The 115343-nt window shown below is 66.7% G+C and carries 101 protein-coding genes and 2 tRNA genes (2 of these 103 running past the window's edge); 68 read left to right on the top strand and 35 right to left on the bottom strand.

Features of this window, described 5'->3' with window-relative positions; genetic code table 11:
• Window positions 1–8, bottom strand: the 5' portion of a protein-coding gene (gene sdhC, locus ACFO0G_RS06365) for a succinate dehydrogenase, cytochrome b556 subunit (RefSeq protein WP_081620212.1). 373 nt of this gene lie to the left of the window's left edge; the window shows 8 of its 381 coding nt (coding positions 1–8); its start codon is at window positions 6–8; the stop codon falls past the left edge of the window.
• Between the two features lie 287 nt (window positions 9–295).
• Between sdhC and ACFO0G_RS06370 the strand changes: the two genes are divergently transcribed.
• From ACFO0G_RS06370 to ACFO0G_RS06505, 28 genes are all read left to right on the top strand, one after another.
• Window positions 296–1429 (top strand): mannose-1-phosphate guanylyltransferase, encoded by a 1134-nt coding sequence (locus ACFO0G_RS06370; RefSeq protein WP_376976837.1) that lies wholly within the window; start codon window positions 296–298, stop codon window positions 1427–1429.
• A 100-nt stretch (window positions 1430–1529) separates the two neighbouring features.
• On the top strand, window positions 1530–2747 hold the full coding sequence (locus ACFO0G_RS06375; RefSeq protein WP_286402763.1) for an amidohydrolase: 1218 nt from the start codon (window positions 1530–1532) through the stop codon (window positions 2745–2747).
• A gap of 130 nt (window positions 2748–2877) precedes the next feature.
• Window positions 2878–3312, top strand: a complete 435-nt coding sequence (locus tag ACFO0G_RS06380) for a MarR family winged helix-turn-helix transcriptional regulator (protein WP_286402765.1) — start codon at window positions 2878–2880, stop codon at window positions 3310–3312.
• A gap of 59 nt (window positions 3313–3371) precedes the next feature.
• Entirely contained in the window at window positions 3372–3803 is a 432-nt protein-coding gene (locus ACFO0G_RS06385; protein WP_286402767.1) for an organic hydroperoxide resistance protein, read from the top strand.
• Window positions 3800–4816, top strand: a complete 1017-nt coding sequence (locus ACFO0G_RS06390) for an NADP-dependent oxidoreductase (protein WP_376976838.1) — start codon at window positions 3800–3802, stop codon at window positions 4814–4816. Before ACFO0G_RS06385 ends, ACFO0G_RS06390 begins: the two co-directional genes overlap by 4 nt.
• Window positions 4817–5072: 256 nt before the next feature.
• On the top strand, window positions 5073–6182 hold the full coding sequence (locus ACFO0G_RS06395; protein ID WP_417281458.1) for a BMP family lipoprotein: 1110 nt from the start codon (window positions 5073–5075) through the stop codon (window positions 6180–6182).
• Window positions 6183–6362: 180 nt separating this feature from the next.
• Entirely contained in the window at window positions 6363–7949 is a 1587-nt protein-coding gene (locus ACFO0G_RS06400) for an ABC transporter ATP-binding protein (protein ID WP_286402769.1), read from the top strand.
• Window positions 7942–9375 (top strand): ABC transporter permease, encoded by a 1434-nt coding sequence (locus tag ACFO0G_RS06405; protein ID WP_376976839.1) that lies wholly within the window; start codon window positions 7942–7944, stop codon window positions 9373–9375. The genes ACFO0G_RS06400 and ACFO0G_RS06405 overlap by 8 nt, the downstream gene beginning before the upstream one ends.
• Window positions 9372–10697, top strand: a complete 1326-nt coding sequence (locus tag ACFO0G_RS06410; RefSeq protein WP_376976840.1) for an ABC transporter permease — start codon at window positions 9372–9374, stop codon at window positions 10695–10697. Before ACFO0G_RS06405 ends, ACFO0G_RS06410 begins: the two co-directional genes overlap by 4 nt.
• A 5-nt stretch (window positions 10698–10702) precedes the next feature.
• On the top strand, window positions 10703–11125 hold the full coding sequence (locus tag ACFO0G_RS06415) for a cytidine deaminase (RefSeq protein WP_376976841.1): 423 nt from the start codon (window positions 10703–10705) through the stop codon (window positions 11123–11125).
• The gene (locus ACFO0G_RS06420) at window positions 11122–12453 is read left to right on the top strand and encodes a thymidine phosphorylase (protein WP_376976842.1); all 1332 of its coding nucleotides are present in this window, start codon (window positions 11122–11124) and stop codon (window positions 12451–12453) included. The genes ACFO0G_RS06415 and ACFO0G_RS06420 overlap by 4 nt, the downstream gene beginning before the upstream one ends.
• Window positions 12454–12459: 6 nt before the next feature.
• Window positions 12460–13089, top strand: a complete 630-nt coding sequence (locus ACFO0G_RS06425; RefSeq protein ID WP_286402777.1) for a DedA family protein — start codon at window positions 12460–12462, stop codon at window positions 13087–13089.
• Window positions 13090–13223: 134 nt separating this feature from the next.
• The gene (locus ACFO0G_RS06430; RefSeq protein ID WP_286402778.1) at window positions 13224–13949 is read left to right on the top strand and encodes a DedA family protein; all 726 of its coding nucleotides are present in this window, start codon (window positions 13224–13226) and stop codon (window positions 13947–13949) included.
• A gap of 67 nt (window positions 13950–14016) precedes the next feature.
• The gene (locus ACFO0G_RS06435; RefSeq protein ID WP_142130696.1) at window positions 14017–15153 is read left to right on the top strand and encodes an adenosine deaminase; all 1137 of its coding nucleotides are present in this window, start codon (window positions 14017–14019) and stop codon (window positions 15151–15153) included.
• A gap of 79 nt (window positions 15154–15232) precedes the next feature.
• Window positions 15233–15832 carry a MazG nucleotide pyrophosphohydrolase domain-containing protein gene (locus tag ACFO0G_RS06440; RefSeq protein ID WP_286404319.1) on the top strand — a complete coding sequence of 200 codons (600 nt, stop codon included), beginning with the start codon at window positions 15233–15235 and terminating at the stop codon, window positions 15830–15832.
• A 118-nt stretch (window positions 15833–15950) separates the two neighbouring features.
• Window positions 15951–17231 carry a phosphopyruvate hydratase gene (gene eno, locus ACFO0G_RS06445; RefSeq protein WP_236801544.1) on the top strand — a complete coding sequence of 427 codons (1281 nt, stop codon included), beginning with the start codon at window positions 15951–15953 and terminating at the stop codon, window positions 17229–17231.
• A 135-nt stretch (window positions 17232–17366) separates the two neighbouring features.
• A complete protein-coding gene (locus tag ACFO0G_RS06450; RefSeq protein ID WP_376976843.1) occupies window positions 17367–18050 on the top strand; it encodes an FtsB family cell division protein in 684 nt (227 codons plus the stop codon).
• A gap of 28 nt (window positions 18051–18078) precedes the next feature.
• Entirely contained in the window at window positions 18079–18750 is a 672-nt protein-coding gene (locus tag ACFO0G_RS06455) for a DUF501 domain-containing protein (protein WP_286402784.1), read from the top strand.
• On the top strand, window positions 18747–19694 hold the full coding sequence (locus ACFO0G_RS06460; RefSeq protein WP_376976844.1) for a Ppx/GppA phosphatase family protein: 948 nt from the start codon (window positions 18747–18749) through the stop codon (window positions 19692–19694). Before ACFO0G_RS06455 ends, ACFO0G_RS06460 begins: the two co-directional genes overlap by 4 nt.
• 3 nt (window positions 19695–19697) lie before the next feature.
• On the top strand, window positions 19698–21107 hold the full coding sequence (locus tag ACFO0G_RS06465) for a S8 family serine peptidase (RefSeq protein ID WP_376976845.1): 1410 nt from the start codon (window positions 19698–19700) through the stop codon (window positions 21105–21107).
• Window positions 21108–21141: 34 nt separating this feature from the next.
• Entirely contained in the window at window positions 21142–22608 is a 1467-nt protein-coding gene (locus ACFO0G_RS06470; protein ID WP_286402790.1) for an NAD(P)/FAD-dependent oxidoreductase, read from the top strand.
• Between the two features lie 113 nt (window positions 22609–22721).
• Window positions 22722–22795 (top strand) — tRNA-Leu (locus ACFO0G_RS06475).
• A gap of 246 nt (window positions 22796–23041) precedes the next feature.
• On the top strand, window positions 23042–24274 hold the full coding sequence (locus ACFO0G_RS06480) for a branched-chain amino acid ABC transporter substrate-binding protein (RefSeq protein ID WP_286402792.1): 1233 nt from the start codon (window positions 23042–23044) through the stop codon (window positions 24272–24274).
• 152 nt (window positions 24275–24426) lie between these two features.
• A complete protein-coding gene (locus ACFO0G_RS06485) occupies window positions 24427–25434 on the top strand; it encodes a branched-chain amino acid ABC transporter permease (protein ID WP_286402794.1) in 1008 nt (335 codons plus the stop codon).
• Window positions 25431–26678 (top strand): branched-chain amino acid ABC transporter permease, encoded by a 1248-nt coding sequence (locus ACFO0G_RS06490; protein ID WP_286402796.1) that lies wholly within the window; start codon window positions 25431–25433, stop codon window positions 26676–26678. The genes ACFO0G_RS06485 and ACFO0G_RS06490 overlap by 4 nt, the downstream gene beginning before the upstream one ends.
• Window positions 26675–27646 carry an ABC transporter ATP-binding protein gene (locus ACFO0G_RS06495; RefSeq protein WP_376976846.1) on the top strand — a complete coding sequence of 324 codons (972 nt, stop codon included), beginning with the start codon at window positions 26675–26677 and terminating at the stop codon, window positions 27644–27646. The genes ACFO0G_RS06490 and ACFO0G_RS06495 overlap by 4 nt, the downstream gene beginning before the upstream one ends.
• Window positions 27633–28346, top strand: coding sequence for an ABC transporter ATP-binding protein (locus ACFO0G_RS06500; RefSeq protein WP_142130685.1), 714 nt, complete (start codon window positions 27633–27635; stop codon window positions 28344–28346). Before ACFO0G_RS06495 ends, ACFO0G_RS06500 begins: the two co-directional genes overlap by 14 nt.
• 148 nt (window positions 28347–28494) lie before the next feature.
• Window positions 28495–29424, top strand: coding sequence for a Bax inhibitor-1/YccA family protein (locus ACFO0G_RS06505; RefSeq protein ID WP_286402800.1), 930 nt, complete (start codon window positions 28495–28497; stop codon window positions 29422–29424).
• A 94-nt stretch (window positions 29425–29518) separates the two neighbouring features.
• Here ACFO0G_RS06505 and galK read toward each other — a convergent pair whose 3' ends face one another.
• A complete protein-coding gene (gene galK / locus ACFO0G_RS06510) occupies window positions 29519–30700 on the bottom strand; it encodes a galactokinase (protein WP_376976988.1) in 1182 nt (393 codons plus the stop codon).
• Window positions 30701–30702: 2 nt separating this feature from the next.
• Window positions 30703–31860 (bottom strand): galactose-1-phosphate uridylyltransferase, encoded by a 1158-nt coding sequence (galT, locus tag ACFO0G_RS06515; protein ID WP_286402802.1) that lies wholly within the window; start codon window positions 31858–31860, stop codon window positions 30703–30705.
• Window positions 31861–31964: 104 nt separating this feature from the next.
• Between galT and ACFO0G_RS06520 the strand changes: the two genes are divergently transcribed.
• Genes ACFO0G_RS06520 through ACFO0G_RS06535 form a run of 4 tightly spaced genes read left to right on the top strand, consistent with a single transcriptional unit; the run spans window position 31965 to window position 36205 of the window.
• Window positions 31965–32927, top strand: coding sequence for an aldose 1-epimerase family protein (locus ACFO0G_RS06520; RefSeq protein WP_286402803.1), 963 nt, complete (start codon window positions 31965–31967; stop codon window positions 32925–32927).
• Window positions 32928–32978: 51 nt separating this feature from the next.
• Window positions 32979–34325, top strand: coding sequence for an AI-2E family transporter (locus tag ACFO0G_RS06525; protein WP_376976847.1), 1347 nt, complete (start codon window positions 32979–32981; stop codon window positions 34323–34325).
• Window positions 34326–34328: 3 nt separating this feature from the next.
• Window positions 34329–35567 (top strand): threonine ammonia-lyase, encoded by a 1239-nt coding sequence (gene ilvA, locus ACFO0G_RS06530; RefSeq protein ID WP_286402807.1) that lies wholly within the window; start codon window positions 34329–34331, stop codon window positions 35565–35567.
• Window positions 35568–35575: 8 nt separating this feature from the next.
• Window positions 35576–36205, top strand: coding sequence for a rhomboid family intramembrane serine protease (locus tag ACFO0G_RS06535; RefSeq protein ID WP_286402809.1), 630 nt, complete (start codon window positions 35576–35578; stop codon window positions 36203–36205).
• Between the two features lie 134 nt (window positions 36206–36339).
• Here ACFO0G_RS06535 and greA read toward each other — a convergent pair whose 3' ends face one another.
• Window positions 36340–36834 carry a transcription elongation factor GreA gene (gene greA, locus ACFO0G_RS06540; RefSeq protein WP_286402811.1) on the bottom strand — a complete coding sequence of 165 codons (495 nt, stop codon included), beginning with the start codon at window positions 36832–36834 and terminating at the stop codon, window positions 36340–36342.
• Between the two features lie 151 nt (window positions 36835–36985).
• A complete protein-coding gene (locus tag ACFO0G_RS06545) occupies window positions 36986–37444 on the bottom strand; it encodes a DUF4307 domain-containing protein (RefSeq protein ID WP_376976848.1) in 459 nt (152 codons plus the stop codon).
• Window positions 37445–37572: 128 nt separating this feature from the next.
• Here ACFO0G_RS06545 and mca point away from each other — a divergent pair, with 128 nt between their 5' ends.
• Window positions 37573–38478: a mycothiol conjugate amidase Mca gene (gene mca, locus ACFO0G_RS06550; protein WP_286402814.1), complete on the top strand. Its 906-nt coding sequence runs from the start codon at window positions 37573–37575 to the stop codon at window positions 38476–38478.
• A gap of 96 nt (window positions 38479–38574) precedes the next feature.
• Window positions 38575–38925, top strand: coding sequence for a hypothetical protein (locus tag ACFO0G_RS06555; protein ID WP_376976849.1), 351 nt, complete (start codon window positions 38575–38577; stop codon window positions 38923–38925).
• Window positions 38926–38950: 25 nt separating this feature from the next.
• On the opposite strand, the gene trhA is transcribed toward ACFO0G_RS06555, so the two are convergent.
• Window positions 38951–39694, bottom strand: a complete 744-nt coding sequence (gene trhA / locus ACFO0G_RS06560) for a PAQR family membrane homeostasis protein TrhA (protein WP_376976850.1) — start codon at window positions 39692–39694, stop codon at window positions 38951–38953.
• A 148-nt stretch (window positions 39695–39842) separates the two neighbouring features.
• Between trhA and ACFO0G_RS06565 the strand changes: the two genes are divergently transcribed.
• Window positions 39843–40604, top strand: a complete 762-nt coding sequence (locus tag ACFO0G_RS06565; RefSeq protein ID WP_272910836.1) for an isoprenyl transferase — start codon at window positions 39843–39845, stop codon at window positions 40602–40604.
• A gap of 239 nt (window positions 40605–40843) precedes the next feature.
• A complete protein-coding gene (locus ACFO0G_RS06570) occupies window positions 40844–42262 on the top strand; it encodes a PhoH family protein (RefSeq protein ID WP_376976851.1) in 1419 nt (472 codons plus the stop codon).
• A 256-nt stretch (window positions 42263–42518) separates the two neighbouring features.
• Here ACFO0G_RS06570 and ACFO0G_RS06575 read toward each other — a convergent pair whose 3' ends face one another.
• Both ACFO0G_RS06575 and ACFO0G_RS06580 read right to left on the bottom strand, forming a co-directional pair.
• Window positions 42519–43166: a GNAT family N-acetyltransferase gene (locus tag ACFO0G_RS06575; protein WP_286402818.1), complete on the bottom strand. Its 648-nt coding sequence runs from the start codon at window positions 43164–43166 to the stop codon at window positions 42519–42521.
• Window positions 43167–43209: 43 nt separating this feature from the next.
• Complete coding sequence (locus ACFO0G_RS06580; RefSeq protein WP_376976852.1) at window positions 43210–44004, bottom strand: hypothetical protein; 795 nt, start codon at window positions 44002–44004, stop codon at window positions 43210–43212.
• Window positions 44005–44064: 60 nt separating this feature from the next.
• Between ACFO0G_RS06580 and ACFO0G_RS06585 the strand changes: the two genes are divergently transcribed.
• The gene (locus ACFO0G_RS06585; RefSeq protein ID WP_286402822.1) at window positions 44065–44604 is read left to right on the top strand and encodes a prepilin peptidase; all 540 of its coding nucleotides are present in this window, start codon (window positions 44065–44067) and stop codon (window positions 44602–44604) included.
• 43 nt (window positions 44605–44647) lie between these two features.
• Window positions 44648–45118: an NUDIX hydrolase gene (locus tag ACFO0G_RS06590; protein ID WP_286402824.1), complete on the top strand. Its 471-nt coding sequence runs from the start codon at window positions 44648–44650 to the stop codon at window positions 45116–45118.
• A gap of 151 nt (window positions 45119–45269) precedes the next feature.
• Here the strand turns inward: ACFO0G_RS06590 and ACFO0G_RS06595 are convergent, their stop codons facing one another.
• From ACFO0G_RS06595 to ACFO0G_RS06615, 5 genes are all read right to left on the bottom strand, one after another.
• Window positions 45270–46955, bottom strand: coding sequence for an MDR family MFS transporter (locus ACFO0G_RS06595; RefSeq protein WP_376976853.1), 1686 nt, complete (start codon window positions 46953–46955; stop codon window positions 45270–45272).
• Window positions 46952–47620, bottom strand: a complete 669-nt coding sequence (locus ACFO0G_RS06600) for a TetR/AcrR family transcriptional regulator (protein ID WP_286402826.1) — start codon at window positions 47618–47620, stop codon at window positions 46952–46954. The genes ACFO0G_RS06595 and ACFO0G_RS06600 overlap by 4 nt, the downstream gene beginning before the upstream one ends.
• A 130-nt stretch (window positions 47621–47750) precedes the next feature.
• A complete protein-coding gene (locus ACFO0G_RS06605) occupies window positions 47751–49178 on the bottom strand; it encodes a class II fumarate hydratase (protein WP_286402828.1) in 1428 nt (475 codons plus the stop codon).
• A gap of 87 nt (window positions 49179–49265) precedes the next feature.
• Window positions 49266–49880, bottom strand: a complete 615-nt coding sequence (locus ACFO0G_RS06610; RefSeq protein ID WP_286402830.1) for a carbonic anhydrase — start codon at window positions 49878–49880, stop codon at window positions 49266–49268.
• A 10-nt stretch (window positions 49881–49890) separates the two neighbouring features.
• Window positions 49891–50571, bottom strand: coding sequence for a DUF4245 domain-containing protein (locus ACFO0G_RS06615; protein WP_286402832.1), 681 nt, complete (start codon window positions 50569–50571; stop codon window positions 49891–49893).
• 226 nt (window positions 50572–50797) lie between these two features.
• Between ACFO0G_RS06615 and glpX the strand changes: the two genes are divergently transcribed.
• Together glpX and ACFO0G_RS06625 are read left to right on the top strand one after the other, a co-directional pair.
• The gene (gene glpX, locus ACFO0G_RS06620; RefSeq protein ID WP_200830737.1) at window positions 50798–51820 is read left to right on the top strand and encodes a class II fructose-bisphosphatase; all 1023 of its coding nucleotides are present in this window, start codon (window positions 50798–50800) and stop codon (window positions 51818–51820) included.
• 86 nt (window positions 51821–51906) lie between these two features.
• Entirely contained in the window at window positions 51907–52962 is a 1056-nt protein-coding gene (locus tag ACFO0G_RS06625) for a lipid II:glycine glycyltransferase FemX (RefSeq protein ID WP_286402834.1), read from the top strand.
• Window positions 52963–53037: 75 nt separating this feature from the next.
• On the opposite strand, the gene manA is transcribed toward ACFO0G_RS06625, so the two are convergent.
• The 4 genes from manA to ACFO0G_RS06645 are packed head-to-tail and all read right to left on the bottom strand — an operon-like array spanning window position 53038 to window position 57771.
• Window positions 53038–54282, bottom strand: coding sequence for a mannose-6-phosphate isomerase, class I (manA, locus tag ACFO0G_RS06630; protein WP_286402836.1), 1245 nt, complete (start codon window positions 54280–54282; stop codon window positions 53038–53040).
• Window positions 54283–54336: 54 nt separating this feature from the next.
• Window positions 54337–55986: an LCP family protein gene (locus ACFO0G_RS06635; RefSeq protein WP_286402838.1), complete on the bottom strand. Its 1650-nt coding sequence runs from the start codon at window positions 55984–55986 to the stop codon at window positions 54337–54339.
• A gap of 10 nt (window positions 55987–55996) precedes the next feature.
• On the bottom strand, window positions 55997–56578 hold the full coding sequence (purE, locus tag ACFO0G_RS06640) for a 5-(carboxyamino)imidazole ribonucleotide mutase (protein ID WP_142130661.1): 582 nt from the start codon (window positions 56576–56578) through the stop codon (window positions 55997–55999).
• A complete protein-coding gene (locus tag ACFO0G_RS06645) occupies window positions 56575–57771 on the bottom strand; it encodes a 5-(carboxyamino)imidazole ribonucleotide synthase (RefSeq protein ID WP_286402841.1) in 1197 nt (398 codons plus the stop codon). Before ACFO0G_RS06645 ends, purE begins: the two co-directional genes overlap by 4 nt.
• Window positions 57772–57945: 174 nt before the next feature.
• Here ACFO0G_RS06645 and ACFO0G_RS06650 point away from each other — a divergent pair, with 174 nt between their 5' ends.
• On the top strand, window positions 57946–58506 hold the full coding sequence (locus tag ACFO0G_RS06650) for a GtrA family protein (protein ID WP_286402843.1): 561 nt from the start codon (window positions 57946–57948) through the stop codon (window positions 58504–58506).
• A gap of 12 nt (window positions 58507–58518) precedes the next feature.
• On the opposite strand, the gene ACFO0G_RS06655 is transcribed toward ACFO0G_RS06650, so the two are convergent.
• The gene (locus ACFO0G_RS06655) at window positions 58519–59220 is read right to left on the bottom strand and encodes a TIGR03089 family protein (protein ID WP_286402845.1); all 702 of its coding nucleotides are present in this window, start codon (window positions 59218–59220) and stop codon (window positions 58519–58521) included.
• A 392-nt stretch (window positions 59221–59612) separates the two neighbouring features.
• On the opposite strand from ACFO0G_RS06655, the gene ACFO0G_RS06660 reads away from it, so the two are divergent.
• Genes ACFO0G_RS06660 through ACFO0G_RS06670 form a run of 3 tightly spaced genes read left to right on the top strand, consistent with a single transcriptional unit; the run spans window position 59613 to window position 65258 of the window.
• Window positions 59613–60146, top strand: a complete 534-nt coding sequence (locus ACFO0G_RS06660; protein WP_142130657.1) for a WhiB family transcriptional regulator — start codon at window positions 59613–59615, stop codon at window positions 60144–60146.
• 29 nt (window positions 60147–60175) lie between these two features.
• Window positions 60176–63559 carry a glycosyltransferase family 2 protein gene (locus ACFO0G_RS06665; protein WP_376976989.1) on the top strand — a complete coding sequence of 1128 codons (3384 nt, stop codon included), beginning with the start codon at window positions 60176–60178 and terminating at the stop codon, window positions 63557–63559.
• Window positions 63552–65258 (top strand): DUF5719 family protein, encoded by a 1707-nt coding sequence (locus ACFO0G_RS06670; RefSeq protein ID WP_286402851.1) that lies wholly within the window; start codon window positions 63552–63554, stop codon window positions 65256–65258. Before ACFO0G_RS06665 ends, ACFO0G_RS06670 begins: the two co-directional genes overlap by 8 nt.
• A 10-nt stretch (window positions 65259–65268) precedes the next feature.
• Here ACFO0G_RS06670 and ACFO0G_RS06675 read toward each other — a convergent pair whose 3' ends face one another.
• Window positions 65269–65781 (bottom strand): metallopeptidase family protein, encoded by a 513-nt coding sequence (locus ACFO0G_RS06675; RefSeq protein ID WP_286402853.1) that lies wholly within the window; start codon window positions 65779–65781, stop codon window positions 65269–65271.
• A gap of 120 nt (window positions 65782–65901) precedes the next feature.
• Between ACFO0G_RS06675 and ACFO0G_RS06680 the strand changes: the two genes are divergently transcribed.
• From ACFO0G_RS06680 to ACFO0G_RS06695, 4 genes are all read left to right on the top strand, one after another.
• Window positions 65902–66288: a DUF3499 domain-containing protein gene (locus ACFO0G_RS06680; protein ID WP_286402855.1), complete on the top strand. Its 387-nt coding sequence runs from the start codon at window positions 65902–65904 to the stop codon at window positions 66286–66288.
• Between the two features lie 79 nt (window positions 66289–66367).
• Window positions 66368–66595, top strand: coding sequence for a Trm112 family protein (locus ACFO0G_RS06685; RefSeq protein ID WP_286402857.1), 228 nt, complete (start codon window positions 66368–66370; stop codon window positions 66593–66595).
• Between the two features lie 90 nt (window positions 66596–66685).
• Complete coding sequence (gene ahcY, locus ACFO0G_RS06690) at window positions 66686–68152, top strand: adenosylhomocysteinase (protein ID WP_286402859.1); 1467 nt, start codon at window positions 66686–66688, stop codon at window positions 68150–68152.
• Window positions 68153–68217: 65 nt separating this feature from the next.
• Entirely contained in the window at window positions 68218–69456 is a 1239-nt protein-coding gene (locus ACFO0G_RS06695) for a L,D-transpeptidase (RefSeq protein WP_286402860.1), read from the top strand.
• Between the two features lie 2 nt (window positions 69457–69458).
• On the opposite strand, the gene ACFO0G_RS06700 is transcribed toward ACFO0G_RS06695, so the two are convergent.
• Window positions 69459–70259 carry an RDD family protein gene (locus tag ACFO0G_RS06700; protein ID WP_376976990.1) on the bottom strand — a complete coding sequence of 267 codons (801 nt, stop codon included), beginning with the start codon at window positions 70257–70259 and terminating at the stop codon, window positions 69459–69461.
• An 83-nt stretch (window positions 70260–70342) separates the two neighbouring features.
• Here ACFO0G_RS06700 and ACFO0G_RS06705 point away from each other — a divergent pair, with 83 nt between their 5' ends.
• On the top strand, window positions 70343–71335 hold the full coding sequence (locus ACFO0G_RS06705; RefSeq protein WP_376976854.1) for a stage II sporulation protein M: 993 nt from the start codon (window positions 70343–70345) through the stop codon (window positions 71333–71335).
• Window positions 71336–71459: 124 nt separating this feature from the next.
• Window positions 71460–72806: a TIGR01906 family membrane protein gene (locus ACFO0G_RS06710; RefSeq protein WP_376976855.1), complete on the top strand. Its 1347-nt coding sequence runs from the start codon at window positions 71460–71462 to the stop codon at window positions 72804–72806.
• Here ACFO0G_RS06710 and ACFO0G_RS06715 read toward each other — a convergent pair.
• Together ACFO0G_RS06715 and ACFO0G_RS06720 are read right to left on the bottom strand one after the other, a co-directional pair.
• Window positions 72797–74626: an AMP-dependent synthetase/ligase gene (locus ACFO0G_RS06715; RefSeq protein ID WP_376976856.1), complete on the bottom strand. Its 1830-nt coding sequence runs from the start codon at window positions 74624–74626 to the stop codon at window positions 72797–72799. The two genes, ACFO0G_RS06710 and ACFO0G_RS06715, sit on opposite strands and share 10 nt — an antisense overlap.
• Window positions 74627–74693: 67 nt before the next feature.
• Window positions 74694–76421 carry a dolichyl-phosphate-mannose--protein mannosyltransferase gene (locus tag ACFO0G_RS06720; protein WP_376976857.1) on the bottom strand — a complete coding sequence of 576 codons (1728 nt, stop codon included), beginning with the start codon at window positions 76419–76421 and terminating at the stop codon, window positions 74694–74696.
• A gap of 45 nt (window positions 76422–76466) precedes the next feature.
• Between ACFO0G_RS06720 and rsmI the strand changes: the two genes are divergently transcribed.
• Window positions 76467–77342 (top strand): 16S rRNA (cytidine(1402)-2'-O)-methyltransferase, encoded by an 876-nt coding sequence (gene rsmI / locus ACFO0G_RS06725; protein WP_286402867.1) that lies wholly within the window; start codon window positions 76467–76469, stop codon window positions 77340–77342.
• Window positions 77343–77523: 181 nt separating this feature from the next.
• Window positions 77524–79023, top strand: coding sequence for an NAD-dependent succinate-semialdehyde dehydrogenase (locus ACFO0G_RS06730; protein WP_376976858.1), 1500 nt, complete (start codon window positions 77524–77526; stop codon window positions 79021–79023).
• 73 nt (window positions 79024–79096) lie between these two features.
• Here the strand turns inward: ACFO0G_RS06730 and ACFO0G_RS06735 are convergent, their stop codons facing one another.
• Genes ACFO0G_RS06735 through ACFO0G_RS06745 form a run of 3 tightly spaced genes read right to left on the bottom strand, consistent with a single transcriptional unit; the run spans window position 79097 to window position 84225 of the window.
• Window positions 79097–81652, bottom strand: coding sequence for a transglutaminase TgpA family protein (locus ACFO0G_RS06735; RefSeq protein ID WP_376976859.1), 2556 nt, complete (start codon window positions 81650–81652; stop codon window positions 79097–79099).
• On the bottom strand, window positions 81649–83118 hold the full coding sequence (locus ACFO0G_RS06740) for a DUF58 domain-containing protein (RefSeq protein WP_376976860.1): 1470 nt from the start codon (window positions 83116–83118) through the stop codon (window positions 81649–81651). Before ACFO0G_RS06740 ends, ACFO0G_RS06735 begins: the two co-directional genes overlap by 4 nt.
• Before the next feature lie 9 nt (window positions 83119–83127).
• A complete protein-coding gene (locus ACFO0G_RS06745; RefSeq protein WP_376976861.1) occupies window positions 83128–84225 on the bottom strand; it encodes an AAA family ATPase in 1098 nt (365 codons plus the stop codon).
• Between the two features lie 163 nt (window positions 84226–84388).
• Here ACFO0G_RS06745 and ACFO0G_RS06750 point away from each other — a divergent pair, with 163 nt between their 5' ends.
• The 5 genes from ACFO0G_RS06750 to ACFO0G_RS06770 all read left to right on the top strand — a co-directional run bounded on the left by ACFO0G_RS06750 (window position 84389) and on the right by ACFO0G_RS06770 (window position 90568).
• On the top strand, window positions 84389–85294 hold the full coding sequence (locus ACFO0G_RS06750; protein WP_286402874.1) for a TatD family hydrolase: 906 nt from the start codon (window positions 84389–84391) through the stop codon (window positions 85292–85294).
• 257 nt (window positions 85295–85551) lie between these two features.
• Window positions 85552–86745 (top strand): transglycosylase family protein, encoded by a 1194-nt coding sequence (locus ACFO0G_RS06755; RefSeq protein ID WP_376976862.1) that lies wholly within the window; start codon window positions 85552–85554, stop codon window positions 86743–86745.
• Window positions 86746–86855: 110 nt separating this feature from the next.
• Window positions 86856–87728 (top strand): 16S rRNA (adenine(1518)-N(6)/adenine(1519)-N(6))-dimethyltransferase RsmA, encoded by an 873-nt coding sequence (gene rsmA, locus ACFO0G_RS06760; RefSeq protein ID WP_376976863.1) that lies wholly within the window; start codon window positions 86856–86858, stop codon window positions 87726–87728.
• Complete coding sequence (locus tag ACFO0G_RS06765) at window positions 87725–88702, top strand: 4-(cytidine 5'-diphospho)-2-C-methyl-D-erythritol kinase (RefSeq protein WP_376976864.1); 978 nt, start codon at window positions 87725–87727, stop codon at window positions 88700–88702. Before rsmA ends, ACFO0G_RS06765 begins: the two co-directional genes overlap by 4 nt.
• Window positions 88703–88735: 33 nt before the next feature.
• Window positions 88736–90568, top strand: a complete 1833-nt coding sequence (locus ACFO0G_RS06770; RefSeq protein ID WP_286402882.1) for an ABC-F family ATP-binding cassette domain-containing protein — start codon at window positions 88736–88738, stop codon at window positions 90566–90568.
• A 111-nt stretch (window positions 90569–90679) separates the two neighbouring features.
• Here the strand turns inward: ACFO0G_RS06770 and ACFO0G_RS06775 are convergent, their stop codons facing one another.
• Window positions 90680–91306, bottom strand: a complete 627-nt coding sequence (locus tag ACFO0G_RS06775) for a TetR/AcrR family transcriptional regulator (RefSeq protein WP_376976865.1) — start codon at window positions 91304–91306, stop codon at window positions 90680–90682.
• Window positions 91307–91439: 133 nt separating this feature from the next.
• Between ACFO0G_RS06775 and ACFO0G_RS06780 the strand changes: the two genes are divergently transcribed.
• The 9 genes from ACFO0G_RS06780 (at window position 91440) to sufU (ending at window position 103610) form a co-directional block, all read left to right on the top strand.
• Window positions 91440–91511: transfer RNA gene (locus tag ACFO0G_RS06780), tRNA-Gln, on the top strand.
• Window positions 91512–91614: 103 nt separating this feature from the next.
• Complete coding sequence (glmU, locus tag ACFO0G_RS06785; protein ID WP_286402885.1) at window positions 91615–93093, top strand: bifunctional UDP-N-acetylglucosamine diphosphorylase/glucosamine-1-phosphate N-acetyltransferase GlmU; 1479 nt, start codon at window positions 91615–91617, stop codon at window positions 93091–93093.
• A gap of 2 nt (window positions 93094–93095) precedes the next feature.
• Window positions 93096–94076, top strand: coding sequence for a ribose-phosphate diphosphokinase (locus tag ACFO0G_RS06790; RefSeq protein ID WP_159632494.1), 981 nt, complete (start codon window positions 93096–93098; stop codon window positions 94074–94076).
• Between the two features lie 302 nt (window positions 94077–94378).
• The gene (locus ACFO0G_RS06795) at window positions 94379–94999 is read left to right on the top strand and encodes a 50S ribosomal protein L25/general stress protein Ctc (RefSeq protein WP_286402887.1); all 621 of its coding nucleotides are present in this window, start codon (window positions 94379–94381) and stop codon (window positions 94997–94999) included.
• Window positions 95000–95135: 136 nt separating this feature from the next.
• Window positions 95136–95741: an aminoacyl-tRNA hydrolase gene (gene pth, locus ACFO0G_RS06800; RefSeq protein WP_286402888.1), complete on the top strand. Its 606-nt coding sequence runs from the start codon at window positions 95136–95138 to the stop codon at window positions 95739–95741.
• A 109-nt stretch (window positions 95742–95850) separates the two neighbouring features.
• Complete coding sequence (locus tag ACFO0G_RS06805) at window positions 95851–98586, top strand: helix-turn-helix transcriptional regulator (RefSeq protein ID WP_376976866.1); 2736 nt, start codon at window positions 95851–95853, stop codon at window positions 98584–98586.
• A gap of 106 nt (window positions 98587–98692) precedes the next feature.
• Window positions 98693–101233 (top strand): LuxR C-terminal-related transcriptional regulator, encoded by a 2541-nt coding sequence (locus ACFO0G_RS06810; protein WP_376976991.1) that lies wholly within the window; start codon window positions 98693–98695, stop codon window positions 101231–101233.
• A gap of 578 nt (window positions 101234–101811) precedes the next feature.
• On the top strand, window positions 101812–103137 hold the full coding sequence (locus tag ACFO0G_RS06815) for an aminotransferase class V-fold PLP-dependent enzyme (protein WP_286402894.1): 1326 nt from the start codon (window positions 101812–101814) through the stop codon (window positions 103135–103137).
• Window positions 103138–103160: 23 nt separating this feature from the next.
• Complete coding sequence (gene sufU / locus ACFO0G_RS06820) at window positions 103161–103610, top strand: Fe-S cluster assembly sulfur transfer protein SufU (RefSeq protein ID WP_142130628.1); 450 nt, start codon at window positions 103161–103163, stop codon at window positions 103608–103610.
• A 100-nt stretch (window positions 103611–103710) separates the two neighbouring features.
• On the opposite strand, the gene ACFO0G_RS06825 is transcribed toward sufU, so the two are convergent.
• Genes ACFO0G_RS06825 through ACFO0G_RS06835 form a run of 3 tightly spaced genes read right to left on the bottom strand, consistent with a single transcriptional unit; the run spans window position 103711 to window position 105983 of the window.
• The gene (locus ACFO0G_RS06825; protein ID WP_142130627.1) at window positions 103711–103932 is read right to left on the bottom strand and encodes an SCO4848 family membrane protein; all 222 of its coding nucleotides are present in this window, start codon (window positions 103930–103932) and stop codon (window positions 103711–103713) included.
• Between the two features lie 3 nt (window positions 103933–103935).
• Window positions 103936–104433, bottom strand: a complete 498-nt coding sequence (locus ACFO0G_RS06830; RefSeq protein ID WP_286402897.1) for a DUF2505 domain-containing protein — start codon at window positions 104431–104433, stop codon at window positions 103936–103938.
• 44 nt (window positions 104434–104477) lie between these two features.
• Window positions 104478–105983 (bottom strand): SDR family oxidoreductase, encoded by a 1506-nt coding sequence (locus ACFO0G_RS06835; protein ID WP_376976867.1) that lies wholly within the window; start codon window positions 105981–105983, stop codon window positions 104478–104480.
• A gap of 237 nt (window positions 105984–106220) precedes the next feature.
• Between ACFO0G_RS06835 and mfd the strand changes: the two genes are divergently transcribed.
• Together mfd and ACFO0G_RS06845 are read left to right on the top strand one after the other, a co-directional pair.
• A complete protein-coding gene (gene mfd / locus ACFO0G_RS06840) occupies window positions 106221–109901 on the top strand; it encodes a transcription-repair coupling factor (protein ID WP_376976868.1) in 3681 nt (1226 codons plus the stop codon).
• Window positions 109902–109907: 6 nt separating this feature from the next.
• Entirely contained in the window at window positions 109908–110720 is an 813-nt protein-coding gene (locus ACFO0G_RS06845; protein ID WP_376976869.1) for a metal-dependent hydrolase, read from the top strand.
• 80 nt (window positions 110721–110800) lie between these two features.
• On the opposite strand, the gene ACFO0G_RS06850 is transcribed toward ACFO0G_RS06845, so the two are convergent.
• From ACFO0G_RS06850 to nirB, 6 genes are all read right to left on the bottom strand, one after another.
• Complete coding sequence (locus ACFO0G_RS06850; protein ID WP_286402907.1) at window positions 110801–111064, bottom strand: hypothetical protein; 264 nt, start codon at window positions 111062–111064, stop codon at window positions 110801–110803.
• Window positions 111065–111117: 53 nt separating this feature from the next.
• The gene (deoC, locus tag ACFO0G_RS06855) at window positions 111118–111837 is read right to left on the bottom strand and encodes a deoxyribose-phosphate aldolase (RefSeq protein WP_376976870.1); all 720 of its coding nucleotides are present in this window, start codon (window positions 111835–111837) and stop codon (window positions 111118–111120) included.
• Window positions 111838–111943: 106 nt separating this feature from the next.
• Complete coding sequence (locus ACFO0G_RS06860) at window positions 111944–112813, bottom strand: FAD-dependent oxidoreductase (RefSeq protein WP_376976871.1); 870 nt, start codon at window positions 112811–112813, stop codon at window positions 111944–111946.
• A 216-nt stretch (window positions 112814–113029) separates the two neighbouring features.
• On the bottom strand, window positions 113030–114178 hold the full coding sequence (locus ACFO0G_RS06865) for a uroporphyrinogen-III synthase (RefSeq protein ID WP_376976872.1): 1149 nt from the start codon (window positions 114176–114178) through the stop codon (window positions 113030–113032).
• 14 nt (window positions 114179–114192) lie between these two features.
• Window positions 114193–115224, bottom strand: a complete 1032-nt coding sequence (cobA, locus tag ACFO0G_RS06870) for a uroporphyrinogen-III C-methyltransferase (RefSeq protein ID WP_286402913.1) — start codon at window positions 115222–115224, stop codon at window positions 114193–114195.
• A gap of 2 nt (window positions 115225–115226) precedes the next feature.
• Window positions 115227–115343, bottom strand: the final stretch of a protein-coding gene (gene nirB / locus ACFO0G_RS06875; protein WP_376976873.1) for a nitrite reductase large subunit NirB. It continues 2526 nt past the right edge of the window; the window shows 117 of its 2643 coding nt (coding positions 2527–2643); its start codon lies off the right edge, out of view; its stop codon occupies window positions 115227–115229.

Below are 115343 nucleotides of genomic sequence, written 5' to 3' on the forward strand. Positions count from 1 at the left end.
GTCGGCACTGATAAACCTCCCTGCAACACAGCGGCGCTGGCATGAGATCCATGCGGGGGGAACGCCTGCTGCGAGAGCACTCGTAGCTCAGGCCTAAATCTAGGCTCCGCTAACAGCTTATTCAATTTAGGCGTTTATTGGTGCCCAGTGCTGGTGCGGATTTTCGGGTGAAATGAGACCAACGCCACATGGTTGCGGGCTTTTCGGGAAGCGGCGGGCGGGGGAGTGCCGCAAAATGCGGGACCATTGCGCAGCCGCAGGAGCCGGATGCGGCCCTTCGGCTAAAGTAGCCGTGATGAGTACAGACAAAGTGACAAGCCCGGCTTCACCCCTTGACCGCTTCATTGCGGTGATTCCGGCAGGCGGAGTGGGGACCCGCCTCTGGCCCCTGTCACGAGCAGCAGCTCCCAAGTTCCTTCACGATCTCACCGGATCGGGCAGCACCTTGCTGCGCGCCACCTATGACCGGCTGCAGCCACTGGCGGGCAACCGGATGCTGGTGGTCACCGGCCAGGCCCACCGTGAAGCCGTATGCCGGCAGCTTCCGGAAGTCCACGACGCCGACCTCGTCCTTGAGTCTGAACCCAAGGACTCGGGCGCGGCGATCGGCCTCGCGGCGGCAATCCTGCATGAACGCGATCCCGACACCATCATGGGTTCCTTCGCCGCCGACCAAGTGATCAGCCCGGACCACCTGTTCCAGCAGGCCGTCCGCGAGGCGATCCACACGGCCGCCGCCGGCAAGATCGTGACCATCGGCATCAAGCCCACCCACCCGTCCACGGGCTTCGGCTACATCCGCTCCGGCAAGGCGCTGAACATCGAAGGTGCTCCCAGCGCCCATGACGTGGTGGAGTTCGTCGAGAAGCCGGACGAAGTGGTGGCCCAGCAGTACGTCGACAGCGGCGACTACGTATGGAACGCCGGCATGTTCGTGGCGCCCGTGTCCCTGATGCTCAAGCACCTCGAAGCCAACCAGCCGGAGCTGTTCCAGGGCCTGCAGGAAATCGCCCGTGCCTGGGACACCCCGCAGCGGGACGAGGTCACCGCGCGCATCTGGCCCACCCTGCTGAAAATTGCCATCGACTACGCAGTGGCCGAGCCCGCCGCCGAAGCCGGGGACGTCGCCGTCGTGCCCGGTACCTTCCGCTGGGACGACGTTGGCGACTTCGCCTCCGTGGGCCGGCTGAACAGCGCCAAGGAAGTGGACGACGTGACCGTCCTTGGCGAAGGTGCCCGCGTGTTCACCGAGAACTCAAGCGGCGTGGTGGTCACCGATACCAAGCGCGTCATCGCCCTGATCGGCATCCAGGACGTTGTCATCGTGGATACGCCCGACGCCCTGCTGGTGACCACCATGGCCAACTCGCAGCGTGTAAAGGCCGCCGTGGACGCCCTCAAGGCAAGCGGGGACACGGACGTCCTGTAGCCGGTACACCTGCCGGCGCCCCGGGGTGCCGGCAGGTTCCGGACGTAATGCGGCGTCAGTGAATGGGTGCCAAACCCCGCACCCTCGCTAGAGTGAAGCAGTGCGCAATTACACTACCGAAGCCGAGCCCACCGCCCTGGTGGCTCCGTGGCTCGAACCGCTCCTGCCGGAACTGATCGAATTCCGCCGGGACCTCCATGCGCACCCGGAACTGTCCTTCAAGGAGTTCCGCACCACCGACAAGCTGGCCGAGCGGCTCGAAGCCGCCGGCCTGAGCCCGCGCCGCCTGGAGGGCACGGGGCTCACCGTGGACGTGGGTGAAGGCCCCATCGCCACCGCGCTGCGCGGTGACATCGACGCCCTGCCCATCATCGAAGAGACCGGCCTGCCGTTCGCGTCCAAGAACCACGGCGTCACGCACGCCTGCGGCCATGACGTGCACACCACCACCATGCTGGGCATTGCCCTGGTCCTGAACCGGATGCACCAGGAAACACCCCTCGGCGCCACCGTCCGGATCATTTTCCAGCCTGCCGAAGAGACCATGCCCGGCGGCGCGCACTCGTGCATCGAGCAGGGCGTCCTGGAGGGCGTTCCGCGGATTCTGGCGCTGCACTGCGATCCCCGGATCGAAGTGGGCAAGGTGGGAACCCGGATCGGCGCCATCACGTCTGCCTCTGACACCATCCGGATTGAGCTCTCCGGCCGCGGCGGCCACACGTCACGACCGCACCTCACCGAGGACCTGGTGTTCGCCCTGGCCCAGATTGCGGTCAATGTCCCCGCTGTGCTGTCGCGCCGCGTGGACGTCCGCAGCGGCGTGTCCGTGGTGTGGGGGCAGATCACCGCGGGCTCGGCACCCAACGCCATTCCGGGCACCGGCTACATGGCGGGCACCATGCGCTGCCTGGACCGGGAAGCCTGGCATGCCGCGGGCGAACTCCTGGACGAGGTGGTGCACCAGGTGGCCGCGCCCTACGGGGTGGACGTGCACCTGGAGCACACCAGGGGAGTGCCGCCGGTGGTGAACTCCGAGCATGAGACAGCCCTGATCGAGGCTGCTGCACGCGCCGAAATCGGCGAAAGCGCAGTGGTGCTCACCCCGCAGTCCATGGGCGGTGAGGACTTTGCGTGGTTCCTGGCCGAGCTTCCCGGGGCGATGATGCGCCTTGGCACCAAGACCCCCGGCGGCGAGGACTACGACCTGCACCGCGGCGACTACATCCTGGACGAGCGCTCCCTGGGCCTGGGCATCCGGGTGCTGACCGCGGCCGCCCTGCGGACCATCCGGGACCTGGAGCAGCCCTCCATCCCGTAGCCCCGCCACTTCTGGGCGGGCCCGCCACCAAGGGGCGGCCCGCCGTCGGGACGGCACGACGAAGGTTCAAGCCCTGGTGCCGTGCGCTCGATAAGTTGTGCACAATTTAGTTGTACGCTACCGTTGAGGTATGACCGAAGCGCCCCGCCTGGACCGGCAAGTATGTTTTGCGCTCTACTCAGCCTCCCGGGCCGCAACGGCGGTCTACCGGCCCATCCTCGACGAACTGGGGCTCACCTACCCGCAGTACCTGGTGATGCTGGTGCTGTGGGAAAGCGAGCCGCGCGGCGTGAAGGAACTCGGCGGGGAACTCGGACTGGACTCAGGCACCCTGTCCCCGCTCCTCAAGCGCCTGGAAGCACTCGGGCTCGTGGAGCGCCGGCGGTCCGGCCAAGATGAGCGCCGCGTCGCGATCCACCTGACTCCGGCCGGGCGAAGCCTCAGCGGGCCGGCCAGTGCCATCCCGCAGCGGCTGGCAGACGCCGCCGGGTTGTCCCTGGACGAACTCGAACAACTGCGGGCCACCCTGGGCAAGCTCACAGCCGCGCTGCATCAATCGCTTTAGTCGCTGTAACCCCCGGCGCTGAATCCCGCACCATCCCACCAACAGGACGGACATCTTTCGTGAAGACTCTCTACACCGCCGAGGCGCTTGCCTCCGGCGAAGGGCGCGATGGTACCGCGCGCAGCAACGACGGCAGGCTGGCAGTTGACCTCGCCAGTCCGGTCGAACTGGGCGGCAACGGCCAGGGCACCAACCCGGAGCAGCTCTTCGCCGCCGGCTACGCCGCCTGCTTCCATTCCGCGCTGCGGCTGGTTGGCCGCAAGGCAGGCGCAGACCTGACCGACTCGGCGGTGGCAGCGAAGGTCCACCTGGGGCAGCTGGACGGTGGGGCAGGCTTCGGGCTGGCCGCCGAGCTTGAAATTGCCCTCCCTGCTTTGGATCTCGCCACCGCAGAGGACCTGGTGGCCAAGGCCCACCAGGTCTGCCCCTATTCGAACGCCACCCGCGGCAACATTACCGTTGACCTCAAGATTCTGGAGTACGCAGCATGAGCACAGCCCTGGCAACCACCACCCGTGAGATCCGGCTCGCTTCCCGCCCCGTGGGCCGTCCCACCAATGGCAACTTCGAACTGGCAGAGTCACCGCTGCCCGCCCTCGAAGACGGCCAGATCCTGGTGCATAACCTCTTCATGTCCGTGGACCCCTACATGCGCGGCCGGATGAATGACGTCAAGTCCTACTCCGCACCGTTCGCCGTCGGCAAGGCGCTCGACGGCGGCGCTGTGGGTGAGGTGGTCGCGTCCCGTTCGTCGGCACACAAGGAGGGCGACGTCGTCGTCCATTCCCTTGGCTGGCGCGAGTACGCCGTGGTGGATGGCAGCGCTGCCACCCCGGCCCGCACCGACCTGGCGCCGGCGTCCGCTTTCCTCGGCGCCTTGGGCATGACCGGGCTCACTGCATACACCGGCCTGCTCAAAGTTGCGGAGTTTAAGCCCGGGGACGCCGTCTTCGTCTCGGGTGCCGCCGGCGCGGTGGGCTCCCTGGTGGGCCAGATCGCCAAAGCCATGGGCGCCTCGCGGGTCATCGGCTCCGCAGGCTCACCTGCCAAGGTGGCGCGCCTCCTGGAACTCGGATTCGATGCCGCGTTCGACTACCACGACGGTCCCGTAGTGGAGCAGTTGGAGAAGGCAGCGGGCCCGGCCGGAATCGATGTCTACTTCGACAACGTTGGCGGCGAACACCTGGAGGCTGCCCTGGCGGTCCTCAACGTGGGCGGCCGCGTGGCCATGTGCGGCGCCATCGCACAGTACAACTCCACGGAGCCCACACCGGCACCGAACAACCTGATGCAGGCGATCGGCAAGCAGCTCACCCTGCGCGGCTTCCTGGTGGGCGGCCAGCGGCAGCACGCGGCAGAGTTCGCGGAGAAGATGGCCGGCTGGCTGGCCGACGGTACCGTGCGCTATGACGAGACAATCGTTGAGGGACTCGAGAACGCGCCGCAGGCGTTCATGGATCTCCTGGATGGCGCAAACACCGGGAAGATGCTGGTCCGGCTGTAACCGCCGTACCCACCCGCCATCAGTAGGGGCACCGCGCTTTTGCGGTGCCCCTACTGCTTGGTAACAACTTGTAAACAATCCTCCGGATGGGCTCCCGGCGTGCTATGGGGACGTGGCGCAGGCCACTAAAGTTAGTGCCATCAGTGCGCTCCGGCGCAGTGCTGCGTGCCTTCAGTGAAAACAGAATTTCAGCGCCGAAACGGACACTCATTGAATTCCAGCCCGTAGCGCCACTCGCATCATCCCTGGAGGAAAATTGAAGAAATCACTCCGTGCCGTCTTCAAGCGCGGTTCAATGGCAGGTGTGGCCACCCTCGGTGCGTCCGCACTCGTGCTCACCGCCTGCGGTGCCGCCCCCGAAGCCGGAAGCTCCCCGTCAGCAGGGGCCAGCGACTACGCCGGCTGCATTGTGTCGGACTCCGGTGGATTCGACGACCAGTCCTTCAACCAGTCCTCCTACGAGGGCCTGAAGAAGACGGAGAAAGACCTTGGCATCAAGGTCAACCAGATCGAGTCCAAGACCAACAACGACTTCGAACCCAACCTCCGGGCCATGGTCACGGCCGGCTGCAACCTGACCATCACCGTGGGCTTCCTGCTCGGCGACGCCACCAAGGCCCAGGCCACCGCCAACCCGGACAAGCACTTCGCCATCATCGACTTCGGTTACGACCAGCCCATCAGCAACGTCAAGCCCATCATCTACGACACCGCCCAGGCCGCCTTCCTGGCCGGCTACCTCGCCGCAGGAACCACCAAGACCGGCACCGTGGCCACCTTCGGCGGCATCAAGATCCCCACCGTGACCATCTTCATGGACGGCTACGCGGACGGCGTGAAGTACTACAACCAGCAGAAGGGCAAGAACGTCAAGCTCCTCGGCTGGAACAAGGACTCCCAGGACGGCAGCTTCACCGGCGACTTCGAAAAGCAGGACGTTGGCAAGCAGCTGACCAAGAACTTCCTGGACCAGGGCGCGGACATCGTCATGCCCGTGGCCGGTCCCGTGGGCAAGGGCGCCGGAGCCGCGCTCAACGAGGCCAAGGCCGCCGGCAAGGACGTCAAGCTCATCTGGGTTGACTCCGACGGCTACCTCACCGCCCCTGACTACAAGGGCATCATGCTCTCCTCCGTCATGAAGCAGATGGGCGAGGCCGTGGAAACCGTGGTCACCGAGGACAAGGACGGCAAGTTCAACAACACCCCGTACGTGGGCACCCTTGCCAACGACGGCGTACAGCTGGCACCCTTCCACGACCTCGACTCCCAGGTCCCGGCCGAGCTGAAGTCCGACCTCGAGAAGATCAAGAAGGACATTGTGGACGGCAAGCTGAAGGTTGAGTCCGCAGCAAGCCCCAAGGCCTGATCCACCACAGGAAGCGCCGCCGCCGGCCCGTCACCCACTGGCCGGGCGGTGGCGCTTTTTGCTGGCCGAACGTTTACCGCGCACGGCCGGCTCCTCCCGGGACTGCAGCCACTAGGCTGGTGCTGCAGCCACATATCCCGCCCGGTCTGATCACCGGGCGCTTCGAGATTGGTCAGAGTTTTGAAACTTGAGCTTCGAGGGATCACTAAACGCTTTGGCACGCTGCTGGCCAACGACCACATCGACGTGGTGGTTGAGCCGGGACAGATCCACTGCCTCCTTGGAGAAAACGGGGCGGGCAAGTCCACCCTAATGAACGTGCTCTACGGGCTCTACGAGCCCACCGAAGGCGAAATCCTCGTCGATGACAAGCCCGTCAGCTTCCGCGGCCCGGGCGACGCCATGGCCGCGGGAATCGGCATGGTGCACCAGCACTTCATGCTGGTGCCGGTGTTCACCGTGGCGGAGAACGTTGCACTGGGCGCCGAACCCACCAAAGCCGCAGGCTTCCTCAACCTGGACCAGACCAGGCAGCGCATCAAGGAAATCTCGGACCAGTACGGCTTCGACGTGGACCCGGACGCCCTGGTGGAGGACCTCCCGGTGGGCGTGCAGCAACGGGTCGAAATCATCAAGGCCCTGGTGCGCAACGCCAAGGTCCTCATCCTCGACGAACCCACTGCCGTGCTGACACCCCAGGAGACCGATGAACTCCTGGACATCATGCGCCAGCTCAAGTCGCGCGGCACCTCCATCGTCTTCATCTCGCACAAGCTGCGCGAGGTCAAGGAAGTCTCGGACACCATCACCGTCATCCGGCGGGGAAAGGTGGTAGGCACCGCCGATCCTGCCGCTTCCACCACCGAGCTTGCTTCGATGATGGTGGGCCGGGCTGTCAGCCTGAACCTGGAGAAGGCGCCCGCCCAGCCCAGGGAAACCACGTTCGAAGTCAGCGACCTCACCGTCGTCGCACCCAACGGCCAGCACGTGGTGGACCACCTCAGCTTCCACATCAAACGGGGTGAGATTTTGGCCATTGCCGGCGTGCAGGGCAACGGCCAGACTGAACTCACCGAAGCCATCCTGGGCCTGCAGGAACGGGTTACCGGCTCCATCGTCCTGGACGGCAAGGAACTGGTGGGCCGGTCCGTCAAGGAGGTCCTGGACGCGGGGGTCGGCTTTGTTCCGGAAGACCGCACAGTGGACGGGCTGGTAGGCACTTTCTCCGTGGCTGAAAACCTGATCCTTGACCTTTACGACAAGCCGCCGTTCGCCAAGGGCATCAGCATGAGCCCGGCGAAAATCATGGAAAACGCCAAGGCCCGCATCGGTGAATTCGACGTGCGCACGCCCTCGGCCGCATCCGCCGCCGGAACGCTGTCCGGCGGCAACCAGCAAAAACTCGTCATGGCCCGCGAACTGTCCCGCCCGCTGCGGCTGTTCATCGCCTCCCAACCCACCCGCGGCGTGGACGTAGGGTCCATCGAATTCCTGCACCGGCGGATCGTCGCCGAGCGTGACCAGGGGACCCCGGTGATGATCATTTCCACCGAGCTGGACGAAGTCATGGAACTGGCTGACCGCATCGCAGTGCTCTACAAGGGCAAGCTGGTGGGCACCGTCCCTGCAGGGACCGGCCGGGACGTCCTGGGCCTCATGATGGCAGGCATCCCGCCCGAAGAACACGCGCCCAATGGGCACGCACACGCCCCGCAGGCCGGCATACCGGCCGCCACCTCCAACGCCGAGGGAGCCGACCATGCCTGACCAGCCTTCCCCCAAGCATGCCCAAGAGAACCAGCACGCCGAAAACCAGCCCGCTGAAGAAAGCCTTGGGGCTGACAAGCACCGGCACGCAGCCGACACCCCGAAGGGTGCCGCGGCGCCCGCTTCGGAGGAAAGCGCAACGGTGGTGGCGGTCGACACCGCCGGCGGCGCCATGCAGCCCTCGGCGGTTCCGGCCACGGCCCAAAGCGGACGGTTGCCGGGTGGCTCCGATACCGTGCTGCGCCGGATCTTCACCGTGAGCGGCATGGTCTCGGTCCTGGCGGTGCTGCTGGCGCTGATCATCGGCGGCCTGCTCATCGCCAGCACGGACAAGCAGGTGGCCACCGCGTCCGGCTACTTCTTCGCCAGGCCCACGGACATGCTGACGGCGGTATGGAACGCCGCCACCCGCTCCTACATCGCGCTGTTCCAAGGCTCGGTGTTCAACCCCCGGGGCAACGGCCTGGCCGCGCAGTTTGCCCCGTTCATGGAGACCCTCACCATCGCCACGCCGCTGATCACTGCCGGCCTGGGCGTGGCGCTGGCCTTCCGGGCGGGCCTGTTCAACATCGGTGCGCAGGGCCAGATCATTGTGGCAGGCATCCTGGCGGCCTGGGTGGGCTTTGCACTGCACCTGCCGATCGGCCTGCACCTGCTGCTGGTGCTCGTGGCCGGCATCGTCGGCGGCGCCCTCTGGGGCGGCCTCGCCGGCCTGCTCAAAGCCCGGACCGGAGCCCACGAAGTCATCCTGACCATCATGTTCAACTACATAGCGCTTTACTTCCTGCGCTACCTGTTGAACACGCCGGCGTTCCAGCGGCCGGGGGAGTCTAACCCCATCTCGCCCATCCTGGACCCCAGCGCGGTGTACCCGCAGATCCTGGGCAGCCAGTATCGGCTGCACCTTGGCTTCCTCCTGGCGATCGCCGCCACCGTCCTGGTGTGGTGGCTCCTGAACCGGTCCACGGTGGGCTTCGAGTTCCGGGCCGTGGGCGCCAACCCGAACGCCGCGCAGACCGCGGGCATCAACGTCTCCCGGTCCACCATCCTGGTCATGGCCATCGCAGGCGGCCTCGCCGGCATGTCCGGCGTGGCGCAGGTTGCCGGCACCGAAAAGGTGCTCACCGACGGCGTGGCCGCCACGTACGGCTTTGACGCCATCACGGTTGCCCTGCTGGGACGTTCGACGCCGTGGGGCACGTTCGCTGCCGGCCTGCTGTTCGGCGCCTTCCGCGCCGGGGCGGTCCAGATGCAGATCCAGACCGGCACCCCCATCGACATCGTCCTGGTGGTCCAGTCCCTGATTGTCCTTTTCATCGCCGCACCGCCGCTGGTCCGGGCCGTCTTCGGCCTGAACCCCCGGCGCAGGAAGCCCGCGCGCGCAGCCAAGTCCGGGCAGGCAGCCACAACCGGAGGTGCCGCATGAGCACAACAGTTTCGTCGTCCAGGCCCGGCAACCCCCAGCCCCGCGGCCCCAAAGCAGACGCCCCTTCCGCAACGCCCGCCGCCAAACCAGTCAGCTGGAAAACGCCCGTCCTGCTCACCGTGTTCGCGTTGATCTCCCTGGTGTTCTTCGGACTCCTGGCACCCCACCAGACGGCAAGCTTCGGCATCTCAACCGGCGGTGATTTCTTTCAGCTACCGGCTCTGGAAATCAACGCCTTCGCCGGTGGCATCGTACTGTCGGTGCTTCTCGTGGGCCTGGCGGGCTACGCCCTCTATTTGAAGACCAGGAACCAGCCAGCCCCCGGCTGGCTGCCCGTCACGTTCATCGTGATCTTCGTGGCTGCGTTCCTCATTTGGGTGGTGGGCGGGGCCCGCACCCCCACCATCTCGCTGGCGGGCCTCATCGCCGGATCCGTGACGCTCGCCGTTCCGCTCGTGTTCGGTTCGCTCTCCGGTGTCCTGTGTGAGCGCGTAGGAGTGGTGAACATCGCCATCGAAGGGCAACTCCTGGGCGGGGCGTTCACCGCGGCCATCGTTGCCAGCATGACCAAGAGTGCTTTGGTCGGGTTGTTGGCGGCCGCCATCGCCGGTGCAGTGGTGTCCATGGTCCTGGCGCTGTTCAGCATCAAGTACCTGGTCAACCAGATCATCGTCGGCGTCGTCCTGAACGTGCTGGTCTCCGGCGTGACCGGCTTCCTCTTCAGCACCGTGATGCAGGCCAACAAGGCCCAGTTCAACTCACCTCCCGGCCTGGACGTCATCGACATCCCGGTCCTCTCCAGCATCCCGATCATCGGGCCCATCCTGTTCCGGCAGTCGCTGGTGGGGTACCTCATGTACGTGGCCGTCGCGGTGGTCTGGGTGGGCCTGTTCAAGACCAGGTGGGGCCTGCGTGTCCGCGCGGTGGGGGAGCACCCCCAGGCGGCGGACACCTTGGGCATCAACGTCAACGCCACCCGGTTCTGGAACGTCACCCTGGGCGGTGCTGTGGCCGGCATCGGCGGCTCGTTCTTCACCCTTGTTGCCATCGACAGCTTCACCAAGGAAATCTCCGGGGGGCGCGGCTTCATTGCCCTGGCCGCCCTGATCTTCGGACGCTGGAACCCGGTGGGTGCCTTCTTTGCGGCACTCCTGTTCGGCTTTGCCGACAACCTGCAGAGCATCGTCACCATCATCGGAACCCCCGTGCCCAGCCAGTTCATGGCCATGCTGCCCTACCTGGTCACCGTGCTCGCCGTCGCCGGCCTGGTGGGCAAATCCAGGGGGCCGGCCGCCAGCGGCATCCCTTACGTCAAGGGATGACCGCCATGGAAAGTGCAGAATTGGTCAACGCACAGGCCGTGGACTGGGCAGCCCTGGAGGCAGCCGCCGTCGCCGCCATGAAGAATGCCTACGCCCCGTACTCGAAGTTTCCGGTAGGCGCCGCGGCGCTCACCGGGGATGGCCGGATCGTCAGCGGCTGCAATGTGGAAAACGCCAGCTACGGGCTGACCCTCTGCGCCGAATGTGCCCTGGTGGGAAATTTGCAGATGACCGGCGGCGGCCTGCTGCGGGCGTTCTACTGCGTTGACGGGGAGGGAAACATCCTTATGCCCTGTGGCCGGTGCCGCCAGCTGCTGTACGAATTCCGTGCCCCGGACATGCAGCTCATGACTACCCAAGGCATCAAGACCATGGACCAGGTGCTGCCCGACGCCTTCGGTCCCGAACACCTGGAGGAGACCCGGTGACTGAGAACCGAACACCGAACAGCCGCGCCGAAGCGTTCGACGCCGTCGACATCATCCGCATCAAGCGGGACAAGGGGACGCTGAGCCCCGAACAGATCGACTGGACCATCGACGCATACACCCGCGGGGCCATCGCTGACGAGCAGATGGCGGCCTTGAACATGGCCATCCTGCTCAACGGCATGGACCGGGCCGAGATTGCCCGCTGGACGGCGGCCATGATCGCTTCCGGTGAACGGATGGATTTCTCCAGCCTTCGGCGTCCCGACGGCGGCCTGAAGTACACGACGGACAAACACTCCACGGGTGGGGTGGGGGACAAGATCACCCTGCCGCTGGCCCCGCTGGTGGCGGTGTTCGGCGTCGCGGTGCCGCAGCTGTCCGGCCGCGGCCTGGGGCACACCGGAGGCACCCTGGACAAGCTGGAGTCAATCCCCGGATGGCGGGCCAACCTCAGCAACGACGAGATCCTGGCCCAGCTCCAGGACGTTGGCGCAGTGATCTGCGCCGCCGGCGCCGGACTTGCCCCCGCCGACAAGAAGCTGTACGCGCTCCGGGACGTCACCGGCACGGTGGAGGCCATCCCGCTGATCGCGTCATCGATCATGAGCAAGAAGATCGCAGAGGGCACCGGCTCGCTGGTCCTGGACGTCAAGGTGGGCAGCGGGGCGTTCATGAAGGACGAAGCGACAGCCCGCGAACTCGCCGAAACCATGGTGGCGCTGGGCAAGGACGCAGGAGTCAACACTGTTGCGCTGCTGACCAACATGGACACCCCGCTGGGCCTTACCGCCGGCAATGCCATCGAGGTCGAGGAATCGCTGGAGGTCCTGGCGGGCGGCGGTCCTGATGACGTGGTGGAGCTGACTGTGCGGCTCGCCGAAGAAATGCTCGCCGCGGCAGGAGTGCGCGACGCCGATCCCGCGGCCGCCCTGAAGGACGGCAGGGCCATGGACGTCTGGAACCGGATGATCTCGGCCCAAGGCGGCGACCCCCGGGCAGCCCTTCCGGTGGCCACGGAATCCGACCTTGTGTACGCCCCCGCCGACGGGGTGCTGGTGGAACTGGACGCGCTCGCCGTCGGAGTAGCCGCGTGGCGCCTCGGTGCCGGCCGTGCACGGAAGGAGGACCCCGTCCAGGCCGGGGCGGGGGTGCGCATGCACGCCAAGCCGGGCGCCACAGTCCGCGCAGGGGAGCCGCTGATGACGCTGCTCACCGATACTCCGGAGCGGTTCGCCCGTGCCCGCGAAGCCCTGGAACACGCCGTGGTTATTGCTCCGGAAGGTTCACGGCCCGCCCAGCAGCTCATCATCGACCGCATAGCATAGTGACCAATGCAGGCCATCAATGACTTCATCCTCGCCGCAGCCGGACAGCCGTGGGTGCTGGTCCTGGTGCTGGCCTGCTGCATCATCGACGGCTTCTTTCCGCCGGTCCCCAGCGAGTCGGTGGTGGTGGGCCTCGCGGCGGTAGCGGCCACCGCCGATGTTCCCAATCCGCTGTTCCTGGCCCTGGTGGCTGCAGCGGGGGCCTTCGCCGGGGACAACATCGCCTACCTCCTTGGCCGCCGTGTGGGCACCACTCGATGGGCGTGGATGCGCGGGCCCCGCATGCAGGCCGCTTTCCGCTGGGCGGGCCGTGAGCTGCGGAAGCGGCCGGCGTCGCTGATCCTGGTGGCGCGCTTCGTCCCGATCGGCAGGGTTGCCGTCAACCTGACCGCCGGGGTCACCCACTATCCCCACCTGCGGTTCGTGGGGCTGACCGTCCTTTCCGCCAGCCTGTGGGCAGCCTACTCGGTGGCTATCGGGCTTTTCTTTGGCCAGTGGTTTGAGGACAACCACCTCCTGGGTGCCGCAATCGCCATTGTCTGCGCCGTCGCGCTGGGCGTCGTGGTGGACCTGGTGATCAACAAATTCCGCGGCAAACCCAATGTGGTGGAACGGATCCGGGAACCCGGGGCCTGACCGGCGCGTTTAAGGGGTAATTCCGGGCATTGGGGCGTAGCGGACAGGCCCCGGCGCGTGGGACACTTAGGAACGATTTCCGCTTTGGCTGCGGCACATAGGCTGTGTCATTTTTCATACAGGAGCAACACCGCGTGGAGTTTATTAATGAGGCCGTGCTCCATGCAGCGGGCCAGTGGTGGATTTACCCCGTCCTGCTCGTGTTCTTCTTCGTGGACGGCTTCGCCATGGTGGTCCCCAGCGAGACCCTCATAGTCGCTCTTGCTGCGTTCTCCCGGCACAGCGGCGAACCCAACCTCTGGATCCTTGGTGTCACGGCGCTGGTAGGCGCCATCGCCGGCGACAACATGGCCTACATGCTCGGCCGCAGGATCGGCCTGGACCGGTGGGGGTGGATGCGCAAGCCCAAGGTCCGGAAAGTCTTCGCGTGGGCCCGCTATGAGCTTGAAAAGCGCGGGGCTGTGCTGATCTTCACCGCCCGCTACATCCCCTGGGGCCGGGTGGCCGTCAACTACGTCGCCGGCAGCACAGGTTTTTCGCACCGCAGGTTCTTTGTGTTCGACGCCTTCGCCTGCCTTACCTGGGTGGGCTACTCCCTTGGCATCGGCCTGCTGGCCAGCTCCTTCCCCTGGCTGCACCACAACCCGCTGCTCAGCGCTGGCATCGCGGTAGTGTTCGCCATCGTCCTGGGCGTCGTCATCGACCACCTGCTGCGCTGGTGGCACAAACGGCTGGGACGTGACGATACGCCGGACGCGGACGGCTGGACCGAAGGATCGTCCGGCTCCGGCCACGAGGGCCGGCCCGGCACGCAGGCCTTCGTGGTGCCGTCGGCAGAGGCAGGCCCCGCCGCCAAGTAGCAGCCGGCCTTGGACGGCTGGTTTTGGGCCGCTGGCTTTGAACTCCGCCCCACCCTAAGGTGGAAACGTGACTGAGCCCATTGTTGACGCCGCCCCTGCCATCGATTTTGACCTGAAGAGCCTGCCGAAGGTCTCCCTGCACGACCACCTGGACGGAGGACTCCGCCCGGCCACCATCATCGAACTGGCGGAAGCCGTTGGCCACACGCTGCCCTCAACGGATCCGGTGGCCCTGGGGCAGTGGTTCCGCGAATCAGCAGACTCCGGATCGCTGGTCCGCTACCTGGAGACGTTCGACCACACGGTAGCCGTCATGCAGACCTACGACGGCCTGTTCCGGGTGGCGAAGGAGTTCGTCGAGGACCTCGCGGACGACGGCGTGGTGTACGGCGAAGTCCGGTGGGCACCCGAGCAGCACCTCCAGAAGGGGCTCAGCCTGGATGAAGTCGTCGAAGCTGTGCAGGAAGGCCTTGAGGCCGGAGTCGAGGCTGTGTCCGAGACCGGACGCGAGATCCAGGTGGGCCAGCTGATCACCGCCATGCGCCACGCCGACCGCGGCCAGGAGATCGCCGAACTGGCCATCCGCCACCGCAACAAGGGTGCCGTGGGCTTTGACATCGCCGGCGCCGAGGACGGCTTCCTGCCCAGCCGCTTCAAGGACGCCTTCACCTACCTTGCACAGCACAATTTCCCCGCCACCGTGCACGCCGGTGAAGCAGCCGGGCTGGAGAGCATCCAGTCGGCGCTGGTGGACGGCCGCGCCCTGCGGCTGGGCCACGGCGTCCGCATCGCCGAGGACATCATGGTGGAGTTCGACGACGACGAGGAAGCCGGCGATACCGTAGGCCTGGTCACCCTGGGCGACCTCTCCAGCTGGGTCCGCGACCGCGGCATCGCACTGGAAATCTGCCCCTCCTCCAACCTCCAGACCGGCGCGATCGCTGAATTCGGCGAAGGGATCGAAAGCCACCCGCTGGACATGCTCTACCAGCTGGGCTTCAACGTCACCATCAACACCGACAACCGCCTGATGAGCGGTGTCACCCTGACGGACGAGTTCAACCTGCTGGTGGAAACCTTCGACTACGACCTCGACGACCTGCTCGAGCTCACCCTCAACGCCGCCGAGGCGTCCTTCCTGCCGCTGGAGGAAAAGGAAGCGCTGGTGGAATACATCAACGACGCCTACGCCAACCTTGGCTGATCCGGATCCCCGGCCCGGCAGTTCCGCAATCGAAGAGCTGCTGGGCCAAATTGCCCAGCTGCGCCAACACTGCCCCTGGATGGGCGCCCTGACGCACGCTTCCCTGGTGGAGTACCTCCTGGAGGAGGCCTACGAGGTGGCCGAGACCATCGAGGAGGGCCACCCGGACAAGGAGCTCCAGGGCGAACTGGGTGACGTTCTGCTCCAGGTAGTGCTCCATGCCCGCCTTGCGGAGGAGCGCGGCGCGTTCACGTTCGACGACGTGGCGCGCGGCCTGGGTGCCAAAATGGTCCGCCGCAACCCGCACGTCTTCAGGCCGGACGGGTCCCTGCAGGACAGCTTCCCCGCCACGGTGGCGGAGATCGAGCAGAAATGGGATGCGGTCAAGCGGGCCGAACGCCCTGAACGCCGCGGAGCCTTTGAAGGAATCCCGGAGGCCCTCCCGGCGCTGGCCAAAGCGCAAAAGTCGCTGGACCGCGCAGCCCGTGCCGGCCTGGAGCTGCCAGCCGGGGAACCGATCCCCGAAAACGAGGACGAGCTCGGAACCCTGCTGCTCGCCGTCGTGCGTTCCGCCCGGGACAACGGCATGGACGCCGAGCGTGCCCTGCGCGCCGCCGTCCGCCGCTACCAGGGCGATGACGGCCCGCAAGGCGGCCGCAGCGGACCCGCGCCATCATGACGTCCGGCCCTTGACCGGTTTGAGTAACCCGGAGCACTCTCGACTACGCTAGTCGGTGACGAGTACGTCGAGTTTTCTGCCTGATTCCCCCCGTTAATCGCCCATAAGGAGCAAATTCATGGCGCTTATCGATGCCATCCACGCCCGCGAGATCCTCGATTCCCGCGGCAACCCCACCGTAGAAGTTGAAGTCCTGCTGTCCGACGGCCAGATCGGCCGCGCGGCGGTTCCCTCCGGTGCCTCCACCGGTGAGCACGAGGCCGTCGAACTGCGCGACGGCGACAAGGGCCGCTACCTGGGCAAGGGCGTGCAGAAGGCCGTCGACGCCGTGATCGACCAGATCGCCCCCGCCCTGACCGGCTTCGACGCCACAGACCAGCGCAGCATCGACCAGGCCATGCTGGACCTGGACGGCACCCCCAACAAGGGCAAGCTCGGCGCCAACGCCATCCTGGGCGTCTCCCTGGCAGTCGCCAACGCAGCCGCAGCCTCCGCTGACCTGCCGCTCTACAAGTACCTGGGCGGCCCCAACGCGCACGTCCTGCCCGTGCCGCTGATGAACATCCTCAACGGTGGCTCCCACGCCGACTCCGACGTCGACATCCAGGAATTCATGATCGCCCCCATCGGCGCTGAAACCTTCTCCGAAGGCCTGCGCTGGGGTGTCGAGGTCTACCACAACCTCAAGTCCGTCCTGAAGGAAAAGGGCCTGTCCACCGGCCTCGGCGACGAGGGCGGCTTCGCCCCCAACCTGCCGTCCAACCGCGCGGCACTGGACCTGATCCAGGAAGCCATCAAGAACGCCGGCTACACCCCGGGCAAGGACATCGCCCTGGCCCTGGACGTTGCCTCCTCCGAGTTCTACAAGGACGGTGCCTACCAGTTCGAAGGCAAAGCCCTGTCCGCCACCGAGATGAGCGCCTACTACGCCGAGCTCGTGGACGCCTACCCGCTGGTCTCCATCGAGGACCCGCTGGACGAGAACGACTGGGAGGGCTGGAAGACCCTCACCGACACCATCGGCGACAAGGTCCAGTTGGTGGGTGACGACCTCTTCGTCACCAACCCCGCCATCCTGCAGCGCGGCATCGACACCAGGACCGCCAACTCCCTGCTGGTCAAGGTCAACCAGATCGGTTCCCTGACCGAGACCCTGGATGCCGTCAGCCTGGCCCAGCGTGCCGGCTACACCACCATCACCTCGCACCGCTCCGGCGAAACCGAAGACACCACCATTGCCGACATCGCGGTGGCCACCAACGCAGGCCAGATCAAGACCGGCGCCCCTGCCCGCTCCGAGCGCGTTGCCAAGTACAACCAGCTGCTGCGGATCGAAGAGGAACTGGACGACGCCGCACGCTATGCCGGACGCAGCGCGTTCCCGCGTTTCAAGGGCTAGTAACCGGCTAAACCCTTCAGCGGTGGCTATGGTTGAAAGACCATAGCCACCGCTGTTTTTCCAGCAGCAGTTGTCCCAGAAGTGTTGTCCAGCACAGATAGTGGCGGCCCCGGCAGGCTGCGTTTCAGGAGTGTCATGGCTACCCGCCGCCCCAAAGTTCCCAAGGTCGCCCCCACCCGTCCAGCCAAGGAAACGGCCGACGACGGGCCCTCCGGCGGTGCCGATGTTATCCGGGCGGATTTCCGCCCGGCCAAGGGAACGGCCGCCAGGGACACGGCACGGCCAAAGGACCACCACGGGCACGGAGCTTCCGGCCAGCCCGGCGCCGGAAAGGCGGGGGAGGCCCCCAAGCCCAAACCTGCCGCCGCACGCAAGGGCAGCAGTTCCACGGACGGCAAGGACACCCCTGACCGCGAAGACGGGCAGCACCCCGTCCCCGCCAAGGCGTTCTCCGGGCGCATGCTCGCGCTGGCCGTGGTGATGATTGCCATCACCATCATGCTCGCGCCCACGGTGAAGATCTTCTTCGACAAGAAGGCCGAAATCGACGCGTTGCACGCCGATATCGCAGCACGTCAGGCCGAAGGCGACGCCCTCCGCCAGCAGGTTTCGCGCTGGCAGGACCCCAACTACGTCAAACAGCAGGCCCGCGACCGCATTAACATGGTTATGCCGGGCGAAACCGGCTACTGGGTTTTTGGCAGCGATGAGCCGGCCGCAGAAAGCAGTAGCCCCGCCGGCGCAGCAGCACAAGACCCCGCCGATCTGCCGTGGGTGGATTCCCTGTGGGAGTCCATCAGGCGCGCGGCCACAGACTGAACCGCACAAGGAAGGACGGCCCGCGACAGTGGAACACAACACGGCAGCCGCCCGGGACGAATCCCGCCAACCGACAGCACACGACCTTGAAGTACTGAGCAGGCAGCTGGGACGTCCCGTCCGCGACGTCGTGGAGATTCCGGCCCGCTGCATCTGCGGCAACCCCCTGGTGGCGGCCACCGCACCCCGCCTCAGCAACGGCACTCCTTTCCCCACCACCTTCTACCTGACGCACCCGGTGATCACATCCGCGGTTTCCAGGCTTGAGGCGGCGGGGGTCATGAACACCATGAACGAACAGCTGGCCACCGATGACGGACTCGCCGCGGCCTACCGGGCAGCCCATGAAGAGTACCTGGCCGCCCGCGAAGCCATCGGGCAGCGTTCGGGCATCGGCCCGGTGCCGGAAATCGACGGCGTCTCCGCCGGCGGGATGCCCACCCGCGTCAAGTGCCTGCACGTCCTGGTGGGCCACTCCCTGGCAGCGGGAAGCGGCGTCAACCCCCTCGGCGACACGGCGATCGGGATGATCAGCGAGTGGTGGACGGCGGACAAGTGCTACTGCGACGGCGCCTGGGACACCACCGGCGAGGCACCGTCCCGGGACCTCAGCCGGCACGGACCGCAGGGCCTGCCCGGTATCGTGGGACGCCCGGCCCCCGTCCGGAAGTCTGCCGGCACCGCAGGAGCCGCCGAATGACCCGCGTGGCCGCCATCGACTGCGGCACCAACTCCATCCGGCTCCTGATCGCGGACATCCACCACGGCAACGGCGGCACGGGCCTGACGGACGTAGTCCGCGAGATGCGCGTGGTCCGGTTGGGCCAGGGCGTGGACGCCACCGGCGAACTGGCACCCGAGGCCCTCGACCGGACCTTCGCCGCAGCCGCCGACTACGCTCGGCTGATCAAGGAACACGGCGCAGAGCGGATCCGCTTCGTCGCCACCTCCGCCAGCCGCGACGCACGCAACCGGGACGTCTTCGTGGACGGAATCCGGGACCTGCTGGGCGTGGAGCCCGAAGTCATCTCCGGGGACGAGGAAGCGGCACTGTCCTTTGCCGGTGCCAGCAGCGTCCTGCCCATCCTCGACGGCCACCAGGTGCTGGTGGTGGACCTCGGCGGGGGAAGCACCGAGTTCGTCCTCGGCACTGCGGACGGCGTGACCGCGGCGAAGTCCGTGGACATTGGCTGCGTCCGCCTCACCGAACGGCACCTTAGCGACGATCCCCCCACCCCTGCCCAGATCGCGGCCGCGGAAGCCGACGTTGACGCAGCCATAGCCCGCGCCGGACGCGACGTGCCGCTGGAACGCGCCACCGCCGTCGTCGGTGTTGCCGGGTCCGTCACCACCATCACCGCCCACGCCCTGCGCCTGCCGGAATATTCGCCGGACGCCATCCACGGCACGGAACTGCCCGTCGCCGAGGTCCGTGCAGCCGCCACCGACCTGCTCACCATGACCCGGGACAAGCGCGCGGCCCTGCCGTACATGCACCCGGGACGCGTGGATGTCATCGGTGCCGGGGGACTGGTCTGGCGCCGGATCCTGGAACGCATGGGGGAGCTGACCGGCGGAAGGATTACCGCAGCCACGGCCAGCGAGCACGACATCCTCGACGGCATCGCGCTGAGCATCGGGTAGGCCATGCATTCCACAACAGCTTCCACCCGCTTCTTGCCGCGGGCGGCGGCGGCACTGATGGCCGTCCTCCTGGCCGCATGCTGCCTCTGCGGCGGCCTCTTCGCCGCACCCTCCGCACGGGCCGATGAGTGGCGCGACAAGGAATACTGGCTGGCAGATTCCGGCATCACCAAGGCCTGGGAAGTGTCAAAGGGCGCAGGCGTCAAGGTAGCCGTCATCGACAGCGGCATCGACGCCCAGCACCCGGACCTCAAAGGCGCCGTCGTTGGCGGGTACGATGCATCCGGCTCCGGCCAGCCCGACGGCCAAAAGAGCGTGGGCTCCAAGCCCGAACACGGCACCCTGGTGGCCACGATGCTTGCCGGCCGCGGCCACCAGCCGGCCAGCGCAAGCCCCAGCCCCAGCCCAGGACCGCCGGGTACACCGCCCGACGGCATCATGGGAGTGGCGCCGGAAGCACAGCTCCTTTCAGTCTCCACCTGGCTGGGCTCGCCCAATCCTTCGGGCAAGAGCGACCAGGACCAGATTCCCGAGGCCGTCCGGTGGGCCGTGGACAATGGCGCCAAGGTGATCAACATTTCGCTGGGCAGCACTACGCCGCAGTGGCCGCAAAGCTGGGACGCCGCCTTCCTTTACGCGGAACAGAAGGACGTGGTCATCGTCGCGGCGGCCGGCAACCGGGTGGGCGGCAACACCCAGGTGGGCGCACCCGCCACCATCCCGGGCGTCCTGACCGTCGCCGGGCTGGACCGGAAGAACGTGGCCAGCGTGGACGCTTCCTCGCAGGGGATCAGCATCGGTGTGGCCGCGCCCGCCGAAAACCTCTTGGGCGGACTCCCCGGTGGCGGCTACGCGGAGTGGGCCGGAACCTCCGGCTCCACCCCCATCGTCGCGGGCGTGGCCGCCCTGATCCGGTCCAAGTGGCCGGATATGAGTGCTGAACAGGTGATCAACAGGATCATCACCACGGCCAAGGACGCAGGAGCCCCGGGCAAGGACCCGCTGTACGGCTACGGCATCCTCAACGCCGAGGCAGCACTTAAAGCCGATGTTCCGCAGGTGTCGGTCAATCCGCTGGGCACCATCGCCGAGTGGATCCGCGTCCACAGGCGGGGAAACGCTGCTCCCGCAACCCCACTGCCAACCGCCACCCAGGTGCCCAGCGCCGCACCCACGCTGCCCGAAGCAACCGTTCCCGCCGCCAAGGCGCCGTCCCCGCGGGACAGTGCCATCGGCGCCGCCGTCGTGATCGGGTTTGCAGTCCTGTTTGTCGCGATCATCGTGGCAGCCGCCATCCAGCTTCGCAGGGCCGCCCGCAACCCCGCCCTTGCCGCAGACGAACCCGAAACAGGGGTGCTGGACAAGGTGCATCCAGCCAGGAATTCCAACGTTACAGACGGTCGTCGAAGTTAGTGAAGATTTTCACAAACTGCGCTATCCTTATACTATGGCAACCACCCCACAGCTCCAGGACCGTCCCAGGGTACTCGTCGTCGGCGGCGGGTACGTCGGCCTCTACGTAGCACTGAAACTGCAGAAGAAGATCGCGAACGCCGGTGGCATCGTCACCGTCGTTGATCCCCTGCCCTACATGACCTACCAGCCCTTCCTTCCCGAGGTGGCCGGCGGCAACATCGAAGCCCGCCACGCGGTGGTATCCCACCGCCAGCACCTCAAGCAGACGGAACTGATCCAGGGGCGCGTTACCTCCATCGACCACGTCAACCGCAAGGCTGTGGTGGCTCCCGCCGACGGCGGCGAAAACTTCGAGGTTCCCTACTTCGACGTCGTGCTCGCAGCCGGCGCCATTACCCGCACGTTCCCCATCAAGGGCCTGGCAGACAACGGCATTGGCCTGAAGACCATCGAGGAAGCCGTTGCGCTGCGCAACAAGCTGCTCGAGCGCATCGAGGTTGCGTCCACCATGACGGACCCTGCGGCACGCGCCCGGGCCCTCACCTTCGTGGTGGTCGGTGGCGGCTTCGCCGGCATCGAGTGCATCACCGAAATGGAAGACCTCGCCCGCGCCGCCGTGCGCAACAACCCCCGCATCAAGCAGGAGGAAGTCCGCTTCGTCCTGGTCGAGGCCATGGGCCGCATCATGCCCGAGGTCACTGCCCAGCAGGCCGACTGGGTGGTGGAACACCTGCGCAGCCGCGGCATTGAGGTCCTCCTCAACACCTCGCTGGACAGCGCCGAAGGCACCCTCAAGCTGATCAACCTCCCGGACAAGACCCCGGCCCAGGAATTCGAGGCGGACACCCTGGTATGGACCGCCGGCGTGCAGGCCAACCCCATGGTCCGCTCCACCGACTTCCCCCTTGAGCCCCGCGGCCGGGTCCGGGTCCTTCCGGACCTGCGCATCTCCGGCGACGAAGGCATCGTGGAAAACGCCTGGGCAGCCGGCGACATCGCCGCTGTTCCGGACCTCACCGGCAAGGGCCTGCCGGACGGCACCTGCGTACCCAACGCCCAGCACGCCCTGCGCCAGGCCAAGCGCCTCGCCAAGAACCTCTGGGCCTCCCGCTGGGACAAGCCGCTGACCGACTACAAGCACAAGAACCTCGGTGCCGTGGCCGGCTTCGGCGAGTGGAAGGGCGTTGCCAACATCAATCTCCTGGGCCGCATCGGCCTCAAGGGAGCGCCGGCCTGGCTGGCCCACCGCGGCTACCACGGCATGGCCATGCCCACATTCGAGCGCAAGTTCCGCGTCATCCTGAACTGGATCATCGGCTTCTTCGCCGGCCGCGACACCACCCAGCTGATGGACCTGGACAACCCCCGCGGCGCCTTTGTCTCGGCAGCAACCCCGGCCCCGAAGCCTGCAGCTGCTCCCGCAGCCGTGCCGGCCGGCGGCTCCGGTTCAACCGCTGCCGCAGCTCCGAAGGAGACCGTGGCGGCCAACGCCAAGTAGCGCGTCTGTTCCACCACGCTTCACAGCGCACGACGGCGGCCGTCCCCTTCGCGGGGGCGGCCGCCGTCGGCGTTTCCAGCCAAGGCGCCCCTGGCAGGTACCATTGACCCGGCGCCCCAGTAGCCCAATTGGCAGAGGCAGCGGACTTAAAATCCGCGTGTTGTGGGTTCGAGTCCCACCTGGGGTACAACTGCCCGGCCGCCACGATCAGTGCCGTCCACAAGGAAGCCGCCTGCGATTGCAGGCGGCTTCATTGCGTTTAATTCCGCATAGGCAACGACTGTTATAAGGCTGTGACCTCAGTCACTTAGCTTCGCTGCTGTCTATGCATTAGCTTGAACCTAAATCAGGAATACCTGGTCCAATTCCGGGCGCCTCGGCGCTCCATTGATCCGTTCGCGCATCGCATGGCCCTGTTTCGGAAGGCAGACAAATGTACCGAAAGAAAGTCCTCACCTCGTTGGCAGCAGCAGCCACGTTCAGCATGCTGCTGTCGGCCTGTGCCAACCAGGCGGGCCCCGGCACCACCGAAAGCTCGGGTTCGTCCAGCAAGGTGAATATCCCCGCCATTTCGAAAGTGGATGTCCCCTCCGGCGCCGTCAAGCCCGCCGGTGACGGCAAGGCCACCTGCCCCGCGACCACCACGCTGGCCTACGCAGGCGCGCAGACCGGTCCCAACGCCCAGCTCGGCGTCAACATCTTCAACGGCATCCAGCTGGCCATCGACCAGCACAACAAGGCCAACCCCGGCTGCCAGGTCCAGTTCAAGAAGTTCGATACCGAAGGTGACCCCAACAAGGCCACCGGCCCCGTCACCCAGATGGTCAGCGAGCAGGACATCGTTGGTGTGGTCGGCCTGCCCTTCTCGGGTGAATCCAAGGCCACGGGCAACATCTTCGAGCAGAAGGGCCTGGTCCACATCACGCCGTCGGCCACCAACCCCACGCTCACCGAGAACGGCTGGACCACCTTCTTCCGGGGCCTCGGCAATGACGCCGTCCAGGGCCCGGCGGCGGCCAAGTTCCTCACCGGCAAGCTGGGCGCCAAGAAGGTCTACCTTGTCCAGGACGACTCCGACTACGGCATCGGCCTGGGCACCTCCACCTCCGCCGGACTGGGCAGTGCACTGGCCGGAACGGAAAAGGTGACCACCGGGCAGAAGGACTTCTCGGCAGTCATCTCCAAGATCATGAACGCCAAGGCTGATGCCGTCTTCTACGCCGGCTACTACGCCGAGGGCGCACCGTTCGACCAGCAGCTGGTTGGCAAGGGCTTCACCGGAACCTTCGTGGCACCGGATGGCGTGAAGGATGACCAGTTCATCAAGCAGGCAGGCGACGCTTCCAACAACGCCTACTTCACCTGCCCCTGCATCCCCGGTGAGCTCATCACCGACTTCGCCACGGCCTACAAGGACGTCTCCAAGGGCGCAGAACCCGGAACGTACTCGATCGAAGGCTACGACGCCGCTACTGTCCTCCTGTCCGGCATTGACGCAGGCAAGCAAAGCCGCGCGGACCTGCTGGCCTGGGTAAAGGCCTACGACAAGGACGGCCTGAGCAAGCACTACAAGTGGGACGCCAAGGGTGAACTCCAGGCCCCGACCGTCTACGGCTACAAGGTGGAGAACGGCAAGATCGTCCCCGTCGGCCCCATCGGGGAGTAGCAGTCCAGCAGGAATCGGCTGTGGGGGCCAGCAGATGCGGCCCCCACAGCCTTTTCTTCGCTTGGCAGCATCCCACGACCAACCCAGGTCACTAGACACAAGTCCCACGGCCGGGCCCACAAGGCCGCGTGCAACTGGATCAGGACGTTCCCATGCTTTCCACTCTTGTCCCACTACTTCCGACGGAAAACGACTGGATCACCTTCGACATACCGTCCCTGGCCGAGAACTTCTGGAGTGCCACCTTTGACGGCCTCACCTTCGGAGCCATCTACGCGCTCGTAGCGCTGGGTTACACCCTGGTCTACGGCGTCCTCAACCTGATCAACTTCGCCCACTCGGAAGTGTTCATCGTTGGCTGCTACGCAGTCTTCTTCACGCTCAGCACCCTGGGATTCGGCCCTTCCGTACCCCGGCTCGATATCTGGGCCATCATCCTCAACCTGTTGCTGGCACTGGTTTTGGCCATGCTTGCCTCCGCAGTGACAGCCTTCCTGCTGGAACGCATCGCCTATAAGCCGCTCCGCAAGCGGAACGCGCCGCGCCTGGTCTTCCTGATTACTGCCATCGGCGCTTCCTTCACCATCCAGTACCTGATCTACCTGTGGCGCGGTCCCAGCCCTGAGCTTGCCTTGACCATGTTCCGTCCCACGCCGATCTTCGATGTGTTCGGCACCATCATCGACTCCCAGCAACTGGTGATCATCATTGCCGCGGTGATCATGATGGTGGGCATCGACAGGTTCATCAGCAAGTCGCGCACCGGCCGCGGCATCCGCGCGGTGGCGCAGGATCCTGACACCGCCACATTGATGGGCGTCAACAAAGAGCGCATCATTATTACCACCTTCGTCATCGGAGGCCTGCTCGCAGGAGCCGCCGCTTTGTTCTACGTCATGAAGATCCCGTCCGGTGTCCAGTACAGCGGCGGCTTCGTCCTTGGCATCAAGGCGTTCGCGGCCGCAGTGCTCGGCGGCATCGGCAACGTCCGCGGCGCCCTGCTGGGCGGCCTGCTGCTTGGCCTGATCGGCAACTATGGCCAGATCCTGCTGGGCAACTCGCAGTGGACCGACGTCGTCGCGTTCGTGGTGCTGGTGCTCGTGCTGCTGCTGCGGCCCGAAGGCATCCTGGGAACCTCCCTTGGAAGGAGCAAAGCATGAGTATGACGGACGGCCCCACGCCGCTGCGCACAGCGGCTGCCGAACAGGCTGCGGAGGACCGCGAAGCCTCCTCGAAAGCCCCGGGCAGGAGCGCGCTCCGGCAGCAGGGGAAACGGAAGCCCGGATTCTTCTCAGACCGCTGGCAGGCGTTGTCCCGCCAGCAGCAGTGGGCGTTCCTGATAGTCGTCGTGGTCCTGGCCTACCTGCTGCCGCTGATCAATCCGCCCATCATCACCACCGAACCCGGCAACAACTTCGCCCTGGCCTGCTTCGACATGGCACGCTTTGCGCTGATCGCGGTGGGACTCAATATCGTGGTGGGGTACGCCGGCCTGCTGGACCTGGGGTACGTGGCCTTCTTCGCAGTGGGTTCGTACGTCGCCGCCATGCTGACCAGCCCGGATTCGCCCTACCTGCACATTCCCTATCTGTGGACACTTCCTGTCGCCATGGCGGTCACCATGTTCTTCGGCGTCATGCTGGGCGTGCCCACCCTCCGGCTCAGGGGCGACTATCTCGCCATCGTGACGCTCGGCTTCGGCGAGATCATCCGCATCCTCGCCACCATCATCCCGGCCATGAAGGGCCAGGTGGGCTTCCAGAACGTGGGCCACCCGCCCGGCGACGGGGCTGACGGCCAGCCGATCTTCTCCAACTCAAACGGTGTCCCCTGGTACTGGCTGACACTGACCATCATCATCATCGTCACCCTGCTGGTGGGCAACCTTGAACGCAGCCGGGTTGGCCGCGCCTGGATCGCCATCCGCGAAGATGAGGACGCCGCCGAAATCATGGGGGTTCCCACCTTCAAATACAAGGTGTGGGCCTTCGCCATCGGTGCTGCCGTCGGCGGCCTTTCCGGTGCCCTGTTCGCCGGCCAGGTAGGGTTCGTCAACAACCAGAAGTTCGACGTCACCACGTCCATCCTGTTCCTCGCCGCCGTCGTGCTGGGTGGCGCCGGCAACAAGGTGGGGGCCATCCTCGGCGGAGCCCTGGTCAGCTACATCCCGCTCAGGTTCACGGCCATTGCTGAGTACAAATACCTGATCTTCGGCATTGCACTGGTGCTGATCATGATCTTCCGTTCCCAGGGACTGCTCCCGGCCCGGCAGCGGCTGCTTGCCTACGGCCGGACGGCCTTGAACAAGGTCACCAGCCGCGAGGCCACGGAACCCAAAGACACGGACACTCCGGCGGCGGGCCCTGATGCCCGCGCCGCCGGGCAGAGAGGAGCGGAGGCATGAGCTCCGAGGAAAGGCACGCAGGCTCCAGCAGCGTGGAAGAGCAGCCGGCACACGAGGCCGCCGCCGCAACCCAGGAAAGCCCCGCGGCTCCTGTCGCACCGGAACTGGATATGGATGCCCTGGCCGAGGCCGGGGTGGACCAGGAACTGGCCGAAAAGGTGGCCCCGGACCGCGATATCGCGGTCAAAGTGGGTGACAACATCGTTGAGGTGCAGAACCTGACCATCAAGTTCGGCGGCCTGGTGGCGCTGGACAACGTCAGCTTCAACATCAAGCGCGGCGAGATCCTGGGACTCATTGGACCCAACGGTGCCGGCAAGACCACCTGCTTCAACGCGATGACCGGCGTCTACAAGCCCACCAGCGGGAAAGTGGTGCTGGAGGGCCAGGTCCTGAACGGCATCAAGCAGCACAAGATCACCCGCCTGGGCCTGTCGCGCACCTTCCAGAACATCCGCCTGTTCGGCGAAATGACAGCCTTGGAGAACGTCGTGGTGGGCCTGGACGCGCGGCACCGCACCAGCGTAGGCGGGGCCTTGCTGCGCCTGCCCACTCACGTCAGGGAGGAAAAGTCGGCCATCGAGCGCGGCATGGCCCTGCTGGACTTCGTGGGCATCGGCAGCCACGCGCACGTCCTGTCCCGGCAACTTCCGTACGGCTACCAGCGCCGGCTCGAAATCGCACGGGCGCTGGCCACCGACCCAAAGGTGCTGTGCCTTGACGAGCCTGCGGCCGGGTTCAACCCGGCTGAAAAAGAGGAACTGATGGCGCTGATCCGCACCATCAGGGACGAGGGCTACACGGTGCTGCTGATTGAGCACGACATGAAGCTGGTGATGGGCGTGACAGACCGGATTGTCGTACTGGAGTTTGGGAAGAAGATCGCGGACGGACTGCCGCGCGAGATCCGCGAGGATCCGCGCGTTATTGCCGCCTACCTAGGAGAGCCCGAAGATGACGTTGCTTGAACTTGAGGGCGTATCCGTCCACTATGGCCGCATCCAGGCGCTGCGGGACATTTCCTTCACGGTGGAGGAGGGTGAAGTGGTGGCGCTGATCGGTGCCAACGGCGCCGGCAAGACCACCACCATGCGGACCATTTCCGGCCTGCTGAACTGCACGGAAGGCAAGATCACTTTCGCCGGGCAGGACATCACCAAGATGAAGGCCCACATCCGCGTGGTCCATGGGATTTCGCAGGCGCCCGAGGGGCGCGGCATTTTCCCGGGCATGACCGTCATGGAGAACCTGGATATGGGAACCTTTGGGCGCAAGGACAGAAGCGGCGTTGCGAAGGACCTGGACCGCGTCTTCGACCTGTTTCCCCGGCTGAAGGAGCGGGAGAAGCAGTTCGGCGGCACTATGTCCGGCGGTGAGCAGCAGATGCTGGCCATCGGACGGGCCCTCATGTCCAACCCGAAGCTGCTGCTGCTGGACGAGCCGTCCATGGGCCTGGCACCGCAGTTCATCCGCCAGATCTTCAAGATCATCAAGGAAATCAACAACCAGGGCACCACGGTGCTGATGGTGGAGCAGAACGCCAACCAGGCCCTGGCCGGGGCCCACCGGGCCTTCGTGCTGGAAACGGGGGAGATCACCCGCAGCGGCACAGGCAAGGAGCTGCTGGAGGACCCCTCCGTCAAGGAGGCCTACCTGGGCGTGGGCTAGTTCCCCTGACGGGGCCCGGTGCGTTCAGGGACGCAACGGTCACGGTTCGGTTGCAACCGGGCCCCTGGGGAACTTTCCAGGCCGCCGCCACGTGGGAATTGGTAGCGTAACCAAACCATCACCCACACCCACATGGAGGAACACCGCAATGGCACTTGGCGGCAACCCGATCTTCAACGGAAAGAGTTTCCGTGGAGCCACCCAGGCACCGCCTGTCCCGCAGGCTCCTTATGGCGCTCCCTATGGCCAGCAGTCATACGGGCAGTCACCGTACGGCCAGCAGTCGTACGGCCAGGCTCCCCACGGCCAGGGCTGGGGCACGCAGCCGCAGAACATGACCGACGAACAGCTGCGGCAGATGTACGCCCAGCCCTCAGCGGGCCCCGCGGACACCGGCCGCATGACGTTTGACGACGTCATCATGAAGACCGCCGCCTGCCTCGCTGCGGTGATTGCCGGCGCCGCAGTCACCCTTGTGGTGGCGCAGGGCCTGGCCTCCCTGCTGATGATCGTCGGTGCCCTGGGTGGCTTCGTGCTGGCCCTGGTCAACACCTTCAAGAAGCAGCCGTCGCCGGCGCTGATCCTGGCCTACGCGGCACTGGAAGGTCTCTTCCTTGGCGGCCTGACCCGGATCCTGGATGGCATGTTCCCCGGTGTCGGCCTGCAGGCCGTGATCGGCACGCTGTCCGTCTTCGCCGTAACCCTGGTCCTCTTCAAGAGCGGCAAGGTCCGGGCCACGCCCCGCGCCATGCGGTTCTTCATGATCGCCGTTATCGGCTACGCCGTGTTCGCGCTGATCAACATGATCATGATGTGGACAGGTGCCGTGCAGAGCCCGTTCGGCCTGCGCACCAGCTTTGAAATCTTCGGCATCCCGCTGGGCGTCTTCATCGGACTGCTCGCCATCGGCCTCGCAGCCTTCTCGCTGATCATGGACTTCACCAGCATCGAGGCGGGTGTCCGCAGCGGCGCCCCGCAGCGCTTCTCCTGGACGGCGGCCTTCGGCCTCACCGTCACGCTGGTCTGGCTGTATGTGGAAATCATCCGCCTGCTGGCCATCCTCCGCGGCGACGACTAGGCACCCAGGCAGCGCCGTCGTGCGTTAAGCAACCGTGGGCCCCACCAGACTGGTGGGGCCCACGGCCGTTAATCGTCACATGCCGATCTGTTGGCTAGGAGATCCGCGTCGCTCCGGCGGCGGGGGAGACGGTAAAGATCTCCGGTGCCGCAAAGCCGGCGTCGGTGAAAGCCTTCACGACGGCGTCACGCACCTTTTGTTCGGCATCCACCGGGGTCAGTGCGATGGCGGCTCCGCCGAACCCGCCGCCGGTCATGCGGGCGCCGATGGCCCCGTTGGCCCGGGAGGTGTCCACGGCCAAGTCCAGCTCGGGGCACGAGATTTCGAAATCGTCGCGCAGGGAGGCGTGGCTGGCATCCAGCAGGGGACCGATCGCGCTGGGGCCGGGGCCGCCCAGCAGCTCCACGGTCTGGAGCACCCTGTCATTCTCGGTGACCACATGACGGACCCGCCGGAACGTCACCTCGTCCAGCAGGCCGCTGGCCTCCTCAAGATCGGCCACCTCGACGTCCCGCAGGGCCTTGACGCCCAGTACTTCGGCGCCAAGCTCACAGGATGCGCGGCGTGAAGCGTAGCCCCCATCGGAGTGCGAGTGCGACACCTTCGTGTCGATCACCAGGAGCACCAGGCCCGCGGGCTGGGTCTCGAAGGGCACCAGTCTTGCCGTCTGGTCCCGGCAGTCCAGGAAGACTGCGTGGCCCCCTGAACCACGCAGCGACGCGGACTGGTCCATGATGCCCGTGGGCGCGCCGACAAAGTCGTTTTCCGCCCGCTGGGTTGCCAGCACCATGTCCTGGGCAGACAGGCCCGCCCCGGTGAGGTCGTTGAGTGCGGTGATGACCGCGCATTCGATGGCGTGCGACGACGAGAGGCCGGCTCCGAGCGGCACGTTGGAGTCCAGGAGCAGGTCCAGTCCGGGGACGTCGATGCCCCGCTCCCGGAGTGCCCAGATGACGCCCAGGGGGTACTTCGTCCAGCCCTTGGCTGTGCCGGGCTGCAGTGAATCCAGGATGGTGCTGACTACGCCCTGGTCACCGTAGGTCGAGAGCAGCCGCACCGTGGAGTCGTGGCGGACGGCCACGGCCACGCGGGCCGTGCGGTCGATGGCGAAGGGCAGGACAAAGCCCTCGTTGTAGTCCGTGTGTTCACCGATGAGGTTCACCCGCCCGGGTGCCTGCCATACGCCGTCGGGCGCACCCCCGAACTCCTGCTCGAAGCGGGCGCCGAGGTCTACCCGGGTGGCGGGTGCGGGGCCGGTTTGGCCCGTTTCTTGCATGCTCACGCGGAGGCTCCTTCCGGGGTGGCCGCCCTCGCGGCAACAGGCGTGGACGACGGCGGGACGGCCACATTTCGCAGCCGTTCCGCCACATTTTCCGGGGTCGTGTCGTTGATGAAGGCACCCATGGCTGCCTCCGACCCGGCCAGGTACTTCAGCTTATCGGCGGCCCGGCGCGGGGAGGTCAGCTGCAGGTGGAGGTAGCTGGCTGGCCGGAGGAGGCCGTCCAGCGGCGCCTGGTGCCAGGCGGAGATGTAGGGCGTGGGTGTGGGATACAGGCCGTCCACCCGCTTGAGCAGGTCCAGGTAGACCTGTGCCAGCTCATCTTTCTCCTCCCCGTCCAGTGCGGCAAGGTCGGGGACATGGCGGTGTGGAACGAGGTGGATTTCCAGCGGCCAGCGGGCTGCGAATGGCACGTAGGCACTGAAGTGCTTGCCTTCAAGCACCATCCTGCTGCCGTCTTCCCGTTCGGCGCGCAGCAGAGAGCCGGTCAGGGTGTCCCTGCCGTCTTTAGCGTCGTAGTACTTCCTGGCGGCAGCACCCAGGACCCCTGCGCGCGGCGTTACGTACGGGTAGGCGTAGATCTGGCCATGGGGGTGGTGCAGCGTCACGCCGATATCGGCGCCGCGGTTTTCGAACGGGAAGACCTGTTTGATGCCGTCCAAAGCGCTGAGGGCAGCGGTACGCTGCGACCACGCCTCGATCACGGTGCGGGAGCGCTGCGGGGTCAGGCCGCTGAAGGATCCCGTGTGTTCCGGGGTGAAGGACACCACTTCGCAACGGCCGTAGGCAGGGCCTTTCGTTCCCCATGTGGCGCCCTCAGGTACCGGACCAAGGGCCGGTCCCAGGGAGGGGAACCGGTTTTCGAAGACCACAACGTCGTAATCGGCGGCAGGAATTTCGGAAGCGTTGCCGGGGGTGGTGGGACAGATGGGGCACTGGTCCGCCGGCGGCAGGTGGGTGCGGGCCTGGCGGTGCGCGGCGATGGCCACCCATTCGTCCGTCAATGCATCGAAGCGCACCTCGCCCGGTTCGCCCCGCGGCGGCAGCCCCCGGTGGTCCGTGGTGAGGTGTTCTGCGCGGGAGGTGCTGGTGCCGGCGTCGTCGAAGTAGATCAGCTCCCGGCCGTCGGAGAGCGTGGTGCTGGTAATCCCTGTCATGCAAAAAGTCTCGCACAAACGATCAAGAATGAATAGTTAACAACAAAAAGTAACAGTGTGCATCCTATGCGACGACTCCGGCCAGCCGTTGTACGGTAATGCCCATGACAGCCTCTTCCGAACAGGGAATCACCGCACCTTCCGCAGCCAGGCCCTGCGCCACCGGCCGGCAATACGAGCTGCGGCGCGGCGATGCCGTGGCCGTGGTCACCGAACTCGCCGCCGGGCTCCGCTCCTTCAGCCGGGGAGGGGTCCTGCTGACCGAGACCTACGGCGATGATGAAATCGCCCCCGGCGGCAGCGGCATCACGCTGGCGCCCTGGGCCAACAGGGTGGAGGACGGGCAGTGGTTCCTGGACGGCGAGAAGCAGCAGCTGGACATCACCGAGGTGTCCCGCAACAACGCCAGCCACGGCCTGCTCCGCAACACCGGCTACGCCCTGGTGGGGGAGTCCCCGCACGCCGTCGCACTGGAGGCGGCCGCCTTCCCCCAGCACGGCTACCCGTTCCTGGTCCGGCACCGCGTGGAGTACCAGCTCTCGGGAGACCTGGGACTGCACGTCCGGCAAACCCTCACCAATGACTCTGCCGCAGCTGCACCCTTCGTGCTCGGCGCGCACCCCTACCTGCGCCTTGGCGATGCCCCCGTGGAGAAACTGAAGCTGACCGTTGCCGCCAATACCCGGCTGGTGGCCGATGAGCGTTTGATCCCGCGTGGTTCTGCCCCCGTGGACGGGGACGTTGATTTCCGTTCCGGCCGGCACATTGCGGACATTGCCGTGGACGTTGCCTTGACGGACCTGCGGTATGAGGATGGAAAGGCCCGGCACACCCTGGCCGCGGCTGACGGCAGCGCGGTTTCGCTCTGGCAGGATCAAGCCTGCAGCTACGTCCACGTCTATGTGAGCACTCTTTACCCGGGCAGGACCCGCGCTGTGGCCGTGGAGCCAATGACGGGGCCGGCCAATGCGTTCAACTCCGGTGACGGCCTGCGATGGCTGCCCCCGGGAGAGTCCTTCAGCATGGAATGGGGGATCGACTACACACCGGGCGGGGCAGGCCGGTAGTTTGCCCGGCCTGTAGTTTGCTTTGGGCCGTTGCTGGGGAAGTATTGGGATATGACGCCAAAAGAGGACGACGTTACCCTTGCCCATCCAGCGCCCGCCCATACGGCTCCAGCACCGGCTGCCGCCGCGGCTGCGCCCCTGCGCGTCCTGGCCGACCGTGAGCTGGACAGGGACATACCCTACGGAATCCGCATCGCGGCCTCGTGGTCGTGGCGCCTGGGCCTGATCCTCCTGATGGCCGGGACGCTGGTGTGGCTGCTCAGCCATATCACCCTCCTGATCATCCCCATCATGGTGGCCGCCCTCCTCGCCGGACTCCTCAGCCCGGTGACGGCCTGGCTGAAGCGGCGCGGACTTCCGGCGGGCCTGGCCGTAGCGGTGACAATCCTGGGCTTCATCGGCGTCATCGGCGGTGCGCTGGCCCTCGTGGGCAGGCAACTGGCCGTCGGTTTCAGCGAACTCTATTCGCAGGCACTTGAAGGCGTCCGGCAGGTCCAGGACTGGCTGTCCGCAGGTCCGCTGCACCTCACTGCAGACCAGATCGACCAGTACATCAAGGAAGCCACCGATGCGGTGCAGAACAACAGCAGCAGCATCGTCAGCGGGGCCCTGTCCGTCGGCAGCACCGCCGGGCACTTCGCAGCCGGAATGCTCCTCTCGCTGTTCATCCTCATCTTCTTCCTCCTGGAAGGAGACCGGATCTGGGCGTTCCTGGTCCGGATGCTTCCGCGCAAGGCCAGGGCCGCCACGTTCGGCGCAGGCCACAAGGGCTGGGCGTCCATGGTCAGCTATGCACGCATCCAGATGTTCGTAGCGGCAGTGGACGCCCTCGGCATCGGCGTGGGCGCCGCCATCATCGGCGTCCCGCTTGCGCTGCCCCTCGGTGTACTGGTGTTCCTGGGCTCGTTCATCCCGGTGGTGGGCGCCCTGGTGACCGGCGTCGTCGCCGTCCTCCTGGCCCTGGTGGCCAACGGCCCCGTGAACGCCCTCATCATGCTGGCGATCGTCCTCCTGGTCCAGCAGCTTGAGGGCCACATCCTGCAGCCGCTGGTGATGGGCAAGGCAGTATCGCTCCATCCGGTGGCCGTGATCCTCAGCGTTGCCGCCGGCTCCTACCTCGCCGGCATCCCCGGGGCGCTGTTCTCCGTGCCCATCCTGGCCGTAGCAAACTCGGCCGTTCGCTACATCGCCGCCAGAACGTGGGAACATGAACAGGTGCCGGTAATTGCCGGGAAGCCCATCACAGCCGGAGCGGGCGGGGACAACACTATCCAGGACGTTGAACCGCCTACTGCATCCGACGAGGGGAGGCACACGGCGGCCGGCACTTCAGCCGAACACCGTGATGCCCGCGCCTCCTCCGCGGAGGGCCCCGGGGCAGAACCCAGAGGAGAGTAGTCCGTGAAGATCCTTGAAACCCTTCCCGTCACACTGGACGATGTCCTTGAGGCGCAGAAGCTGCTTGACGGGATTATCGCGCGCACCCCCGTGGAGTCATCGCGGGCGCTGGGCGGCGTGGTAGGCGGCGACGTCTACTTCAAATGCGAGAACCTGCAGCGTGCCGGCTCATTCAAGGTCCGGGGTGCCTACGTCCGGATGGCCCGGCTGTCACCCGACGAAAAGAAGCGCGGCGTTGTGGCGGCATCCGCCGGCAATCACGCCCAAGGCGTCGCAGTCGCTGCCAAGAGCCTCGGCATCAAGGCCCGCATCTACATGCCCCTGGGCGTCGCACTGCCCAAGCTCGCAGCCACCCGGAGCCACGGAGCCGAGGTTATCCTGCACGGGCACAACGTGGACGAGGCGCTCGCCGAAGCCCAGCGCTACAGCAACGAAACCGGCATGGTCTTTGTGCATCCGTTCGACAACGTGGATGTTGTGGCGGGGCAGGGGACAGTGGGCCTGGAGATCCTGGAGCAGGTCCCGCACGTGGACACCGTCCTCATGGGCGTAGGCGGCGGGGGCCTCCTGGCAGGAGTCGCCGTGGCCATCAAGGCCCGCGCCCGCGAACTTGGCCGTGAGATCCGGATTATCGGCGTCCAGGCGGAGAACGCTGCCGCCTACCCGCCCTCGCTCGCCGCAGATGCGCTGGTGCCGCTCAAGAAGGTCTCCACCATGGCGGACGGCATCGCCGTCGGGCGGCCGGGGCAACTGCCCTTCAGCATCATCCGGGAACTGGTGGACGATGTGGTCACGGTCAGCGAGGACTCCCTGGCCCGCGCCCTGATCTTCCTGCTGGAACGGGCCAAGATGGTGGTGGAACCCGCCGGCGCAGTGGGGGTCGCCGCCCTTATGGATGGCAAGATCGAGAACCCGGGCACCACGGTGGCCGTGCTGTCCGGCGGCAACATCGATCCCATGCTGATGCTCAAGGTCATCCAGCGCGGCCTCTCCGCTGCAGGCCGGTATATGACGGTCCGCATGATGCTTGACGACCGACCCGGCTCGCTGGCCACCATTGCCCGCATCATCGCCGAAAACGACGCCAACGTCACCGGCCTTGACCACACCAGGGTGGGGGGTTCCATCAGCATGGGTGACGTCTCCATCACCGTGAACCTGGAAACCAAGGGACACCAGCACGGGGAGCAGGTCCTCAGCGCTCTGCGCGCCGAGGGCTTCCAGCCGATCGTGGTGCATTAGGAGCGGCCATGGCCGGACTGGGTAACGGATTTCCGGGTAACGGGCGCAGCCCCGAGCGGCAGACCATCGCGGCCCGCGCGAAGGGCGGACTGGTCGTGCTGGGCGGTTTCCTGGTCCTGCTGTTCGCCATCGAAGTGGTCAACACGCTGATGATGGGCGCCCTCACCCGGACGTTCGGCCTGCGCCCCAGGAGCCCCGACGGGCTGCTGGACATCTTTACCTTCCCGCTCCTGCATGCAAACCTGAATCATCTCCTGTCCAACAGCCTGCCCCTGGTGATCTTCGGCTTCCTGGTGTTCCTCTCCGGGCTGCGCGTCTTCCTTACCGCCCTGGCTTTCAGCTGGCTCGGCAGCGGCCTGACAGTCTGGCTCATCGGGAACGGTGTTACGGTGGGTGCATCCGGCCTGGTGTTCGGGCTTTTCGCTTTCCTGCTGGTGCGTGGGTTCTTCAACCGCAGCTGGCGTCAGATCCTGCTCGCCGTGGTTCTCTTCATGGGCTACGGCAGCATTCTGCTCGGCGCCTTGCCGTTCGTAGCCGGCTACGTCAGCTGGCAGGCGCATCTTGGCGGTGCTGCCGGCGGGGTGGTGGCCGCCCTGCTGCTTCGTCCGCGTACCCCGGCAATTGCCCGGGGGCTCTGACGGCAGGCCCCCGGCGGCTGCATCCATAGGAACTTAAAGAAGAGCGGCGGCCGTCCCGATGGGGGACAGCCGCCGCTCTTCAGCTGGAATGCTTCCTGCCCCTGCCGCACGCCTTGTGCGGGCAGGGTTCAGGACTAGCCCGTGTAGGGCTTGGCGGAGAGGATCTCCACCTTGATGTCCTTGCCGTTGGGCGCAACGTAGCTGAGGCTCTCGCCCTCCTTGTGGCCCAGGATGGCTGAACCCAGCGGCGACTTCTCGCTGAAGACATCCAGGTCCGAGTCGCCGGCGATCTCGCGCGAGCCCAGCAGGAAGGTCTCCTCGTCACCGGCGATCCTGGCGACCACGATCATGCCGGGTTCCACGATGCCGTCATCGGCAGGCGCTTCACCCACATGGGCATCACGGAGCAGCACCGTCAGCTGGCGGATGCGGGCCTCGATCTTGCCCTGCTCCTCCTTTGCTGCGTGGTAGCCCCCGTTCTCCTTGAGGTCCCCCTCTTGCCGCGCTGCTTCAATCTTCTGGACGATCTCCGCCCGGCCTGCGCCGGAAAGGTGGTCCAGCTCTGCCTTCAGGCGGTCAAAAGCTTCCTGGGTCAGCCAGGCTGCAGATGCGCTGTTGGTGGTAGACACGGACTTCTCCTCTAGTGGTCCTACATGCAAAAGACCCCGCCACGGTGGCCACTTGTGGAACAGTAACCAGCTCAGCGGGGTAAAGGTATCTCTCCATTGTAGTCAATCCTCTGGAGATAACCCAACAGGGAAGCGTCGCAGATCACATGCCTCAAGACTCTGCGCCGGGGATCCAACAGCTGTCCACCACGCCGGAGACGGACGCCGACTCCGTGCGCAAGGTGACGCGCTGGGCCACTGTCCTGCCGCCGTCGGGAGTTCCATTGCCGGCGGTTGGCGGAATGTCCACCACTTTCCAGCCCACCACGGCAAATTTGGAATCAAGGGCCTTTACGGCGCACTTGACCGGGTTGGCCGGTTCGCGGGTGACCTGGAAGTCCACCTCGGCAAGCGTGGCATCGGTGGTGCTGTACCCCACGTCCTTGTACGTCACGCCGGAAAGCGAATTGGAGGTGGTGACCCAGGCCAGGAAGCCGATTCCCACGGCCAGCGCGACGGCGATTACAGCGCGGGCGCCCTTGGGGGAGAGCCGGCGCTTTTTAGCACCATACCGATTGGCTAGGCTAGAGTCTGCGGGCGCGGGTTGGGCCGGCTGGTCCGGGGAAGTCACCAGACCAGTTTAGTGCCCTTTCCGCCGCCGCCTTGCGGTGGCTGCTACTGCCCGTGAGGCAATGCCCCGCGACCACGATCCGTCAGCTGCCACAAGCCGCAGAAGAAGAATAAGGAGCCGTCCCTTCCATGACAGCGTCCAGCAACTCCCAGGTGCCGCTTCGGCTGCTCGCGGTCCATGCCCACCCGGACGACGAATCCAGCAAGGGTGCTGCGACCATGGCGATGTACGCTGCCGCCGGAGTGGACGTCCTGGTAGCAACCTGCACGGACGGCTCCCGGGGCGACATCCAAAACCCCGCCGTCGAAGGTGAACCGCACCCCAAGCGTGACATGGCAGGCGCCCGGCGGCTCGAGATGCAGCGGGCCGCTGCCATCCTGGGCATCCGCCAGAGGTGGCTCGGCTTTGTCGACTCGGGCCTTCCCGAAGGCGACCCGCTGCCGCCGCTCCCCGCCGGCTCCTTCGCCACCTTGCCGCTGCACCAGGCGGCAGCGCCCCTGGTTCGGCTGGTCCGCTCCTTCAAGCCGCACGTCATCCTCAGCTATGACGAGAACGGCGGGTACCCGCACCCGGACCACATAATGGCGCACAGAGTAGCTGTTGAAGCCTTCGAGGCCGCCGGCGATCCCAACCGCTATCCGGACGCCGGGGAGGCCTGGGAACCCAGCAAGCTCTACTACGACCGCGCCTTCAGCCCCGAGCGGTTCCGGGCGCTGCACTTTGCCTTGGAAGAGGCAGGGCTGCAGTCGCCCTACGCTGAACGCCTGGCTGCCTGGCTGGAGTCCGACGCCGAGGGGCACACCCCGCCGCCGGCGGCGCACCCCACCACCACGCAGATCGATTGCGGCGACTTCTTTGAAACGCGCGACGACGCGCTGCGGTCCCACCGAACACAGGTGGACCCCCTCGGGTTCTTCTTTGCTGTTTCGCCGGACATGCAGCGCCGCGTCTGGCCATGGGAGGACTATTCGCTGATCCACTCGCGGGTGCACTCGGAGCTCCCTGAAAAGGATCTGTTTACCGGGCTAAGATAGACAGGCAGGCTATTTCTATCCCGCGTAGAAGATAGGCCGGTGACGGCCCCTTTCGTCCGCTGCCTGCTGCATCCGTTCCACCAGAAGGTATCCACCGTGCATTCTCTGCTCCTCGCCCTCGCCACTACACCGACCCCGATGCCGACCCCAACGCTCAGGGACGGCATCTCGGAGGACCAGGTGACGCCGGGCCTGCTGGGGTTCATCATGACGGCCTTCTTTGTGGTGGCAACCGCCCTGCTCATTGTGGACATGGTGCGGCGGATCCGCAGGGTGCGTTACCGCGCCCAGGTGGAGGAAGAGCGCATGGCGGCGGCTGCGGCCGACGTTGACGCCGCGGACGCCCAGGACGGGCTCGACGGCGGCACGCACCCGTCTGCGAACCCTTCTGCACAGAATTCCAACGGAAACGGTCCGGCGGACGGGCTTTCGCGGCCGCGCGAGTAGGCCTGTGCCAGGGGACGTGCAGTCCCTAGGAGAGGACCGCCAGCGCGATCGCCACGAAGTGGGCGGCGAAGGCGAACACCGTCAATGCGTGGAACAGTTCGTGGAACCCGAAGTGGTAGTAACTGATATTTGGCTTTTTCAGGGCATAGAAAACCGCGCCGGTGATGTAGAGGACGCCGCCCACGCAGATCAGTACGGCCGCGGGGACGCTTGCCTGGAAGAACTGCGGCAGGTAGAACAGGGCGCCGCAGCCCAGCGCGATGTAGATGGGCACGTAGAGCCAGCGGGGCGCGTCAGTCCACAGCAGCCGGAACAGCACGCCAAGGATGGCCCCGGTCCAGATTACCCATAGGAGCACAACTGCCTGCTGGCGTTCCAGGAGTGTCCACGCCAGCGGTGTGTACGTACCGGCGATCACCAGCATGATGTTGGTGTGGTCCAGCCGCTTCAGGACGAGCTTCACCCGCGGGGACCAGTTGCCGCGGTGGTAAACGGCGCTGACTCCGAACAGCAGGACGCCGGTGGCGGCGTAGACGGCCGAGGTGATCCTGCGGTCCGTAGTGGGGGCAAGGGCCACCAGGATGATGCCTGCGGCCAGGGCCAGCGGCGCCGCTACCGTGTGGATCCAGCCCCGCCACTTCGGTTTGATCATGAGCAGTTCCGCCAGGCGGACGGCGGCATCATCCACGGCGCTGGATTCCGGTTCCGGGCCCGCGTTCCGGTCCTCCGGCCGGGGTGCCGGGGAGGCCTTGGGGGAGTCGCTGTTCATGCCACCAGAATAACTTACGGCCAGGTAAGTTACCCGTCGGTAACAACGCCGGAAGGACTGTCGTCCCGTGCTGCAGGTCCCGGTGTTCCGCGGGCGGTAGCCTAGGATGTGGATGTACGTACGGCAGGAAAGTCAGGTGAGTGGACGCGTGGAGTTACCCGGGTTCCTCTATGGCTATTACGAGCGCCGGCTGCTCAAGGACCTCCCGCGGGACCGTATTCCCCGGCACATCGGTGTCATGGTGGACGGCAACCGCCGCTGGGCCAAACAGTTCAATGCACCCACCAGCCAGGGCCACCAGGCCGGCGCTGACAAGATCCATGAATTCCTCGGCTGGTGCCAGGAGCTCGGCGTCAAAGTGGTGACGCTGTACATGCTGTCCACAGACAACATGAACCGCTCCAGTGAGGAACTCGACCTCCTCATGGGCATCATCGCCAACACGCTGGACCGGCTGGACGAGGACGCCAACATTTCTGTCCACGCCATGGGTGCTCCTGAGCTGCTCCCCGACTACCTGGCCGAGCGGCTCAACAAGCTCACGGCCAGGACCCCCGTCCGGGAGAAGATCCACGTCAACGTGGCCGTGGGGTACGGGGGCCGCCGGGAGATCGTGGACGCCGTCCGGGAACTGCTGCATGATGCCGTCGCCAAGGGCATGGACATCTCCAAGCTTGCCGATGACCTGTGTGTCGATGACATTTCACGCTTCCTCTACACCCGGGGCCAGCCCGACCCCGACCTGGTCATCAGGACGTCGGGGGAGCAGCGGCTTTCAGGCTTCCTCATGTGGCAAAGCGCCTACAGCGAGTTCTACTTCTGCGAGGCCCTGTGGCCGGCCTTCCGCAAGGTGGATTTCCTCCGTGCCCTGCGGGACTACGCGGGCCGGCAGCGGCGCTTCGGCGCCTGAAACACCAGGTTCACCAGGAGTTCATACATCCGCCGGAGAAATCGCCGCCAAATAGTTGCGGAAATCACCCTCAGTGGATTTACGTTATATCCATCAGCAGGCAAAACCGCCGGCTGATCGGGGAGGCCAGTACATGGAGCGAAACATCGCACCGGTTGTATGGGAGGCCGGATCCGGCCTCGTGGCCGAGCCGCCTCACCAATAACAATTCCGGGCTTGCGCCCGGGGCTGGAGTCGATGTGGCTACTTCTGAACAACTGCCCGAGGTCCTGGTTGGACAGGGCGGGAAAGCTACCTCTCGCGATGAGCGAACCACCTTTGAAACCGGCGCGGCAACTGATGCTGCGGCCGGTTTTGCTGTCTCCGGAAGGGAAGCCGACATCCACACCTTCGTCATCGACACCTCCGTCCTGCTCTCCGATCCCCGCGCTCTCCTGCGGTTCGCCGAACACGAGGTGGTTGTCCCCGTCGTCGTCATCACCGAACTCGAAGCCAAGCGGCACGACCCCGAGCTGGGCTACTTCGCCCGGAAGGCCCTTCGGCTTTTGGACGATCTCCGGGTCAAGCATGGCGGTCTGAACCAGCCCCTGCCCATCGGCGATGAGGGCGGCACGCTCATGGTGGAGCTCAACCACATCTCCGCAGAGGTACTGCCGCTGGGCTTCCGCAGCGGCGACAACGACAGCCGCATCCTCGCCGTGGCCAAGAACCTGGCCAACGAGGGACGCGACGTCACCGTCGTCTCCAAAGACCTGCCCATGCGGGTCAAAGCCTCAGCCATGGGGCTCACCGCCGACGAGTACCGCAACGAACTGGTCAAGGACTCCGGCTGGACTGGTGTCGCCGAAATCGAAGCCGACGAGCAGGAGATCGCGACCCTGTACGGCCACGAGCCCGTCTTCATCCCAGCCGCCGCCGAACTGCCCGTCAACACCGGGCTGGTGCTGCTCTCCAACCGCGGCTCGGCGCTGGGCCGGGTAGGTGCCGACAAGCAGGTGCGCCTGGTCAAGGGCGACCGCGACGTGTTCGGACTCCACGGCCGGTCCGCCGAGCAGCGGCTGGCCATCGACATGCTCATGGATCCCGCCGTCGGCATCGTCTCGATCGGTGGACGCGCCGGCACCGGCAAATCCGCACTGGCCCTCTGTGCAGGCCTTGAGGCGGTGCTGGAGCGCCGCGAACACCGCAAAGTGATCGTCTTCCGGCCCCTCTATGCGGTGGGCGGCCAGGAGCTGGGCTACCTGCCGGGTTCGGAGTCCGAGAAGATGAACCCGTGGGCGCAGGCAGTCTTTGACACCCTCGGTGCCCTGGTCAGCCAGGAAGTGGTGGAGGAGGTCATGGACCGCGGCATGCTCGAGGTCATGCCCCTCACCCACATCCGCGGACGCTCCCTCCACGACGCCTTCGTGATCGTGGACGAGGCCCAGTCCCTCGAAAAGAACGTCCTCCTCACGGTCATGAGCCGCATGGGACAGAACTCCAAGATCGTCCTCACCCACGACGTCGCCCAGCGTGACAACCTCCGCGTCGGACGCCACGACGGGATCGCCGCCGTCGTCGAGACCCTGAAAGGACACCCGCTCTTCGGCCACGTCACCCTGACCCGCTCGGAACGCTCGCCAATCGCCGCCCTGGTGACAGAGCTCCTGGAGGGCTGACCTCACCTAAGCAAGGGGCCGTGGCCGGGTTCGCCGGGCCACGGCCTTCGTGCGTGTCCGTGGCCGGGTACGTCCACCCCAAGCCCTTCGCCGTCGCTTAGCGCGTAGGTTCCTTCCCAACGCTCGCAAGCTCGCGTGGGGTCCCTCGGGACGACGCTTACACCGCGTGGGGGCACCTGCGGTCGCTGGGCGACCTGCGCAACGCTCTGGTCGGCGATGCGCTCCTACGCGAAGGACTTGGGCCGGCCTTGTGTAGTCAAGTCACCTTGAGGAACTTGGCCGCCGCCTCGTGGCCCTCTACCTTCAGTTCCCAGTCGGGGCGCTTGAACGTGTCCGGGGTGAGGCGGACGTGCTGGAGTGTTTCGACTTTGGTGCCCCAGGCTTTGCGGGTGGTGCCGTTGAGTTCGTAGCCGAGGGAGCGGGAGACGCCGAGGGAGGCTTCGTTCCAGGCGGCGGCTTCGGATTCGGCGACTTCTGCGCCGAGCCAGTCGAAGGCCCAGAGGACGACGGCGGCACGCATCTCCTTGCCCAGGCCACGGCCCTGGACGGACTGCTTGAGCCAGGAGCCGGTGCTGACTGTCTTCCGTGCTGCGAAGTCCTTGGCGCCCACGTCCTGGCAGCCGATGAACTGGCCGTCGTGCCAGATACCCAAAAGCAGCGTCCAGTTCTCCGGCGTGCATTCGGCCCTGCAGCGCCAGTACCAGCGGGCCATGTTGGGGCCGAGCTCGTCGTCGGGAAGCTCGGTCCAGGGGGTGCTGAAAGGGTTCCTGTCCGGCTGGTGGATCCCACTGCGGGCGGCGTCGACGGCTGCGGGGATGTCCTGGTCGGTGATGGGACGGAGTTCCAGCCGGGGCGTGGTGAGGGTGAGGTCGAACAGGGGCCAGATGGAGCTCATCGTCGTCATCCGCGAAGCCTAGCCGACCGGGGGCCAGGAGGACCTGTCACGCTCAGGCGGGAATGTCCCAGCTGATGTGTTTGCGGACGTCGGTGAGGTTCATGGACTGGGCGAGGAACAGGTCATCGAGCATGTATTCGTCCACGGCAAGGATCCGGATCCAGTGGCCGTATGCCTCCGAGCCGGCCTCGAGAGACGTGCTGGAGACGCATACGCCGGTGCCGGCGTCCACGCGGAGCCGGGAAGTGCCCGGAAGGCACAGGGGAGCGGCCGGGTCAACGGGCCGGTAGGCGGCGTTGGGAGCCACTACGGCTTCCAGGGCGGGCCGGCCTTCGTGATCGACCTGCCGGACCTCACGGATATCCAGGGCGTTGCTGCCGGGGAATTCGATGGGTACGGGGGCATTGCCGGCGAGTTCCACGGGGTCAAGCGCAGCCGCAAAACGGCCGTTGCCGAACCCGGGTTCGCCGTAGGCAGCTTCGGGACGGCGGCGCACCAGGCCGCCGTCGTCGTAGACCGGGGTGAGCAGGTGGGGAGGCAGGAGCCAGGATTTTCGGGTGGCCCTCACATAGAAATCGGCCCTGGAATCGTTGATGCCCGTGGTGCTGTGCAGGACCAGGCCTTCCGGGCTTTCCAGCCTGAGCGCGCCGGGCCGCCGCAACCAGGCACGGACAAAGGGAGCGCCGGGAGCCGGTGCTGACTCAAAGGCCTGGTCCCAGTACTCAAACCTCAGCGACTGCCACTTCCAAGGGGATGAACGGCACAGGTTCCGGAACATGCCGGCCAGGTCCGCGGGGGCGGCTGGAGGGCCCGGATCCGGGCGGCGGCGGGAGTCCCAGGTGGACATATCCACATTTTACGCGGGGGCGCTACGGCTGGAATGGGTGGATCCAGTAGCATCCGAGGAGTGATCGGACGACTCGGCGACCTCTGGCAGCACACCCCGCTGGCCTTCTGGCTGGTCCTGGCGGCCTGCCTGTACTTTGCGGTGATGGCCGTCCGGCTCACCATCATCGATGTCCGGCACCACCTCCTGCCCAACAAGATCGTCTTCCCGTCCTACGGAGTAGCCGGGGCGCTCCTGCTGGCAGCCGCCGCGGCAACCTGGGCCGGCCCTGCGGCGGAGAACACCGGCGGGATCCTGGCCGTCCCTGCCCTTCGCGTGGTGGCCGGGGCAGGAGTGCTGTGGCTGTTCTATTTCGTCCTCCGGTTCATCTATCCGCCGGGCATGGGCTTTGGCGACGTCAAGCTCGCTGGAGTACTGGGGATGTACCTTGGCTACCTCAGCTGGGGGCACCTGTTCGCGGGAACCTTCCTGGCTTTCCTGCTGGGCGGCCTGTGGTCCCTGGCGCTGCTGGCGGCCCGGCGGGGAACCCTGAAGTCGTCCATCCCGTTCGGTCCGTTCATGCTCGCCGGGGCCGCAGCCGCCATGCTGCTGCCCGCCTGAGCGCTCTGCGGTGCCTCAAGGACCTGTTGGATAGGCTGTGGTTATGCCTGCACCCGAATACGTCCTGAAGCTGCGCAAGAAGATCGGCAACGATCCCCTCTGGGTTCCCGGGGTCAGGGGTGTGGTGGTGGATGATGCCGGCCGGATCCTGCTGGCCCAACGGGCGGACAACCGGCAGTGGGCGCTCGTCAGCGGGATGCTGGATCCGGGGGAGCAGCCCGCGCGGGGCCTGGTCCGGGAGATTTTTGAGGAAACGGCCGTGGTGGCGGAGGCAGAACGCGTGGTGTCCGTGGGCGCAGTAGGCCCGGTCACCTACCCCAATGGCGACGTCTGCGAGTTCCTGGACGTCGTGTTCCTGTGCCGTTACGTCTCCGGCGAGGCCAGGGTCAATGACGACGAATCGCTGGCCGTTGGCTGGTTCAGCCTCGATGAACTTCCCGAACTCATGCCCGGGCACCTCACCAGCATCCGCCAGGCCCTGGCCCCCTCCGGGGCCGTCCACTTCGAGCCATAACCCCTCCTGTGGGGCGGCACAGGCACAAAAAGAAACAGGGGCGCCGCAACCCCCAAGATTGCGGCGACCCTGTTGGTCTCTTGCCTGCCAGTTGCAGGCGGCAAGCCCCGGCAGCCGGCCCGGCAACAGCCAGGCCAAGCTCCGACGGCGGTCAGCGGCCCTGGGAAACCAGCTCACCGTCGTCGTCCTTCACGATGTCCCCCTCACGCCCAGCGCCGTCGGTGCCGGCAGCGGCGCCGGGAAGCCCGGCGGCGAGCCGCTCGGCTTCCTCTCCGCCCACCGCCTCGCCGCGTGCCACCATACCGGCGGTGTCCGACAACGGGATCTGCTTCAGCGTGATGGCCAGGAGCAGTGCCACGGCGATGAAGGGGAGCAGGTACCAGAACACCGGTGCCAGGGAATCGGCGTACGCGTTCACGATTGCGTTGCGCAGCTGTTCCGGCAGCTGGTTCAGCGCCTGCGGGTCCAGGGTCCGGGTGGACTGCCCGGCCTGCTCTGCTGAGGCTCCTGCCCCCGTGAAGGCGCTGGTAAGGGCTTCCGAGAGCCGGGTGGTGAAGATGGAACCGAACACGGCCACACCCATGGCGGCCCCGACCTCGCGGAAGTAGTTGTTGGTACTGGTGGCGGTGCCGATCTGGTCTGCCGGGACGGAGTTCTGGACCACCAGCACCACAACCTGCATGATCAGGCCCAGGCCGGCGCCGAAGACGAACAGCTGCAGGCAGATGACCCAGATGGGGGTGCTGGCGGCAAGGGTGGTCATCCAGAGCATGGCGGCCATGGTGAAGACCGCGCCCAGGATGGGGAACATCTTGTACTTGCCGGTCTTGGAGATCCGGATGCCCGAGTAGATGGAGGTGCCCATGAGGCCCGCCATCATCGGCAGCATCAGCAGGCCCGATTCGGCGGCGGAGGTGCCGGAGGACATCTGCAGGAACGTGGGGACGAAGGCGATGGCGGAGAACATGCCCAGGCCGAGGGTGAAGCCGATGGCGGTGGCATTGATGAAGATCCGGTTGCGGAACAGGCTCAGCGGGATGATGGGGTCCTCGGCGCGGCGCTCCACCATGACGAAGGCGGCGGCAGAAACCAGCAGGCCCACACCAAAGGCCCAGGTCAGCGGGGAATCCCAGCCTTCGTCCTTCTTCCCGCCGAAGTCCGTGAAGAAGATCAGGCAGGTGGTGGCGGCGGACAGCAGGACGACGCCCAGGACGTCGATCCGCTTTTCTGCCTTCTTGTTGGGCAGGGTAAGGGCGAACCAGGCAATGGCGAAAGCCGCGAGGCCAACCGGGATGTTGATGTAAAAAGCCCATTCCCAGGTCAGGTGGTCCACGAAGAAGCCGCCCAGCAGCGGCCCGGCCACGGCGGAAAGGCCGAAGATGGCGCCCAGCGGGCCCATGTACTTGCCGCGTTCCTTGGCGGGAACGATGTCCGCGATGATGGCCTGGGACAGGATCATCAGGCCGCCGCCGCCCAGGCCCTGGATGGCCCGGAAAATGACGAAGCCCCAGAAGTCCGTGGCAAGGGCGCAGCCCACCGAGGCCAGGGTGAAGAGGGCGATGGCAACCAGGAAGAGGTTGCGCCGGCCCAGGATGTCACCGAACTTGCCGTAGATGGGCATCACAATGGTGGTGGCCAGCAGGTAGGCCGTGGTGATCCATGCCTGGTGCTCCACCCCGCCGAGCTTGCCCACGATGGTGGGCATCGCCGTGGAGACGATGGTCTGGTCCAGGCTGGAGAGCAGCATGCCGGCGATCAGCGCGGAGAAAATGATCCAGATGCGTTTCTGCGTCAGCAGCAGGGGCCCTGCCGGCGCTTTGGTGGTGGCGGTACTCATGATTGTCCTTTTGCGGAGGCGGGATCCGGGGTTTCGAAGGGCTGGGAGAAGAGCAGGCTTGCGGCCGAAATGTTTTCCATGAGCAGGTCCGGGTAGCTGCGGGTGTTGCCGTCGGAGAAGTAGGCCATGCTGCTCTTGCGGGCGATGGTGCTGAGCAGCACAACTGCCATCTGCACCACGGGGTGGTCGGGGGCTACCCCTTCACGCCTGGCTACGTCCCGGGCGAACTGGGCTTCGCGCTGTTCCGTGACTCCGATGATTTTCAGGATGAGCTGCGGTTCCTTTTTGACGACCCCGATCAACTGCCGGGTTTCTTCCTCGGACTCCGTCATTCCTTCGGCCAGGCGCAGGGAGAGCCGGACCAGGTCGCTGAACAGGGTGGGCGAAATTTCACCGGCGCGGGAGCCAGCGGCACCGGCCACGAATTCCTCGATGACATCGGCCGGAACGTCGTCCTCGGCGTGGCCGATGATGGCGTCTTCCTTGGTGGGGAAGTAGTTGAAGAAGGTCCGGCGGGAGATCCCGGCCGCCTCGCAGACTTCCTCCACGGTGTAGCCGTTGAGGCCCTTCTCGGAGGTGAGGGCGCGGGCAGCGGAGGTAATGGCGGTCCGGGTGGCCGTCCGCTTGCGCTCGCGCAGGCCGTCAGAAATTGCACTATCAGTCACAAAGTAAATTTTTGCACTAAAATCGCTTGAGTGCAAACTTCTGCTTCCGAACTGCAGGTTCCTTAAAGTACGACGGCGGCCGGCGCCTTTCCTGCGAAAGGTGCCGGCCGCCGTCGGGGGCTGGGTGCGTTTATGCCTTGTGGGCCGGGGCCGTCATGGTGGTGACGTCCAGTGCCTTGTCGAGGTCGGACTCGGACACCTTGCCCTCGCCCTCGCCGACAAAGCCCAGCTTCTCGGTGGCCTGGCGGATGGTCAGGCCCTCCTTGACGGCGGTCTTGGCGATCTTGGCGGCGTTCTCGTAGCCGATGTACTTGTTCAGCGGCGTCACGATGGACGGCGACGCCTCGGCCAGGAAGCGGGCGCGCTCCACGTTGGCGGTGATGCCGTCGATCATCTTGTCCGCCATGACCCGGCTGGTGTTGGCCAGCAGACGGATGGACTCCAGCAGGTTGGCGGCCATGACGGGGATGCCCACGTTGAGCTCGAAGGCGCCGTTGGTCCCGGACCAGGCGATGGCGGTGTCGTTGCCGATGACCTGGGCTGCCACCATGATGGAGGCCTCGCAGATGACCGGGTTGACCTTGCCGGGCATGATCGAGGAGCCGGGCTGCAGGTCGGGAAGTGCGATTTCGCCCAGGCCCGTGTTGGGGCCGGAGCCCATCCAGCGAAGGTCGTTGTTGATCTTCATGAAGGAGATGGCGATGTTGCGCAGCTGGCTGGAGGCCTCGATCAGGCCATCGCGGTTGGCCTGGGCCTCGAAGTGGTCGCGGGCCTCGGTCAGCGGCAGGCCGGTGTCCGTGGCGAGCAGCTCGATGACGCGCTCCGGGAAACCGGCGGGGGTGTTGATGCCGGTGCCCACGGCGGTGCCGCCCAGCGGAACCTCTGCCACGCGGGGGAGGGAGGCGTTGATGCGCTCGATGCCGTAACGGACCTGTGCCGCGTAGCCGCCGAACTCCTGGCCCAGGGTCACCGGGGTGGCGTCCATCAGGTGGGTGCGGCCGGACTTGACGACGTCCTTGAACTCAACGGCCTTGCGCTCCAGCGACTCTGCCAGGTAGCCCAGGGCGGGAATGAGGTCGTTGATCAGCGCGGAGGTGGCGGCCACGTGAACGGATGTCGGGAAGACGTCGTTGGAGGACTGCGAGGCGTTGACATGGTCGTTCGGGTGGACCACCTTGTCGCTGCCGGCGGCCTTCAGGGCGCGGGTGGCCAGCTCTGCCAGGACCTCGTTGGTGTTCATGTTCGACGAGGTGCCGGAACCGGTCTGGAAGACGTCGATGGGGAAGTCGCCGTCGTACTTGCCGGCGGCCACCTCATCGGCTGCGTCTGCAATCGCCTTGGCCAGCTCGCCGTCGAGCACGCCCAGTTCGGCGTTGGCCTGGGCTGCGGCCTTCTTGACCCGGGCCAGGGCCTCGATGTGGGTGCGCTCCAGGGTCTTGCCGGAGATGGGGAAATTCTCCACTGCCCGCTGCGTCTGCGCGCGGTACAGTGCGTTCACGGGGACGCGGACTTCGCCCATCGTGTCATGTTCAATGCGGAACTCTTCAGTGGAAGTCATGGGGCTAGCTTATGGCGATCCGGCGCCCCATCGAAAACCGTTAAGGGTGGATTGCCGGCGGCCCGCTGGACCGCCGGCAGGTTGCTTCTAGAGCTCGCCGATTCCGGAAACAAGGTCGGCGCGGCCCTCTGCCAGCCGGTAGGAGAGACCGATGACTGCGGTCCGGCCTTCTTCGATTGCGGTGGAAATCACACGCGAGCTGTCCGCGAGGCGCTGCGACATCTGCTTGACGTTTTCCACCACCATGTCGTTGACCTCGGTCTGGTTGTTCCGCAGGGAAGTGAGGACGGAGGGGGTGATGCGTTCCACGAGGTCGCGGATGAACCCCGCCGGCATCTCGCCGGTCTCAACGGCGTCCCGGGTGGCCGTGACGGCCCCGCAGTTGTCGTGCCCAAGCACCACGATCAGCGGCACCCCCAGTACGGCGACGCTGTATTCCAGGGAGCCGAGGACGGCGTCGTCAATCACCTGCCCGGCGGTTCGGACCACGAAGACGTCGCCCAGGCCGACGTCGAAAATGATCTCAGCCGCAAGCCGGGAGTCGGAGCAGCCGAAGATCACCGCGAACGGGTTCTGGGTCTCCACCAGCGAGGAGCGCCGTGAGGCGTTCTGGTTCGGATGGTTGGACTCGCCGTTGACGAAACGTTCGTTGCCTTCGCGCAGGCGGCGCCATGCCAGTGCAGGGGTCAGGTTAGTAGCCATGCTTACTACATTAAGGCGCGGCAGGGGCGGAGGGGGAAACTGTGACGGCCGGGTTGGCGTCAAGGGAGGCCACGACGGCGGCAGCCAGCGCCGCGAATTCGTCAAGTTGCGCGGCGCCGGAGAGGACGACGGTGCTGCCCCTGTAGTTCAGGATCATCGATTTTTCGCCCTTGCCGGTATCCCGCAGTTCCCAGTCCTTGCCGCCGGCATTCCGGGTCCCTGTGACGGGTGCGTTCTTGGTCTGCTGGAGGAGCCAGGTGGGGTTGGCCTTCGTTGTCTGCACCAGGCCGATAAAGGACGTCTTGGGGGTCAGGTAGCCAACCTCCCACGTGGGCACGCCGCTGGCCGTTCCGGCCTCCCACCGGGCGTAGTTGGCGCGGAACGCGTTGCCGGTGTCCGGCGCAACCGGTGTGAATCCGGCCACATCCGCAGCATTCCGTGCCACGGACGCAACATCGACGTCCGGCCGGAAGCTTTCGCCTTTGGGCTGGGGATTCATGAGGACAACAGGCAGGAATGCCGCGATGCTGAGCGCCAGGGCGATGATCATGCCGATCACCGAGGCGTTGGCCCGCTTGGCGGCGGCCGCCGGAATGACGGGCTTAACCGGGGTTTCGGCACTGCTGCCGGCAGCGGCGGGGCGGCCTTCGGGCTGTGCCTCGCCGGAGCTGGGACTGGTGGCTTCCTGCATGTCGTTCACCCCTCTATAGTCGCCCATCCCGGAGCCGGACTTCCATTCGGGCCCGGACCGGGGACCGCAGCCAGCTGCAGGGGTACATTGCGCGGTTGCGTCATGGGCCGCCCGTGGCACGGCGCCGCGACTATGATCGATAGCAGAGGAATCACCGTTCTGCTGCACCGGCGGGCGGGTTCAATGATCGCCACTCGAAGAAGAGGTTCACGTGTCACCAGCGTCCATGACCCAGAAGTACTCCACGATTTCACCGTCCCTTGCGGTGGGCCACGACGAGCCGGACCGCAACCTCGCCCTTGAACTTGTCCGCGTCACCGAAGCCGCGGCCATTGCCGGCGGCCACTGGGTGGGCTTCGGCGACAAGAACACCGCCGACGGCGCAGCCGTCGACGCCATGCGTTCCTTCCTGCAGACCGTCCACTTCAATGGTGTCGTGGTGATCGGCGAAGGCGAAAAGGACGAAGCCCCCATGCTGTTCAACGGGGAGCGTGTCGGCGACGGCACAGGCCCCGAGGTGGACGTGGCTGTTGACCCCATCGACGGAACACGCCTGACCGCCCTGGGCATCAATAATGCGCTGGCTGTCCTGGCTGTTGCCGAGCGTGGCTCCATGTTCGATCCCTCCGCCGTGTTCTACATGGAGAAGCTGGTCACCGGCCCCGAAGCCGCTGACATGGTGGACCTGCGCCTGCCGGTCAAGCAGAACCTGCACCTGATCGCCAAGGCCAAGGGCGTCAAGGTCAACCAGCTCAACGTCATGATCCTTGACCGCGACCGACACCGCCCGCTGGTGGAGGAAATCCGGGAAGCCGGAGCACGGACCAAATTCATCATGGACGGCGACGTTGCCGGCGCCATTGCCGCGGCCCGCTCCGGAACCGGCGTGGACGCGCTCATGGGCATCGGCGGAACCCCCGAGGGCATCGTGGCAGCCTGCGCCATCAAGTCCCTGGGCGGCGTCATCCAGGGCCGCCTCTGGCCCACCAGCGACGAGGAAAAGCAGAAGGCCATCGACGCCGGCCACGACCTGGAGCGCGTGCTGTCCACCAACGACCTCGTCTCCAGCGACAACTGCTACTTTGCCGCCACCGGCATCACCGACGGCGACCTGCTCAAGGGCGTCCGCTACTCCAAGGACAAGGTCCTGACCCAGTCCATCGTGATGCGCTCCAAGTCCGGCACCATCCGCTTCGTGGAGGGTGAGCACCAGGCCAGCAAGTGGGAAGGCTACGCCCGCAAGAACTGACTGCCGTTAGTGCAGGATTCCAGAGCCCCGGGGCGCGTGCGCGCACCCGGGGCTTTGCGTTAACGCGTTGGTATAGGGTTTAAGCCATGATTCCTGCTGTTGTGCCCTGTACTGACCGCGCCCTTTGGGACGAGCACGTTGACCGGTTCCAGGGGCATCCGCAGCAGCTGTGGGGCTGGGGCGAGACCAAGGCGGCGCACGGCTGGTCCGTGGACCGCGTCCTGGTCAAAGCCGGGGACGAAACCATCGGTGCCGCCCAGTTGCTGGTCCGCAAGCTTCCTGTTCCCTTCCGGGCACTGGTCTACATTCCGCGCGGCCCCATGTGCTCCGTGGAGCACACCCAGGTGGTCCTCAACCGGCTCGCCGAACACGCTGCCCTCCGGCACCAGGGCGTGGCGCTCAGCATCGAACCGGACTGGGACCAGGACTCCGCATTCGCGGGCGCGGTGGCCGCCGCCGGATTCCGGGAGTCCACCAACACCGTGCTCATCCCGCGCACGCTCATCCTGGACCTCACCCGGACCGACGACGAGCTGATGGCGGAGATGTCCAAGTCCACGCGCGCCAACATCCGCAAGGCAATGCGCAGCGACGTCGAGTTCCGCAAGGTCAAGAACGATTCCGAGCTGGAACAGGTCCTGGCCATCTACCACCAGACCGCCGAGCGGGCGGGCTTCGGCATCCACGAGGACCAGTACTACCGCGACATCTTCCACAACCTCGGCGACGCCTCGCCCATCATCGGCGCGTTCGACGGCGAGCAGCTGCTGGCGTTTACCTGGCTGTCGCGCAGCGGCACCACCGCCTTTGAGCTTTACGGCGGCGTCTCCGCAGAAGGACAGAAGCAGCGCGTCAACTACGGCGTGAAGTGGGCCGCCCTGCAGTCCATGCGAGAGGACGGCTGCAGCCGCTACGACTTCAACGGCCTGCTCAACGACGGCATCTCCGACTTCAAGAAGCAGTTCGCACGGCATGAGAACATGCTGCTGGGCACGTGGGAAAGGCCGCTCTCGCCCTTCTACCCCGTATACGCCAAAGCCATGCCGCTGGCGCGCAAGGGCCTCCAGCAGGGGCGCCGGCTGGTGAAGGACGCAGCCGGGCGGGTCCTGCCCCTGGTCCGCAAACTGCGTCCGGGCAACTGACTGAACCGAAAAAGAAGGGCGACGTCGGCACCCGCCCGGGCGGGTGCCGACGTCGCCCCTTTCTGTTGCTGTGGGCTACAGCCCGGTGGTCACCGCGAAGGCCAGCACCGGTTCCGCGCTTCCGGCCACCCGGTGGACGTTGATGGGGGCTTCCGCGGCCGCGACGAACGCGCTCCGTCCCCTGGACAGCTGCAGGTCGCCTTTGGGTGAATCAAGGTAAACTTCGCCGGCCACCACGATGACCACCGCAGCCCCGGACTGGGCCAGGGGTACGGGGGCCGCCTCCGGCCCCAGTTCGATGCGCTGCAGTTGGAACTCCTCGAACGGCGGACGGAACAGTTCCTGGCCCATTACCGTCTTCTCGGCATCCAGCATGGGCACAGCCACAGGGTGGAAATTGATGGTGTTCAGGAGTTCCGGGACATCCACGTGCTTGGGCGTCAGGCCGCCGCGCAGGACGTTGTCCGAGGACGCCATGACCTCCACGCCGAGCCCGTGCAGGTAGGCGTGCACGTTCCCGGCGGGAAGGTAGACCGCTTCGCCGGGCTTCAGCGAGATCCGGTTGAGCAGCAGCGAGATCAGCACGCCGGGATCGCCCGGGTACTTTTCGTTGAGGCTGATCACGGTGCCCAGTTCGGCCTGGTACGGCGCGAGCGAAGCGCGCGACAGCAGGGCTTCCACCACCAAGGCAGTATCCTCCGCCACGCCTTGCCCGCCGGTGATCAGCCGCTCAAAGGCCTGGCGGAGTCCTGCGCCTTCGTCCGCGGCGGCCAGATCGTCAATCAAGGCCTGGACCAGCGCGGGGGAGCCGCCTCCCTCGGGGAAGGCACGGGCGATGTACTGGAAGACCTCCCGGGTTTCGGCGGCAGGCCGGAACCCGCACAGCGCCTCGAACGGAGTAAGCGCGAAGATCATTTCCGGCTTATGGTTGTCGTCCTTGTAGTTCCGGTTCGGGGCATGGGCATCCACACCATCGGCGTTCTCCCGCGCAAAGCCTTCCCGCGCCTGCTCCAGGCTGGGGTGGACCTGGAGGGAGAGCGGCTGCGCGGCCGCAAGGATCTTGGCCAGGAACGGCAGCCGGGGCCCGAAGGCGGAGACGGACTCCGCGCCCAGGAAATGCTCCGGGTCCGACGAGATCAGCGCATCGAGGGGGCTCCGGGTGCCGTCCTCCGGCACCTGCGCCACCGACGGAGAGTCAGGGTGGGCGCCGATCCACAGTTCGGCCTCCGGGCCCCCCGACTCGGGACGGCCCAGCAGCGAGGCGATGGCCGTCGTCGAACCCCAGGCGTAGTCCCGGAGGACGTTCTCAATCTCGTACAAAACCGTTCCGTTCCTTGTGGATGGGCGTTGATGACTTGGCGGCCGCCGTGGTCGCTAGAGCGGGCGGCACTGTCCGTTGGTGGCCACGAGCTGGCGGATGGCCTCTTCGTTTCCTTCGAGCTTGAGCTGGGTAAGCATCTCTTCGGTGATCGGCTCGCCGTCAGGCGTGGTGGTCACCGGGGTGAAGTCCGACGGCGAGGGCTGCTGGACAGCGTTGCCGCCCGTGGGCAGGGTGGCGGGGACGGGACCTGCCGCCTGGACATGTCCGGCTCCTGCCCCTGGAACTGCCGTGCCGTCGTCGGGAATTCCTGCAGACTGTGCACCCTTGGCGGATGCCTGCGCCAGCAGCTGGTCGACCCGCTCGTGGATCTGGTCGAAGTCCGGGTTCGTGGAGAAGGACGGGTCAAAGTCCGGCGGCCCAATGGTGAGCCGCTTGACGTCCTTGCCCCGTGCCTTGATGGCGAGGTCCAGGAAGCTGCCCAGCTGGGCGGAGGAGACGTTGGACTCCACCACCTTGGTTCCCGCGCTGGCGATGTCCTCGAACTTGGACAGCAGGGTGGTGGGATCGAGCTGTTTCAGCATGGCCTGCTGCACGCACTGCTGGCGCTGGATGCGGGAGTAGTCATCAACGTATTCGCGCGAGCGTCCGTACCAGAGTGCCTGGTCCCCGTTGAGCGTCTGGTCCCCGGCCGGGATCCAGCCGAGGGGCATCCCGTGGGTCTTGGTGGTTTCGTCGAAGTAGCCGCTCATGGGAACCCACCCACCGGCCTTGATCCGGATGCCGCCCATGGCATTGATCAGCGTGGAGAAGCCCTGCATGTCAACCAGGACGTAGGACTGGATCTGCATGCCGAGCGTTCCGGAGACGGCTTCCATGGTTGCCTGCGCGCCTGGATCCGCCACGCCGGGGTAGAGGTTGGTGTGCTCGTTGGTGACCTCTGTATTGATGGCGTTGATGAGGCATTCGTCGCCGCAGTTGTAGCCGTCGGGGTACAGGGCGCGCATGGGGGAGCCCTCGCTGAACTGCGCGTTCTGGAAGTTTCGAGGGACCGAAATGATGGCGGTCTGGCCGGTCTCGGCGTCCACGCTCAGCACGGACAGGCTGTCCGGACGGCGGCCGGTGCGGTCATCGCCCGCGTCGCCGCCCATCATGAGGAAGTTGTAGCGCCCGTCCACGGGTTTGATCGCCGGGCCGGACGAGAAGATGTTGCCGATGGCATTGCGGCCCACATTCAGCAGGTAGGCGGCGTAGCCCATGGAGCCGCTGCCCAGGACCAGGGCAACCACCAGGGCGATGCCGACGGCGGGGCGCGCCTTCGGTGCCAGCAGGACGGGGCGGATGAGCCTCAGGGTGTTGAGGAACAGCAATGCCCAGCCGAGGGCCAGCGCAGCCAGCAGGACCACCAGCACCAGCGATGTGACCGGGTTGGTCACGATGCTGATGACCATGCTCCGGTCCAGCAGCAGCAGAACCACTGCAAGCAGCAGGATGGCCCACACACAGAGCGTGACGCGCAGCGCGGTCCGCCCCAGCTTCCGGTCGCCCGCGACGAGCTGCGCGCTGCCCGGTACCAGGAGCGTCAGCAGGACCAGTACGAAGGCGCGCTTTGTACGGACCGGGGAGGAAGCGCTGACCGGGTAGCGGACGGGGTCTGTCAGGGACGCCCCGGCCCCGGTGTTGAGCACGCTGCTGCTGCTGGCCATGCCCGCCGCCCTAACGGCTGCCCCGAAGAGCGCCGGAGCCGTCCGGGAAGACTTCGCTGACTTTCTGCCGGAGGTTTGCGCCCTTGCGGGAGGCAACGGCGTTGAGGTCGGCGGCGAAGTCGAGGAGGTCAGCGCGCAGGGAGGCGGCGAGCTCGTCCGTACCCGACGCGAGCATCCGCACGGCCAGGAGTCCGGCGTTCCGCGCACCGGCGATGGAAACCGTGGCCACCGGCACCCCGGCGGGCATCTGGACGATGGACAGCAGGGAGTCCATCCCGTCAAGTGTCTTCAGGGGAACCGGGACGCCGATAACGGGAAGCGGCGTGACGCTGGCGAGCATGCCCGGCAGGTGGGCGGCACCGCCGGCGCCGGCGATGATCACCCGCAAACCACGTTCGTGGGCCGTCTGGCCGTACCGGATCATTTCCGTGGGCATCCGGTGGGCTGAGACCACGTCCGCTTCGAACGGAATGCCGAATTCGGCCAGGGCGTCCGCCGCGGCCTCCATGACCGGCCAGTCCGAGTCGGAGCCCATGACCAGGCCCACCAGGGGACTGGTGCCGGATGCGGCGGGGGTGGCTTCGGCGCTCATGCCTTCTCCTCGAAAATCGCAGCAGGTTCTTCGGTGGAAACCCGTCCGTCACGGATGATGCCGGCCACGGCTGTGGCCCGGCGGCGGACCGAGTCCACCTCCGCGGTGGAACTTCCCACCAGGTTGACGTGGCCGATCTTACGTCCCGGCCGTACCGATTTGCCGTAGCAGTGGACTTTCGCGGCGGGTTCGGCGGCGAGTGCCATGGGGTAGGCGGAGTACAGGTCCTGGTTTTCCCCGCCCAGGAAGTTCTTCATCACGGTCACGGGAGCCAGTGCGTCCGTTGCGCCAAGGGGCAGGTTCAGGACGGCACGTAGGTGCTGTTCGAACTGGCTGGTGATGGAGCCGTCCTGGGTCCAGTGGCCGGTGTTGTGCGGCCGCATGGCAAGTTCGTTGATCAGGAACCCCGCTCCGGTGCCCGGCGTTTCGAAGAGTTCCACGGCAAGGACGCCAGTCGCGTCCAGCTCGGCGGCGATGCGCAGGGCGGCATCCTCCGCGGCGGCCGCAACCTCCAGCGGGATATCCAGCGCGGGCGCGATCACCTCGTCGCAGACACCGTCCACCTGGATGGTGTGGACCACCGGCCAGGCACGGGCTTCGCCGTCGGGAGTACGGGCCACGAGGGCCGAGAGCTCGCGCGTAAATTCAACCTTGGCCTCGGCCAGGAGGGGACTCATGGCGGCGAACCAGTCGGCCGTCCCGGCCGCCTCCTCCGCCGAGCCAACGATCCGGACGCCCTTGCCGTCATATCCGCCGCGGGGGGTCTTCAGGACAACGGGCCAGCCGATTTCCTCGCCGAAGCGCACCAGCGCGTCAACGTCGGCCACCGACGCCCAGGCGGGGTTCGGCAGTTCCAGCCGGTCGATGGCTGCACGCATGACCAGTTTGTCCTGGGCGTGGACCAGGGCGTCCGGTCCGGGCTGGACGTTGACTCCGGCCTCCTGCAGTGCGCGGAGGTGGTCCGTGGGCACGTGCTCGTGGTCGAAAGTCATCACGTCCAGGCCCTTGGCAAAGTCCAGGAGCGTCTGCAGATCCTTGTAGTCGCCCACCGGCGTGGTGGGTACTGCCGATACTGCGGACACGTCCTCACCCTCCGCGAGGACGCGGAGTTCAAAGCCGAGGGCTGTAGCGGCAGGGGCCATCATTCGCGCGAGCTGGCCGCCGCCAACCACGCCTATCACTGGAAAAGTCACATGTGCCAGCCTACCGAAGACGCGGCCGATCGACGCTTTTGCGGCCCGGCGGGGGATGGACATTTTCGGATGAAAGGACCCCCCGCTCCTGCATCCGGGGGCCGCTTTAAGGCTTTGGGGCTAAAATGGACCTTTGGCCGAGTGGCCCACAGTTCGTCACGGCCATGGAGGGTCATGTTTAGCGCACTTGCAGATCGTATCCGGGGGCTTGCCTCACTCTTCTGGCGCGAGGTGGCCAAGTTTGGTGCGGTGGGCGGTGTGGCATTCGTCATCGACAACGGCCTGACCTATTACCTGATGCACGGTCCCATGTCCGACAGCGAGGCGAAGGCCCGCTTCGTGGGGGCCACGGTGGCCACAATCTTCTCGTGGGTGGCAAACCGCTTTTGGACCTTCCGCCACCGCCGCCAGGCCAACGTGCTCCGCGAGTTCGTCATGTTCGTGATCATCAACGGCATCGGCATTGGCATCTCCACCGGGTTCACCGCCCTGGCCAAGTACGGGATGGGCATCGACAACAAGAACCTGCTGTTCCTCGCGGGCGTGGTTGGCATCCTGGTGGCCACGGTTGTCCGCTTCTTCGCCTACCGCTTCCTGGTGTTCAACCAGGAACTGGACCAGGAGCCGGAGTTCTCCCACGACCACGAAATCATCGAAGCCCACCCCCACAAGGAGCCGGCGGGTGCCGCTGAACGCCCGGCACCCACGCCGGCCGACGGCGGCCCACAGGCCTAGGGGAAGCGGCTGCTAGCTTCCGTGGATGCGTTCGTCGGCCACCAGTTTGTCCGTGAGCGGCACATCGGGATGGGTCAGCACTACGGAGCCGCCCTGGTGCCATGCTCCCAGCGCATTGGCCAGTACAGCTTCAAGGCCGGCATCGGCAGGAACGTGCAGCCTGGCGCCTTCTGCGTGCGGCACGGCAAAACCGGTGATCAGGTCCTGGTGCAGGACACTGCGCCCCTGGCTGGTCAGCACAGCGCGGGCTGACGGATCAGGATCGGCGTGCGGCATGAACACGTCCCCGTGTGACCGCACTTCGGCGGCATAATCCAGGCAGCCGGCAGGAAGGTCACCGCTCCAGCGCATGGCGAGGGCCGGCAGGGCAACGGCGACGACGGCGTCGTAGTTTCCGTCGGACCCCGCGGGATTGTCAGTGGCAAGGAAGTCCGCCTGGGCGCCGTCGAGCACTGTTTCCAGTCCCAGCTGCCAGCCAGCCAAGGCCCAGACCAGTGCCTTCCAGTGGGCCGGAAGTGCGAGCCGCAGCCGCATGCCGGGTTCCGCATCCAGTTCGTCCTGCAGCAGGTTGCTCGTCTTGGCAACCCAGTTGTCCAGGACCCGGCCGGACAGTTCCACCCGCTCCGAGTCGGGCCCGTACCAGGTCAGGCGTGGTGCCGTGGAGTTGCCGGAGCGGAGGCCTGCCGTGAGTTCGAGCGCGGGGATTGATGTCATGCGTTCATCCTGCCACTGTCCGAATCCCCTGAATATCCAGCTGCAGCGACGACGGTCCGGCCACTCGGACCGGGAGTGATGTTAATCACCCTCGGTGCTAAGTGTGCTTGCTATTTGGGGTGAGAGCGGGTATTTTCCGCGCCAGAACAGGGGATTGGCGGCTTTCCTGCTGCAAATTGGACGCCAGTCCCGTCCGCCACGCCCGGGTGGAGGGAAAACCCAGGCGTGGCGTGCGCGAATTTCCCGGCGTCGACTGTCTATTATCCCGGCAACGGCTTGACTCGCCCTAGTTACACACGTGTAATTAGGTAACTAAAGCAATTGCGTAAATACCGGCACACAACCGAGTGTCCACGTATCCAGGCAGTGGCTGAACCATCAGGAGGGTCGCCGTGGGGCAAGCAGAGCGTATCCAGGAAGATGCCGTCGTGGCCGGTCAGGCAACGGCAAAGTACCGTGCACGGGGGGTGCCGAGCGATTGGTACGTGGATCCCGCTGATCCTGATGCTGCGGACAGGTACAACAGGAATTCCACCAGCGTCCTTGAGGACCAGGCAACCGCGTTCCTTGCAGCGCACGAGGCCCTCCTTGACGGCGGCGCTGAGCCGGAAGATGACCTGGATCCGCCCATGGAGCTGGCTGCTGCCGGTACCACCCAGCCGGTATGGATCGGGCTGCCGCTGCAGCAGGATTTCGACGACGAAGGCGAGCTGGGCTGGCAGACGGACGCTCTGTGCGCCCAGACGGACCCGGAAGCCTTCTTTCCCGAAAAGGGCGGCTCCACCCGCGATGCCAAGAAGGTCTGCGGTGCCTGCAATGTACGGTCGCAGTGCCTGGAGTACGCGCTGGCCAATGACGAACGGTTCGGCATCTGGGGAGGCCTTTCCGAGCGTGAGCGCCGGCGGCTTAGGAAGCGAGCAATCTAATTCTTCAGGATGTGCATGTCACTGCCGTTGTGGTTGCCCACAACGGCAGTGCTTATCTGCCTAGGACCCTTTCAGCCCTGGCGTCACAAACCCGGCCCGTTGACCGTGCCGTGGGTGTGGACACGGGGTCCGGCGACGACTCCTGCCGCCTCCTGCAGGAGGCTTTGGGTGAAGCCGACGTTCTCAGCTATCCCCGGAGCAAAGGCGGCATGGGCGCCGCCGTCTCCGCTGCGCTCGCGGAGTTGGTTCCCGTCCACGGGGACCGGGACGGTGGCAGGACCGAGTGGATCTGGCTGCTGCATGACGATGCCGCGCCCGCGCCCGAGGCCCTCGCCGAACTCCTGGGCGCCGTGGAGCGTGCGCCCTCGGTCACCGTTGCCGGCTGCAAGCAACTGGACTGGCATTCGCCGCGAAGACTGATCGATGTAGGTCTTTCCACCAGCCGGTGGGCCGAGCGTCTAACCCTTATCGACGCCGACGAAATGGACCAGGGCCAGTACGACGGCCGCACCGATACTTTTGCCGTCAATTCCGCAGGCATGCTGGTGCGCCGGGACGTCTGGGACCAGTTGGGCGGCTTCGACCCCGCCTTGCCGGGAAGCGGGGACGACGTCGACTTCTGCTGGCGGAACCGCCTTGCAGGCCACCGTGTGGTGGTGGTTCCCGCAGCCCGGATGCTCCATGTGGCGCACCGTCCGCATGCCCTTGGAAACCCCTCGGCGGCGCGCAAGGCCCAGGTTCACCTGCGCCTGAAGCACAGTCCGCTCTGGATGGTGCCTGTCCATGGCATCGGTGCCTTGCTGGGCAGCCTTTTCAAGCTGGTCCTGAGTATCGTCGTCAAGGACCCGGGCCACGGGATTTCCCAGCTCTTCGCCACGTGCGCCGCATTGGGCAGGCCCGGCGCCGTGGCCAAGGCGCGCCGGGCGGCCAAACGGACACGGCGGATCCGCCGGTCGGTCATCCGTAAGCTGCAGACGCCCCGCCGCGAGGTGTGGAGCCACCGCCGGTCGCTGATGGAAGCGCTGGGATCCGACGGCTCCGGTGCCGACCTCGTGCAGGATCCGTTGGCGCACCAGCCCACCGGTGACGCTGCAGACGATTTCGCCGCCCTGGCCACTACAAAACGCGGCTGGGTGGGCAACGGTGCCCTGGCCGCCGTCATCATCGCATCCGTGGCCTCGCTCCTTGCACTCGCAGGACTGTTCCGGGCCGGAGCCGTAACCGGCGGCGCCCTGATTCCTGTCTCCGCGGGCCTGGGGGACATCTGGCACAACGCCTCCAGTTGGTGGATCAGCCTGGGAGCGGGCCTTCCCGGCCGCGGCGATCCCTTCGACTACGTGCTATGGATCATCGGAGTCCTGGGCGGCGGCGATGCCAACCCCGCCATGGCATGGCTGCTCCTGCTCGGTGCCCCGCTGTCCGGCCTCACCGCATGGTTCGCGGCCGGCGGGCTGACCGTACGCCGCCGGCTCCGCCTGGTGGCGGCGCTCTTTTGGGCAGCGGCTCCCGCTCTCCAGGCCGCACTCAACCAGGGGCGGGCGGGCGCCCTGATTGCGCACGTCATGCTGCCGCTGGTGGTACTGGGCCTGCTGCGGGCTACGGGCTCCGCGGTGGGCCACGGCCGGTTCAACGCCGGCGCATCACCTGGACACACTTCCAGCGAACAGCCCCCGGCCAAGGCAGGGATCAACGGCATGCCTTCTTGGACCGCGGCGGCAGCTGCGGGCCTGGCCCTGGCGGTCACTACCGCTGCGGCGCCCTCCCTGCTGGCCCCGGCTGCCGTAGCCATCGTGCTCTGCGGCCTGCTGCTGGGACGGCGGGGGCGCACGGTGTGGTGGGCGCTGCTGCCTGCCGCAGCTCTGTTTATCCCGTTTGTGCTGTCCACACTCGACAGGCCGCGCGCCATCCTGGCCGATCCCGGACTGCCGCTGGGGTTCGACGCGGCTCCGCTGTGGCAGCAGGTCCTGGGCCAGCCCCTGTCATTCGACCCCGCAGCCGGCCTTCAAGGACTGTCCGCCTTCACCGGCGGGACCGTGCCCTGGGCCCTCCTGCTGGCGCTGCTCATCGCGGGGCCGGTGCTGGCCCTTGCCATCGTGGGACTATTCAGCGCAGGACGCCGTGCCCGGATCTCCCGATGCCTCTGGATTGTGGCGCTTGCCGCCTTGGCCGCTGGTTGGTTCACCAGCCACGTCGCCACCGGATTCAACGCCGGCGTCCTGGTGACGCCTTTCACCGGTCCGGCGGTGTCCGCCGCGTCCTTTGCCCTCCTTGGGGCGGCACTCCTCGGATCCGAGCAACTCCTGTCCACGGCGGACCGGGCATCAGGTACCGCGGCCAAGACTGGAAGGGCAGCGCGTGCAGGCCTGGCACTGGGCCTGGTAGTGGTGCTGGCCGGGCCGCTGGCCGGGCCGCTGGCCGGGATGGCTGCCTGGTCGGCGCAGAACCTTTTGCGTCCTGCCGGGACAGGCGCGGCCCAAGCCACCGCATCCCAGGGAAGCGTCGTTGCCCCCGCGCCAGCGGGTTCCGGAAACGGGGGAGCCCTGGGCACGCCGCGTCTGGTGGAAGCCTCCACCGGACGCTCCCTGCCCGCCACTGCCGTTGACCGCGGGAACGGGCCTGAACAGACCCGGACTCTCCTGCTCAGCACTGGAGAAGACGGCACCTTCAACGCGTCGTTGATGCGGGGTGCAGGTACCACGCTGGACAGTCTCTCCGCCATCGCCTCTGCGCGGAACATCATCGGTGCGCCAGGTGCCGAGGAGGTGCGTGGCGACGACGACGTCACTTCGGCTGTCCGCCGCGTGGTGGCCACCCTTGTAGCGGGGCAGGGCGTGGATCCGCGCGCCGACCTGGAACAGCTCGGGGTTGGGTTCGTGGTGCTCCGTGCCGCGGACACCGCAGCCCAGCTCACCGCCAGCCGGATGGATGCCGTCCCGGGGCTTGTCGCCGTGGGACAGACCGACGTGGGCTGGCTCTGGCGCATCAGCCCACTGAACCAGCCGGTTCTGCAGGCTGCTGACGTGGCCCATCGCGTCCGCATCGTGGATCCCCGGGGCGCGGCCACCACCTTGGTCGACTCCGGAACTGACGACGTCAATGCCGCCGTCCCTGCGGGGCCGGAAGGCCGGCTGGTGGTCCTTGCAGAGCGGGCCGATCCCGGGTGGAGCGCCTGGCTCGACGGCCGGAAGCTGACCTCCACCACCGACGGCTGGTCCCAGGCCTTCACGCTCCCGGCGTCGGCCGGCCAGCTGACGGTCCGTTACGAGAACCCGTGGTCGTTTTGGGCTGCCGCCGCCCAGATCACGGTGATCGGGCTGACTGTCATCCTGGCAATCCCCATGCCGGCCCGGCGCCCGCGGACAGGTATCTCGCGCGACGAGGGCTCCCTGCGTAAGGAACACCAACATGCATGAGCACACCCCGCCGGCCGCCGGCGGTCCTTCCGCCGAGGGAGAAAAGCAGTCCCAGGCCGGCAAAGCGGCCCAAACGCAGGCCGGCAAAGACAGGAAGATATCCGGCCGAGGCGCCACCCGCGTGCCAGGTGGCAAGGGGCGGGCAGCCTCCGTGGCCGGAGTTGCGGCAGGGGTCCTCATCCTCGCCGGTGGCGGAGCACTGGTGGCCGGAGGGTCGCTGATGGCCGGGCCCGCATCCACCCGGACAGTGCCGCCCGCGGAAGCCGCCGTCCCGGCAGGAGCCAGCCTTGGCGTCTGCCCCGGCCCTGCGAGGCTGCTGGCGGGAACTGATGCGGGCACCGACGCCCAGTTCCGGCCCGAGTCCGCCACTGCGGCAACCAAGGTCAGCGCCGCCGTGCTCAGCGCCGGAGGTGCGCTTCCCGGAAGCCGCCTCGCGCGCCTGGACGGGACGGCCGCCCTTGAGATCTCCAAGGACCCTGGTCCGGCACCTACTGCCGCCGCTCCACAAGAGCTTCTTGCCGGAGTGGCAGCCGACCGTGTGGTGGACCAGGTAAGCGTCCTCACCGCTCAGGCGGTGGCCAACCAGAATGCCTCGGCCGCCGCCGCCATGAAGTACACCGCCAAGGACGGCGACCTGCAGGGCAGTGCTGCTGCCACCTGCGCGCAACCCTCCAACGACCAATGGCTGGCGGGTGCCAGCACCACCGTCGGCCGAACCTCCGTGCTGGCACTGACCAACGCCTCCAGTACCCCCGCCACAGTGAGCCTCGAGCTTTTTGGTTCCGGCGGACAGGTCCAGGCGCCGGGAAGCCGCGGACTGCTGGTTGCCCCCGGCACAACCCGCAGCGTGGTCCTGGCCGGCCTGGCACCCAACGAGCCGAGCCTCAGCGTGCACGTCCGCAGCGCCGGCGGCCCGGTGGCGGCCTCCATCCAACAGAGCGTGCTGCGGGGCCTCACTCCGGGCGGCGTGGACTTCATCAGCCCAGGGACTTCCCCTGCTGTCCGCCAGGTGATGACCGGCGTGGATATCCAGGACCCGGCGGGGATTGCTGCCCTGACGGCCCAGGCCGCGTACAAGGATGCCGGCCCCGCCCTCGAGCTGACGGTTCCCGGCGCCGCTGATGCAGTGGTGGAAATCAAGCTCTACGGACGGGACGGCCAGCACGCCCTTCCGTCCGGCGGCGTCATCACCGCGAAGGCCGGGTCCACCACCGAGGTCTCCCTGGCCGGTGTACCCGCGGGCCAGTACACCGTGGCGGCCTCATCCGACGTCTCCTTTGTTGCTGCCGCACGCATGGGCCGTGGGCTCCAGGCAGGACAGCCATCGGATGTGGCCTGGGCGCCTTCGGCCGTGCGGCTTGGCAGCCAGCACGTGGTTCCCGTCCCCAAGGGCGGCCAGCGCCAGCTGGTGTTCGGGGCGCTGGACACCAGGGCCAGCATCACGTACGCACCCATTACTGCCGATGGAAAAGTGCGGGCAGCCGCCACCGCCGACATCGCAGGCGGAACAACCGCGACCATCGGCATTCCGGAGCAGGCTGAAGGGGTCGACGTCGTGGGCTATGTGGTTTCCGCGTCAGGCGACGCCGCTTACGGGGCGGTACTCGTGGGCCAGGACGGACGCAACGACGTCTCGTCCCTGGCTTTCCTTGCTGCCGCGGCCGGCCAGGAAACGGTCCCGGTGGCCTTGGGCTACTAGGTTTGCCCGTTCAGTAGCGGCGGCGGTACACCGGGTCCAGCGTCTCCGGCGCCACACCCAGCATTTCCGCCGTGTGCTCCACCACCACGTCGTGGACCAGGTCCTGGAGCTCTTCCACACTGGAGCATGCCTGCTCCACCACCCGCCGGTACACGGTGATCGTGGGCCCGTCCTCTCCCGCAGCGGGGGTATAGGCGCCCATGGGTGCAGGGGTGGCGTTGGCGGCAAGCTGTTCCAGCTCCGGCGGGATCTCATCCACACCGAACCTGACGCCGTCGAGCGTTTTGCCCCAGATGTCGTGCAACCGTTGGGCCGAGTCCAGCACCATGTCATCAAAGCGGTCGCCGCGCGTCCGGTAGCCCGGATGCGTAGGCAACATCACCTCGCCCCGAAGGCCGCGCCCGTGGCGGTTCCGGCGCCGCCTGAAGAAGCTCCTGCCGGCGGTCTCCACGCCCGTTGCCACTGGGGCATCCGGGTCAGCCAACCGGACCGAAAAACCTGATTCATGGTTCGATGACTGCATACATCGACTGTAAACCCGGGGGAGGATTTACGCGATACATCCTCCCGGCTGTCCCGGGGCGCGTCTGCTTCTGCCCGCAATGCGCAGCTTTTGGGCAGTGAAGGGGTAGTCTGTGATGTCGTGGGAGCTATCCGTCAGTGTTCAAGGTCTGCCTGCCGCCAGTCGGCGGTAGCCACCCTGACGTACGTTTATGCAGACTCCACTGCGGTCCTGGGTCCGTTGGCCACCTACGCCGAACCGCACTGCTACGACCTCTGCGAGCAGCATGCTGATTCGTTGACGGTTCCCCGCGGTTGGGAAGTACTCCGCCTGGCAATGCCGTCCTCCCCGCAGCAGCCCGGGCCCGATGACCTGCTTGCCCTGGCGAATGCAGTGCGCGACGCCGCAGCCCTGCCTCCGGAAGCGCAGCCGCCCGCCCAGCGCGGCCACCATTCGGCGCTGGAAGCTCCCGCAGGCACTGAAGGGGCACGCCGGGGCCACCTGCGGATCCTTCGCGAACCTTCCTGACCCGCATCTGGCGGTACGCTGGAGCCTGCACATCTTTTCCGCTACCGGCGCGAGCGCGCCCGCCAGGGAGCATGAACAAATGCCAAAGATCAGCCCCGAGCTGTTGTCCGTCCTGCGTTGCCCCGTGACCGGCTCGCCCCTGGTCCAGGAAGGGGAGGAACTGGTGGCCACTGCCGCCGGGGACGCGGGCGTGAAGAACCGGTACGCCATTGAGGACGGGATCCCTTTGCTGCTGCCTCCGGAACTGCTCGCCGCAGCAGCCTCGGCAGGTTCGGACCAGCACGATCCCGCCGCAGCAGGGCAGTAGTTCACCTGCATCCGCTTCACCTGCACTGGCTCTCACAGAAACAGCAGAACGGGGACTGGACCAGGACCCGGACCAAGCAAAGGACCACCCATGACTTTTGAGTACAAGGTTGCCGATATTTCCCTGGCGGAAGCCGGCCGGCACCAGATCCGCCTCGCGGAGCACGAAATGCCCGGCCTGATGTCCCTCCGTGAGGAGTTCGGCCCCTCCCAGCCGCTCAAGGGCGCCCGGATCGCCGGTTCACTGCACATGACGGTGCAGACCGCTGTGCTGATCGAGACCCTCACCGCGCTGGGCGCCGAGGTCCGCTGGGCCTCCTGCAACATCTTCTCCACCCAGGACGAGGCCGCGGCGGCCGTGGTGGTGGGCAAGGGCACCGTCGAGGACCCGCAGGGCGTGCCGGTGTTTGCGTGGAAGGGCGAGACCCTCGAGGAATACTGGTGGACCGCCGAGCAGATCCTTACCTGGCCCGGTGCCGAGTCCAACCCCGAGCTGGGCCCCAACATGATCCTTGACGACGGCGGCGACGCCACCATGCTGGTCCACAAGGGCGTGGAGTTCGAGGCCGTGGGCAACGTTCCCTCCGCCGACCCCGAGGATTCCGAAGAATACGGCATCTTCCTCGACGTGCTCCGCCGCAGCCTTGCCGCCGACCCGCAGAAGTGGACCAGGACTGCAGCCACCGTCAAGGGCGTCAGCGAGGAAACCACCACGGGTGTGCACCGCCTGTACCAGCTGGCGGACCAGGGCAAGCTCCTCTTCCCCGCCATCAACGTCAACGACTCCGTGACCAAGAGCAAGTTCGACAACAAATACGGCATCCGCCACTCCCTGCCGGACGGCATCAACCGTGCCACGGACGTGCTCATGGGCGGCAAGGTGGCCGTGGTCTGCGGTTACGGCGATGTTGGCAAGGGCGCGGCGGAAGCCCTGCGCGGCCAGGGCTCCCGCGTCATCGTCACCGAGATCGATCCCATCTGCGCCCTCCAGGCTGCCATGGACGGCTACCAGGTGGCCAAGCTGGAGTCGGTCCTGGCCCAGGGCGACATCTTCATCACCACCACCGGCAACAAGGACGTCATCCTGGCCGAGCACATGGCAGGCATGAAGAACAAGGCCATCGTGGGGAACATCGGCCACTTCGACAACGAGATCGACATCGCCGGCCTGTCCCGCATCCCCGGGATCAAGAAGGTTGAAATCAAGCCGCAGGTCCACGAATGGGTCTTCGACGAAGGCACCGACGCGGGGCGCTCCATCATCGTCCTGTCCGAGGGCCGGCTGCTCAACCTGGGCAACGCCACGGGCCACCCGTCCTTCGTGATGAGCAACTCCTTCGCCAACCAGACCATTGCGCAGATCGAACTGTGGACCAAGCGGGACCAGCACGAGTACGAAAACAAGGTCTACGTCCTGCCGAAGGTCCTGGATGAGAAGGTGGCCCGGCTGCACCTGGCTGCCCTGGGCGTTGAACTCACGGAACTGACCAAGGACCAGGCGGAATACCTGGACATTGACGTCGCGGGCCCGTACAAGCCCGAGCACTATCGTTACTGAGACGTAAGGGCCCGGGCGCTGGACAAGCGCCCGGGCCGTTATTTTCTGCACGTAGGATCAAAAACATGGAGCCTGATGTAAAGCCCCGTCGCCGGGGGAAAACCAAGAAAATCCTCGCCGTGGTTGCCGTCTGTGTCCTGGCTGCCGTGGGCGGGGTTTTCGCCGCCGTCGCTCCGGGCCTTGCCGGCGGACCCCTGGAATCGGAAGCAGGCTCCGCACTGCGGACATCGCCGGGGATCGCATCTCCCGTTGTCCCGCCCGTGGCCCTCGATGCGGTGCCCGCCAACGGCGCCAAGCAGGTGAACCCGGCCGCACCGGTTTCCCTGAAAGTGGGCAACGGAATCATCCAGCGCGTCACCCTCGCCAGCACGGCCGGGAAGACCGTCGACGGCAGTATCGACCCCAGCGGGACGGCGTGGTCCGCCACCGGGCCCCTTGAGTTCAACACCGAGTACAGCTACACCTACGTGGTCAAGGACTCAGCAGGACGCGAAACAAGCACCACCCAGTCCTTCAATACCGTGTCCAGCTCGCACGAGGCAGACGCCGCCATCTACCCCCTGAACGGCATGAAGGTGGGTGTGGGGCAGCCCCTGCAGATCATTTTCAGCGAGCCCGTGACCAACCGTGCCGCAGTGGAAAAAGCCATCAAGATCACCACCACGGCAGGGCAGGCCGGGGCGTTCCACTGGTACAGCGACACCATGGTCCGGTACCGCCCCGAGAACTTCTGGGCGGCCAACTCCACCATCACCATGGACATGCAGCTCTTCGGCGTTGACCTTGGAAACGGCCAGATCGCCAACTTCAATAAAAAAGTGAACGTCAACATCGGGGATAAGAAGGTGGCCATCGCGGACGCCACCGCGCATACATTCACGCTGAGCATCAATGACCAGCCTGTAAAGACCCTGCCCGTCAGCATGGGCGACAAGCGGTTCCCCTCGGCCAAGGGATTCGCGGTGCTGATGGAGAAAAACCGCTTTGACCACTTCCGGGCGGCGAGCATCGGCTTGAAGCCTGACGACCCCGCCTATTACGGTGAGGCGGACGTCGAATACACCATCCGCCTCACGCTTAGCGGGGCCTACATCCACCAGGCGCTTGAGTCCGCGTATCCCTACATCGGCAACACCAACGTGTCCCACGGCTGCATCGGGTTCCTGCCCGACGGAGCGGCCTGGGTCTTCGACAACATGGGAACCGGCGACGTGGTCCAGATCATCAATACCGAAGGTGACTACGCGGCGCACACGGACGGCTTCGGCGACTGGAACATCCCGTGGAGCGAGTACGACAACTAAGGTCAGTTGCTGAACGGCAGCCGCTGCAGCCGCTGTCCTGTCTCGGTGTACCGGCGGCGTGATTGCGACAGCCGGGTAAACTCCCGGTTCCGCCGTTCAGCAACGACGGCGGCCAGAAACTCATCGGGGCCTGTTCCAGGCGGCGGGGCAGGGGCTACGTGGGCGGACAGTTCGGCCGCGATCGACGCGGCCATGCCCGCCCTGGACAGCGGAGCCATCCGGCCCGCCTGGCGGATGAACTGGGCTGCCCTGCGGGCCGTGGCGTCCGGAATGCGGCCAATGTCCGCGGCCGCCGCCCAGGACTGCAGGTGCGGCGGGACGAAAACCCGGATGGCCTGCTCAGCCGGCACCCGGCTCCGGACGGCGTAGGTTCCGCCCAGCAGGTCGCCCAGCCGCCGGGACTTATCGTTGAAGAGCGCCACGGCAAGGGCAAGGCCGCCGAACGTCAGGTAGATTTCCAAGAAACCGGTCAGTCCGCGGATCACGGCGTGCCGGAACCGGATAGCGCCGCCATCCTCCCGGACCACCCGCAGGCCTGTAGCCAGCTTGCCCAGCGACCGGCCCCTGCTCAGCGTCTCCACGGCCACCGGCACCACCACCAGGCAGAATACGACGGCGGTAAGGCCAAGGGCGCGTGCGGCCGCCGGGTCAAGGTCCCGGCCGGCGGCCGACAGGCCAATCATGATCAGCACGAGCAGGACAACATGGACCACGACGTCGATGACCAGGCCCAGGGCGCGCGCGGCGAAACTGGCGGGCCGAAGCTCGAGTACGACGGCCTCTCCGGTGATGATTGGACCCACCCTGCGGCCCTGCCCTTCGCAGCTGATGTTCATTCGGTTGGTGCGGACGCTCAAAGTCTAATGCCGGGCGCTAGGCTGTAGCCGTGGACATGGATGCCTTCGCCGCCGTCAATGCGGACAAATGGGCGCGGCTGCAGGAGCTTGCCGGCAAAGGCAGGCTGACCGGCGCCGAAGCCGACGAACTGCTGGCGCTTTACCAGTCCACGTCGGGGCACCTGTCGCTGGTCCGTTCGGTGGCCCCGGAAAGCGGGCTCTCCGCATCCCTCTCCGCCACGCTGGCCCTGGCCAGGACGCGCTTTACCGGTGCCCGGTCCAACGTGATGGCTGACCTGGCACGGTTCTTCGTGGTGGCGCTTCCGGCCGCGCTGTACCGGTTGACCGCGCTCACCCTGGCCTGCGGAGCAGCATTCCTCCTCATCGCGGCCGGCTACGCCACCTGGATTGGCACATCCCCCGAAGCCCTCCGGGCCGTGGCGTCGGAGACCGCCGCCGCCCAGTATGTGAACCAGGACTTCATCAACTACTACTCGGAAAACCCGGCAGCGTCCTTCGCCGGTGCCGTGTGGACAAACAACGCGTGGATCTGTGCGCAGGCCGTGGCACTGGGCATTACCGGCGTGTGGGTGCCGATGATCCTGTTCAGCAATGCCCAGGGGGTGGGCGTCGCGGCCGGGATCTTCGCGTCGGCCGGCAAGTCCGATGTGTTTTACAGCTACATCCTGCCCCACGGACTGATGGAGCTCACCGCAGTCTTTATTGCCTGCGCCGCGGGCCTGCGGATCTTTTGGGCCATGGTGTCACCCGGTCCCCGCCCCCGGGGCCGGGCCGTGGCCGAGGAAGGCCGCTCACTGGTCACGGTGGCCCTGGGACTGGTCCTCGTTCTTTTCGTCTCGGGGCTGGTTGAAGGGTTCGTCACCCCCAGTCCGCTGCCCGTGTGGGCCAGGATCGGCATTGGCGCGGCGGTCCTGACTGCGTACTGGGTCTATGTCCTGGTGTGGGGCAGGCGGGCGTTCCTGGCGGGGGAGCGCGGGGACATCCGCCGGGAAGATGCCGGCTACACGGAAATCGCTGCCTGAATCGTTGTAATCCTGCCGGGGTGGTTCCTCGCCCAGCGGAAGTTCCGGACGGTAGGCTCGTCTGCAGAATGAATCGCGCCGGCGAACTGGGACCGGTGCGGAACCCAACGGAAGTGACGCTGCTGTGAATGACGAAACACCGGCCCGCGCCAAAAGCGCTGCGCCGCAGCCGGAGCCTCTCCTGGACACGTCCGGGGATTCCGACGAGCCCGCGTTCTCCTGGCTGGCGCCCACGGACGCAGACACGTCCGACGGGGACAAGCCCAATGCAGACCAGTCGGATGCAGACAAGCCCAATGCATATAAAACCAGTGCGGACAAAACCCCTGGCGGCAGGACTGCCGGCGGCATGTCTGACCGGACCATACCCAGCGGGGATGGTCCAGGCAGGGGAGTGGACGGCGGTGACTCCGACCGGGAGGCACGCAGGGACACCCGCAATGCCGCCCAGCCCGAAACCAGGGCCGACCGCAAGGCTGCGGAAGCCGCCGTCGGATCTTCTGCCCTTGGGGCTGCTGCGTCCGCACGTCCCGCTGCGGGGCGTCCGGCAGCCGGAGCGTCGACAGCCGGCTCATCCACACCCGGGTCCTCCCCGGATGAGCGTGACGACAGCGATTCTCCCGTCTTCAAGGAGCCCCTCCCCACGTCAGCACTGCACGTGCGTCCCCCGGAAGAGGAAGTGGAGCGCCGCAACGCCCAGCGTGAAAGCGCCGCGAACGCAAAGCCGGTGGCGCCGCGTGTCATGCAGGTCCTGCTCGCCGTCATCTATCCGTTCATCCTCCTGATCCTGGCCGTCAGGGCCGTCACCAGCCCCCTCTTCCTCTGGGTGGAATACAACCGGCCCGGTTTCCCGGGCGACGGCTACGGCTTCAACACCGATGACCGGATGACGTATGGCTCCTACGCCGTGGACTACCTCAGCAACTGGGCGGGTCCGCGGTACCTGGGCGACCTGGTGAACCGCGGCGGCGAAAAGCTCTTCAAGGACGGGGAAGTCAGCCACATGGCAGACGTCAAGGTGGTCATCCTGTCCACCTTCGGCGCCGGCGTTGCGCTGCTCCTCCTTGCCCTGATCGCCATCCTGTACCTGCGCAAACGCAGCACCGGCGGGATCAGGCGCGGACTCTTCGCCGGCTCCATCATCACGCTGGTCCTGATCCTGGGCCTCGGTACACTGGCGGCCCTGGGCTGGCAGCAGTTCTTCACGGAGTTCCACCGGATCTTCTTCGCCGACGGGTCCTGGACCTTCAGCCTGGACGACACGCTCATCCGGCTGTTCCCCAGCCAGTTCTGGATGGACGCCGGCATCGCCATCGCGGCTATGGTGCTCGTCGCATCCATCGTGACGCTGGTGCTCACCTGGCCCACCCGCCGCCGTCGTGGTGTTGTACGCAGGGAAGAGCCAGCCAAGGCCGGGCGGGAAGAAGCGGACCAGGAAACGCCGGAACAGGAAAAAGCGGCTCAGCCGTAGATTTTGGCGATCTCCGCCTGGAACTCCTTGACGACGGCGGACCGCTTCAGTTTCAGCGATGGCGTCAGGTGCCCGGACTCCACGCTGAACGCCGCATCCAGTAGCCGGAACGTGCGCACCGACTCCGCCTTCGACACCATCTTGTTGGCCAGGTCCACGGCTTCCTGAAGGGCAGCCAGGACTTGGGGGTCGGTGGCGGCTTCACTGAGCGGGAGCGGGGGCAGGCCCCGCTCGGCGCGCCAGTCGGCAACGCCTTCCGGATCCAGGGTCAGGAGGGCCGACACGAAGGGCTTGCCATCGCCCACCACTACGGCATGGGCCACGAGTTGGTGGGTCCGGATCATCTCTTCCAGCGGCCCGGGGGCCACGTTCTTGCCGCCGGCCGTGACCAGGAGGTCCTTTTTCCGGCCTGTGACCGTGAGGAAGCCGTCCTTGTCCAGCTCGCCAAGGTCGCCGGTGCGGAAGAAGCCGTCCACGAACGCTTCGGCGTCCGCCGCCGGGTTGGCGTGGTAGCCCCTGAAGACACCGATTCCCTTGACCAGGATTTCGCCGTCTTCGGCCACGCGGATGGTGGTGCCGGGAATGGGGATACCCACCGTTCCCACCCTGGAGCGGGAGGGTGTGTTAACGGTGCACGGCGCGGTGGTCTCGGTGAGCCCGTAGCCTTCGAGGACGGGAATTCCCATGCCCCGGAAGAAGTGTGCGTCTTCGGAAGCAAGGGGGCTGGCGCCGGAGACGGTGTACTCCACCTCGCCCCCGAACGCTTGGCGCAGCCTCGGGTAGACCCACCGGTCATACATAGCGTGCCGGGCCCGGCTCAGCAGCCCGGGGCCCGGGCCCTCTCCACGGCTTTGCCGGTCCTGCTCGCGCGAGTACGCGATGGCGGCAGCGGATGCGGCATCGAACAGCCGTCCCTTGCCTGCCACCGCCGCCTTGTGCGCCGCCGTTGCCCGAACCTTTTCGAAGATGCGCGGCACCACCAGCAGGAACGTTGGCCGGAAGGTGCCAAGGTCTTCGAGGAGCTGCGCCGCCCCCGGGCTGTGACCCACCGCTGCGCCTGAAGAGACGCAGACCACCTGGACCGCCCGGGCCAGGACATGCGCCAGCGGCAGGAACATCAAAGTGCGCGCCATGTCCCTCTGCAGGATCTCCGGCAGGAACGCAACGATGTTCTTGGCCACCAGGGCGAAGTTCGCATGCGTGATCTCGCACCCTTTGGGTTTGCCCGTGGTGCCGGACGTGTACACCAGCGAGGCGAGGTCGGCCAGGCCTGCACGGCTGCGCTGCCGCTCCAGTTCAGCGTCGGTGACTCCGGTGCCTGCAGCGGTGAGGCTGGCAAGGTCCGGGGCCTCGCCGTCGTAATCCATCCGCACCACGTTGACCAGGCGGTCGCTGAGCTCGGCGGAGCCGGCCACCACACCGATGACCAGCTGCACCATGGCACGGTCGCCGGCGAAGACCCGCCGGACCCCGGCGTCCCGGATGATCCATTCCACCTGGCTCGCGGAGGACGTTTCGTAGATCGGTACGGTCACACCGCCGGCGAACCAGATGGCAAAGTCGACCAGGGTCCACTCATAGGAGGTGCGGGACATCACGGCCACGGTGTCGCCGGGTTCCAGGCCGCCGGCGATGAGTCCCTTGGCCAGGGCGCTGACGTCCTGGAGGAATTTCTGTACGGGAACATCTACCCAGCCGTTGGGACCCTTCCGCCGGTACAGGGCGCGGGTGGGGTTGGCGGCGTGCTGCTCCAGCAGCAGGTCGGTCACGTTGCTGTTGGCGTCCATCTCAACCAGCAGTTCCGTGCTTGCTTCTCTCACAGCAGGTCTCCGTTTCCGCTGCCACGCCGCGGCAGCGGCTCCTTCAGGTCTCCTTTGACATCCTGCCCTAGATCCAGGACGGCATCCACATCCGGACCTTCCAGTCGACGTAGGGGATCACTTCGGCAGTCCAGATCGGGTAGAAAAACGCCGACAACAGGAGTGCTGCCACAAGGAACAGGACCACCAGGTACAGGCCGGAGCGGCGGCGCCAGGGCGGGTCCGAGGCCCTGCCCAGGACCAAGCCGAGGCAGTACACCAGGGCCAGGACCAGGAACGGCTCGAAAGACACCGCGTAGAAGTAGAACATGGTCCGCTCCGGGTACATGAACCATGGAAGGTAGCCTGCAGCGACGCCCGCCAAAACGGCACCCGCACGCCAGTCCCGGCGTCCGGCCCACCAGAAGAGCAGGACCACCAGCGAGATGGCCGCCGACCACCAGATCAGGGGATTTCCGACGGACAGGATGGCTGACGTGCACTTCTCCACGTCACAGCCGGGAGTGCCCTGCGGTGGGGATTCATAGAAGAACGACGTGGGCCGCCCCATCACCAGCCAGCTCCAGGCGCTGGCCTGGTACGGGTGCTCGGCGCTGAGGCCCTGGTGGAACTTGTACGCTTCCAAATGGTAGTGGACCAGGGAGCGGACGGAGTCGGGAAGCCATCCCCATTCGGCCGACGGGTTGCTTTCCGCCCAATGGCGGAAATAGGCGTTGTCCGAAAGGAACCACCCCGTCCAGGTGGCCGAATAGACGATTCCCGCCACGGGGACCATGCCAAGGAACGCCGGGATTCCGTCCCGGATCACGCCGCCGCTGATCCAACCGCGAATGCCCGCCACCCGGCGCCCGTTGAGGTCCCACAACACGGTGAGGATGCCGAATCCGGCGAGGAAGAAGAGGCCGGACCATTTGGTTCCCACGGCCAGGCCCATGCAGACGCCCGCGGCGACCCGCCACCAGCGCACGCCCAGCCACGGCCCGGACAGCAGCGCACCTGCCGAGGGCTGCCCGCCGTTGGCGGCAGCGGAACGGGCCAGCCGTGCGGCCAGACGGCGGCGTCCGTCGTCGCGGTCCATCAGCAGGGCGCCGAAGGCGGCAAGGATCCAGAACGTGAGGAAGATGTCCAGCAGCGAGGTCCGGGACATCACCAGATGATGGCCGTCGACGGCGAGGAGCAGCCCGGCGGCGCCGGCCAGCGGAAGCGAGCGGAACAGTTTCAGTGCGATCAGGGAGACCAGCAGTACGGTGAGGGTGCCGGTGAGGGCTGCGGCGAAGCGCCAGCCGAACGGGTTCTCCGGCCCGAACAGCCACATGCCCGCCGCGATCATCCATTTGCCTACCGGCGGATGAACCACATACTCGGGGGTGTTCAGCAGGACGTCCGGATTGCCGGTGTTGAAGGAATCGTTCGCTTTGTCCGGCCAGCTGCGTTCATAGCCGCTGATGAGGTAGGAGTACGCATCCTTGACGTAGTACGTCTCGTCGAACACCAGCTTGTGCGGCACTTCCAGGCGGATGAACCGGAGGAGGCCGCCGATGACAGCCGTCAGGACCGGAACCAGGACGAACCACAGCCGCAGCGACGGCGGGTAATCCCGCCACGTCGTGCCGGCACCGATCAGCCTTGCCCGCAGCGCCTCGACGGTGAACGCCTCATCCGGCCGGCTGATCCAGGACCGGGCAGCCTTCCCGCGGGGCTCCACCGCTGTGGCGCCTGCTGCTGAAGGGGATGCCGCCGGGCTGCGTTTCCAGGCCCCGGCGGGCGGCGTCGAGGTCTGCGTCACGAGCCCCATGCTACCTTTTGCGGCTGGAAGACCCCGCAGCAGTAGGCTTGGTGGGTGGACCCGAACCCCAGCCCCCTTCCCGAGCCAGCCCCTTCGACGGCGGGGCGGATCGTCCTTGCCGCCACACCGATCGGGAACACCGGCGATGCTTCCGCCCGGCTCGTGGAACTGCTGGGCACGGCAGACATCGTCGCCGCCGAGGACACCCGCCGGCTCCACCGCCTGGTCCAGAGCCTGGGGGTTACCGTGGCCGGCCGCGTCATCAGCTACCACGAGCACAATGAGGCCACCCGGACCGCCGAACTCCTTGACCAGGTGCGTGCCGGCAGCACGCTCCTCATGGTGACCGACGCCGGGATGCCCGCGGTTTCGGACCCCGGTTTCCGGCTGGTGGAGGGCGCCGTTGCGGCGGGGCTTACCGTCACCGCCGTCCCGGGCCCCTCAGCCGTGCTCACCGCACTTGCCCTGTCCGGCCTGCCGACGGACCGGTTCTGTTTTGAAGGGTTCCTTCCCCGCAAAGCCGGGGAAAGGGCGTCCCGCCTCGCCGACCTCGCGGGGGAGCGGCGAACCATGGTCTTCTTTGAAGCTCCGCACCGCCTGGAAGCCATGCTGCGGGCCCTGCGTGAGCGGTTCGGCCCGGACCGTCCCATCGCCGTCTGCCGGGAGCTGACCAAGACGTACGAGGAAGTCATCCGCGGCACTGTGGGCGAACTCCTCACCTGGGCTGAGGAGAATGAGGTGCGCGGCGAGATCGCCGTGGTGCTCGGCGGCGCGCCCGAACAGGCAGCCGGCACCCCGGAGGACCACGTGGCGGCAGTCAACGAACTGGTGAACCAGGGCATCCGGCTGAAGGAGGCCGTAGCCGCCGTCGCCGATGACGCGCGCGTGAGCAAACGGGAACTTTATTCGGCTGTGCTCGCTGCCCGGTAGGTCCTTCGTCGCCACCTGCCGTTCCTGTGCAGCTGCACAGCAAAGCTGCGATTCTGCAGTGCGCAACGGCGTAGACCATGGCGGTGCCCCGCAGTAGTCTGGCAGTTAATCAGCCCCATGATCCCGGTCACTCCGAACCGCGGCGGCGGGCTGCCACAACCCTACTGACGAGGGAGTCATCGTGACTGTCACTGCACAGCCGGCCGTTACCGCCGAGCGCGAAACCCGGCTTTTGGCCTCCGTTCCCACCGGGCTGCTCATCAACGGTGAGTGGCGCGACGCCGCCTCGGGCAAGACGTTCGACGTCGAGGATCCCGCCACCGGAAAGGTGCTGCTGAGCATTGCCGACGCCGGCCCTGAGGACGGCGCAGCCGCCCTCGACGCCGCCGCCGCTGCCCAGGAATCCTGGGCAAAGGTGCCGCCCCGGGAACGCGGCGAAATCCTCCGCCGTGCCTTCGACATGGTGACCGAACGGGCAGAAGACTTCGCCCTCCTGATGACCCTGGAAATGGGCAAGCCGCTGGCCGAAGCCCGCGGCGAAGTGACCTACGGCGCTGAGTTCCTGCGCTGGTTCTCCGAAGAAGCAGTCCGGGCCTTCGGCCGCTACTCCGTCTCACCCGACGGCAAGTCCCGCCTCCTGGTCACCAAAAAGCCGGTGGGCCCCTGCCTGCTGATCACCCCCTGGAACTTCCCGCTGGCCATGGCCACCCGCAAGATCGCGCCGGCCGTCGCCGCAGGCTGCACCATGGTGTTGAAGTCCGCAAACCTGACGCCCCTGACGTCCCAGCTGTTCGCCGCCGTCATGCAGGAAGCCGGCCTGCCCGCCGGTGTCCTCAACGTCATCCCCACCTCCACGGCGGGAGCCACCACCGGGCCCCTGATCAAGGACTCCCGCCTGCGCAAGCTGTCCTTCACCGGCTCCACCGAAGTGGGACGCCGGCTGCTGGCCGATGCCTCGGAAAACGTCCTGCGGACTTCCATGGAGCTCGGCGGCAACGCCCCGTTCCTGGTGTTCGAAGACGCCGACCTGGATGCCGCCGTGACCGGGGCCATGGCAGCCAAGCTGCGGAACATGGGAGAAGCCTGCACGGCAGCAAACCGCTTTATTGTCCACGAGTCGGTGGCCGGCGAATTCGCGGAGAAGTTCGCCGCGAAGATGAAGGAAATGACCACCGCCCGTGGAACCGAACCCGAATCCAAGGTGGGCCCGCTGATCGACGGCAAGAGCCGTGACAAGGTCCACGAACTCGTCTCCGATGCCCTCGCCTCCGGCGCCAAGGCAGTCCTGGGCGGTGCGCCGGTGGAGGGGCCGGGCTACTTCTACCAGCCCACCATCCTGTCCGGCGTCGCCGAGGGGACCCGCATCCTTTCGGAGGAAATCTTCGGGCCCGTTGCCCCGATCATCACCTTCAGCAGCGAGGACGAGGCCGTGCGGCTGGCCAACAACACCGAATACGGCCTGGTGGCCTACGTGTTCACCAAGGACATCAACCGCGGCATCCGGATGGGTGAAAAACTCGAAACGGGCATGCTCGGCCTGAATGCCGGTGTCATCTCCAACGCGGCCGCGCCCTTCGGCGGCGTCAAGCAGTCGGGCCTGGGGCGCGAAGGCGGCCTGGAAGGCATCGAGGAATACCTCTACACCCAGTACATCGGCATCGCCGACCCCTACGCGAGCTAGCATCCGGCCAGCGCGCAACCGCAGGCTAACCGCAAAGTGCCGCCCGGGAGTTTTCCCGGGCGGCACTTTGGCGTCAGCGCCCGCCTGCCCCGCGGCCGCCGTCGTGCGTGTCCGGCCTTCCGGCGGCAACCCTCATGGCTGAAGTGCCGCTCCCGGACCGGAAACGCACCACCGGGTGCCGCGCAGTCCGTATGGCCCTGCCGGCCGCACGGAACGGCTTCCGGAGCAGCAGGCCCAGCCGACGGGTGACCGACGGGGGAAGCCACGCCGCGGCAAGGCGCCTGGGCATCGTGGCATTGGCCCGCAGTGAGGCTTCCACAGCTGTCACTCCGGCGGCGATGTCCGCACCTGCAGTGTTGGTGCGAAGGCTGCCCCCTTGGGCGCTGCCGGCGCTTTGGGTACCGCCATCATCGGGCCGGCCGTAGCGGTGGTGCTCGAACGCCGAGGTCAGTGACGCAACCGCGTCGTGCGCGTCCTGGTCCATGCCGCCCGGCTCGCCCAGCAGCGTTTCCCTGAAGCGGGCCGAATAGGCCCGGGGCGTTTCGCTGGCGGCGGCGGGCAGGCCGTAATCGGTGCCAAGGTCCCTGATCTCATTCCACGCCAGCGGCACAGCCTGTTCGGGGCGCTTTGGCCGTAGCCTGCGCGATCGGGTGCCCGCACGGACCAGGTGGGGAGTGGCCGCCAGGAGCACCAGGGCCGCAACGCCGGCGGCCCCAATGAGCCAGGGCATCAGTTCGGGGCCACCGCCGGTGCTGCTGCTCCCGGTGCCGGGAACGGCCTGGGCCGTGGTGCTCGGTGTCGGGGTGGGCGCCGGGGCGGTATCGGGGACGAGCCCGTCGTTGTTGCCCAGGGAGTCCGGGGCCGATGGCACTGATGCCTCAGTGGCGTAATCCGGGACCACGCCCCGGGAGGGCGTCGGTTCGAAGGGCACCCATCCCAGGCCCTGGAAGTACAGTTCCGGCCACGCATGGGCGTCCCGGGCGTCTGCCTCGTACTCCGGGAGGGCGCCCTGCCCGGCCACTGTTACCGTGGCCCCCGTCAGCCTTCCGGGGGCATACCCCACCGCGATCCTGCTGGGAATTCCTTCCAGCCTGGCCATCACTGCCATCGCCGAGGCGTAGTGGATGCAGTAGCCGCTCTTTTGCTGCAGGAAGTCCGCCAGGACTGAGAGACCGTTGCCGTCGTACCCGCCCTGCACCGGAGACTGCAGCGAGTAGGTGAACTCGGACGAGCGGAGGTACTTCTGGATGGCCATGGCCTTCTGGAAAGGCGTAGCTGCCGCTCCGGCAACCGTCTGCGCCGTGGTCTTGACGATGTCAGGGACATTGCCTGGAATCCTGGTGAAGATATCCGGGATGCCCCGTGCGGGCCCGGTGGACTGGGCCAGGAGTGCCGACGAGAGCTTGGGCACCGCCGAGGTCACCAGGTATTCCTGCCGCCGGGTTGTGGTGTCGGTGCCCTTGATGCTCAGGGTAGCGGGATCCCAGGTCCACTGGCCCCCCAGGCCGCGGACGGTTTCCGGGGCGTAGGGGACCGGCAAATAGGGGCTGGTGAAGGATCCGGCGTCGATGGCAGTGACCAGCCGCACCTGCTCGTCGGCCAGGACCGCGTAGCCGGGATCGATCCTGCCATCAAGGGGCACCCGGGATGCGGTGCGGTCGTCCGGTCCCCACGAATCGCCGTCGAAAGTGTCCACTGTGACGGACCTCAGGTACAGGGGAGTGGACGAGGTCGTGGCATAGGTGATCCTGCCGCTGCCGTCGGGGGCGCGAAGGCTGTTGCCCAGCGTGATCATCGGGTTGAGGCCGGTGGCAGAACCCCAGGGATTGAGCCTCGAACCCTGCGGGAAGGTGCCGCTGTCGAAGCCGGGAATGCCCAGGGGCAGCACCAGTGCGGCCGCCAGGGCCGCGGCGCCGGTCAGTGCGGCACGACGCACCAGGCCGGGGCTGCGCGCGGAACCGCCCTGCAACCTGCCGTCCGGGGCGAACCACTGGCTGCAGCCGAGGATGAGCAGGTATCCCGTTGCCGTGGCGATAAAACTCCAGACTCCTACGCTTTGGGGTTTGATCATGGCCGGCACCACCAGCAAGGCCAGCAACCCCGTTCCGGAGACCGCCGGCATCCCCAGGGGAACGGCGAGTGCGTCGACCAGGATGGCTGCCAGGCCCAGCACGGCACAAACCACCATCACGATCCCGGCATTGGGCGCCACCGGTGCGGTTTCGGACAGCACCGTCTCGCTGGCCCGCCGGACCAGCCGGTCCAGTTCGGGAAGGGTGGCGCCGGTGGGGACCACCCAGAGGAAACTGGAGCTGCGGAAGAACGTCAGCGTCAGGACGGCGGCCAGTGCCACGAATCCACCCGCCGTGACCAGCAGTGGCTGGGCACGGAGGGATCGCAGCGCGGCCTGGGTGAATGCCACCGCCAGCACGGTGGTCATCGCCGGCCAGAACCAGTTCCAGCCGCGGAGCACGCCGTTCAGGGACAGGGCAGCGCCGCAGACTGCCACTGCGATGGCTGCCGCCATGGCCCAGGGATAGAGGCCTGGCCGTGTCCGGCCAGTGGTTGGTTCGGGCTGTGGCTGCGCTTGGTGCCCGGTGCCTGTTGCCCGCGCCGGTGCCATGGTCATTTGGCCACCCCCGCTCCGCGCCCTGCCTCGGGTGCCGGAGGCGTCGGCAGGGCGGGGTCCTGGTCGAACTGGTTCCACACAGCAGCGAGCTGTGCCTTTGGCCCCACGGCCATTGCCCGCCATCCACCCTGCCGCAGCGCTTCGAGGACTTCCTGGTATTCCGCTGGCCGTTCCACCGCCACCAAGGCGATCGCGTTGGTGGCGTACGCAGCAGCAGGGGCCAGAGCGGCGGCCTCCTGGGCGGTGATGCGTCCCAGCACCGCGATCAGGGGTCCCCGCATCCGGTGCGCGGAGAGCCTGTCCATCAGGTGGTCATCGAATGCCGCCGGTTCCTGCTCATTGCCTGCCGCTGTCCGGATGGCTGGCGGCGCCACGCCCGGCTCCGCGTTCCTGCCGGCAATGTCCCGAAGCGTACCGTCCCGCCGCAGGTGGACTGTTCCGGACAGGTGGATTGCGGCCAGGCTTTCGGCAATGGACTGCAGGCCGGAGGTCCCGCTGAATTCTTCCGCTCCCGGTTCAGGGGAAGACGGCGAGTGGAGGAATGCCGGGTTTCCCCCGGTGTCCAGCAGCCGCAGGCTGTAGTTCCGCTCTGCAAGGTGCGCACTGATGGACATGGCGGCAACAACGGCCCACTCGAAGGTCCCGCTGGTGGCCAGGGCATGCCCGTCCTGGCCGGGTAGGCCGGGCATTGCCGTTCCGGTGCCGCCGGCGAACGCGCCGGAACGGTGGTCAAGGATGACAGTGGCCTCCGGCGTAGTGACGGATTCCTCCTGCCGGACCATCAGGGCCCCGTGCCTGGCGGTAGCGGCCCAGTGGACCCTCCGCATCGGGTCCCCGTGCCGGTATTCACGGGTCATGACATCGTCATCGCTGGGGTTTGCCCGGACGCGGGTGGCTGTGACGCCATCGTTGCCGCGCGCCCCGGCGAGCAGGGTGGAAGGAAGGACGACGGCGGCAGGCGTCACGGTGAGGATGTCGCCGTCGTCAATGGCCTGGCGGTGCAGCGCGAGCCCGAAGGGGTCGGTGAACTCGGCGGTGACCGGCCCGATCCGGCACTGGCCGCGGTGCCGTGAAGTGAGGTGGTACTCGTAGCGGCTGGTGCCGCCGGTGGCGGAACGGGACGGGAACCGGAAAGCCGGTGCGTGGCCAAACTGTGCCGGCAGCCGCTCCTCCATGGCCACCCTGCCGCTGCCCGGGCCCGACCGGGCGACGGCAAGGTGGACCACTGCCGGGGCCGAGGTTTCCACTGGGGAGGGATTGAACTCGCGGTAGACCCGGAACCGGGGTTTGACCAGCCGGACGCCGGCAAGGCAGATCAGTGGAAGAACCAGCAGGAGCAACGCCAGCGTCAGAAGGTCGCGGCGCCCCATGACCTGTGCCGCGGCCAGCGTGAAGGCGCCGGCTGCGAGCATGCCCCAGCCGCGCCTGGTGAACAGGTGCCGCGGAAGCTTTTCCAGCAGGGCCATGCTGGTGTCCTAGCGGTTCCTGCTGCCGGCGGCAGCAACCCGGCCCGGTTGGCCGGGCTGGGCCTGCGGAACGGGCAGCCGGGAAAGGATGCCACGCAGGACACTGTGCGGCGTCTCGCCGGCGCCGGCGGCCTTCCGGTCCAGGATGATGCGGTGTGCCAAGACAGCTTCGGCCACGTCCCCCACGTCGTCCGGCAGAACGAAGTCGCGGCCGTCCAGCGCGGCCGTGGCCTTGGCGGCACGTAGCAGCTGCAGCAGGGAACGGGGGCTGGCGCCCAGCCGCAGCAGCGGGCTTTCCCTGGTGGCCCTGCCCAATGACACCGTGTATTCCTTTACCGGTTCGGAGACGTAGACCTGCTGGACGGTGGCGGTCATGGCCGCAACATCGGAGGCGGTGACCACGGGGGAGACGTGGGCCAGCGGCGAGACCGCCTGGTGGGTTTCCAGCATTTCGATCTCGGCGTCCTTGTCCGGGTACCCCATGGAAATGCGGGCCATGAACCGGTCCCGCTGGGCTTCCGGCAGGGGATACGTCCCCTCCATTTCGATGGGGTTCTGGGTGGCAACCACCATGAACGGCTCATCGAGCTTGTACGTGTTGCCGTCCACCGTGACCTGGTGCTCCTCCATGCATTCCAGGAGGGCGGACTGTGTTTTGGCGGAGGCGCGGTTGATTTCGTCGCCAATGACAATGTTTGCGAACACCGCGCCCGGCCGGAACTCAAAGAGCCTCGAGGCCTGGTTGTAGATGGACACCCCGGTGACGTCCGAGGGCAGCAGGTCGGGCGTGAACTGAATGCGGCTGACGGTGCAGTCGATGGTCCGGGCGAGGGTCTTTGCCAGCAGCGTTTTGCCGACGCCGGGCACGTCCTCCACCAGCAGGTGCCCCTGCGCCAGGAGCACGGTAAGCGCCAGCTTGGCGGCCTCGGACTTACCGTCAATGACGGTGTTGACGGTTGTGAGGATGCGCTGCGCCGCGTCGTGGAAGGATGCGGAATCCATGGCCGGCGGCCGGTGCCCGTTCAGGTGGCTGACGGAATCAGGCACGTCGGCCAGGTTGAGGTTCGATGCGCTTGCATTGTTGGCAGTGCGTCGGTGCGGTTCCATCGGCAACCTTTCAGCCCGGGATTCACCTGGACGGGACAGCAAGCCTGCCTTCGCCCCTCGGTGGGCGTGCGCGTGTGTTCGTTCCAGACTACTAACACAACTGCCGCGGCTGACAGAGAGTTCCGGCAAATATGGGGGCGCCCGCCGCGGCTAGGCTGGGTGGATGTGCAATTCGTCGATTCCTGCCGCCTACCGGATGCCTGCCGTGGATGGAAGCACGGAGCCGGGAGCCGGACGCCGCAAGGATTTCCCACCGGCGCCGGAGCCCCTGCCCGTGCCGGTCATGGACAACCACACCCACCTGGACTTTCCGGAAGGAAAGGCGCCCGTGGGGATCAAGGCTGCCCTCGATGCGGCCGCGGCCGTGGGCGTCCAGGGCGCCGTGCAGGTGGGCTGCGACCTGGAGTCTTCGCGGTTCACCGTGGAAGCGGTGGACCAGGACACCCGGCTCCTCGGGGCTGTGGCCCTGCACCCCAACGACGCTCCGCAATATGCCGCCGACGGAGGGCTGGAGGACGCACTCGCCGAGATTGAACGCCTGGCCGCGCACCCGCGGATCCGTGCCATTGGCGAAACGGGACTGGACTTCTACCGCACGGAAGGGGAGGGGCTTCGGCACCAGGAATACTCGTTCCGCCGCCACATCGACATCGCCAAGCGGCTGGACCTCACCCTCCAGATCCACGACCGGGATGCGCACAGCGACGTGGTGCGGGTGCTGCAGGAAGAGGGAGCGCCGGAACGGGTGGTGTTCCACTGCTTCTCAGGCGATGAGGAACTGGCCAGGACCTGCAATAACCAAGGGTGGTGGATGTCCTTTGCCGGCACGCTGACGTTTAAGAACGCAGCCAACCTCCGTGCCGCGCTCGCCGTGGCGGACCGGCAGCTCATCATGGTGGAAACCGACGCCCCGTTCCTGACCCCGCACCCGCACAGGGGGCGGCCGAACGCCAGTTATATGGTGCCGTATACGGTGCGTGCCATGGCAGAATTGACAGGCTCCGATCTGGCCGGCCTCTGTACCGCAATCAGCGAAAATACCGTACGGGCATACGGATCCTGGACCTGACGGGCGCGCCGTTATCCCCTTCCTGCCGCATACCTGGTATGCAAAAATGTTGGCCGCTTTATAACGCTACGGTTACAGTGGAAAACTATTAGCCGGGGTCGGGGAAGGCCAGCGGGTAATTTCACTCCTTTCGCAGCCGGACCGGCCTGTCCAAAAGCCGGCCATGCCGGTGCGCGGAGTGTGGCGGCGCATTGGTGCCCGGACTGTCCTTTGCAGGCTTGTCCCGGGCATTTCTCTGCGCGTTTCCCCGTGCCCGGATGGACCGAGAGTTACGGGCAATCGTGATCAAGTTCTTCACATCGGACGGCAAGTTCAGCTTTATCAAGGTTGGCGCCCAGCTGCTGGTGCTCTGCGGCCTGGTCGCAGGCCTCGTAGCCTTCGTGGGCAATAACAAAACAATCACGCTCAACGTGGACGGCCAAGCGTCGTCCGTGCAGTCCTTTGGCGGAACAGTGGCCCAGGTGGTCAAGAGTGCAAACCTTGACCTGAAGCCCGGCGACCGGGTGTCGCCTTCCCTCGATGCGACCGTCCAGAACGGTACCGTCATCAACATCAACCAGGCCAAAGAGGTCAAGGTCAGCCTGGACGGTGCCGAGAAGACCGTGAACACCACGGCCCAGGACGTCGAAGACCTGGTGACCGAGCTCGGCGTGGCCAGTGCCTCGTCCGTCTCCGCACCCAAGGATGCCACCCTGTCGCTGGCGGGCTCCTACGTTTCAATCTCCACGCCCAAGACCGTCAGCATCGTGGCCGACGGCAAGGTGAACACTGCCACCACCACCGCGCCGACCGTGGGTAAGGTCTTGGAGGACTCCGGGGTTACCCTCGGCGCCAATGACCGCTCCTCCCAGCCCGCCAACGCCAACGTGGTGAACAACATGGTCATCAAGGTCTCCCGCGTGGACACCAGCCAAACCGCCGTCACCAGTGAAGACGTGCCCTTCGAAACTGTTACCGCCGAAAGCGCGGACATGCTCAAGGGTGAGAAGGAAGTCACGCAGGCAGGCTCCGCCGGAAAGCTTGAGCGCACCTTCAAGCTGGTGCTCGTGGACGGACGGGAAGCTTCCCGCACTCTCGTATCGGAGAACGTGGCTGTCCAGCCGGTCACCGAAAAGGTCACCGTTGGCACCAAGGCCAAGCCTGCACCCCAGGCCGCGCCGGCCACCGCCGCAGCCGCCAACACCGGCGCGGCAGCACCGGCCATGATGAACGAGGCCATGTGGGACAAGATCGCCCAGTGTGAGTCCACCGGAAACTGGAGCATCAACAGCGGCAACGGCTACTACGGCGGCCTGCAGTTCGATATCCAGACCTGGATCGGCGCCGGCGGCGGTGCCTACGCTCCCAACGCCAGCCTGGCCACCAAGGCACAGCAGATCGACATCGCCAACCGCGTCTACGCGCAGCGCGGCCTGTCGCCGTGGGGCTGCGGCTGGGCGGCCAGCCGCTGATCCACTGATCATCAGGCAAGCAGAAAGTGTGGCCGGGCCCGGGTACTCCGGGGCCGGCCACTGCCGTTAACCGGGCAAAGCCAGAGGGCCGCGCGGGATAGGATACCTAGGTGACTGAACCGACTCCCGCCGTGCCCGCACCATTGTTCGGCGCCTCCGACATACGCCGGATGGCAGAGGAAATCGGGGTCAGGCCTACCAAGACGCTGGGTCAGAACTTTGTGATCGACGGCAACACCATCCGCCGGATTGTTGCCGCGGCGGGAGTTGGGCCGGATGAAACAGTCCTTGAGGTGGGTCCGGGGCTGGGGTCGCTCACGCTGGGACTGCTGGACGCGGCAGCGGCGGTTGTCGCCGTCGAAATCGATCCTGTCCTGGCCGCGAAGCTCCCCGATACCGTTAAGGAATGGCGGCCCCAGGCCGCCAACGCTTTCCACCTGGTGCACGCCGACGCCATGAAGGTCACCGAGCTGCCGGTGGAACCAACGGCGCTCGTGGCCAACCTGCCGTACAACGTTGCCGTCCCCGTGGTGCTGCACCTCCTGCAATATTTCCCCAGCCTGCGTCACGGTCTCGTGATGGTGCAGGACGAGGTAGCCGACCGGCTGGCAGCCGGCCCCGGTTCCAAGACGTATGGAGTTCCCTCGGTCAAGGCCGCCTGGTACAGCCAGATGCGCAAAGCCGGCGTGATCGGCATGAACGTGTTCTGGCCGGCGCCGAAGATCCATTCCGGGTTGGTGGCCTTCACGCGCCGCGAACCACCGGCCACCACCGCCTCCCGGGAGCAGGTGTTCGCCGTGGTGGATGCCGCATTCGCGCAGCGCCGCAAGACCCTCCGGGCCGCCCTCGCCGGCTGGGCCGGGGGAGCGCCGGAAGCGGAGCGTTGCCTGCTCGCCGCCGGCGTGGACCCCACGGCACGCGGAGAGGTCATCGACATCGCCGCGTTCGCCCGGATTGCCGAAGCCAGGGAAAACCGCCCGTGAGCGCGGGACTTGAGAGGGCAGGCAGGGGGCGGTTCGCCGCCAGGACCGTCCGGGTCAAGGCGCCCGGCAAGGTCAACGTCTCCCTGGCGGTAGGTCCGCTCCGGCCGGACGGCTACCACTCGGTGGCCAGCGTCTATCTCGCGGTGTCCCTGTACGAGGAAGTGGCTGCCACCAGCACCGCTGCCCCCGGCATCACCATCAGCCTCAGCCCGGAAAGTACCCTGGACCTCGACGCCGTCGACATCCCCCTGGACAGCAACAACCTTGCCTACAAGGCCGCCGCCATCATGGCGGACGTGTCCGAACACGCCACCGGCGTGCACCTGGAAATCACCAAAAGGGTTCCGGTGGCCGGCGGCATGGGCGGCGGCTCCGCCGACGCCGCCGCCACGCTCCTTGCCTGCGATGCGCTCTGGAACAGCGGGCTGTCGCGCGAGGAACTGGCACACCTTGCAGCCGAACTGGGCGCCGACGTCCCCTTTTCGCTTCTGGGCGGAACCGCCGTCGGCCTTGGGTTGGGCGACGAACTGTCCCCGGCCCTGGCCAAGGCGCAGACCCACTGGGTGCTGGTGGTGGCCGACTACGGCCTCTCCACCCCCGAGGTGTACCGCACGCTGGACCGGCTGCGCGGTGACGAGGGAGTCGACGCCGAAGGACCCACCGGGGTTGATCCGCAGATCCTCGCGGCCCTGCGGGGCGGCGACGCCGAATCCCTGAGCCGCGTGCTGGTCAACGACCTGCAAAGGGCGTCCATTGAACTCTCGCCCGCGCTGCGCGATACGCTGGGAATCGGTGAATCCCATGGCGCGATCGCGGGCATGGTCTCCGGATCCGGCCCCACCGTGGCGCTCCTGGCAGATGACTCCGTGGCAGCCGAGGCACTGGCGGAGGACCTGCGGCGCCACGGCCTGACAGCGATCCCCGTCCACGGTCCGGTTCCGGGCGCGCGCATCATCTCCGACACCCTCCTTTAACACTTCCAGTCCGGCAGCAGAAAGCAGTTCCCTTTGGCACACCTTCTTGGCGGCGAGAACCTCACGGTTTCCTACGCAACCCGCACCGTCCTGGACGGCATCACCCTGGGGCTGGAGGAAGGCGACCGGATCGGCATGGTGGGCCGCAACGGCGACGGCAAGTCCACCCTGATGCGGCTCCTGGCCCTGCGCTCCACCCCCGACTCCGGCCGGGTCACCAAGCGCGGCGACGTCAACGTGGGCTACCTGGACCAGAGCGACGTGCTCGACGGCGACCTCACGGTGGGTGCCGCGATCGTGGGGGACCAGGCTGATTACGAATGGGCGCGCAACCCCCGGATCCGGGAGATCATGGGCGGCCTGGTGTCCGACGTCGACTGGCATGCGAACGTCCACGCTCTCTCGGGTGGGCAGAAACGCCGGGTGGCACTCGCCAAGCTGCTCATCGAGGACCACGACGTCATCATGCTGGACGAGCCCACCAACCACCTCGACGTCGAGGGTGTGGCGTGGCTTGCCCGGCACCTGAAGACACGGTGGCGGGCCAACCAGGGTGCGTTCCTGGTGGTCACCCACGACCGCTGGTTCCTCGATGAAGTCTGCACCAAGACGTGGGAAGTCCATGACGGGATCGTGGACCCGTTCGAGGGTGGCTACGCCGCGTATGTCCTGGCCCGCGCCGAGCGTGACCGCATGGCGTCCGTGGTGGAAAGCAAGCGCCAGCAGCTGGTCAAGAAGGAACTCGCCTGGCTGCGCCGTGGCGCCCCGGCCCGTACGGCCAAGCCGAAGTTCCGCATTGAGGCAGCCAACGCCCTGATCGAGGACGTTCCCGCGCCCCGCGACTCCATGGCACTGAGCAAGATGGCCACCGCACGCCAGGGCAAGGACGTCCTCGACCTGGAAAACGTCTCCCTGAACTTCCAGGGCGGCGACGGCGGCCGGAAGCTTTTCGACAACATCACCCTCAGGCTCGCACCGGGGGAGCGCCTGGGCCTGGTGGGCGTCAACGGTGCCGGCAAGACCACGCTCCTGAAGCTGCTCAACGGTGAGGTCATCCCCGACGCCGGCAGGCTGAAGCGGGGAAAGACGGTGGTCACCGCCGTCCTCACCCAAGAGGTCAAGGAGCTCGACGACGTCGCGGACCTGCGCGTCATAGAGGTCATCGAGCGGGAAAAGCGTTCCTTCAACGTCGGCGGCAAGGAGTTCACGGCAGGCCAGTTGGTGGAGCAGCTCGGGTTCACCAACCAGAAGCAGTGGACCCCCGTGAAGGATCTCTCCGGCGGTGAGCGGCGCCGCCTGCAGCTGCTCCGGCTGCTGGTGGGCGAACCCAACGTGCTGATGCTCGACGAGCCGACCAACGACCTGGACACGGACACCCTCGCCGCCGTGGAGGACGTGCTGGACGGCTGGCCCGGAACCCTGGTGGTGGTCAGCCACGACCGCTACCTGCTGGAACGCGTCACCGACCACCAGATGGCACTGCTGGGCGACGGCAAGCTCCGCGGCCTGCCCGGCGGCGTGGACCAGTACCTTGAGTTGCGTGAAGCTGCCCTGGCCGGCTCCACCGTGACCGGTGGCGGAAACCCCGTCACCAGCGCCGGACAGGCACAGGCTGCCAGTGGCGCCGGTAACGGCCCCTCCGAGGCCGAAAAGCGCGAAGCCCGCAAAGCCCTCAACAGGATTGAGCGCCAGCTCAAGAAGCTCGATCAAGAGGAAAAGAAGCTTCACGACCTGATGCTGAAGACCACCGAGGCCGGCGACTTCGACAAGCTCGCCGACCAGAACAAACAGCTCAAGGACCTCACCGACGAAAAGGACGCCCTGGAAATGGAGTGGCTGGAGTCCTCAGAACTCCTGGGCGACTGACAAAGGCGACGCCGGCACATGGGAGTGGGGCGGCTGTCCGGCAGCGTGCGTCAAAGCGACGAAGGAGCAGCACGCAGAGGACAGGTGCCCCGCGCCCGAAGGCGACCACGGCTAAGGTTCAGACTGCAGCTCAGGTTCCTTCTTGAGGCCGGTCAGGCCGTTCCAGGCGAGGTTGACCAGATGCGCTGCGACGGTGTTCTTATCGGGCTGGCGGCTGTCCTGCCACCATTGGCCGGTCATCGCCACCATGCCGACGAGCATCTGCGCGTACATCGCACCGTCGTCGCCGCTTAAGCCGCGGCGCGAGAATTCGTCGGAGAGGATGTGTTCCACGCGGGCGGTGACGTGGGAGAGCAGCGTGGAGAAGGCACCTTCGGGCTGGGACGGGGGAGCGTCGCGCATGAGGATGCGGAACCCCTCGGTGCGTTCCTCGATGTAGGTGAGCAGCGCGAGTGCGGCGCGTTCGACAAGGACGCGGGGTTTGGCTTCCTCGGTCAGGGCGGCGTTGACGGCGTCCAGCAGGATGTGGAATTCGCAGTCCACCACTTCGGTGTACAGCCCTTCCTTGGAACCGAAGTGTTCGTAGATGACCGGTTTGGACACTCCCGCGCAGGCGGCGATTTCCTCGATGGTGGTGCCGTCCAGCCCGCGGGCGGCGAAAAGGCCGCGGCCGACGTCGATCAGCTGGCTTCGGCGCTGCCGGCCCGTCATCCGCATCCGCGGAAGGTTGTTGCTCACCTTCCCATCATGCCCCACCGCCGGCGGCGGTATTCGGCGGGACGGGTGGGAGCCGAATGCCCCGTGTCGCGCGGGGCCCTGAACCCGTGGCAAAATAGGGACTTGTGCCCGGGGCTTGAGTCTTCCGGCACGGTCCGCTCTGGTGTAACGGCAGCACCCCGGCCTTTGGAGCCGTGGAGTATAGGTTCGAATCCTATGGGCGGAACTGCTGCGCAAGGAGCGATCATGAGGATGGCACCCGGTGCGCCGTGGCCTGTGCTGCGGGACACCGTAAAGCGCCAGCACAACCAAGCAAGGAGAGCCCGTACGTGATCCCCGAGAATGCCGGTCCGGCCGCTGTAATCGTTCTGGCAGCAGGCGCCGGCACCCGGATGAAATCGCGTACTCCCAAGATCCTGCACGAAATCGGCGGCCTCTCCATGGTGGGCCACGCCCTTCGTGCCGCCCGCAGCATCAATCCGCAGCGGCTTGCCATCGTGGTGCGCCACGAACGCGACCTGGTGGAAAGCCACGTGGCCGCGCTGGACCCGCAGGCCCTCATCGTGGACCAGGACGACGTGCCCGGAACGGGCCGCGCCGTGGAAGCCGCACTGCAGGCGCTGGACGCCGGGCAGGCCTTGGCCGGAACCGTCGTGGTCACCTACGGCGATGTGCCCCTGCTGTCCGCGGAACTGCTGACCGAGCTGGTCGCCACCCACGAGTTCGAAGGCAACGCCGTCACGGTCCTCACGGCAGTCCTGGACGATGCCACCGGCTACGGCCGCATCCTCCGCGGCGAGGACGGTTCCGTCACCGGCATTCGCGAACACAAGGACTCCTCCGAAGCCGAAAAGCTGATCCGCGAAGTCAACTCCGGCATCTACGCCTTCGACGCCGCGGTGCTCCGCGAAGCCCTGGCCAAGGTAACCACCGACAACGCCCAGGGCGAAAAATACCTCACCGATGTGCTGGGACTGGCGCGTGAGGCAGGCGGCCGCGTCGCCGCCGTCGTCACTGCTGACCGCTGGCAGGTGGAGGGCGCCAACGACCGCGTCCAGCTCGCCGCCCTCGGCGCCGAACTGAACCGCCGCACCGTGGAAGCCTGGATGCGCGCCGGCGTGACCGTGGTTGACCCGGCCACCACCTGGATCGACTCCACCGTCACCCTGGACGAGGACGTCCGCCTCCTGCCCAACACGCAACTGCACGGCACCACCACCGTGGCGAGGGACGCCGTCGTGGGCCCCGACACCACCTTGACCGACGTCGAAATCGGCGAGGGCGCCTCGGTGGCCCGCACTCACGGTTCCGGCTCGGTAATCGGCCCGCGCGCCGCCGTCGGCCCCTTCACATACCTTCGCCCCGGCACGGTGCTGGGCGAGAAGGGGAAGATCGGCGCCTTCTACGAAACCAAGAACGTCACCATCGGCCGCGGTTCCAAGCTGTCCCACCTGGGCTACGCGGGCGACGCCGAAATCGGCGAGGACACCAACATTGGCTGCGGCAACATCACGGCCAATTACGACGGCGAGAAGAAGCACCGCACGGTGATCGGCTCGGGCGTCCGTACAGGCTCCAACACCGTCTTTGTTGCCCCGGTCACCGTGGGGGACGGCGCCTACAGCGGCGCCGGCGCAGTGATCCGCAAAGACGTTCCGGCCGGAGCGCTTGCGCTGAGCGTCGCTGCCCAGCGCAACGCCGAAGGCTGGGTTCCCGCGCACCGTCCGGGAACCCGCTCCGCCGAACTGGCCCAGGCGGCCACCAACGACTCCTCAAGTACCCCGGCATCTACAGAAGAGGGCAAGTAACAATGAGCGAAATTACGGCGCACGGCGAGAAGAAGTTGGTGCTTGCCTCCGGGCGGGCCCACCCGGAGCTCGCCAGGGAAATCGCCAAGGAGCTCGGCACCGAACTCCTCCCGCTGGATGCCTACGACTTCGCGAACGGCGAGATCTACGTCCGCGCCGGTGAAAGCGTCCGCGGCACCGATGCCTTCGTGATCCAGGCGCACCCCGCCCCGCTGAACAACCACCTCATGGAACAGCTGATCATGATCGATTCGCTGAAGCGGGCCTCCGCCAAGCGGATCACCGTGGTTTCGCCGTTCTACCCGTACGCCCGCCAGGACAAGAAGGGCCGCGGCCGCGAGCCGATTTCTGCCCGGCTGGTGGCGGACCTCTACAAGACCGCCGGCGCGGACCGCATCATGAGCGTGGACCTGCACACCTCCCAGATCCAGGGCTTCTTCGACGGCCCCGTCGACCACCTGATGGCCATTCCGCTGCTGGCCGACTACATCCGGACCCGGGTGGGATCGGACAACATCACCGTCGTATCGCCGGACACCGGCCGCGTCCGCGTCGCCGAACAGTGGGCCGAACGCCTGGGCGGCGCACCTCTGGCCTTCGTCCACAAGAGCCGCGACCTCACTGTCCCCAACCAGGCTGTCTCCAAGACTGTGGTGGGCCAGATCGAGGGGCGGACCTGCGTCCTGATCGACGACATGATCGACACCGGCGGAACCATCTCCGGCGCCGTCACCGTCCTGAAGAACGCCGGTGCCAAGGATGTCATCATCGCGGCCACCCACGCCGTCTTCTCGGACCCCGCAGCCCGGCGCCTTTCGGAGTCCGGTGCCCGTGAAGTGGTGGTAACCAACACGCTTCCGCTCGGTTCGTCCCAGCGCTTCCCGCAACTGACGGTGCTTTCCATCGCGCCGCTGATCGCCCGCGCCATCCGCGAAGTGTTCGACGACGGATCGGTCACCAGCCTTTTCGACGGCAAGGCATAAGACCGTACTTGATGAGACCCCGCCGGCAGGAGCCGGCGGGGTCTCGTCCCGCGCTGGCAGGGTTCCATGGGCGAGCCTGCGAGCTCAGGGGGCCGGTGGGGATTTAAGGAAACGGTCCCGGCACTGGTAGGCTGTCAGGCGATACCTTGGCGAGGGAGGGCATAGCCTCCGTTATCGACTGGGTCTGCTGGTCCCTTCACGGGGACTGCCTTCTTGAAGGGCCGCCATCGGCCGCCCGGCGTTGAAGGTCACACCAGACCTCCGCCCTTGCTGAACACCGTTTAGTCTTCAAGGAGATTTCCATGTCTGAGCAGAAGCTCGCAGCAGAACTGCGCACCGAATTCGGCAAGGGCTACGCCCGTCGCGCCCGCATGAACAACCAGATCCCCGCCGTCATCTACGGCCACGGCGCAGAGCCCATCCACGTCACCCTGCCGGCGAAGGCCACCACCCTGGCCGTCCGCACCCCCAACGCCCTGCTGTCCCTGGACATCAACGGCGAAGGCCACCTGGCCCTGGTCAAGGACGTCCAGCGCGATCCGGTAAAGCAGATCATCGAGCACATCGACCTTCTGACCGTCCGCCAGGGCGAGAAGGTTACGGTTGACGTCCCGGTCCACGTTGAGGGCGAAACCGCTCCCGGCACCGTCCACAACCTGGAACTGACGGTTGTGTCCCTTGAGGCCGAGGCAACCCACCTGCCCACCGCCATCGAGGTCAACATCGAAGGCCGCGCCGCGGGCGAGCACATCCACGCCTCCGACCTGGTCCTCCCCAAGGGCACCACCCTGCTGACCGATGCCGAAGCACTCGTGGTGAACGTTTCCGAGGCCGTCGTCATCGCCGAGGAAGAAGAAACCGAAGCTGCCCCCGAGGGCGAAGCAGAGGAAGCTCCCGCAGCCGAAGAAGCCGCAGCAGAGTAACCACTCCGCAATTTCAGCAGTGGCCGGACCCCCAGGGGCCCGGCCACTGCCATGTCAGGCCACCGCCGTATCAGCATGCTTCTCCCCGTCCGTACGCCGGTCTTCCCGCCCAAGCCACCCCCATAGGATTGATTCCATGACAGATACCTGGCTGATTATTGGCCTCGGCAACCCCGGCGCCCAATACCAAGGCAACCGTCACAATGTGGGCCAGATGGTGCTTGATGAACTTGCCGGCCGGATTGGGGCCGGCTTCAAGTCGCACAAGGCCCGCGCCCAGGTTCTGGAAGGCCGGCTGGGCATCGGCGGTCCCCGCGTTGTCCTGGCGAAGCCGATGAGCTACATGAATGTCTCCGGCGGCCCCGTCTCCGCCCTTGCCAACTTCTATGGCATTCCCGCCGATCATGTGGTGGCCGTCCATGACGAGATCGACATTCCCTTTAACACCGTCAAACTCAAGCTCGGCGGCGGGGAAGGCGGCCACAACGGCCTGCGGGACATCTCCAAGGCGCTCGGCACCAAGGACTACCTGCGGGTCCGTGTGGGGGTGGGAAGGCCGCCCGGCAGGATGGACACCGCCGACTACGTTTTGCGGGATTTCGGCACCACGGAACAGAAGGAACTGCCGTTCCTTCTCGATGACGCCGCAGACGCCGTGGAGTCCTTGCTCCGTGATGGGCTCACCGCTGCCCAGCAAAGGTTCCACCCCGCAAAGTCCGGGTCACGCCAGCCGGAATCGTAAAAGTTCCCTTCGACCCTATTTCCTTGTCAGTGGCAGAGGGTACTCTTCTTCCTATGCGGGGGAGCAAAGGGGCTACATCCCGCTATTGCAGGATGTAGGGGATAAGTTCATGTCAATCGAGCCACTCAGCTGGGGACGTGGGTCAACACCTCAAGGTGACAGGCTGCCCACGCCACCCTCCGCGGCGCCGGAGAACCAGCAATGGTCCGTGCCTGCACGCAGCGCCAACCTCGACGCCGTCCGCACCGCCCTGACCAGCGAAAATTCCCTCGGCGTCGTCATCACCGGTGCCCGCGGCGTGGGGAAATCCTCCCTGGCCCGTGCGGCAGTGGCAGACCTCGGCCCCGATATCTGGTCGCTGCAACTGCGGAACGGCCCGTCGGGCTCCAGCACCCCGTACGGCTGCCTCTCCTTCCTGCTGGCCCGGCTGCCGCAGGCCTACATGGGCTCGCCCACCGCCATCCTGCGCGGCATCACCTCCCTGATCCGCAGCGACGCCGCCGGCAGGCCGTGCATCATTACCCTGGACACCTCCTCCAGCATCGACGATATGAGTGCCGGGGTGCTGCTTAACGTCCTGCTCACCGGTACGGCCAAAATCGTTGCGGTGGCCCCCAACTCCAGTGACCTGCCCCCAGACTTCCACTGGCTGCTGACGGACCGGAAGCTGACCGAGGTGCGGCTCAGCAACCTCAACGAACTGCAGACCCGGCAAGTCCTGCTCTCACTTCTGGGGCACCGGGTCGCTTCCTCCCTGGTCAGCACCTACCACCAGATGGTCGGCGGTAACCCCCTGCTGCTCAAGGCACTGGTCACCGAACAGCAGCTCTCCGGAAACCTGGTCCTGTCGGACTCCGTCTGGACCCTCCGGGACAAGGTGGTGCTTGATGGCGCCGCCAGCCTGGATGACATCGTCCGGTCCCGCTGGTCCCGGGAAACCTCCCAGACACGTGAAGTCATCGAGATGCTCTCCTGTGCCCGCAGGGTGGAGCTATCGCGCCTCACCGCGATCTACGGTGCTGATGTCATTGCGGACATGGAAGACGGCGGCCTGCTGGAGATCGACGAGTCCGAGTATCGCTGGGTGTCCCTGCGGGAGAAATACATCGGTGACGTAGTCAGGACGTGGCTGAGCATTTCCCGGCGGCGGGAGCTTCGCCACGTGATGCTGGGCGGCGCGGAGCCGGATCCGGCGTCCATGACGGTCGAAGAACTGATGTCCTTCGCCGCCTGGACCCACGAGTGCGAGGCCGAGCTCAGCCCTGGGCTGGCGCTTGCGGCCGCCCAGGCCGCGGTCCAGCTCTTCGACCCCCGCTTTGCCTTGACCTACGCGGACATGCTGAGGAGGACCGACGCAGGGTGGGCGCCGGCGCAGCGCCACAAGGCATCGGCATACCTCCAGCTGGACATGCCAGTCCAGGCCCTCGCAGCCCTGGACGACATCTCACAGCCCGAACTCGACGCACTGGACCCCGAGGAATACGCCCAGATAGTCGCAGCCAAAGCCAGAGTCATGCTCTCCATTCCGGAACAGGCGGGTAAAGTGCCGGAACTCCTCGCTTCCGCCCGCGAACGCCTGGAACCGGCAGCCCAGGATTCTTCCTGGCCTGCACCTGCCGTCATCGCAGTCAACCGGGTGGCGCTGAGCGAATTCGAGTACCAGGCCCATGCCGGTAATTTTTCCGCCATGATCCCGGCACTTGAGCGGGCAGCCGATCCTGCTGCCAACCCCGACACGGGATACCGGCTTCAATCGGCCATCATCCTGATGACCGCCCTCGCCTTTACGGGCCGCGAGATGGACGCCCTGGGCCTCATGCGCCAACTCGGTGGCCAGCTCACCGATGCCTCGCACATTGTCGGCCTTCGTGAGCGCTACACCAAGGAGGCGTTCTTCGTCCTGCTGCTGGCGGGCCAATGGCGGCGCTGCATTGATCTCCTTACTCCCTTCAGTGCAGGACAGCTCCACCGGCTCCCCTTCCGAAGCGCCGCAACTGAACTGGCTGCCGGCGTGGCCTATGCCTTCTCCGGCCGCGGTGAGGCTGCCCTGGAGCCGTTGATTTCCGCCACTGCCCAGTTGGAGCTGCAGCCGGTGCAAACCGCGCTGCGCACCGGCTACGCCGCCACAGCCCTCGCCTATGCCCAGACCGGCAATGCAGGATTTGCCCGTAAGTACCTCACCAAGCTCCAGAGGACCTCCGGCAGGGCCGGGTTCGCCGCGGAATGCGTCATAGATTTCTGCGCGCTCGTGGCCGGGCGCTGGCTGGGCGACCCGGAGGCGGTGGCAGGCCTGAAGCAGGGAGCCCGCCGGAACTTGGAGGCGGGGCGGGCTACCGTTGCCGGCATCTACCTGCTGGCCGCAACCGTCAATGGCAGCGACGCGGACTTCCGGCTGCTGGAGGAGATTGCCGGCCACCGGCAGGGCCCCCTGGCCGACGTCTCACGGCTGATCGCCGTCGGAAGCAGGACAAAGGACGCCAAGGCACTCCTTGCCGGCGGTGAACTTGCTGCCACGCTCGAACTGGACGCCGTTGAGGCCCGGTGCATGGCACTGGCCGTGGATTTTGCGCGCCAGGACGGGGACGCGCTCTCGGCCAGGACAGCCCAGGCGCGGCTGGACATCCTGGCCGCCACCGTGTCCAACCTGCCCATCGTGCCCAGCAGCGGAAGCCCCTTGCTGACTAGCAGGGAACGGCAGATCGCCAGGATGGCCGGCCGGGGCGCTTCAAACCGTGACATCGCCATGGAAATGGGCGTGTCGGTCCGCACTGTGGAAGGCCACCTGTACCAGGTCTTCACCAAGCTTGGCGTGACTTCAAGGGGTGATCTGACTGGACTCGTCTAACGGCCACAAGCAGGCGGCCACGCACCGGCTCCTGACCGGACGCCGGGAGCCCGTGGAGCGTATCTGCGCCATCCTGCGGAACGGCGCCCACCACGCCGTTTTCATCATGGCAGGCCCCGGCATCGGAAAATCGGCCGTGACCGATGCCGTGACGGAGCGCCTCGCCGGATCCATGAACGTTGTGCGGATCCACGCCAGTTCGGCCCTGGCCGCCGTGCCGTTCGGAGTCCTGACCCCTTACACGGGCGAGCTCACCGCTGAGGAGTCTGTCTCGCCCGTCGCCGTGCTCCGTTCCATGTGGGCATACTTCGAGAAACTGAAGGCCGGCAACACGGGTTCCGTCCTCATTGCGGTGGACGACGCCCACCAGTTGGATGACGCTTCTGCCGGCGTCCTGGCTGAGGTGATTTCGGCAGGATGGGCCACAGTGGTGGCCGCGGCCAGGCCCCGGCCGGGCCTGCCGCAGCCGCTGGACCAGCTCTGGTATGACGGCCTTGCCGAACGGGTCGACCTCCGTCCCCTCAACCGTGAACAAATCGAAGAGGTCCTGGCCCATGCCCTGGACGGGACCGTCCCCGGTGCCACGGTGGACGCCATTTGGAACGCGTCGGGCGGCAACCCCCGGATCCTCGATGCCCTGCTCCATGACTCAGCTGAAGCCGGTGTCCTGGTCAAACGCAACGGAATTTGGATGCTCCTGGGCTCCTTGCCGAGCGACGGGGCGCGGCTCGCAGCGGTTGTTGCCAAAGACCACCTTCGGCGGCGGCTCGAGGAACAGGAAGCGCTGAAGCTCATTGCCCTTGCCGGACCGGTGGGCAGGAAAGTCATCGAAGATATCAGCGGTGCAGCCGTCGTCCGCTCCCTGCTGGACCAGCAGATGATCGTTGAAGCACCCGGTATTCCGGCTGAACTGTCCATATGGAACGGGCTCTTCGCCGGTGCCATCAGGCATACCGTCTCGGTCTCCCGCAGCCTTCAACTGCGGGAAAAGGTGAAGGCGCACCAGGACCCCACCCTGTTGCAGGGGGAGGGCCGGTTGCGGTCCGTGGAGTGGGCCCTGGAGTGTGGGGTCCGGGTCGCTGATGAGGAGATGCTGGCGGCGGCCCGGGAGGCCCTGATTCGGTTCCACAACCACAGCGCACGGACCATCGCGGCCCGGGTCCACGAGCCCGCGCTGGTTCCCCTGGCCCAGGCGGTCCAGGCGCGTGCGCTGTACAACGAAGGGGCTTACCAGGAAGCCGCGGCACTCCTTGACGAATGTTGGCTCCCGCTGGCCGAAGACCCGCAGGGTGCGGCCGTTCTGCTGCTACGGGTCTCGGCGCACCAAGCCATTGGCCACTCACTGGAGGTGGTGGCGGACGACGTCGAAAAGAACGGCGGGGGTAGTGGCAGCAGCGGGCCGGACTGGCAGCGGGAACTCCTCCACCTGCTCCGGCTTGGAGCGGAAGTGGATTTCCAGGCACTGAACGACCACGTGGCCACCATCCGGAAGGGGCCTGCGGCAGCCACCGGCGGAGAACCGCTCCGTGCGCTGGCTGAGGGTCTCCTGGCCCATGCCCTCGCCTCGGCCGGACGGCCCGTCCAGGGGCTGGAGGCCGCCCTGCTGGCAGCCTCGGAACTTCCACCCCTTGAAGGCAGCCTGTTTTTCTTTCCCGAGTTCGTGCTGGGGCGGCTCGTTTCCGATTACCTGGCCATGGGTGAATGGGAGTCTGCAGAGCGGGAAATCAACCACTACGCCGCCGGGCATGCCCCCGGCGCCGACACCTTCAACGGGAGCCTCCAGGTGCTCCAGGGCTACTCGCTGCTGCGGCAGGGGCGGATGGAGCGCGCCTACCAGGTCCTGCTGCCCGCAGTGGAAGCGCTGAAGCTCAATGACCCCCTCCAGCTCTACCGCTTTGGCACAGCCCTGGGCTTCTATGCGGCCGCACGCCTCGGCGACGCGGAGCAGGCCAAACGCCTGGAACAGGACCACAAGGATGCTGATGCCGGCTGGCCCGCCCACGACCTCCTGGCGGAAGCCTATGTGGCGGCGGCGGGTGAATACCTTGCCCGTGACGGAAAGGGCCTGGCGGCCCTGCAGACGTTGATGACCACCACGGAGGCTTCCGCGCGGACAGGGAACCTCCTTGAGGTCCTTGCCATGTGCTGGGATCTCGGTGACCCCTCGGTGGTCCCCATGGTGCAGGCAGCGGCGCGCGGTGTGGAGGGCCGGTGGGCAGAAGCGTTGCTCACGCTGGCCATTGCTTGGGAAAACGCCGACGGTGACGCCCTTATGGCAACGGCTGCCTCGCTGGAGGAGGCAGGCTTTGTCAACCTGGCCCGCGAAGCTTACGCCCGGGCCAGTACCGTGCTGGAGCAGGCCGGGGAACGCCGGCGGTCGCGGCAGGCCGTGGCCCAGCGTGAGAAGTGCGACCACGAACTGGGGGAGCGGTTCCGGGAAGGCCGGTTCATCGCCGCAGCCCCCACTGTCCGCCTCACGCGCAGGGAACAGGACATCGTCGAGCTGGCCGTGCAGGGCCTCACCGACCGCGAGATCGCGCAGCGCTTGATGGTGTCGGTCCGGACGGTGGAAGGACACCTGTACCGTACCTACGTCAAGCTCGGGGTCCGCAGCCGCGATGAGCTGGAGTCGGCACTGCCAAAGTAGGTCCCGGCGGGCAGGCAGCTGCCGCTCCTGCCCGCGTTGGTCTGTTCCAGCGTCACAGAACCGGGCCTGCGACATGAACGGCGCGGCTCGCGCAGTTGCCGTCCGGCACCTTGCCGCGCGTCCGCCGTCGTCTGTCCCGATCACTGCCGTCCGGCACCTTGCCGCCCGTGCGCCCCGCTGCGGTACCTGGGAGCCTGGGAGCATCGTCCGCTTCACGTAAGTGGCTGAGCGGCGCCCCGGTAGTGCGGCCGCCGGGATTCGAGTACACCCTACTCGTGTACGGGATGGCACCGCGGGATTTACTTAAGGAGGCAAAGCAAAGCGGCAAGCTGGAGGCCGCGGAGCAGCAGAACAGGACATTGAGCCCTTTCGATTTCCGGTCCGCAACGGACCGGGCACAGACGGGGCCGGCGACGTCAGAGTCTTCTGAGACCGAGACTCTCCCCCCAGCCGTCGCCGGCCCTCTGCTCCCTCGGCTGAAGCCCGGGACAGCGGTGGCGGCTGCCCCTCCCGGGCGGCCGCCACAGCCGTGTGTGGGACAATTGGGTGTCAGACATTGGCAGCCCAAGGAGTTCGTTTTGGCCGTAGTATCAACGCCAGCCACACTGGAACGTGCCGTACCTGTCATGGATAACGCCGAGGTGCTGCGCATCCGCAACGACTTCCCGGTCCTCAACCAACTGGTTAACGGGCAGCCCCTGGTCTACCTCGACTCGGGCGCTACGTCGCAAAACCCCGTGAGTGTCATCGAGGCCGAACAGGAATTCTACGAACAGCGCAACGCCGCTGTTCACCGTGGCGCGCACCATCTTGCCGTGGAGGCCACCGAAGTATTCGAGGACGCCCGGCAGACCATTGCCGATTTCATTGGCGCGGACTACGCGGAGACCATTTGGACGTCCAACGCCACAGAAGGGCTGAACCTTCTTTCCTACTCCCTTTCCAATGCCGGGCTGTGGGCGGCTCAGGGACGCGGTGACCAGGGGCTTCGGGACCTGGCACTGAACCCGGGCGACGAGATCGTGGTGACCGAAATGGAGCACCACGCCAACCTCATCCCCTGGCAGGAACTGGCGTTCCGGACCGGGGCCACGCTCCGCTACATCCCCATTGACGACCAGGGCAGCCTCCGCATGGACCAGGCGGCGGCAATCATCGGCCCACGAACCAAGGTCCTGGCCTTCACCCACGCTTCCAACGTCCTGGGCATCATCAACCCGGTGAGGGAACTGACCGCGCTCGGCCACGCCGCGGGGGCACTGGTGGTCCTGGACGCCTGCCAGTCCGCTCCGCACCTGCCCCTGGACGTCAAGGATCTCGGCATAGACTTCGCGGTCTTCTCCGGCCACAAGATGCTTGCCCCCACGGGGATCGGAGTGCTCTACGGGCGGCAGGAACTGCTGGACATCCTGCCGCCGTTCCTGACCGGCGGATCCATGATCACCACCGTCACCATGGAACGGGCCGAGTACCTTCCGGCGCCCCAGCGCTTCGAAGCCGGCACCCAGCGGATCTCCCAGGCCGTGGCCATGGCCGCCGCCGCGAACTACCTCACCGAAACCGGGCTGGACCGGATCCACCGCTGGGAAGCCGAACTGGGCCAGCGCATGGTGGCCGGGCTGGAGGGCATTCCCGGAATCCGGGTCCTGGGTCCTGCCGCCGGGAAGGAACGGATCGGCCTTGCCGCATTCGACGTCGAGGGCGTCCACGCCCACGATGTGGGGCAATTCCTGGACTCCCAGGGAATCGCCGTCCGAGTGGGACACCACTGCGCCCAGCCGCTGCACCGCCGGCTCGGGCTGACCGCCACCACCCGTGCCAGCGCCTACCTGTACAACACCACTGACGACGTGGACCGCTTCCTTGAGGCCGTCGCCGGCGTCCGGGCCTACTTCCGCGCCTAGCGCAGAATACGAGAGTTGACACCATGAGCCTTGACCAGCTGTACCAGCAGATCATCCTGGACCATTCAAAGGCCCGCCACGGCAGCGGGCTCGCCGCCACCGACGCACCGCAGGGGAGCTCCACCGGCCAGTCACACCAGCTCAACCCTGTGTGTGGGGACGAAGTGACCCTCCGGCTTGCCGTCCAGGACGGCAAGGTGGCCCAGGTGGCCTGGGACGGGGCTGGCTGCTCCATCTCCATGGCCTCCGCATCGGTCCTCACCGACCTCGCCGAGGGGATGACCATTGCCGAACTGCATGAGGTCATCGACAGCTTCCGGGAGGTGCTGCGGTCGCGGGGCAAGGTCCATGCCGATCCTGAGCTGCTGGGGGACGCGGCAGCGTTCGAAGGAGTGGCCCGCTACGCCGCCCGGGTCAAGTGCGCCATGATTTCCTGGGTCGCCGCCGAGGACGCGCTCAACCAGGCAGCCTAAGCAGGACAGTGAACAGCCCGGGTCTTCCCTCAGAAGTGGGGAAGGCCCGGGCCTCAGAAGTGGGGAAGGCCCGGGCTGTTTCGTGTGTAAAACGCCTCGTTCAGCCCAGCAGGCCGAGGACCCCGATCACTGCCGTGGCGAGCCCCAGCACCATGGAGATGCTCACCAGCACCACATGGACGGTCAGGAACTTCGTTGCCTTGCCGGCGGCGTCGCGGGCCCGCGGATCCTTCATGACGCGGCGCAGGAACTGCGGCCAGACCACCAGCGACCAAACGCCGGCGACAATGAGGACAAGCGCGGCAAAGACGGGAAGCTGCATGGGCTAGTGGCTTTCCAGCCAAGCCTGGGCCTGTGCGGCCTGCAGGTTCAGTGCTTTGGCCACCATCGGCTCGGCGGCGTCGGCGATCTTGCCGCCGAGGAACGGTACGGAGGACTTCACCGCACCCTCAAGCTCCACGCGGGTTCCGCCGGCGTCGGCCACCAGCCGCTGGACGGCGGTAACATCCACCGGGGCACCGGCGATCTTCAGCGAGATGTTGCTCTGGCGCGAGCCGTCCGCGGCGGGAGCTTCCCAGTTTTCCACCTGGGTCACCTTGAGGTGCTCACCAACAAACTTGCGGGCGATCTCAGGCAGCCGGGTGGTGGGAAGGGTGCGGACCGAGGTGGTGTTGAAGGCACCTGCAATGTCGCCGTCAAGGGTGAAGGACTCCAGGGTGCCGCCCACCAGCTGGCTGACGTGGCGCTGGAAATCCTCGTTCACCAGCACAGCGGTAACGCTGTCAACGGAGTGCGGAAGGGTGGTGGTTGCGCTCAGCGCCATGGGTCCTCCTGGGACGTGGGGAAAGGATTTACGCCTCCAACATCCTACGGGGTCACCCCGGCGCGGTCCGCATCGGCCAATTTCCGGGCCTCCGCCGTGATGTTCCGTGCCATCGCCGGGAAGATCAGGCTGTGAAAGGGAAGCACGGCCAGCCAGTAGAGCCGTCCGCTCAAGCCTTTGGGAAAGAAAATGGCGCGCTGCCGGTAGCGGCTGCCGCCGCCGTCGGGCTCCACGGAAAGCTCCAGCCACGCCCGTCCCGGCGCCCGCATCTCAGCCCGCAGCCGCAGCAGCCTGCCGCGCTCGATCCGCTCTACCCGCCACCAGTCCACCACTTCTCCGGCGGCCAGCATATGCGGATGCCGGCGGCCCCGCAGCAGCCCCGCGCCGCCGGTCAGCTTGTCCAGCCAGCCCCGGACCTGCCAGGCCAGGGGCAGGGAATACCAGCCGTTGCGCCCACCGATGCCCTCGATAATGGTCCAGACATGGGCCGGGTCCACTTCCCCGTGGAAGGTCCGCTCGTCGATGTACACCTTGTGCCCTGCCCACTCGGGGTCGCTGGGAAGGGGATCGGAGTCCGCGCCGGCGCTGGCCCACGTGGTCTCCACTTGGCCGTCCCGCTCCTTGCCCAGCGCCAGGGCCACCGCCGTCCGGTACGGGGTCAGGCCGCCGTCGGGCTGGGGAATGTACTGGTCGATGTCGTGCTCGTTGGACACCGCATCATGCTGCAGCGACTGCACCAGGGGCACCGCCATGGACCACGGGATGGGGGTGGTCAGGGCCACCCAGATGCCTGCCAGCTTGGGCGCGGGGATGGGCAGCGCCAGCACCACCCGGTAGGGCAGGCCTGCTTCCGCAGAGTATTCCTGCATCATCCTGGCGTAGGTCAGCACCTGCCGGCAGCCGATGTCGAAAGTCCGGTTGATCGGGCCCTCAAGGGCGGCAGCGCCCACAAGGTAATACAGCACGTCCCGCACGGCGATGGCTTCGATCCTGTTCCGCACCCAGCTGGGCGCCGGCATCAGCGGCAGCGTTTCGGAGAGGTGGCGGATCATCTCGAAGGAGGCGGAGCCCGACCCGATCACCACGCCGGCCTGGAACACGACGGCGTCCACCGGGCTGTCCAGGAATACCTTGCCCACGGTTTCCCGCGACCGCATATGGGTGGAAAGCTCAACGCCCTGGGGGTGCAGCCCGCCCAAGTAGACGATCCGGCTTACGCCGGCGGCGGCCGCGGCGTCCGCCACGGTGGTGGCCATCGCCTTTTCCTTCGCCTCGAATCCCGCCCCCGCGGCCATGGAGTGCACCAGGTAATAGAAGACGTCGACGCCGGCCAGCGCTTCACGGAGGGCGTCGCCGTCGTCGAGGCTGCTTTCCACGACGTCCACTTTGTCGCGCCACGGCACACCGGCGATCTTGTCAGGGGAGCGGACCAGCACCTTCACCTGGTGGCCTGCCTCCAGCAGCCTGGGCACCAGCCGCCCGCCGATGTAGCCGGTGGCACCGGTGACAAGGACGGTCCTGGGTGTTGGTTTGGCACTCATTGCGGTCATGCTGGCTCCTGTTCGTCCCTTGGAATTCGCAGCGGCCGCCCTTACGGACGGCTGCGCTGCGGAAAAGGCTGCGGAAATCGCTCGACGTTGCCAGCCTAGGTCCATTCCGGGGGCAGATGGGTGCCGCGCTGCCATGTCGTTCCTGCGCGGTAGGCTGGGTATACCCGGGATTCGCAGCGAATTTCGGGTTTTCGCGTTGCCTGCTTGTCTTCGATGAACACCACAGGAGCTTCCGCCATGAGTCTTCCCGGCCAGTCCGCCGCCGGCACATCCAGCACGGGCACCTCCAGCACCACCCCTTCGCTGGATGGACTGCGCCGCGCGCTCGAGCCGGACACGACCTTCGCCCGCGTGCGCGCCGAGGCCGCCCGGGGCTTTGCCGTCCGCGGCGAGGATTACCAGATCAGCGCCCCGGCCGGCCTGCGCCCGGTGCTACTGGCGGAGATGGCGGACGGGCTTGCCGCTGCCGCCGAGGGCGCAGAACCGGGCGTGGTGCTTGCTGTGACGGCCACCGGCCGCGAGGCCGAAGACCTGTCAGCCGCCCTGCGCGCCTACCTTCCGGCGGACGCGGTGGCCGAGTTCCCCAGCTGGGAGACCCTCCCGCACGAGCGGCTTTCGCCCCGCTCGGACACCGTGGGCCGCCGGCTCTCCGTGCTGCGCCGGCTGGCACATCCGGAAAGTTCGACGGCGGGCCGGCTGCGCGTCGTCGTCGCTCCCGTCCGCGCCGTGGTCCAGCCCGTGGTGGCCGGGCTGGGCGACCTTGTTCCGGTTACGCTGAAGGTGGGCCAGGACGTTCCGTTCACCAACGTGGTGAAGAGCCTCGCCGACGCCGCATACGCCCGGGTGGACATGGTGACGCACCGGGGCGAGTTTGCCGTCCGCGGCGGCATCATCGACGTCTTCCCGCCCACGGAGGACCACCCCATCCGCGTCGAGTTCTTCGGCGACGAGGTGGACCAGATGCGCTGGTTCGCCGTCGCCGACCAGCGCTCGCTGTCCGCGCCCGGCGTGCACCACCCCACGGAGCTGCACGCACCGCCCTGCCGCGAAATCCTCATCACTCCTTCCGTGATGTCCCGCGCCGCCACGCTCAAGTCCCAGCTTCCGGCCGCGGCGGACATGCTCGAAAAGATCGCAGGCGGCATCGCCGTTGAAGGCATGGAGTCCCTGGCGCCGGTGCTGGTGGATGCCATGGTGCCGTTCGTGGACCAGCTGCCGGCCGATTCCATTGCCGTGGTGATCGAACCGGAAAAGGTGCGCACCCGGGCCCATGACCTCGCTGCCACCAACGAGGAGTTCCTTGAGGCCGCGTGGTCCACCGCGTCCGACGGCGGGGCGGCACCTTTGGACCTCAGCTCCCAGGCCAGTGCGGCGCTTCATTCGGCCAGCTTCCGCTCGCTGGCTGAAACCCGGTCCTCGTCCCTGGCGCACGGGGTGTCCTGGTGGTCCATCACCTCGCTGGCGCAGGATGCGGAACTGCTGCCCGAGATCGACGTGCTGAACCTGCACGCCCGGGAGCCCCGCGGCTACCAGGGCGATGTCGCCGAGATGATGGACTTCATCGGCTCGCACGTGCGCGACCAGTGGCGGATCGTGGTGGCCACCGAGGGCCCCGGCCCGGCCCAGCGCCTGGCGGAGCTGTTCCACGAAAACGACATTCCCTGCGCCCGGGTGGACAGCCTGGACCACGAACCCCAGCCGGGCATCATCGAGGTGACCACTGCCGCCGTCGGCCGCGGCTTCGTCCTGGACGGGCTCAAACTGGGCCTGCTCACCGAAGCCGACCTGCTGGGCCGCACCTCCGCCGGGTCCACCAAGGACATGCGGCGGATGCCCTCCAAGCGGCGCAACGCCGTCGACCCCCTCCAGTTGGTGGCGGGGGACCATGTGGTGCACGAACAGCACGGCATCGGCCGGTTCGTGGAACTCATCCAGCGCAAGGTGGCCGGCGGCGGCGACGGCGTGCGCGAGTACCTGGTGCTGGAATACGCGCCGGCCAAGCGCGGCGCCCCCGGCGACCGGCTGTTCGTCCCCACGGACCAACTGGACCAGGTGACCCGCTACGTGGGCGGGGACACCCCGGTCCTGAGCAAGATGGGCGGCGCGGACTGGGCCAGCACCAAGTCCAAGGCGCGCAAGGCCGTCAAGGAGATCGCCGGTGAACTGATCCGGCTGTACTCGGCCCGCATGGCTTCCCGCGGCCACGCCTTTGGCCCCGACACTCCATGGCAGCGCGAACTGGAGGAGGCGTTCCCGTACGTGGAGACGCCGGACCAGCTGACCACCATTAACGAGGTCAAAGCGGACATGGAGCGGGAAATCCCCATGGACCGGCTGGTATCCGGCGACGTGGGCTACGGGAAGACCGAGATCGCGGTGCGGGCTGCGTTCAAGGCCGTCCAGGACGGCAAGCAGGTGGCGGTGCTGGTGCCCACCACGCTGCTGGCGCAGCAGCACTACGAAACCTTCACCGAACGGTTCTCCGGCTTCCCCCTTCGCGTGAAGCCGCTATCCCGCTTCCAGTCCGCAAAGGAGTCCAAGGAAACCGCCGAAGGGGTCAAGAGCGGCGCCGTGGACATCGTCATCGGCACCCACCGGCTGCTGTCCAAGGACTTCGAGTTCAAGGACCTCGGCTTGGTGATCGTGGACGAAGAGCAGCGGTTCGGCGTGGAGCACAAGGAGGCGCTGAAGAAGATGCGCACCAACGTGGACGTGCTGGCCATGAGTGCCACCCCGATTCCCCGCACCCTGGAGATGTCCCTGACCGGCATCCGGGAAACCTCGACGCTCGCCACCCCGCCGGAGGAACGGCACCCGGTGCTGACCTACGTGGGCCCGTACACTGACAAGCAGACCTCCGCCGCCATCCGCCGCGAACTCATGCGCGAAGGGCAGGTGTTCCTGGTCCACAACCGGGTGTCCACCATTGAGCGGACCGCGGCGAAGATCCGCGAATTGGTCCCGGAAGCCCGGGTGGAGGTGGCGCACGGCAAGATGTCCGAGAGCCGCCTGGAGCAGATCATCGTGGACTTCTGGGAGCGGCGCTTCGACGTCCTGGTGTGCACCACCATCATTGAGACCGGCCTGGACATCTCCAACGCCAACACGCTGATCGTGGACGGTGCGGATAAATACGGGCTGTCCCAGCTGCACCAGCTCCGCGGCCGTGTGGGCCGTGGCCGGGAACGTGCGTATGCGTACTTCCTGTACCCGGCGGAGAAGCCCCTGGGGGAGGTGGCGCTGGAGCGGCTCAAGGCCGTTGCGGCGCACAACGAACTGGGCGCCGGCATGCAGCTGGCCATGAAGGACCTGGAGATCCGTGGCGCCGGCAACCTGCTGGGCGGTGAACAGTCCGGCCACATCCAGGGGGTGGGCTTCGACCTGTACATCCGGCTTGTGGGCGAGGCCGTGGCGGATTTCCGCGGCGAGGCCGAGGAGAAGGCTGCGGAGATGAAGATCGAGCTGCCGGTCAACGCGCACCTGCCGCACGACTACGTTCCCGGCGAGCGGCTGCGCCTGGAGGCCTACCGGAAGCTCGCGGCGGCCCTCACCAACGAGGCCATCGACGAGGTCCAGGCAGAACTGGTGGACCGCTACGGCGAACTTCCGCTGCCGGCACAGAACCTGGTGGCCGTGGCACAGTTCCGGGTGGCCGCCCGCGAAGCCGGCCTGTCCGACGTTGCGCTCCAGGGCAACTTCATCAAGTTCTCCCCGGCCACGCTGCCGGAGTCCAAGACCATGCGCCTGAACCGGATGTACCCGGGTTCGCAGACCAAGCCTGCGCTGGACGCGGTGCTCATTCCCAAGCCCAAGACGGCGCGGATCGGGGGCCGGGACCTGCAGGACGCCGAAATCCTGGAGTGGGCCAACGGCGTCATTCGGAACATCTTCTCCGACGCCCCACTGGCGGTGAGTTAGCACTTGATGGGAGGACACCACGCCGCGTCGGGAGCCGCGGCGTGGGTAGCTGTTGCGTCCACCGGCCCCTACACCCTGGGCTGGTACCCGCTTGATCCCACCGGGATCCTCATCGGCGGCATGGTCACTGCCGGCACCGCCCTGGTTTGCGACTGGGACCACCGCTCAAGCACGGTGGCCCATGCGCTGCCGCCGCTGTCCAACGCGATCGCCCGCGGCATTGAAAACGCCAGCGGCGGCCACCGGCAGGGCACGCACTCCATTCTGGGTGCGGCGGCGTTCGTGTTCCTGGCCGGCCTGGCATCCCAGGTCCACATGGACACGGGCTGGGGGCGTCTGTCTGTCGGCGCCGGCCTGCTGTGCATGTTCCTGATCAACATCGCGGCGAAGGCGCTGAAGCTTTTTCCCAAAAGCGGCTTCATCTCCAACTGGATCTTCGCTTTGGTCATGGCCGGCCTGGTCACCGTCTACGCGCCGGAGCAGTGGACGTGGCTGCCCACATCGATGCTCATTGGGGTGGTGGTGCACATCGTGGGCGACCTCATCACCACTGGGGGAGTGCCGCTGCTCTGGCCGCTGGTGGTCCGGCCGCCCAAAATGCTGCGCCGCATGCCGCTGTTGCGGAACGTGTGGCGGGCCAACGGCGCCCTGTCCGTACCCCTGCTGGGGCGGGCCGGTTCGAAGCGGGAATGGTTGGTGCTGATCCCGGTCAGCGCCTACGCGATGGTGGGCATGACCATGGCAGGCTGGGCCATCGCCCAGCACCACTGGGGCCGCGTGGCCGCTGCGGCGGGTGCCTGGATCAGGCTCTGGTTCTAGCAGCGGAACCGTTGATACGAAAACGGACCCCGGACGATGCGTCCGGGGTCCGTTGGTGTCTTAACGGCTGGGCGTGAAGCCTAGTGCTCGCCTGCTGAGTCGGAACGGCCGAAGATGGTCTGCGGGAGCCAGAATGCCAGGGCGAAGAGGACCAGGCAGACGGCCATCGGCCACGGGTTGCCCAGGCTCAGGAACGACAGCGAGTAGATGGCACCGAGGAACAGGGCGAAGCAGATCACGAAGAGGATAACGCTGCCCGCGAGCTTGTTTTCGTTCTGCGGGGTACGGACATGTTCCTGGTTGGACGCCGTGTCCCGGCTGGACGGGTTGATCTGGCTGGACATGTGTTCCTCCTCGGCCCCGCGGGGCTTGGTCTGTTGCGGTTTCCGGCTTCCGGTCAGTACGCGGCTGAACCCTGTTCACCCTTGACGATGGCGATTCCGGAACTGGCACCAATTCGTGTTGCACCTGCTGCAATCATAGCCTGCGCGTCGGCGAGGGACCGTACGCCACCGGAGGCCTTGACACCCAGGTCCGAGCCTACTGTCCTGCGCATCAGGGCCACGTCCTCCACGGTGGCACCGCCGCCGTTGAAGCCGGTGGAGGTTTTCACGAAGTCTGCTCCGCCCTCCACCGCCGCCTGGCAGGCCAGCACCTTCTGCTCGTCCGTCAGGAGGGCAGTTTCGATGATGACCTTCAGGATGGCCCCGCCCGCGTGCACGGTCTCGGCCACAGCAGCGACATCGTCCGTCAGGGCGCCCTTGTCGTTCGCCCGTGCGGCGGCAATGTTGATCACCATGTCCACCTCATCGGCGCCATCCAGCACCGCGCCGCGGGCTTCGAACGACTTCACGTCCGTGGGGGTTGCCCCAAGGGGGAAGCCCACCACGGAGCAGGTGAGGACGCCCGAGCCCTTGAGCGCCTTGGTGACCGTCTTGACCCAAATCGGGTTCACGCACACGGACTTGAACTTGTACTCGGCCGCCTCTGCGCACACTTTCAGCACGTCGGCTTCCGACGCTTCGGGCTTGAGCAGCGTGTGGTCGATGTAGGAGGCGATGTTCGCGGCTCCGGCCGCCTCAGCGTTGCCTGCGTGCACGGTGGCTTCGTTGCTCATGATGGTCCTCTCGAAGGGCCGGGCGGCCGGCATTGACTCGGTTTCGGAAACCATCTTGTCACAGCGGCGCGCACCCAAAGCAGGCACCGGCACGCAGGCACCCCTGTCAGGCAGCCGCCTGCAGGGCCGGCGCAGCCGAAGCGGCCGACAGCAGTTGCGTTGCACAGGTGCCCGCCGCCGAAGCGGCTGCCACCAGCAGCCCCAGCCGCACGCCGTCGAACGCTGCGGCGTCCCCGATCGCCCAAATCCCCGGCACCGAGGTGCGGTAGTCGCGGCTGATGACGATGCCGCCAGCTGCCGCCGTCTGCAGGCCTGCGCTGGCCGCCAGGCCGTCCCGGGAGACGCGCTCCTCCGCTAAAACGACCAGGTCCCCGGTCATGCTGCTGCCGTCTTCGAAGACCACCGCGGATGCGGATACGCGGGAAGCTGGACCGGACACGACGGCAGGGACGATGGCGGCCGGCCGGGCGGTGGTGCGGATGGGACGTACGCCTTTGGCCCGCAGGACTGCCTCGGCCTGTCCTGCCGCCGCACCGGTCCCGACCAGGATTCCCACCGGGCGCCGGCCCAGCTCCCGGGCCACCTTCTGCACGCCTTTCGCGACACGTGGTGCGTCGTCGATGGTGGCATAGCTCAGGCACTGCGCGGCACCGTCCACCGGGCCGGCCACGGGGGCTGATCCGGTGGCAATCACCAGCTCGTCGTAGGCGAATTCCATCCCGTCAGCAGTGGCCACCGTGCGGTTGGCGGCGTCGATATGGCTGGCGGGCTGGCCGAACCGGACGGAGACCTGGGGGAGCATGGCCAGCTCCAGCAGTTCCTCGGGGGCGTCGTCGCGGTTGCTCAGCACAGTGATGGTGCCGGTGAACCTGGCCTTGTCCAGCTGCGCCACCAGGGCCTGGGCAGCCGGGCCGGCGCCGGCAATGACGATGCGGGTTGCGGTGGAGGAGGACTGGGAGGGTGCCGGAGCGGACATGTGCTGGCCCTTTCGCTGGCGGCCGCGGGGCGGCCGGAACTCTGTGATGGAACCCAGCGTAGGCTTGCGCTTTTTCCGGCAGGTTTCCCCGCAGTTGCTGTTTCAGGGCCCGGTGTTCGCCAGTATTTACCGGCCGGTAACACAACCCGTGACCCATCTCTCATCCGGCAGCCGCAGGACACATTCCACTCCGCGGCACCCCCCCCGAGATGGGGCTTAGATGCGGATCCGGTACCCGCGCTTGACCACCGTTTCGATGAGCCTGCCGTCCGGCAGGGACGAGCGCAGCCGGCTCACGGTCATGTCCAGCGCATGCACTGATCCGCGGAGTTCCAGCAGGTCGGAGAGCGATTCACGGGACAGGACCGCTCCGTCGGCACCAAGCAGGGCGCGCAGGAGCAGCAGGGGAGCGGGCGCCAGTTCCACCTGTTGGCCGTCAATGCGGAGGCAGCGGCCGCGAAGCTCGATGTTTCCGGAGCGCGTCTCCAGCCGGCGGACGTGGTTCAGTGCCAGGTGCTCGCACACCAGGCGGATGAGGGCGCCCATGCGGAACCGTTCGGGGATCAGCGGCGTGATGCCGGCGTCCAGGAGCGGCTGCGCGGTCACGGGACCCACCACGGCGGTGGTGACGTTCAGTTTCAGGCTCTCCACCAACTGCTTGTAGAGGCCCATCTCATGGGCGGTGCTCCACATCGCATCCACTGCGGGGGCGCTGGTAAAGGTCAGGACGTCCAGGTTGCCGCTGCACGCGGCTTCGATCAGCCGCGGAAGCCGGTCCTCGCCCTCGGGCTTGACCCAGCGGTAGGGCGTGACGGTCAGGACCGTGGCGCCGGACATCCGCAGCCGCTCGATCTGACGGACATCGGTGTAGCCGTGCAGCTGCATGGCGACGGTTTTGCCGCGGACGCCTTCAGCGAGCAGCATGTCCACCAGGGTGGAGGTGGTTTCGTCACTGCTGATGCCGACGTCGGCAAGGCCGGCCGCGCGCACGGCACCGCGGGCTTTGGGTCCCCGGACGAACATGCGGCAGTTCCCGAGCGTTTCCAGCAGTTCGTCGCCGATGCCGAAGGAATCCGCGGCCTCGCACCAGCGGCGCATCCCGTAGGCGGTGGTGGCGATGCACAGGTCCGGCTTGGCCGCGATGATGGCGCGGGTGTCCTCGATGAGGCGCAGGTCTTCCTGGACGGGGGCGATCTTCAGCGCGGGGGCGTGCAGCACTTCGGCGCCGCGCCGTTCCAGGGCCTCGATGAGGTCGCGGGACCGCCGGTCCGAGGTGACGCCGATGCGGAATCCCTCCAGCGGTGACTCGGCGGCATCGGTTGCTTCTTCAGCCTGGGGCGTGTGGGCCGGTGCAAGTGCGGTCATGGGGGTCAATCCTTTCATGATCCCAGCAGCGACGCCGCCAGCCTGTCCAGGTCCGCTGCGGCTCCGACGTGCTGCCGGTTGGCTTCAGCCACCCGGACCACCTCGCCGATGACCAGCACCGCGGGGTTGCTGCAGCCGGCAGCAGCGGAGGTGATGGTGCCCAGGTCCGCAATGGTTGTGCGCTGGCCGGGCCGGTAGCCCCGTTCCACCACGGCCATGGGCATGTCCGGCCGCATGCCGGCGCGTCGCAGCCCTGCCGCGAGCTGGTGGAGGGTGCCGATGCCCATGAGCACCACAATGGTGCCGCCCAGGCCGGCCAGATGTTCGTGCTCCTTTTCCGTGAGCGGGGCGTGCCCGGAGACCACAGTGAACAGATGGCTGACCTCGCGGTGCGTCACAGGAATCCCTGCGGCGGCCGGAACGGAGATGGCACTGGTGACGCCGGAAACTACCTGGACCTTGACGCCGGCGGCGACGCAGGCGGCCACTTCTTCGCCGCCGCGGCCAAACACATAAGGGTCCCCGCCCTTGAGGCGCACCACGTTGTTGCCCGCCAGCGCGCTTTCCACCATCAGCTTTTCGATGTCCGCCTGGCTGACCTTGTGGTGCCCAGGCTTCTTGCCGACGTCGACAAGCTTGGCGGACGTCAGCAGCGGCAGCTCCTGGTACGGGGCCAGGCGGTCGTAAAAGACGACGTCGGCGTCCCGGAGCGCCTTGACGGCCGCCACCGTGAGCAGGTCGCTGGTGCCGGGACCGCCGCCCACCAGGGTGACGTGGCCGGCAGAGCCTGCCGCAGGCTCCGCGGCAACAGGGATGCCGGCTTCCCGGCAGCGGTCCAGGAACGTGACCCAGCCGGGCTGTCCGTCCGCGACGGCGGCTACCAGGAACAACTCCTCCGGCAGTCGGGTAAGGGTGGCGCTGTGCGGGGTCTCCAGGCGGTGCACGACGGCGCCCGCGGCTTCGTAGCGGCGCACCGCCTGCCGCGCTGCAGTGGCGGAGCCGGCCACCAGGACGTCCCGGCCGGTGAGGTCGATGCTGAGCTGCATGGTTATGCCTCGTTTTCCGTGGTGTCCGTCGTTGATGTGCGGACCGGGATGGCGGCTCCGATCAGGACCTTTCCCTTTTCCTCGGGGGTGGCGGGACGCATCTGGCCGCGCTCGTCCGG

The organism is Arthrobacter sedimenti (assembly GCF_042652025.1).
GTDB lineage: Bacteria > Actinomycetota > Actinomycetes > Actinomycetales > Micrococcaceae > Arthrobacter > Arthrobacter sedimenti.

Bases quoted from the DNA above. Each gene is read 5' to 3' on its own strand.
- ACFO0G_RS06370 (WP_376976837.1), top strand. From the start codon at position 296: ATGAGTACAGACAAAGTGACAAGCCCGGCTTCACCCCTTGACCGCTTC.
- ACFO0G_RS06380 (WP_286402765.1), top strand. From the start codon at position 2,878: ATGACCGAAGCGCCCCGCCTGGACCGGCAAGTATGTTTTGCGCTCTAC.
- ACFO0G_RS06390 (WP_376976838.1), top strand. From the start codon at position 3,800: ATGAGCACAGCCCTGGCAACCACCACCCGTGAGATCCGGCTCGCTTCC.
- ACFO0G_RS06405 (WP_376976839.1), top strand. From the start codon at position 7,942: ATGCCTGACCAGCCTTCCCCCAAGCATGCCCAAGAGAACCAGCACGCC.
- ACFO0G_RS06410 (WP_376976840.1), top strand. From the start codon at position 9,372: ATGAGCACAACAGTTTCGTCGTCCAGGCCCGGCAACCCCCAGCCCCGC.
- ACFO0G_RS06415 (WP_376976841.1), top strand. From the start codon at position 10,703: ATGGAAAGTGCAGAATTGGTCAACGCACAGGCCGTGGACTGGGCAGCC.
- ACFO0G_RS06425 (WP_286402777.1), top strand. From the start codon at position 12,460: ATGCAGGCCATCAATGACTTCATCCTCGCCGCAGCCGGACAGCCGTGG.
- ACFO0G_RS06440 (WP_286404319.1), top strand. From the start codon at position 15,233: ATGGGCGCCCTGACGCACGCTTCCCTGGTGGAGTACCTCCTGGAGGAG.
- eno (WP_236801544.1), top strand. From the start codon at position 15,951: ATGGCGCTTATCGATGCCATCCACGCCCGCGAGATCCTCGATTCCCGC.
- ACFO0G_RS06450 (WP_376976843.1), top strand. From the start codon at position 17,367: ATGGCTACCCGCCGCCCCAAAGTTCCCAAGGTCGCCCCCACCCGTCCA.
- ACFO0G_RS06460 (WP_376976844.1), top strand. From the start codon at position 18,747: ATGACCCGCGTGGCCGCCATCGACTGCGGCACCAACTCCATCCGGCTC.
- ACFO0G_RS06465 (WP_376976845.1), top strand. From the start codon at position 19,698: ATGCATTCCACAACAGCTTCCACCCGCTTCTTGCCGCGGGCGGCGGCG.
- ACFO0G_RS06470 (WP_286402790.1), top strand. From the start codon at position 21,142: ATGGCAACCACCCCACAGCTCCAGGACCGTCCCAGGGTACTCGTCGTC.
- ACFO0G_RS06480 (WP_286402792.1), top strand. From the start codon at position 23,042: ATGTACCGAAAGAAAGTCCTCACCTCGTTGGCAGCAGCAGCCACGTTC.
- ACFO0G_RS06485 (WP_286402794.1), top strand. From the start codon at position 24,427: ATGCTTTCCACTCTTGTCCCACTACTTCCGACGGAAAACGACTGGATC.
- ACFO0G_RS06490 (WP_286402796.1), top strand. From the start codon at position 25,431: ATGAGTATGACGGACGGCCCCACGCCGCTGCGCACAGCGGCTGCCGAA.
- ACFO0G_RS06495 (WP_376976846.1), top strand. From the start codon at position 26,675: ATGAGCTCCGAGGAAAGGCACGCAGGCTCCAGCAGCGTGGAAGAGCAG.
- ACFO0G_RS06500 (WP_142130685.1), top strand. From the start codon at position 27,633: ATGACGTTGCTTGAACTTGAGGGCGTATCCGTCCACTATGGCCGCATC.
- ACFO0G_RS06505 (WP_286402800.1), top strand. From the start codon at position 28,495: ATGGCACTTGGCGGCAACCCGATCTTCAACGGAAAGAGTTTCCGTGGA.
- galK (WP_376976988.1), bottom strand. From the start codon at position 30,700: ATGCAAGAAACGGGCCAAACCGGCCCCGCACCCGCCACCCGGGTAGAC.
- galT (WP_286402802.1), bottom strand. From the start codon at position 31,860: ATGACAGGGATTACCAGCACCACGCTCTCCGACGGCCGGGAGCTGATC.
- ACFO0G_RS06520 (WP_286402803.1), top strand. From the start codon at position 31,965: ATGACAGCCTCTTCCGAACAGGGAATCACCGCACCTTCCGCAGCCAGG.
- ACFO0G_RS06525 (WP_376976847.1), top strand. From the start codon at position 32,979: ATGACGCCAAAAGAGGACGACGTTACCCTTGCCCATCCAGCGCCCGCC.
- ACFO0G_RS06535 (WP_286402809.1), top strand. From the start codon at position 35,576: ATGGCCGGACTGGGTAACGGATTTCCGGGTAACGGGCGCAGCCCCGAG.
- mca (WP_286402814.1), top strand. From the start codon at position 37,573: ATGACAGCGTCCAGCAACTCCCAGGTGCCGCTTCGGCTGCTCGCGGTC.
- trhA (WP_376976850.1), bottom strand. From the start codon at position 39,694: ATGAACAGCGACTCCCCCAAGGCCTCCCCGGCACCCCGGCCGGAGGAC.
- ACFO0G_RS06575 (WP_286402818.1), bottom strand. From the start codon at position 43,166: ATGACGACGATGAGCTCCATCTGGCCCCTGTTCGACCTCACCCTCACC.
- ACFO0G_RS06580 (WP_376976852.1), bottom strand. From the start codon at position 44,004: ATGTCCACCTGGGACTCCCGCCGCCGCCCGGATCCGGGCCCTCCAGCC.
- ACFO0G_RS06590 (WP_286402824.1), top strand. From the start codon at position 44,648: ATGCCTGCACCCGAATACGTCCTGAAGCTGCGCAAGAAGATCGGCAAC.
- ACFO0G_RS06595 (WP_376976853.1), bottom strand. From the start codon at position 46,955: ATGAGTACCGCCACCACCAAAGCGCCGGCAGGGCCCCTGCTGCTGACG.
- ACFO0G_RS06605 (WP_286402828.1), bottom strand. From the start codon at position 49,178: ATGACTTCCACTGAAGAGTTCCGCATTGAACATGACACGATGGGCGAA.
- ACFO0G_RS06610 (WP_286402830.1), bottom strand. From the start codon at position 49,880: ATGGCTACTAACCTGACCCCTGCACTGGCATGGCGCCGCCTGCGCGAA.
- ACFO0G_RS06615 (WP_286402832.1), bottom strand. From the start codon at position 50,571: ATGCAGGAAGCCACCAGTCCCAGCTCCGGCGAGGCACAGCCCGAAGGC.
- glpX (WP_200830737.1), top strand. From the start codon at position 50,798: ATGACCCAGAAGTACTCCACGATTTCACCGTCCCTTGCGGTGGGCCAC.
- ACFO0G_RS06625 (WP_286402834.1), top strand. From the start codon at position 51,907: ATGATTCCTGCTGTTGTGCCCTGTACTGACCGCGCCCTTTGGGACGAG.
- ACFO0G_RS06635 (WP_286402838.1), bottom strand. From the start codon at position 55,986: ATGGCCAGCAGCAGCAGCGTGCTCAACACCGGGGCCGGGGCGTCCCTG.
- purE (WP_142130661.1), bottom strand. From the start codon at position 56,578: ATGAGCGCCGAAGCCACCCCCGCCGCATCCGGCACCAGTCCCCTGGTG.
- ACFO0G_RS06650 (WP_286402843.1), top strand. From the start codon at position 57,946: ATGTTTAGCGCACTTGCAGATCGTATCCGGGGGCTTGCCTCACTCTTC.
- ACFO0G_RS06655 (WP_286402845.1), bottom strand. From the start codon at position 59,220: ATGACATCAATCCCCGCGCTCGAACTCACGGCAGGCCTCCGCTCCGGC.
- ACFO0G_RS06670 (WP_286402851.1), top strand. From the start codon at position 63,552: ATGCATGAGCACACCCCGCCGGCCGCCGGCGGTCCTTCCGCCGAGGGA.
- ACFO0G_RS06675 (WP_286402853.1), bottom strand. From the start codon at position 65,781: ATGCAGTCATCGAACCATGAATCAGGTTTTTCGGTCCGGTTGGCTGAC.
- ACFO0G_RS06685 (WP_286402857.1), top strand. From the start codon at position 66,368: ATGCCAAAGATCAGCCCCGAGCTGTTGTCCGTCCTGCGTTGCCCCGTG.
- ahcY (WP_286402859.1), top strand. From the start codon at position 66,686: ATGACTTTTGAGTACAAGGTTGCCGATATTTCCCTGGCGGAAGCCGGC.
- ACFO0G_RS06695 (WP_286402860.1), top strand. From the start codon at position 68,218: ATGGAGCCTGATGTAAAGCCCCGTCGCCGGGGGAAAACCAAGAAAATC.
- ACFO0G_RS06720 (WP_376976857.1), bottom strand. From the start codon at position 76,421: ATGGGGCTCGTGACGCAGACCTCGACGCCGCCCGCCGGGGCCTGGAAA.
- ACFO0G_RS06735 (WP_376976859.1), bottom strand. From the start codon at position 81,652: ATGACCATGGCACCGGCGCGGGCAACAGGCACCGGGCACCAAGCGCAG.
- ACFO0G_RS06740 (WP_376976860.1), bottom strand. From the start codon at position 83,118: ATGGCCCTGCTGGAAAAGCTTCCGCGGCACCTGTTCACCAGGCGCGGC.
- ACFO0G_RS06745 (WP_376976861.1), bottom strand. From the start codon at position 84,225: ATGGAACCGCACCGACGCACTGCCAACAATGCAAGCGCATCGAACCTC.
- ACFO0G_RS06750 (WP_286402874.1), top strand. From the start codon at position 84,389: ATGTGCAATTCGTCGATTCCTGCCGCCTACCGGATGCCTGCCGTGGAT.
- ACFO0G_RS06755 (WP_376976862.1), top strand. From the start codon at position 85,552: ATGGACCGAGAGTTACGGGCAATCGTGATCAAGTTCTTCACATCGGAC.
- ACFO0G_RS06790 (WP_159632494.1), top strand. From the start codon at position 93,096: ATGAGCGAAATTACGGCGCACGGCGAGAAGAAGTTGGTGCTTGCCTCC.
- ACFO0G_RS06795 (WP_286402887.1), top strand. From the start codon at position 94,379: ATGTCTGAGCAGAAGCTCGCAGCAGAACTGCGCACCGAATTCGGCAAG.
- pth (WP_286402888.1), top strand. From the start codon at position 95,136: ATGACAGATACCTGGCTGATTATTGGCCTCGGCAACCCCGGCGCCCAA.
- ACFO0G_RS06805 (WP_376976866.1), top strand. From the start codon at position 95,851: ATGTCAATCGAGCCACTCAGCTGGGGACGTGGGTCAACACCTCAAGGT.
- ACFO0G_RS06810 (WP_376976991.1), top strand. From the start codon at position 98,693: ATGGCAGGCCCCGGCATCGGAAAATCGGCCGTGACCGATGCCGTGACG.
- sufU (WP_142130628.1), top strand. From the start codon at position 103,161: ATGAGCCTTGACCAGCTGTACCAGCAGATCATCCTGGACCATTCAAAG.
- ACFO0G_RS06825 (WP_142130627.1), bottom strand. From the start codon at position 103,932: ATGCAGCTTCCCGTCTTTGCCGCGCTTGTCCTCATTGTCGCCGGCGTT.
- ACFO0G_RS06830 (WP_286402897.1), bottom strand. From the start codon at position 104,433: ATGGCGCTGAGCGCAACCACCACCCTTCCGCACTCCGTTGACAGCGTT.
- ACFO0G_RS06835 (WP_376976867.1), bottom strand. From the start codon at position 105,983: ATGACCGCAATGAGTGCCAAACCAACACCCAGGACCGTCCTTGTCACC.
- mfd (WP_376976868.1), top strand. From the start codon at position 106,221: ATGAGTCTTCCCGGCCAGTCCGCCGCCGGCACATCCAGCACGGGCACC.
- ACFO0G_RS06845 (WP_376976869.1), top strand. From the start codon at position 109,908: ATGGGAGGACACCACGCCGCGTCGGGAGCCGCGGCGTGGGTAGCTGTT.
- ACFO0G_RS06850 (WP_286402907.1), bottom strand. From the start codon at position 111,064: ATGTCCAGCCAGATCAACCCGTCCAGCCGGGACACGGCGTCCAACCAG.
- deoC (WP_376976870.1), bottom strand. From the start codon at position 111,837: ATGAGCAACGAAGCCACCGTGCACGCAGGCAACGCTGAGGCGGCCGGA.
- ACFO0G_RS06860 (WP_376976871.1), bottom strand. From the start codon at position 112,813: ATGTCCGCTCCGGCACCCTCCCAGTCCTCCTCCACCGCAACCCGCATC.
- ACFO0G_RS06865 (WP_376976872.1), bottom strand. From the start codon at position 114,178: ATGACCGCACTTGCACCGGCCCACACGCCCCAGGCTGAAGAAGCAACC.
- cobA (WP_286402913.1), bottom strand. From the start codon at position 115,224: ATGCAGCTCAGCATCGACCTCACCGGCCGGGACGTCCTGGTGGCCGGC.